Source organism: Herbaspirillum frisingense GSF30, assembly GCF_000300975.2.
GTDB classification, from domain to species: domain Bacteria; phylum Pseudomonadota; class Gammaproteobacteria; order Burkholderiales; family Burkholderiaceae_D; genus Herbaspirillum; species Herbaspirillum frisingense.
The window spans coordinates 1-115,343 of the sequence record NZ_AEEC02000017.1; the positions used below are offsets into that span (position 1 = coordinate 1).

General features: G+C 64.0%; 95 protein-coding genes and 3 tRNA genes. 39 read left to right on the forward strand and 59 right to left on the reverse strand.

Annotated elements, in window-relative coordinates; genetic code table 11:
• The coding region (locus HFRIS_RS13025; RefSeq protein WP_006463835.1) for a calcium-binding protein at positions 1–1,371 on the forward strand (1,371 nt) is incomplete at its 5' end.
• Between the two features lie 123 nt (positions 1,372–1,494).
• Here the strand turns inward: HFRIS_RS13025 and treY are convergent.
• From treY to HFRIS_RS13060, 7 genes are all read right to left on the reverse strand, one after another.
• The gene (treY, locus tag HFRIS_RS13030) at positions 1,495–4,485 is read right to left on the reverse strand and encodes a malto-oligosyltrehalose synthase (protein ID WP_006463836.1); all 2,991 of its coding nucleotides are present in this window, start codon (positions 4,483–4,485) and stop codon (positions 1,495–1,497) included.
• On the reverse strand, positions 4,485–6,761 hold the full coding sequence (gene malQ, locus HFRIS_RS13035; protein WP_039875640.1) for a 4-alpha-glucanotransferase: 2,277 nt from the start codon (positions 6,759–6,761) through the stop codon (positions 4,485–4,487). The genes treY and malQ overlap by 1 nt, the downstream gene beginning before the upstream one ends.
• Positions 6,758–8,662, reverse strand: coding sequence for a malto-oligosyltrehalose trehalohydrolase (gene treZ, locus HFRIS_RS13040; protein ID WP_006463838.1), 1,905 nt, complete (start codon positions 8,660–8,662; stop codon positions 6,758–6,760). The genes malQ and treZ overlap by 4 nt, the downstream gene beginning before the upstream one ends.
• Positions 8,659–10,920, reverse strand: coding sequence for a glycogen debranching protein GlgX (gene glgX, locus HFRIS_RS13045; protein ID WP_006463839.1), 2,262 nt, complete (start codon positions 10,918–10,920; stop codon positions 8,659–8,661). Before glgX ends, treZ begins: the two co-directional genes overlap by 4 nt.
• A 1-nt stretch (position 10,921) precedes the next feature.
• Positions 10,922–13,345, reverse strand: coding sequence for a 1,4-alpha-glucan branching protein GlgB (gene glgB / locus HFRIS_RS13050; RefSeq protein ID WP_006463840.1), 2,424 nt, complete (start codon positions 13,343–13,345; stop codon positions 10,922–10,924).
• Between the two features lie 183 nt (positions 13,346–13,528).
• Complete coding sequence (gene glgA / locus HFRIS_RS13055) at positions 13,529–15,148, reverse strand: glycogen synthase GlgA (protein WP_006463841.1); 1,620 nt, start codon at positions 15,146–15,148, stop codon at positions 13,529–13,531.
• A 612-nt stretch (positions 15,149–15,760) separates the two neighbouring features.
• Complete coding sequence (locus tag HFRIS_RS13060) at positions 15,761–15,988, reverse strand: dodecin (protein WP_006463842.1); 228 nt, start codon at positions 15,986–15,988, stop codon at positions 15,761–15,763.
• 444 nt (positions 15,989–16,432) lie between these two features.
• On the opposite strand from HFRIS_RS13060, the gene HFRIS_RS13065 reads away from it, so the two are divergent.
• Positions 16,433–16,615 (forward strand): hypothetical protein, encoded by a 183-nt coding sequence (locus tag HFRIS_RS13065; protein ID WP_039875641.1) that lies wholly within the window; start codon positions 16,433–16,435, stop codon positions 16,613–16,615.
• Between the two features lie 153 nt (positions 16,616–16,768).
• On the opposite strand, the gene norR is transcribed toward HFRIS_RS13065, so the two are convergent.
• Entirely contained in the window at positions 16,769–18,370 is a 1,602-nt protein-coding gene (gene norR / locus HFRIS_RS13070; RefSeq protein ID WP_006463844.1) for a nitric oxide reductase transcriptional regulator NorR, read from the reverse strand.
• Positions 18,371–18,537: 167 nt separating this feature from the next.
• On the opposite strand from norR, the gene hmpA reads away from it, so the two are divergent.
• The 3 genes from hmpA to HFRIS_RS13085 all read left to right on the forward strand — a co-directional run bounded on the left by hmpA (position 18,538) and on the right by HFRIS_RS13085 (position 20,766).
• A complete protein-coding gene (gene hmpA / locus HFRIS_RS13075) occupies positions 18,538–19,731 on the forward strand; it encodes an NO-inducible flavohemoprotein (RefSeq protein ID WP_006463845.1) in 1,194 nt (397 codons plus the stop codon).
• Between the two features lie 69 nt (positions 19,732–19,800).
• On the forward strand, positions 19,801–20,208 hold the full coding sequence (locus HFRIS_RS13080) for a hemerythrin domain-containing protein (RefSeq protein WP_006463846.1): 408 nt from the start codon (positions 19,801–19,803) through the stop codon (positions 20,206–20,208).
• A gap of 201 nt (positions 20,209–20,409) precedes the next feature.
• Positions 20,410–20,766 carry a hypothetical protein gene (locus HFRIS_RS13085; RefSeq protein ID WP_006463847.1) on the forward strand — a complete coding sequence of 119 codons (357 nt, stop codon included), beginning with the start codon at positions 20,410–20,412 and terminating at the stop codon, positions 20,764–20,766.
• Between the two features lie 12 nt (positions 20,767–20,778).
• Here the strand turns inward: HFRIS_RS13085 and HFRIS_RS13090 are convergent, their stop codons facing one another.
• A complete protein-coding gene (locus HFRIS_RS13090) occupies positions 20,779–21,777 on the reverse strand; it encodes a 2-hydroxyacid dehydrogenase (RefSeq protein WP_006463848.1) in 999 nt (332 codons plus the stop codon).
• Positions 21,778–22,154: 377 nt separating this feature from the next.
• On the opposite strand from HFRIS_RS13090, the gene tcuC reads away from it, so the two are divergent.
• A complete protein-coding gene (gene tcuC / locus HFRIS_RS13095) occupies positions 22,155–23,441 on the forward strand; it encodes an MFS transporter (protein ID WP_006463849.1) in 1,287 nt (428 codons plus the stop codon).
• Between the two features lie 73 nt (positions 23,442–23,514).
• Here the strand turns inward: tcuC and HFRIS_RS13100 are convergent, their stop codons facing one another.
• Complete coding sequence (locus tag HFRIS_RS13100; RefSeq protein ID WP_006463851.1) at positions 23,515–23,916, reverse strand: type II toxin-antitoxin system MqsA family antitoxin; 402 nt, start codon at positions 23,914–23,916, stop codon at positions 23,515–23,517.
• A gap of 1 nt (position 23,917) precedes the next feature.
• Positions 23,918–24,220 carry a type II toxin-antitoxin system MqsR family toxin gene (locus HFRIS_RS13105; RefSeq protein ID WP_006463852.1) on the reverse strand — a complete coding sequence of 101 codons (303 nt, stop codon included), beginning with the start codon at positions 24,218–24,220 and terminating at the stop codon, positions 23,918–23,920.
• A 337-nt stretch (positions 24,221–24,557) separates the two neighbouring features.
• Between HFRIS_RS13105 and HFRIS_RS13110 the strand changes: the two genes are divergently transcribed.
• Positions 24,558–26,786: an NADP-dependent isocitrate dehydrogenase gene (locus HFRIS_RS13110; RefSeq protein WP_006463853.1), complete on the forward strand. Its 2,229-nt coding sequence runs from the start codon at positions 24,558–24,560 to the stop codon at positions 26,784–26,786.
• Positions 26,787–27,332: 546 nt separating this feature from the next.
• Here HFRIS_RS13110 and eutC read toward each other — a convergent pair.
• The 4 genes from eutC to eat form a co-directional block, all read right to left on the reverse strand.
• Positions 27,333–28,202 (reverse strand): ethanolamine ammonia-lyase subunit EutC, encoded by an 870-nt coding sequence (gene eutC, locus HFRIS_RS13115; RefSeq protein WP_006463854.1) that lies wholly within the window; start codon positions 28,200–28,202, stop codon positions 27,333–27,335.
• Positions 28,199–29,605, reverse strand: coding sequence for an ethanolamine ammonia-lyase subunit EutB (locus tag HFRIS_RS13120; protein ID WP_006463855.1), 1,407 nt, complete (start codon positions 29,603–29,605; stop codon positions 28,199–28,201). Before HFRIS_RS13120 ends, eutC begins: the two co-directional genes overlap by 4 nt.
• A 76-nt stretch (positions 29,606–29,681) precedes the next feature.
• On the reverse strand, positions 29,682–31,004 hold the full coding sequence (locus tag HFRIS_RS13125; protein ID WP_006463856.1) for an HAD family hydrolase: 1,323 nt from the start codon (positions 31,002–31,004) through the stop codon (positions 29,682–29,684).
• Between the two features lie 50 nt (positions 31,005–31,054).
• A complete protein-coding gene (eat, locus tag HFRIS_RS13130; RefSeq protein WP_006463857.1) occupies positions 31,055–32,437 on the reverse strand; it encodes an ethanolamine permease in 1,383 nt (460 codons plus the stop codon).
• 218 nt (positions 32,438–32,655) lie between these two features.
• Here eat and HFRIS_RS13135 point away from each other — a divergent pair, with 218 nt between their 5' ends.
• The 3 genes from HFRIS_RS13135 to HFRIS_RS13145 all read left to right on the forward strand — a co-directional run bounded on the left by HFRIS_RS13135 (position 32,656) and on the right by HFRIS_RS13145 (position 36,786).
• The gene (locus tag HFRIS_RS13135; protein ID WP_039875644.1) at positions 32,656–33,651 is read left to right on the forward strand and encodes a helix-turn-helix domain-containing protein; all 996 of its coding nucleotides are present in this window, start codon (positions 32,656–32,658) and stop codon (positions 33,649–33,651) included.
• Between the two features lie 67 nt (positions 33,652–33,718).
• On the forward strand, positions 33,719–34,852 hold the full coding sequence (locus HFRIS_RS13140; protein WP_051110915.1) for a hypothetical protein: 1,134 nt from the start codon (positions 33,719–33,721) through the stop codon (positions 34,850–34,852).
• Positions 34,853–34,896: 44 nt separating this feature from the next.
• Positions 34,897–36,786 (forward strand): hypothetical protein, encoded by a 1,890-nt coding sequence (locus tag HFRIS_RS13145; protein ID WP_006463860.1) that lies wholly within the window; start codon positions 34,897–34,899, stop codon positions 36,784–36,786.
• An 81-nt stretch (positions 36,787–36,867) separates the two neighbouring features.
• Here the strand turns inward: HFRIS_RS13145 and HFRIS_RS13150 are convergent, their stop codons facing one another.
• The 3 genes from HFRIS_RS13150 to HFRIS_RS13160 all read right to left on the reverse strand — a co-directional run bounded on the left by HFRIS_RS13150 (position 36,868) and on the right by HFRIS_RS13160 (position 39,632).
• Positions 36,868–37,884, reverse strand: coding sequence for an ABC transporter substrate-binding protein (locus HFRIS_RS13150; protein ID WP_006463861.1), 1,017 nt, complete (start codon positions 37,882–37,884; stop codon positions 36,868–36,870).
• A 64-nt stretch (positions 37,885–37,948) separates the two neighbouring features.
• The gene (locus HFRIS_RS13155) at positions 37,949–38,818 is read right to left on the reverse strand and encodes an ABC transporter permease (protein ID WP_006463862.1); all 870 of its coding nucleotides are present in this window, start codon (positions 38,816–38,818) and stop codon (positions 37,949–37,951) included.
• A gap of 22 nt (positions 38,819–38,840) precedes the next feature.
• On the reverse strand, positions 38,841–39,632 hold the full coding sequence (locus HFRIS_RS13160; protein ID WP_006463863.1) for an ABC transporter ATP-binding protein: 792 nt from the start codon (positions 39,630–39,632) through the stop codon (positions 38,841–38,843).
• 451 nt (positions 39,633–40,083) lie between these two features.
• Between HFRIS_RS13160 and HFRIS_RS13165 the strand changes: the two genes are divergently transcribed.
• A complete protein-coding gene (locus HFRIS_RS13165; protein ID WP_006463864.1) occupies positions 40,084–40,767 on the forward strand; it encodes a response regulator transcription factor in 684 nt (227 codons plus the stop codon).
• Positions 40,767–42,164, forward strand: a complete 1,398-nt coding sequence (locus HFRIS_RS13170; protein WP_006463865.1) for a sensor histidine kinase — start codon at positions 40,767–40,769, stop codon at positions 42,162–42,164. The genes HFRIS_RS13165 and HFRIS_RS13170 overlap by 1 nt, the downstream gene beginning before the upstream one ends.
• A gap of 7 nt (positions 42,165–42,171) precedes the next feature.
• Here HFRIS_RS13170 and HFRIS_RS13175 read toward each other — a convergent pair whose 3' ends face one another.
• Both HFRIS_RS13175 and HFRIS_RS13180 read right to left on the reverse strand, forming a co-directional pair.
• Positions 42,172–42,609 (reverse strand): hypothetical protein, encoded by a 438-nt coding sequence (locus HFRIS_RS13175; RefSeq protein WP_006463866.1) that lies wholly within the window; start codon positions 42,607–42,609, stop codon positions 42,172–42,174.
• Positions 42,610–42,653: 44 nt separating this feature from the next.
• The gene (locus tag HFRIS_RS13180; RefSeq protein WP_006463867.1) at positions 42,654–43,826 is read right to left on the reverse strand and encodes a 50S ribosomal protein L11 methyltransferase; all 1,173 of its coding nucleotides are present in this window, start codon (positions 43,824–43,826) and stop codon (positions 42,654–42,656) included.
• A 219-nt stretch (positions 43,827–44,045) separates the two neighbouring features.
• On the opposite strand from HFRIS_RS13180, the gene HFRIS_RS13185 reads away from it, so the two are divergent.
• Positions 44,046–44,333: a hypothetical protein gene (locus HFRIS_RS13185; protein ID WP_006463868.1), complete on the forward strand. Its 288-nt coding sequence runs from the start codon at positions 44,046–44,048 to the stop codon at positions 44,331–44,333.
• A 127-nt stretch (positions 44,334–44,460) separates the two neighbouring features.
• On the opposite strand, the gene HFRIS_RS13190 is transcribed toward HFRIS_RS13185, so the two are convergent.
• The 3 genes from HFRIS_RS13190 to HFRIS_RS13200 all read right to left on the reverse strand — a co-directional run bounded on the left by HFRIS_RS13190 (position 44,461) and on the right by HFRIS_RS13200 (position 46,781).
• On the reverse strand, positions 44,461–45,339 hold the full coding sequence (locus HFRIS_RS13190) for a pirin family protein (protein ID WP_006463869.1): 879 nt from the start codon (positions 45,337–45,339) through the stop codon (positions 44,461–44,463).
• Between the two features lie 94 nt (positions 45,340–45,433).
• Positions 45,434–46,294, reverse strand: coding sequence for a pirin family protein (locus HFRIS_RS13195; RefSeq protein ID WP_006463870.1), 861 nt, complete (start codon positions 46,292–46,294; stop codon positions 45,434–45,436).
• A gap of 91 nt (positions 46,295–46,385) precedes the next feature.
• Positions 46,386–46,781 (reverse strand): DoxX family protein, encoded by a 396-nt coding sequence (locus HFRIS_RS13200; RefSeq protein ID WP_006463871.1) that lies wholly within the window; start codon positions 46,779–46,781, stop codon positions 46,386–46,388.
• A gap of 283 nt (positions 46,782–47,064) precedes the next feature.
• Between HFRIS_RS13200 and HFRIS_RS13205 the strand changes: the two genes are divergently transcribed.
• Positions 47,065–47,997: a LysR family transcriptional regulator gene (locus tag HFRIS_RS13205; RefSeq protein ID WP_006463872.1), complete on the forward strand. Its 933-nt coding sequence runs from the start codon at positions 47,065–47,067 to the stop codon at positions 47,995–47,997.
• On the opposite strand, the gene HFRIS_RS13210 is transcribed toward HFRIS_RS13205, so the two are convergent.
• On the reverse strand, positions 47,994–48,995 hold the full coding sequence (locus HFRIS_RS13210) for a GlxA family transcriptional regulator (RefSeq protein WP_006463873.1): 1,002 nt from the start codon (positions 48,993–48,995) through the stop codon (positions 47,994–47,996). The genes HFRIS_RS13205 and HFRIS_RS13210 overlap by 4 nt on opposite strands.
• 51 nt (positions 48,996–49,046) lie before the next feature.
• The gene (locus HFRIS_RS13215; protein ID WP_006463874.1) at positions 49,047–50,285 is read right to left on the reverse strand and encodes an MFS transporter; all 1,239 of its coding nucleotides are present in this window, start codon (positions 50,283–50,285) and stop codon (positions 49,047–49,049) included.
• Between the two features lie 113 nt (positions 50,286–50,398).
• On the opposite strand from HFRIS_RS13215, the gene HFRIS_RS13220 reads away from it, so the two are divergent.
• The 5 genes from HFRIS_RS13220 (at position 50,399) to HFRIS_RS13240 (ending at position 54,651) form a co-directional block, all read left to right on the forward strand.
• Complete coding sequence (locus HFRIS_RS13220) at positions 50,399–50,929, forward strand: isochorismatase family protein (RefSeq protein ID WP_006463875.1); 531 nt, start codon at positions 50,399–50,401, stop codon at positions 50,927–50,929.
• A 264-nt stretch (positions 50,930–51,193) separates the two neighbouring features.
• Positions 51,194–51,961 carry a fumarate/nitrate reduction transcriptional regulator Fnr gene (gene fnr / locus HFRIS_RS13225; RefSeq protein ID WP_039875648.1) on the forward strand — a complete coding sequence of 256 codons (768 nt, stop codon included), beginning with the start codon at positions 51,194–51,196 and terminating at the stop codon, positions 51,959–51,961.
• Positions 51,962–52,009: 48 nt separating this feature from the next.
• Positions 52,010–52,780: a phosphatase PAP2 family protein gene (locus tag HFRIS_RS13230; RefSeq protein ID WP_039875650.1), complete on the forward strand. Its 771-nt coding sequence runs from the start codon at positions 52,010–52,012 to the stop codon at positions 52,778–52,780.
• A gap of 24 nt (positions 52,781–52,804) precedes the next feature.
• On the forward strand, positions 52,805–53,818 hold the full coding sequence (locus tag HFRIS_RS13235) for a diacylglycerol/lipid kinase family protein (RefSeq protein ID WP_006463878.1): 1,014 nt from the start codon (positions 52,805–52,807) through the stop codon (positions 53,816–53,818).
• The gene (locus tag HFRIS_RS13240; protein WP_039875652.1) at positions 53,818–54,651 is read left to right on the forward strand and encodes a metallophosphoesterase family protein; all 834 of its coding nucleotides are present in this window, start codon (positions 53,818–53,820) and stop codon (positions 54,649–54,651) included. Before HFRIS_RS13235 ends, HFRIS_RS13240 begins: the two co-directional genes overlap by 1 nt.
• 154 nt (positions 54,652–54,805) lie before the next feature.
• On the opposite strand, the gene HFRIS_RS13245 is transcribed toward HFRIS_RS13240, so the two are convergent.
• Positions 54,806–55,030, reverse strand: coding sequence for a hypothetical protein (locus HFRIS_RS13245; RefSeq protein WP_006463880.1), 225 nt, complete (start codon positions 55,028–55,030; stop codon positions 54,806–54,808).
• Between the two features lie 239 nt (positions 55,031–55,269).
• Here HFRIS_RS13245 and zigA point away from each other — a divergent pair, with 239 nt between their 5' ends.
• From zigA to HFRIS_RS13260, 3 genes are all read left to right on the forward strand, one after another.
• A complete protein-coding gene (zigA, locus tag HFRIS_RS13250; RefSeq protein WP_006463881.1) occupies positions 55,270–56,484 on the forward strand; it encodes a zinc metallochaperone GTPase ZigA in 1,215 nt (404 codons plus the stop codon).
• 13 nt (positions 56,485–56,497) lie between these two features.
• Positions 56,498–57,418, forward strand: a complete 921-nt coding sequence (gene folE2, locus HFRIS_RS13255; RefSeq protein ID WP_006463882.1) for a GTP cyclohydrolase FolE2 — start codon at positions 56,498–56,500, stop codon at positions 57,416–57,418.
• Between the two features lie 92 nt (positions 57,419–57,510).
• Positions 57,511–58,476, forward strand: coding sequence for a M14 family metallopeptidase (locus tag HFRIS_RS13260; protein ID WP_006463883.1), 966 nt, complete (start codon positions 57,511–57,513; stop codon positions 58,474–58,476).
• A 4-nt stretch (positions 58,477–58,480) separates the two neighbouring features.
• Here the strand turns inward: HFRIS_RS13260 and HFRIS_RS13265 are convergent, their stop codons facing one another.
• The 6 genes from HFRIS_RS13265 to HFRIS_RS13290 form a co-directional block, all read right to left on the reverse strand.
• Positions 58,481–58,969, reverse strand: coding sequence for a GNAT family N-acetyltransferase (locus HFRIS_RS13265; RefSeq protein WP_006463884.1), 489 nt, complete (start codon positions 58,967–58,969; stop codon positions 58,481–58,483).
• Between the two features lie 53 nt (positions 58,970–59,022).
• Entirely contained in the window at positions 59,023–59,436 is a 414-nt protein-coding gene (locus tag HFRIS_RS13270) for a GNAT family N-acetyltransferase (RefSeq protein ID WP_006463885.1), read from the reverse strand.
• 85 nt (positions 59,437–59,521) lie between these two features.
• Positions 59,522–60,115: a histidine phosphatase family protein gene (locus tag HFRIS_RS13275; protein ID WP_006463886.1), complete on the reverse strand. Its 594-nt coding sequence runs from the start codon at positions 60,113–60,115 to the stop codon at positions 59,522–59,524.
• 116 nt (positions 60,116–60,231) lie between these two features.
• Entirely contained in the window at positions 60,232–61,014 is a 783-nt protein-coding gene (locus tag HFRIS_RS13280) for an enoyl-CoA hydratase (RefSeq protein WP_006463887.1), read from the reverse strand.
• 18 nt (positions 61,015–61,032) lie between these two features.
• Positions 61,033–62,193 (reverse strand): acyl-CoA dehydrogenase family protein, encoded by a 1,161-nt coding sequence (locus HFRIS_RS13285; protein WP_006463888.1) that lies wholly within the window; start codon positions 62,191–62,193, stop codon positions 61,033–61,035.
• A 129-nt stretch (positions 62,194–62,322) separates the two neighbouring features.
• Complete coding sequence (locus HFRIS_RS13290; protein ID WP_039875685.1) at positions 62,323–65,865, reverse strand: indolepyruvate ferredoxin oxidoreductase family protein; 3,543 nt, start codon at positions 65,863–65,865, stop codon at positions 62,323–62,325.
• Positions 65,866–66,479: 614 nt separating this feature from the next.
• On the opposite strand from HFRIS_RS13290, the gene HFRIS_RS13295 reads away from it, so the two are divergent.
• Positions 66,480–67,400, forward strand: coding sequence for a GGDEF domain-containing protein (locus HFRIS_RS13295; RefSeq protein ID WP_006463890.1), 921 nt, complete (start codon positions 66,480–66,482; stop codon positions 67,398–67,400).
• A gap of 69 nt (positions 67,401–67,469) precedes the next feature.
• Positions 67,470–68,360, forward strand: a complete 891-nt coding sequence (locus HFRIS_RS13300) for a PhzF family phenazine biosynthesis protein (protein WP_006463891.1) — start codon at positions 67,470–67,472, stop codon at positions 68,358–68,360.
• Positions 68,361–68,404: 44 nt separating this feature from the next.
• Here the strand turns inward: HFRIS_RS13300 and HFRIS_RS13305 are convergent, their stop codons facing one another.
• Positions 68,405–69,328, reverse strand: a complete 924-nt coding sequence (locus HFRIS_RS13305) for a LysR family transcriptional regulator (protein ID WP_006463892.1) — start codon at positions 69,326–69,328, stop codon at positions 68,405–68,407.
• A gap of 132 nt (positions 69,329–69,460) precedes the next feature.
• Here HFRIS_RS13305 and HFRIS_RS13310 point away from each other — a divergent pair, with 132 nt between their 5' ends.
• The 6 genes from HFRIS_RS13310 to HFRIS_RS25560 all read left to right on the forward strand — a co-directional run bounded on the left by HFRIS_RS13310 (position 69,461) and on the right by HFRIS_RS25560 (position 76,698).
• Complete coding sequence (locus HFRIS_RS13310) at positions 69,461–70,243, forward strand: SDR family NAD(P)-dependent oxidoreductase (RefSeq protein ID WP_006463893.1); 783 nt, start codon at positions 69,461–69,463, stop codon at positions 70,241–70,243.
• 396 nt (positions 70,244–70,639) lie between these two features.
• Positions 70,640–71,419 carry a substrate-binding periplasmic protein gene (locus tag HFRIS_RS13315; RefSeq protein WP_006463894.1) on the forward strand — a complete coding sequence of 260 codons (780 nt, stop codon included), beginning with the start codon at positions 70,640–70,642 and terminating at the stop codon, positions 71,417–71,419.
• Entirely contained in the window at positions 71,416–74,517 is a 3,102-nt protein-coding gene (locus HFRIS_RS13320; protein WP_006463895.1) for a bifunctional diguanylate cyclase/phosphodiesterase, read from the forward strand. Before HFRIS_RS13315 ends, HFRIS_RS13320 begins: the two co-directional genes overlap by 4 nt.
• Before the next feature lie 9 nt (positions 74,518–74,526).
• Complete coding sequence (locus HFRIS_RS13325) at positions 74,527–75,234, forward strand: glutathione S-transferase N-terminal domain-containing protein (protein ID WP_006463896.1); 708 nt, start codon at positions 74,527–74,529, stop codon at positions 75,232–75,234.
• 132 nt (positions 75,235–75,366) lie between these two features.
• A complete protein-coding gene (locus tag HFRIS_RS13330; RefSeq protein WP_209443013.1) occupies positions 75,367–76,479 on the forward strand; it encodes a CE1 family esterase in 1,113 nt (370 codons plus the stop codon).
• 63 nt (positions 76,480–76,542) lie between these two features.
• Positions 76,543–76,698 carry a hypothetical protein gene (locus HFRIS_RS25560; RefSeq protein WP_166757930.1) on the forward strand — a complete coding sequence of 52 codons (156 nt, stop codon included), beginning with the start codon at positions 76,543–76,545 and terminating at the stop codon, positions 76,696–76,698.
• Positions 76,699–76,794: 96 nt separating this feature from the next.
• Here HFRIS_RS25560 and HFRIS_RS24815 read toward each other — a convergent pair whose 3' ends face one another.
• The 9 genes from HFRIS_RS24815 to HFRIS_RS13370 all read right to left on the reverse strand — a co-directional run bounded on the left by HFRIS_RS24815 (position 76,795) and on the right by HFRIS_RS13370 (position 87,820).
• Positions 76,795–77,226, reverse strand: a complete 432-nt coding sequence (locus HFRIS_RS24815) for a YXWGXW repeat-containing protein (protein WP_420865068.1) — start codon at positions 77,224–77,226, stop codon at positions 76,795–76,797.
• Between the two features lie 146 nt (positions 77,227–77,372).
• The gene (alaC, locus tag HFRIS_RS13335; RefSeq protein ID WP_006463899.1) at positions 77,373–78,650 is read right to left on the reverse strand and encodes an alanine transaminase; all 1,278 of its coding nucleotides are present in this window, start codon (positions 78,648–78,650) and stop codon (positions 77,373–77,375) included.
• Positions 78,651–78,957: 307 nt separating this feature from the next.
• The gene (locus HFRIS_RS13340; protein WP_006463900.1) at positions 78,958–80,229 is read right to left on the reverse strand and encodes a phenylacetate--CoA ligase family protein; all 1,272 of its coding nucleotides are present in this window, start codon (positions 80,227–80,229) and stop codon (positions 78,958–78,960) included.
• Between the two features lie 12 nt (positions 80,230–80,241).
• Positions 80,242–81,105 carry an ABC transporter ATP-binding protein gene (locus HFRIS_RS13345; RefSeq protein ID WP_006463901.1) on the reverse strand — a complete coding sequence of 288 codons (864 nt, stop codon included), beginning with the start codon at positions 81,103–81,105 and terminating at the stop codon, positions 80,242–80,244.
• Between the two features lie 67 nt (positions 81,106–81,172).
• The gene (locus tag HFRIS_RS13350) at positions 81,173–82,504 is read right to left on the reverse strand and encodes an ABC transporter substrate-binding protein (RefSeq protein ID WP_006463902.1); all 1,332 of its coding nucleotides are present in this window, start codon (positions 82,502–82,504) and stop codon (positions 81,173–81,175) included.
• A gap of 99 nt (positions 82,505–82,603) precedes the next feature.
• Positions 82,604–83,680 (reverse strand): branched-chain amino acid ABC transporter permease, encoded by a 1,077-nt coding sequence (locus HFRIS_RS13355; RefSeq protein WP_006463903.1) that lies wholly within the window; start codon positions 83,678–83,680, stop codon positions 82,604–82,606.
• 233 nt (positions 83,681–83,913) lie between these two features.
• On the reverse strand, positions 83,914–84,828 hold the full coding sequence (locus tag HFRIS_RS13360) for a branched-chain amino acid ABC transporter permease (RefSeq protein ID WP_006463904.1): 915 nt from the start codon (positions 84,826–84,828) through the stop codon (positions 83,914–83,916).
• 75 nt (positions 84,829–84,903) lie between these two features.
• On the reverse strand, positions 84,904–85,785 hold the full coding sequence (locus tag HFRIS_RS13365) for an ABC transporter ATP-binding protein (protein WP_039875658.1): 882 nt from the start codon (positions 85,783–85,785) through the stop codon (positions 84,904–84,906).
• A 73-nt stretch (positions 85,786–85,858) separates the two neighbouring features.
• A complete protein-coding gene (locus HFRIS_RS13370; protein ID WP_006463906.1) occupies positions 85,859–87,820 on the reverse strand; it encodes an AMP-dependent synthetase/ligase in 1,962 nt (653 codons plus the stop codon).
• A gap of 267 nt (positions 87,821–88,087) precedes the next feature.
• Between HFRIS_RS13370 and HFRIS_RS13375 the strand changes: the two genes are divergently transcribed.
• Complete coding sequence (locus HFRIS_RS13375) at positions 88,088–88,765, forward strand: Crp/Fnr family transcriptional regulator (RefSeq protein ID WP_039875661.1); 678 nt, start codon at positions 88,088–88,090, stop codon at positions 88,763–88,765.
• 120 nt (positions 88,766–88,885) lie between these two features.
• On the opposite strand, the gene HFRIS_RS13380 is transcribed toward HFRIS_RS13375, so the two are convergent.
• From HFRIS_RS13380 to HFRIS_RS25440, 5 genes are all read right to left on the reverse strand, one after another.
• Positions 88,886–89,359, reverse strand: coding sequence for a response regulator (locus HFRIS_RS13380; protein WP_006463908.1), 474 nt, complete (start codon positions 89,357–89,359; stop codon positions 88,886–88,888).
• Positions 89,360–89,589: 230 nt separating this feature from the next.
• Complete coding sequence (locus HFRIS_RS13385) at positions 89,590–90,240, reverse strand: response regulator (RefSeq protein ID WP_039875663.1); 651 nt, start codon at positions 90,238–90,240, stop codon at positions 89,590–89,592.
• Positions 90,240–91,703 (reverse strand): hybrid sensor histidine kinase/response regulator, encoded by a 1,464-nt coding sequence (locus HFRIS_RS13390; protein ID WP_006463910.1) that lies wholly within the window; start codon positions 91,701–91,703, stop codon positions 90,240–90,242. Before HFRIS_RS13390 ends, HFRIS_RS13385 begins: the two co-directional genes overlap by 1 nt.
• Before the next feature lie 97 nt (positions 91,704–91,800).
• Positions 91,801–93,585 carry a sensor histidine kinase gene (locus HFRIS_RS13395; protein WP_006463911.1) on the reverse strand — a complete coding sequence of 595 codons (1,785 nt, stop codon included), beginning with the start codon at positions 93,583–93,585 and terminating at the stop codon, positions 91,801–91,803.
• Positions 93,572–93,994 (reverse strand): hypothetical protein, encoded by a 423-nt coding sequence (locus HFRIS_RS25440; RefSeq protein ID WP_161625976.1) that lies wholly within the window; start codon positions 93,992–93,994, stop codon positions 93,572–93,574. The genes HFRIS_RS13395 and HFRIS_RS25440 overlap by 14 nt, the downstream gene beginning before the upstream one ends.
• A 16-nt stretch (positions 93,995–94,010) precedes the next feature.
• Between HFRIS_RS25440 and HFRIS_RS13400 the strand changes: the two genes are divergently transcribed.
• The 5 genes from HFRIS_RS13400 to HFRIS_RS13420 all read left to right on the forward strand — a co-directional run bounded on the left by HFRIS_RS13400 (position 94,011) and on the right by HFRIS_RS13420 (position 99,064).
• Positions 94,011–94,502, forward strand: coding sequence for a Csu type fimbrial protein (locus HFRIS_RS13400; RefSeq protein WP_006463912.1), 492 nt, complete (start codon positions 94,011–94,013; stop codon positions 94,500–94,502).
• Positions 94,503–94,814: 312 nt separating this feature from the next.
• Positions 94,815–95,531 (forward strand): fimbrial biogenesis chaperone, encoded by a 717-nt coding sequence (locus HFRIS_RS13405; RefSeq protein WP_244436291.1) that lies wholly within the window; start codon positions 94,815–94,817, stop codon positions 95,529–95,531.
• Positions 95,528–97,828, forward strand: coding sequence for a fimbria/pilus outer membrane usher protein (locus HFRIS_RS13410; protein WP_006463914.1), 2,301 nt, complete (start codon positions 95,528–95,530; stop codon positions 97,826–97,828). Before HFRIS_RS13405 ends, HFRIS_RS13410 begins: the two co-directional genes overlap by 4 nt.
• 26 nt (positions 97,829–97,854) lie before the next feature.
• The gene (locus HFRIS_RS13415) at positions 97,855–98,337 is read left to right on the forward strand and encodes a Csu type fimbrial protein (protein ID WP_006463915.1); all 483 of its coding nucleotides are present in this window, start codon (positions 97,855–97,857) and stop codon (positions 98,335–98,337) included.
• A gap of 226 nt (positions 98,338–98,563) precedes the next feature.
• Entirely contained in the window at positions 98,564–99,064 is a 501-nt protein-coding gene (locus HFRIS_RS13420) for a Csu type fimbrial protein (protein WP_006463916.1), read from the forward strand.
• A gap of 223 nt (positions 99,065–99,287) precedes the next feature.
• Here HFRIS_RS13420 and HFRIS_RS13425 read toward each other — a convergent pair whose 3' ends face one another.
• The 11 genes from HFRIS_RS13425 to HFRIS_RS13475 all read right to left on the reverse strand — a co-directional run bounded on the left by HFRIS_RS13425 (position 99,288) and on the right by HFRIS_RS13475 (position 112,762).
• The gene (locus HFRIS_RS13425; protein ID WP_006463917.1) at positions 99,288–101,903 is read right to left on the reverse strand and encodes a 2-oxoglutarate dehydrogenase E1 component; all 2,616 of its coding nucleotides are present in this window, start codon (positions 101,901–101,903) and stop codon (positions 99,288–99,290) included.
• A gap of 250 nt (positions 101,904–102,153) precedes the next feature.
• Positions 102,154–103,788, reverse strand: a complete 1,635-nt coding sequence (locus HFRIS_RS13430; protein WP_006463918.1) for a methyl-accepting chemotaxis protein — start codon at positions 103,786–103,788, stop codon at positions 102,154–102,156.
• Positions 103,789–104,572: 784 nt separating this feature from the next.
• Positions 104,573–104,649 (reverse strand) — tRNA-Asp (locus tag HFRIS_RS13435).
• Positions 104,650–104,674: 25 nt separating this feature from the next.
• A tRNA-Val gene (locus HFRIS_RS13440) sits at positions 104,675–104,750 on the reverse strand.
• A gap of 49 nt (positions 104,751–104,799) precedes the next feature.
• Positions 104,800–105,072 carry an HU family DNA-binding protein gene (locus HFRIS_RS13445; protein ID WP_006463919.1) on the reverse strand — a complete coding sequence of 91 codons (273 nt, stop codon included), beginning with the start codon at positions 105,070–105,072 and terminating at the stop codon, positions 104,800–104,802.
• 322 nt (positions 105,073–105,394) lie between these two features.
• Positions 105,395–107,803: an endopeptidase La gene (lon, locus tag HFRIS_RS13450; RefSeq protein ID WP_039875666.1), complete on the reverse strand. Its 2,409-nt coding sequence runs from the start codon at positions 107,801–107,803 to the stop codon at positions 105,395–105,397.
• Positions 107,804–108,102: 299 nt separating this feature from the next.
• On the reverse strand, positions 108,103–109,368 hold the full coding sequence (gene clpX / locus HFRIS_RS13455) for an ATP-dependent Clp protease ATP-binding subunit ClpX (protein WP_006463921.1): 1,266 nt from the start codon (positions 109,366–109,368) through the stop codon (positions 108,103–108,105).
• A 260-nt stretch (positions 109,369–109,628) separates the two neighbouring features.
• The gene (gene clpP, locus HFRIS_RS13460; RefSeq protein WP_006463922.1) at positions 109,629–110,255 is read right to left on the reverse strand and encodes an ATP-dependent Clp endopeptidase proteolytic subunit ClpP; all 627 of its coding nucleotides are present in this window, start codon (positions 110,253–110,255) and stop codon (positions 109,629–109,631) included.
• A 51-nt stretch (positions 110,256–110,306) separates the two neighbouring features.
• Entirely contained in the window at positions 110,307–111,656 is a 1,350-nt protein-coding gene (tig, locus tag HFRIS_RS13465) for a trigger factor (protein WP_006463923.1), read from the reverse strand.
• Positions 111,657–111,930: 274 nt separating this feature from the next.
• Entirely contained in the window at positions 111,931–112,434 is a 504-nt protein-coding gene (locus HFRIS_RS13470) for a CreA family protein (RefSeq protein WP_039875669.1), read from the reverse strand.
• A 133-nt stretch (positions 112,435–112,567) separates the two neighbouring features.
• Positions 112,568–112,762 carry a DUF1653 domain-containing protein gene (locus tag HFRIS_RS13475; RefSeq protein ID WP_006463925.1) on the reverse strand — a complete coding sequence of 65 codons (195 nt, stop codon included), beginning with the start codon at positions 112,760–112,762 and terminating at the stop codon, positions 112,568–112,570.
• A 204-nt stretch (positions 112,763–112,966) separates the two neighbouring features.
• Between HFRIS_RS13475 and HFRIS_RS13480 the strand changes: the two genes are divergently transcribed.
• Positions 112,967–113,053 (forward strand) — tRNA-Leu (locus HFRIS_RS13480).
• 111 nt (positions 113,054–113,164) lie between these two features.
• On the opposite strand, the gene HFRIS_RS13485 is transcribed toward HFRIS_RS13480, so the two are convergent.
• Positions 113,165–113,914 carry an SDR family oxidoreductase gene (locus tag HFRIS_RS13485; protein ID WP_039875672.1) on the reverse strand — a complete coding sequence of 250 codons (750 nt, stop codon included), beginning with the start codon at positions 113,912–113,914 and terminating at the stop codon, positions 113,165–113,167.
• A gap of 208 nt (positions 113,915–114,122) precedes the next feature.
• Here HFRIS_RS13485 and HFRIS_RS13490 point away from each other — a divergent pair, with 208 nt between their 5' ends.
• Positions 114,123–114,407 carry a hypothetical protein gene (locus tag HFRIS_RS13490; RefSeq protein WP_006463927.1) on the forward strand — a complete coding sequence of 95 codons (285 nt, stop codon included), beginning with the start codon at positions 114,123–114,125 and terminating at the stop codon, positions 114,405–114,407.
• 26 nt (positions 114,408–114,433) lie between these two features.
• Positions 114,434–115,243 carry a squalene synthase HpnC gene (hpnC, locus tag HFRIS_RS13495; protein ID WP_006463928.1) on the forward strand — a complete coding sequence of 270 codons (810 nt, stop codon included), beginning with the start codon at positions 114,434–114,436 and terminating at the stop codon, positions 115,241–115,243.
• The last annotated feature ends 100 nt before the right edge of the window (positions 115,244–115,343 follow it).

The following is a 115,343-nucleotide window of genomic DNA, read 5'->3' on the forward strand; positions in this document are numbered from 1 at the left end:
GAAACCATCAACGACTATGACAACAATGTTGGCAACATCGATACGCTGCGACTGGGTAAAGGCATCAAGGCGGCAGACACTGTCTTGGCGAGATCCGGAAATCATCTGACCCTGACCTGGGGTACTGATGCCATCACTGTCGAAAATTATTTTCTGGAGGCCCACTATCAGATCGAAACAATTCTCTTCGATGATGGCACGACCTGGGCCTATTCCGATCTGGCGTCCCACCTGACCCAGACAGGGACCTCCGAAAACGAAAACTGGACAGGATTCTTTGACCAGAGCAATCGCATGGTTGGCTTGGCAGGAAATGATGCTCTTCACGGCGGTCAACTTGCAGACACTATCGACGGCGGCGACGGCAATGACGGTCTTTCGGGCAACGGTGGCGACGACACGCTCATCGGCGGCAATGGCAATGACTGGCTCAGCGGCGACAACGGGAACGACACGCTGATCGGTGGCAATGGCGATGACTGGATCCATGGTGGTCACGGCAACGACACCTATCTCTTCAATCGGGGCGACGGCGTCGATATCATCAACGACTGTGACTACACTGCTGGCAATATTGACACCATCCGACTCGGCAAAGGCATCAAGGCGGCAGACACTGTACTGACACGATCCGGTGACCATCTGACGTTGACCTGGGGGACTGATGCCATCACCATCGAGTATTATTTTTCGTCCGCTAATTACCACATCGAAAAGATCGCCTTCGATGGTGGCACGACCTGGTCCTATTCCAGCCTGGCGTCCCGCCTGACCCAGACCGGCACTGCCGAAAACGAAAACTGGACAGGATTCGCGGACCAGAGCAATCGCATGTTTGGCTTGGCAGGAAATGATTTTCTCTACGGCGGCCAAATTGCAGACACCATCGACGGCGGCGATGGCAACGACAACCTTTACGGCTACGCCGGCAACGACACCCTCTTCGGCGGCAATGGCAGTGACGCGCTCATTGGTGGCGACGGCGCGGATACGCTGTCCGGCGGCAAAGGCAATGATTACCTCAGTGCTGGCGCAGGAAACGACATCTACGTCTTCAATCTGGGCGATGGCGTCGATACCATCAGCAACGATGATTACAATCTCGCCAACATCGACACGCTCAAATTCGGCGCCGGCATTACCAGTAAGCGCTTGAGCTTCAGTCATGTCGCCAACAATCTGGAGATTTCAGTGAGCGGCACTGGAGACAAGACGATCATCGAAAACTGGTATCTCGGCAGCGCCTACCAGATCGAGCGAATCAGTACTGCCGACAATGTCACCATCCTCAATACTGACCTGGAACGACTGATTCAGCCGGTGAGCGGCATTCGCACCCTGTCATTCAGCACCGCCGTACTAGCGGCATAAGAACCACCGGCAGCAAAAAACTGGCAGAAAGATCGGTCGCTGCCTGCCATGGCGCTCAGCATGACTACAGGCCCGGGCATCGTCGACCCCGGGCTGCTTTGAGGGAAGGCGCCCCGCCTTCCCTCACTCCAGATGCAACTCCAGCATCTCCACCGGCAAACTCCCCAGAATCTCCGCCACGGCGATGCTGCCACCCCGTTCGCCATCGGGCATGGCGCATTCCTCCAGCTGACCCTGGCCGCTGGTGAGGACGCTACGCCAGAGTCGCATGCCTTGCCCGGCTACATGCGACAGCGACTGCGGGAGCGCGATGCTGGTGTCGCCCCACGCCTGGGCGGAAATCAACGGCAAGGCCTCTTCACGACGACCTTCGAAGGACAGCAGGTGGCCCGCCAGTCGGGTACAGATGACGACCACCGCCTGTAGGCCCTGCGCTTCATCGCCCTGCTCCACCGGCAGCAATCTGGCAAAGGCGATGACGTGGCGCGCCAGCTTGCCATGGGCCGTGAGGGGGATGTATCCACCGTCGGCGAAGAGTGGCGCATGGCGGCGCCGGTACTGCAGCACCGCATGGATCAGTTGCTGCTTGGCGCCGCCGCTCTGCCATTCGCGCAGAGAGACCGGGCGACTGGTGGCTTCATCCAGGCGACGCGCGCGCAGGGCGAAATCCACGGGTCGGCGATTGTCGGGGTCGACCATGCTCAGGTCCCAGAGCTCGCTACCCTGGTAGAGGTCCGGCACGCCTGGGCTGGCCAGCTTGAGCATGGTTTGCGACAGGCTGTTGATCGCGCCCAGCGGGCCCAGGCGACGTACGAAGTCTTCCAGTTCGGTGAGGAAGGAATGATGGCGCGGGTCCAGTCCGGGGTCGCACAGCAAGGCGCGGGTGAAGCGTTCGCAGGCGTCTTCATAATCCGGCTGGGGTGCCACCCAGTCGCTGCGCCGCTTGGCTTCGCGCAGGGCCTTGCGCTGCCATTCGATGACGCGTTCGGCCAGTTGGCCCAGGGCGCTCAAGTCGTCGTCCCCGGCACGCATGCCATCGGGCCAGGCACCGACCAGCGTCTGGTAGAGCATGCTTTCGTCGACGGCGTCGATGCCACCCTGCGGGCCCGCGGTGGCCGCGACGATGGGGGCATTGAGCTGATGCCAGTGGCGCAGTACGGTGGCCCATTCCTCGGCGATCTCGGAGAGTGCGGCCAGGCGCATGCGGGCATCTTCGCCACGCTTGTGGTCGTGCGTACCGGTGGCCAGGAGGCTGTATGGCGTCTGTTCGGCGCGGCGCGCAGCCAGCTGGTGGAAGTGCGCCACGGAGAGCGAGAGGTGGGCCGGTTCGGCGCCCACTTCGTTGCGCGACAGCAGGCGCCCATAGCGATAGAAGGCGGTGTCTTCCATGGACTTGGCCGTCAGCGGCGGCGTCAGTTGCTGGAAGCGGGCGATGGCGCGCAGTTGCAATGCGCGGCGGCGGGCATCGCTGCTATTGAGCAGGAGGTCCCCGCCCAGCCAGCCTTCCACCACATGCAGCGTCGGGTGGTCGGCGGCGTGCAGGGTGGTCGCTGCCGTGCGGGCGGTGCGGGCCAGCAGCTCACGGTCCGCGGCGGGCATGCCTTCGGCGTTGGCATAGGTGCGATAGACCGGGAAATGCACCAGCAATTCGGCCACGCAGCGACGGATGGACATCAGTGTCAGGTCGCGGGTCTGCGTCGCGGTGCGGGCGAGCTGGTGCAGGCAGTGCGCAAGGGCATTGAATTCGGCGGCGAAATTGCGCACCAGAAAACTGCGGCGCGCCTGCTGCACGATGGTCGGGAAATGGCTGAGCTCGCCCGCCGCATGGCCCTGCATGTGATCCACCGTCGGCGTGACTTCGCCGACGATGTCGCGCCACAGTTCGTCCAGCACCGGTTCGCCTTCGCCGTCGTGCAGGACGGCAGCGCACTGGTCCATGAATTCATAGCCGGTGCTGCCATCGAGTGCCCAGCCGGGCGGCAGCATCTCGTCGCCGGCCAGGATTTTTTCGGCGATCAGATAGGGTTCGTGGCCGGGTCGCAGGCTGCGCAGACGCGCCCGCAGGCGCTGGCAGTAGGCGGCCGGGTCGGTCAGGCCGTCGATGTGGTCCAGGCGCAGGCCGTCGATGAGGCCCTCCCCATAGAGGCGGAAGATCTCGGCGTGCATGGCCTCGAACACATCCTCGCGTTCGACCCGCATGCCGACCAGTTCGCTGACTTCGAAGAAGCGGCGCCAGTTGATCTCGTCAGCCGCATTGCGCCAGTAGGCCAGGCGGTAATGCTGGCGTTCCAGCAGTTCGTGCATGGTGCTGCGGCCATGTGGCTGCACGGCGGAGAAGGCTGCCAGGGCGGCGTCGATATCGGCCAGCGCATCGGGGTCGGCCGCCAGGCTGCGCATCAGATTGCAGGCCTCCGCTGCCTGGCGGTACTGCTCGGGGTGACCGGCTTCGACCGCCTGGAAGGCGCTGATGAGCTCCGCCAGACGTGGGCTGCCGGCGGTCTCCAGCACCACCGCGTGGTCTTGCATGGCCAGGGGGAAGACGTTGTCGTGGTGCGCCACGTAGAACTCGCCCCGTTCGGTATCCAGGCGTAGCACCAGTTCGCCGGCTTCCAGGGCCTCGGCATAGGGCTGGCCGAGGAAAGGCAGCAGGACCTTGCCGGCCAGGGCCGGGTCGGCACTGTCCCACTCGATGTCAAACCAGTCGGCGTGGCGACTGTGACGGCCCCAGCGCAGCACATCCTGCCACCAGGCATTGTATTGGCCCACGGCCATGTGATTGGGGACGATGTCGACGATCACCCCCATGCCCTTGACATGCAGGCGCTGGCACAGCTGGCGCAGGCCCTTCTCGCCGCCCAGTTCGGGGTTGATGCGGGTGGCGTCCACCACGTCGTATCCATGGGTGGAACCGGGACGGGCGACCAGGATGGGTGACAGGTAGTAATGGCTGACACCCAGGCGATGGTAGTAATCCACCACCTCGGCAGCGTGTTCGAAACGGAAATCGCGATGCAGTTGCAGACGTGCAGTGGCGCGCGGGATGTCATTGCGGTCAATGCGCTCACGGCGGTCACTGCGGTCACCATGCGGATGGGGGGCGGTCGGGGCGGGCATCAGGTCTCCTTGGGGCCGCAGCCGCGCGCGCGGCGCAGGCGTTCCAGCCTGGCCCGGGCGGCATAGGCGGCAAACAGCTGTGGCGTATCGGCCGGCAGGCGGCGGCGCCAGTTGGGGTGGGGGTCGGTCAGGCCGGGCAGATTGGGTTGCTGGCTCAGGCCGAGGATGTCTTCCACCGGCACCACGGCCAGCGGTGAGGGCGTGGCGGCCACCATGTCCAGTGCGGCGTCGACTGCGATGGCGCAATCTTCCAGGGTGGCGGGATGGTGTTCTTCCGACACCTCCTCGACGAGGGCCTGTGCCACCTCTGGCAAAGGTCCGCTGGCCCGCCTCTGCTCGACCAGGCTGTGCCACAGGTGGCGGCGGTCCTGGCTGCGCTGTTCCTGCGCGGCGGCCACGCCTTCATCCAGATGGCCGAGGCGGTCGCGCCAGGCGATGTCGGCACCGGACCACCATCCGGCCACGGTGGGCAGGTCGTGCGTGGTTGTCACGGCAATGGCCAGATCCGACCAGTCGGCCGGCGGCAGGAAACCGGTTTTGTCACGCTGGAACCAGAGCACGCGGATGCCGGCCACGCCCGCCGTGTCCAGTGCCTGGTCGAAGCCCGGCGGCACGGTGCCGAGGTCTTCGCCGATGACCACCGCGCGATGGCGCCAGGATTCCAGCGCGATCAGGCGCAGCAGGTCCTGCTGCGGATAGCTGACGTAGGCACCGGCATCGGCGTCCCGTCCTTGTGGCACCAGCCAGAGGCGGTTCAAGCCAAGCACGTGGTCGATGCGCACGCCGCCACCCTGGGCGAAGCAGGCGCGCAGCATCGCCAGGTAGCCCTGGTAGCCGGTGCGGCGCAGGACCAGTGGCGAGAACGCGCCCAGCCCCCAGTTCTGGCCTTGCGGCGCCAGGCGGTCCGGCGGCGCGCCCACGGTCAGGTCGGCGGCGATCTCGGCCTGATGGCTCCAGGCCTGGCTGCCGCCATTGTCGGCACCGACGGCGAGGTCGGCGATCAGGCCGATGGGCATGCCGGCATCGCGGGCGGCCTGCTGGGCCTGGCCCAGTTGATGCGCCGCCTGCCATTGCAGGAACAGGTGGAAGTCGATCTCGCCGGCATGCTGCTCGGCGAAGGCGCGCATCTCGGGGGTCTCCGGATGCAGGCCGGCCTGGCCCCATTGGCGCCAGTCGCAACTGCCGGCTACGCCTTGCGCGGCCAGGTGCTGGCTATAGGCATCATACAGTGCATGCGCATGCAGGGCCGCGCCTCCGGCACTCTGGAAGGCCTTGAAGGCAGCCTGATGGTGTGCGTGCTGTCCCTGCCCCGCCTGTTCGGTACGGAACAAGGCGTACAGGCGGCGCAGCAACGTCAGGCGATGCGCACCAGCGCGCTGCCAGTCGATCAGGCTGGCCTGCTGCAGGCGCTCATGGGCGGCGATCATTTCCGATCCCCCCTCGGCCAGCACCTGGGCCTGGGCCTCTTCGCCGAGAATGCCGGCAGGGTCGATCAGGAAGGGGTTGAGGAACAGCCGGCTGGAAGGCGAATAGGGGCTGCTGCGACCGGGATCGGCGGCAAACATGGCGTGCAGTGGCGACATCGCCAGCGCTGCCGCGCCGTACTCGGCTGCCATCGGTGCCAGCGCCTTGAGCGCGCCGAAATGCCCGATGCCGCCGTCGCCGTAGATGGTGCGGGCCGGGTTCAGGCTGTCGCTGCGCAGTCCATAGACCTGGGCCGCCAGTGCCCAGCCGCGCTCGCTGCCACGGTCGGCCAGGGCGTCGGCAATGGTGTAGCAGCGCGCGGGGGCGATGGCCAGCGTGAGGATATGGCCGGCCACCAGCAGACGGTGATAGCCGGGCACCTCGATGGGCGGCAAGGTCGGCGGGCGGTTCAGGTCGGAGGAAATCAGCAGCATCAGGCGTGCGCCGTTTTCCAGCTCCACGCGGCATGACAGGCCGTGCAGGCGCGAATGCATGGGCAGCGCCACCGGCTGGTGCAGCACCCCGGTCAGCAACGGTGGCAGGTAGCCGACCGCCTGCTCACGATCCAGCTCGGCCAGGCTGTCGCGACAGTCGCCGGGGGTGGCACAGGGCAAGCCCAGTGCTGCCAGGATGGCGCGCAGCGCGTCTTCCTGCACCACCTGCGGCTGGTCATAGGCATCGGTCCATTGCACGGCGATGCCGGCCTTGCGTGCCAGGCGATGGAGATCGCTTTCCTGGGTGGCCGGGGCCGGGCGGGGCAAGGGGGCTGACATTCGGGATGGCGCGGCTTCGCGCATGAGAGTGCTGCTCATGTCGGTCTCCCGATAGGCTGGGTCGACATCGTGTCCTCGGCCGGTTCACGCAGGGCCAGGATGGCGTGCGGCGGGAATGTGCCCTCGGCCAGGGTTTCCAGCACGGCACCACTGTCGAAGAGCACATCGGCGCCAGCCGGATGGGCCAGTTGTTCCAGCGACTCCTGCAGCGGCTGCTCATCCAGGTTGACCGTGATGTTGAGCACGCTGCCGTTGGACAGGCGCCAGCGCGCCTGCACCGCCTTGGGACCGATGGTACGGGCCTCCAGCGCGCGCGCGCCGCGCAGGTAAGGCGCGATATGCAGCTTGCGGATGTGCAGCAGCTCGGCCACGCGGCGCAGGCAGGCCGCCGAACCCGGTGCCGGGCCCGGCTCGGGGATGGATGAGACGAAGGTGGCGAAACTGTTGGGATCAGGAATCTGCTCCAGCAACTGCGGATCGGCGAATTGCGGAAAGCGGGAAAACTCGCGTCGCCGCCCTTCCCGCACGGCCGTGGCCAGGGCCTCGTCCTGATGGCTGGTGAAGTACAGGAAAGGCTGCACGGCGCAGAATTCCTCGCCCATGAACAGCATCGGCACTTGCGGCGCCAGCAGGATCAGGGCCTGCGCGGCATGCAGGGCCAGCGGATGGGCCAGTACGGTGAGCCTTTCACCGAAGGCGCGGTTGCCGATCTGGTCGTGGTTCTGCAGGAAGTTGACGAAGGCCGTAGGCGGGAGCTCGGCGCTGGGTTCGCCGCGGGGCTCACCGGAGTACGGAGAGACCTCGCCCTGGTAGACGAAGCCCTGCTGCAGGCAACGCGCCAGTTTCTCGGCAGGCTGTTCGGCGTAGGCGCTGTAGTAGCCGCCGTCTTCACCGGTCAACAACACATGCAGGACATGGTGTGCGTCGTCATTCCATTGGGCGTCGTAGACATGGCTGGTGCGTGTGCGCACCTCCCCCTGGTCGGGATCGGCGACCTGTTCGCCCTGGCCACCATAGCCCAGCAGATGGGCGGCATTGCCGTCGTGTTCCAGCACCAGGTGGACATGACGTTCGGTACCGATCTCCTGGCGGATGCGATGGCCCAGGCTGACCAGCCAGTCCGGCTCGCAGATGGCATGCACGGCATCCAGGCGCAGGCCGTCGAAGCGGTATTCCTGCAGCCAGTAGAGGGCATTGAGGGTGAAGAAATCGGCCACTTCCGGGCGGCGGAAATCGATGGTCGCCCCCCACAGGGTATTGCTGTCGTGCCGGAAGAACTCCGGGGCATAGCTGTTGAGATAGTTGCCGGCCGGGCCGAAGTGGTTGTACACCACATCGAGGAACACCATCATCCCCAGGCCGTGCGCGGTATCGATGAGCGCCTTGAGTTGTTCGGGCGTGCCATAGCTGGCGTCCGGGGCGAAGGGCAGCACGCCGTCATACCCCCAGTTGTGGGCGCCGGGGAATTCGGCCACCGGCATCAGTTCGATGGCGGTGATGCCCAGCTCGGCCAGTTCCGCCAGGCGCTGCTGGATGCCGGCAAAGCCACCCATGGCGCCGGGATGGAGCTCATAGAGTACCGTTTCTTCCCAGGGCCGGCCTTGCCAGTGCGGGTATTGCCATTGGTAGGCGTGGGCATCCACCACCACGCTGGGATCGAAGACGTCCCCGGCCTGGCCGCGTGAGGCCGGATCGGGGACGGTGACTTCGCCCTCCACCTTTGAGTGCAGGACATAGCGATAGAGGGTGCCGGGTTCGCAGGCGGTGTCCAGCAGGTACCAGCCCGGCGCCGCGGAATCAGGTGACATCGGCAGGCGGCCGCCTCCGGTGATCTCCACCGCGGCGGCATCGGCGCCGGGTGCCCAGATACGAAAACGCACCTGGCCAGGCGCCGTGACCTGGGCGCCAAAAGGCAGCGGCAGCGAAAAGCGGGCCGTCATGCGCGCTCTCCCCATTCGTTGCGGGCAATCCATTCATTGGCCGCCAGCGGATAGATGGCCGAGGACAGGTGCAGCGGCCGGTTGGCGAACACCTGCAGGCTGTGGGCCTGTACCTGCACCGTGGCGCTGCCCTGCACCCTGGCCGCTGCGCCCTCGCCTTCCGGCATGCCGGTGGGCTGGGCGCTGTCCAGCAGCAGGCAGTATTCGCCTTCGGTGCGGGGGAAGTGGAACTCGATGGGCTCATGGCCGGCATTGACGAAGATCGTCAGCACATCCGGGATGGCTTCGGGAATGTCGCCGGGCGCATCGGTATTGGCGGCGTCCTGGATACGCGAACTCAGCTGCTTGTGAGGTTCCTGGCGCTTGCCGGCCAGTTGCAGGGTGATGGCGCGGGCCACCGGGTTGTTCCAGTCTTCGCTGGAGACCGGGCGCGCCGCCTCGTCGAACCACGCCACGTCGGGCAGGCCATCAGCCACCTTCTGCGCGCCATGCAGGAAATAGCTGGCGCGCAGGACCTCGAAGTCGCGGCGGATGGCGGTGACGCGGCCCACGAAGGCGGTCAGCGCGGCGCCTTCGGGCGAGCGGGCCTGCTCCCAGTTGATCCAGGAGATCTCATTGTCCTGGCAGTAGGCATTGTTGTTGCCGCCCTGGCTGCGGTTGAATTCGTCGCCGGCCAGCAGCATCGGCGTGCCTTGCGCCAGCAGGGTCGAGGCCAGCATGGAGCGTTGCACATTGGCGCGGGTGGCCTGGATGGCGGCATCGTCGGTCTCGCCTTCGGCCCCCCAGTTGTAGCTGGCGTTGTCGTTGTGGCCGTCGTTGTTGTTCTCGCCATTGGCCTCGTTGTGCTTGCCGTTGTAGCTGACCAGGTCACGCAGGGTGAAGCCGTCATGCGAGGCGATGAAGTTGATGCTGGCCCAGGGCTTGCGGCGATGGTGTTCGAACAGCTCGGCCGAACCCAGCATGCGCTGGGCGAAGCCGCCGCGCATGGCCTCGTCGCCCTTCCAGAACTTGCGCATGTCGTCGCGGAACTTGTCGTTCCATTCGCCGAAACGGGCCGGATGGTTACCCAGCTGGTAGCCGCCGGGGCCGATGTCCCAGGGTTCGGAAATGAGCTTCAGGCGCGACAGCACCGGGTCCTGCAGCAGCGCATCGAAGAAGCCCGAACCGGGGTCGAAGCCATGCGGCTCGCGTCCCAGGGTGGAGCCGAGGTCGAAGCGGAAGCCATCGATATGGAAGGACTGCGCCCAGTAGCGCAGCGAATCCAGCACCATCTGCAACACGCGAGGGTGTGACAGGTTCAGCGTGTTGCCACAGCCGGTGTCATTGATGTGATAGCGCTCCTGACCGGGCATCAGGCGGAAGTAGCTGGCATTGTCCAGGCCGCGGAAGGACAGCGTGGGGCCCAGTTCGCTGCCGCAACTGGTGTGGTTGTAGACGACGTCGAGGATGACCTCGATGCCGGCGCTGTGCAGGCGCCGCACGGCCATGCGCAGTTCGTTGGGGTCGCCCATGGACATGTAGGACGGCTCGGGCGCGAAATACGAGAGCGTGCTGTAGCCCCAGTAGTTGCTCAGGCCACGCTCGACTAGGAAGCTGTCCTGCAGGAAGGCATGCACCGGCATCAGTTCCAGTGTGGTCACGCCCAGGCGCAGCAGGTGGTCGATGAAGGCCGGATCGGACAGCGCGGCGAAGGTGCCGCGTTCGTGCGGCAGCAGGTCTTCGCGCATCTTGGAGATGCCCTTGACGTGAGCCTCGTAGATGACCGTCTTGTTCCACGGCACCTGCGGCAGGCGGTCATGTTCCCAGACGAAGGCGTCTTCGGTGACCATGGCCTTGGGCATGGCGGCGGCGCTGTCGCGCCGGTCGAAGGACAGGTCGGCGCGGGCCGAATGCAGGCGATAGCCATAGAGCGCATCGGTCCAGCGCACCTGGCCCACCAGGCGCTTGGCATAGGGGTCCAGCAGCAGTTTGTTGGGATTGAAGCGATGGCCCTTGTTGGGTTCGTAGGGGCCATGGGCGCGGAAACCATAAACCAGGCCGGGGGCGGCGCCGGGCAGGTAGCCGTGCCACACCTCGTCGGTGCATTCGGGCAGCTGGATGCGCTTGAGTTCACGCTTGCCGGAGGGGTCGAACAGGCAGAGATCCATGCGGGTGGCGTTGGCCGAGAACACCGCAAAATTGACCCCCAGGCCATCGGAGCTGGCGCCCAGGGGGTAAGGCAGGCCTGGCATCAGGCGATCAGGAAAGGCGACACTCATTTCAGGACTCTCTACGCAGGATCAGGGTGGACAGCGGCGGCAGGTTCAGTTCGATGGAGTTGGGGTGGCCATGCCAGCCCATGTCCTGCACCTCGACCCGGCCCATGTTGCCGCTGTTGCTGCCGCCATAGACGGCGGCATCGGTATTGAGCACTTCGCGCCACACACCGGGCTGGCCCGGTGCGATGGGTGGCACGCCAATGCGGTAGTGGGTGCGTGGCACCGGGGTCAGGTTGACAACGATGAGCACCGGCGGCCCCTCGTCGGCGTAGCGGAAGTAGGCCAGCACGCTGTTGACGCTGTCGTCGCCGACCGCCCAGGAGAAGCCGTCGGCGCGGCAATCGCGCTGGTGCAGTGCCGGTTCGCTGCAATAGAGATGGTTCAGGTCGCTGACCAGCTGGCGCAGCTGGCGATGGCCGGCCGGGTGGCCGCCATGTTCGTCCAGCAGATGCCAGTACGGCGACTTGTCGTGGTCGAACTCGTCGGGCTGGCCGAATTCACTGCCCATGAAGAGCAGCTTCTTGCCCGGGTGCGTCCACATGAAGCCATAGTAGGCGCGCACGTTGGCGAAGCGGCGCCATTCGTCGCCCGGCATCTTGTTGAGCAAGGCGCGCTTGCCATGCACCACTTCGTCATGCGAGATCGGCAGGATGAAGTTTTCCGAGAAGCCGTAGAGCAGGCCGAAGGTCATGTCGTGGTGGTGATAGCGGCGGAACAGCGGGTCATGCTGCATGTAGCGCAGGGTGTCGTTCATCCAGCCCATGTTCCACTTGTAGTGGAAACCCAGGCCGTGATGATCGGCCTCGTCCTTGACTTCGGCGGTCACGCCGGGCCAGGAGGTGGATTCCTCGGCAATCATCAGCGCGCCCGGGCAGCGCTGGGTCACGACGGTGTTGAGCTCGCGCAGGAAGGCCACGGCTTCCAGGTTTTCGCGGCCGCCATGGATGTTGGGCACCCACTCGCCGGACTTGCGGCTGTAGTCGCGGTAGAGCATGGAGGCCACCGCGTCCACGCGCAGGCCGTCGACGTGGAAGTGTTCCAGCCACTCCAGGGCGCTGGCGATCAGGAAGCCACGCACCTCATTGCGGCCGAGGTTGAAGATCAGGGTATTCCAGTCCTGGTGGAAGCCTTCGCGGGGGTCGGCGTGTTCGTACAGCGCGGTGCCGTCGAACTGCGCCAGGCCATGCTGGTCGCTGGGAAAATGCGCCGGCACCCAGTCCAGCAGCACGCCGATGCCGGCCTGGTGGCAACGGTCGACGAAGGCGGCGAAGCGCTCCGGTTTGCCGAAGCGGGCACTGGGCGCGAACATGCTGATCGGCTGGTAGCCCCAAGAGCCACCGAAGGGATGTTCCATCACCGGCATCAGTTCGATATGGGTGAAGCCCATGCCGACCACGTAGGGGATCAGCTCATCGGCCAGTTCATCCCAGGTGAGGTTGCGATGCGCCTGTTCCGGCACGCGGCGCCAGGAGGCGGGATGCACCTCGTAGATGGACATGGGCGCCGAGCGCGACTGGCGCTGGGCGCGTTCGGCCATCCACTGCTGGTCCTGCCAGACATAGGGACGGGCATCGGCCACCACCGAGGCGGTAGCCGGCGGGGGCTCGGTCGCGCGCGCCACCGGATCGGCCTTGAGCGGCAGCAGTACGCCATCACGGCCGAGGATTTCGTATTTGTAGACATCGCCAGGACCGATGCGGGGGATGAACAGCTCCCACACGCCCGGCTCATGGCGCAGGCGCATCACGTGACGGCGCCCGTCCCACTGGTTGAAGTCACCCACCACCGAGACGCGCTCGGCATTGGGTGCCCAGACGGCAAAGCGGGTGCCGGGCACGCCATCGATTTCCATCGGGCGCGCGCCCAGGCAATCGGCCAGTTGACGATGGCGACCTTCCTGCAACAGGTGCAGGTCCAGCTCGCCCAGCAACAGGCCGAAGGCGTAAGGGTCTTCGGTGCTCTGCACGCTGCGGTTGCCGTCGGGGATATGCCAGTCCACGTCCAACACATAGGGGACCTGGTAGCGACGCTGCTCCAGGCCGGTGACGACACCGCTGAAGAAGCCGCTGGGCGAACCGTTGAGCGGATATTGCTGCAGTTCTCCCAACAGGGCGCCGCTATGCCGGCAGCGCACGCGGACCGCTTCGGCACCGGGGTGGAAGCAACGAATGGCGCTGACGCCGCTGGCCTCGCGCGCATAGCGGGGGCCGAGCAGGCAGAAAGGCTGGTTCAGGCGCCCTGCCAGCAGGGCCTCCAGCAGGCCCTGCTCTTCAAAGGACAGGGACAGCGCGGTTTTTTCGAGGGGAGGAAGGGACTGCTCCGGGCTTGCGCCGGGGGCATGATGGGGGGGCGCCGAGCTGGCGTCGGAAGACGAATCCGCGGAGTCCAGGGATTCCCTATACGCCATGACAGACATGCCGGACATGCACACTCCTGTTGTTGTTATCTGGGTTGATCGAAATATCGATAGTCAGCATCCGGCGCACCGCGTGGCGGCACGCCGGCAAACACCTTCCCTGCCGCGTCCCTGATGGATGCAGGGACGCGGTCGGGCTTGAAAGAAAATTGTCAAAAGACGGCTGCAGCTGCGGCGGCTGCAGCGACGCGATCAGGCCGCCGCCACGGCCGAAGGTCCGGCAACCACACCCGCCAGGGCCGCCGCAATGGCCGCCGCCGGACTGACCATGCCGGCCAACCGCTCATGGGCAACTGCGCTCTGGGCGACCTGCGCGGCCGGCCGCTCCACCGGCAAGGGACGCGGGGCAAACAGTGGGCGCACGGCCATGTCCGCCACGTGAGCATAGGCGTCGATGTAGGCACGGGTGGGCCCGGCCCAGTCGCAGTCGATGCTCATGGCATTGCGCTGGATGGACTGCCAGCGCTCGTTGTCGTTGTAGAGCGCAAAGGCGCGGGCGACGGCGTGCTGCATGTCTTCCACGCGCTCGCCTTCGAACAGCACGCCGGTGGCGCGTTGCGGATCGAGATCGGCGTCGCATACGGTATCGACCAGACCACCCACGCGGGAGCCGATGGGAATGGCGCCATAGCGCATGGCATACAGCGGGGTCAGGCCAAAGGGCTCGAAGCGGGTCGGGTGCAACAGCATGTCGCTGCCGGCATGCAGCGCATGGGCGCGGCGCTCGTCATAGCCGATATGCACGGCGATGCGGCCAGGATACTGGCGGGTGAGTGCCAGGAAGGCGTCTTCGTAGTCATGGTCGCCGCAGCCCAGCACCACCACCTGCAGCCGCGGATGGCGATCCAGGATGCCCGGCAATGCCTCGATGACGACGTCGGCCATCTTCTGGTGCGAGATGCGGCTGCCCAGGCCCATCACCGGGGCGAAGGGATCGACCGGCAGGCCGAACAGCTTTTGCAGGTCGCGCTTGCAGGCAGACTTGCCCTTCATGTTGCCGACGCTGAAATTGCGGGCGATCAGCGGATCGTTGGCGGGGTTCCACAGCTCGGCGTCAATCGCATTGGGGATGGCGCGCAGGTCCAGCTTGCGGAAGGACAGGATGCCGTCCATGCCGCAGCCGAAGCGCGGGGTCATGATCTCTTCGGCATAGTTGCGGCTGACGGTGGAGACGCAATCGGAGAAGCGGATGCCGGCCTTGAGGAAGGACAGCTTGCCCCAGTACTCCACGCCATCGCCGGTCAGCAGATGCTGGGGAATACCGATCTGCTCGGCCGAGCCCAGCGCGAAATTGCCCTGGAAGGCCAGGTTGTGGATGGTCAGCATGGTACCGATGTGATCCAGCCCGCGCAGCTTCAGGAGGCAGGGAATCAGCCCGGCGTGCCAATCATTGGCGTGCACCACGTGCGGTGCCGGCAGGCTGGTCTCGCCGGCGCAGATGGCCACGGCCGCATGCGAGAGGTCGGCGAAGCACAGCGCGTTGTCGCTGAACTCCACGCCATCGGCATCGAGATAGGGGTTGGCGCCGCGCTGGCGGAAACGCGCGGTATCGAGCAGCAGTACCGGCACGTCGGTGCCGGGGATGGAGCCGCGCAGGAGCCGGCCGGCACCGCCGGGCAGCCCATGCTTGAGACCGATCTGTACCGTCTCGCCGAGATTGCGCACCGCCTCCGGATAGGCGGGCATGAGGATGCTGGCGTCGATGCCGACTTTGCGCAGCGCTACCGCCAAGGCGGTGATGACGTCGGCCAGGCCACCGGTCTTGACGAGCGGTACGGCCTCCGAGCTGACTAACAGAACTCGAGCTTGCAAGATGGACCCCTAATGTGTGAAAGCACCTGAGATGGAAAGCACCCTTGGCTCGTCGCATCGCATTTCATCTGCACCTCGGCCGGGCTTGATCCGGTGGCCGGGCGAAGACATGTCCTTGTTGTTATGTTGGCCTGGACAAACTTTTGAGCGCCGATGATTACGTTATACGGATCAGGGTCAGCCCTCACTATCGGACAGCGGCCTGAGATCGCGTAGGATGAATCCTACTGTTGCAGCGCGGCGAAAAAACCGGAGCTGCACGCTGGGCAGAAATCCGCGTTGGTGACGAGGCCTGCTACCGCACTGCACGAAAACGCAAACGCCGGCCGGGCCACGAAGGTCGGGCCGCAGTACGACGAATTGACGACGAATTGACGATGAAGAGGGTGCAGTGCCGGCGGTTCAAGTGGCGGTGCTGGCGTGGATGCCGTGGCTGCCGAGGCGAGTATGCCGCTGCACGCGGTGATGAACCCCTACTTTAGCCAAAGGAGCCTGAAAGCCGCCAATTGAACCTCGCTATATGGGGTCTAGCCCGATTGCGGCCCTGTATCCCTCATCCGTGGGAAGGGCCGCCCAAGCTCTGCCGTGCAGTCCACGGCATGGCTGGCGGGATCAGGCCTCGACCCGGAAGCCGATCTTCAGACCGACCTGGAAATGGCCGATGCTGCCATTTTCGACATGGCCACGGCATTGGGTGACCTCGAACCAGTCGACGTTCTTGACGGTCTTGACGACGTCGGCCAAGGCATTGCGGATGGCCTCGTCGCTGCTGTTGGGCGAACTGCCCACGACTTCGATGATCTTGTAAGTGTTGGAATTGTCGTGCTTGCGCTCGTTCATTGGAACTCCTTGCATGAGGTATGAGAGGATGGACGGTTCAGCAAGGCTAGCCGCTCATGCCGGCAGCCGACATCGGCCAATGCCACCAATTGGCGTAGGAATCGATGCGCAGGGATACCGGGACTCGGGTACCAATCGGCAAGCCCGCGCATCGGGGGCCCGAAACTCACCTTGCATTGCTGCGCAGCAAATTCCAAGAGAATGGCAGGTGGTGATCCTTGCCCCACCCCAACATTTCGCGACTTCCTACAAAAATTTAGGTCGCCGAACACCTGTTGCAGCGCAGCTAAAACGGCTAATATGCTTTCATCTGGCTTGCCAAAACGTTCACATATCGGCCGCAATGTTTCCTCGCCGGCCCCCTGCGAACAGGATTTGGCAGCCCTGCCCGTCGGCCCTGCCGGCCGCGGGTCTGCACAAGATTTTCATCCCTTGGAGAACATCATGTCGCAACTCAACCCTGGCATTCCAGGCAGCCCGCAGCAAGGGGCTCCCGTCAAAGCGATCAGCGCACCGCCGGAAGACCTGCAACACGTCAACGACGATGCCGCCGCCGCCCGCCACCTGACCGCCCTCCGCATTCGCGGGCAACTGGCGGAACTGGACAGCGAACGGCCACAAGCCTGAACTTCCCGGCGTCGTCGGCAAGACGCTGCGGCCAGTGCTCACGGGTGTCTACCCGGCGAGCACTGGCCGATTTTTTTTAGAGCGTGTCGACTGCTGTGCCTGCGCTCTCAGGCACAGGCGCCCTGCTCTCATGCCCTGTTCTTCCTGAAGCCATCAACGCAATCCCAGTCTGCGGGCCAGTCGGCTCAGGTTGGCCCGGTCCAGCCCCAGCTCGCGTGCGGCAGCCGCCAGGTTGCCCTGGTGTCGCTCCAGGCTGGCACCGACCAGCTCGCGCTCGTAGCGCTCCACTGCATCGCGCAGTGACAAAGAGAGCGGCCCCGGCGTGGCGCCGGTCGGCTTGACTCCCGCGACAGCACTCCCCATTGCCGCGCTTGCATCGGACGCGAGCGCCAGCGGCGTGCGCAGGTCCAGCGCCTCGGCGTCCAGCGTGAGGATGGATGGACGCTGCGGCTGTGCTGCCAGGGCACGCAAGGCGCTGCGGCCGACCAGATGTTCCAGCTCCCGGATGTTGCCCGGCCAAGGGTATTCCTGCAGGGCGCGCTGGGCGTCGGCGGACAGCCGCAGGCTGGTCAGGCCCAGTCTTGCGCGGTTCTGCTCCAGGAAATACCCGGCCAGCAGCAGCACGTCGCGACCCCGCTCACGTAGGGGCGGCACCCGGATGGGAAAGACCGACAGGCGGTGATAGAAGTCGGCGCGGAAGTGACCGCGCTTGACCTCTTCGGCCAGGTCGCGATTGGTGGCGGCGATCAGGCGTACATCGACCCGATGTTCACGGTCCGATCCCACCCGCTGCAATTGCCCGCTCTGCAGTACCCGCAGCAGTTTGGCCTGCACCGCCAGCGGCAACTCGCCGACTTCATCCAGGAACAGCGTGCCGCCATCGGCCATCTCGAACTTGCCACGACGGTCAGCCACCGCACCCGAGAAGGCGCCCCGGACGTGACCGAACAGTTCACTCTCGACCAGGGTGTCGGGCAAGGCGGCGCAGTTCAGGCTGATCATGGGCTTGTGGGCGCGGGGCGAGGCGGCATGCAGGGCGTGCGCCACCAGCTCCTTGCCGGTGCCGGTTTCGCCGCTGATCAATACCGTCATATCGCTGGGTGCGGCCATGCGTATTTCTTCCATCAGCTGGCGCTGGGCCGGGCTCTGGCCGATCAGTTCACGCTTGCCCTGGCTTTCCTCCAGCCCGAGACGATAGGCTTCGGCACGCTGGCGCGCCTGTTCTCCGGCTTGCGAAAGGTCACTGATGCGCTCGGCCACGTTGACGGTGGCGGCCGCCAGCGCGGCAAAGGCATGCAGCGAGGCCATGTCGACCCCGTCGAAGCGGCCCGGCCCCAGCGCATCCAGCGTGACCAGGCCCCAGGGACGGCCGTTGACGGTCAGCGCGCAACCCATGCAATCGTGCACTTCCAGCTGGCCGGAATGGGCGTCGTTGAGCCCGTCGACCAGACCATCATAGGGGTCGGGCAAGCTGGAATCAGCCGGGAAGCGCGTGGGCGCCACATTGGCCAGCAGCACGCCGAAGCGCGGATGATCTGCCACCCGGAAGCGCCGCCCGAGGGTGTCGCCAGAAAGACCGTCAATGGCCAGCGGCACCAGCACCTCGCCCTCCAGCCGCAGCAGCGCGGCCGCGTCGCAGGGAAAGAGCGTGCGCAAGGTCTGCAGCAGGCGCCGGTAGCGCTCCCGATCATCGATCTCCCGGGAGAGGTCGGCCACCAGCGGCAACAGTGCATCCAGCAAGGCCTTTGAAGTCATATTGACTACCAATAAAGTGAATTAAAGTCATTATGACACAGGTAAAAATCACATGGATATTTCCTAAGTCATTGATTTTATTAGGGTGGGATGATGGCACGGCTTTTGTAATACATCGGGGCAGACCGGTACTCCGGCACCTCCACTCCACCACTGAAAGGCCCAGCATGCTGACCGAAGCCCAACTCGCCATCGTCAAGTCGACCGTCCCCCTGCTCGAATCGGGCGGCGAGGCCCTGACCACGCACTTCTACCAGATGCTCATGCGTGACTATCCGCAAGTGCGTCCCTTGTTCAATCGTACCCACCAGGCCAGCGGCGACCAGCCGCGGGCGCTGGCCAACGGCGTGCTGATGTATGCCCGCCACATCGACCGCCTGGAAGAACTGGGCCCCCTGGCGGCACAGATCATCAACAAGCACGTCGCCGTGCAGGTCATGCCCGAGCACTACCCGATGGTGGGCGATTGCCTGCTGCGCGCCATCCGCGAAGTGCTGGGTGCGGACATCGCCACCGATGCCGTCATCGACGCCTGGGGCGCGGCCTATGGGCAGTTGGCCGATATCCTCATCGGCGCCGAGCGCCAGCAGTACGACAGCAAGGCCGAAGCGCCCGGTGGCTGGCGCGGTGGCCGCCATTTCGTGGTCAGCCGCAAGGTGGCCGAGAGCGAGGAAATCACGTCCTTCTACTTCGTGCCGCAGGATGGCGGCAGCCTGCTGGACTTCGAACCGGGCCAGTACATCGGCCTGCGCATGATGGTCGACGGGGAGGAGCAGCGTCGCCAATATTCGCTGTCGGCGCCGCTGCGTCAGAACGGTCAGCCGGCGCAGTACCGCATCAGCGTCAAGCGCGAAGCCAATGGCAAGGTCTCGCGCCATCTGCATGACCAGATCCATGTGGGGTCGGTGGTGGAACTGTTCCCGCCCTCCGGCGAGTTCACCTTGACCGCCAGCGCCAGGCCGCTGGTGCTCATCAGCGGCGGCGTCGGCATCACGCCGATGATGAGCATGCTGGTCGCGGCCCTGCCCAGCGGCCGCCCGGTGCACTTCATCCATGCCGCCCGTCATGCGGGTGTGCACGCCTTCCGTGGCGCGCTGGAAGAACTGGCCGCCCGCCATCCCCAGCTGCAAGTGCGCTTCTGCTACGAGAACCAGCGTGCCGGCGATGTGGCGCCGCATGCGCACGGATTCATCGATGCCGCGCTGTTGCAGCAGTGGCTGCCGGCCGATCGTGATGTGGACGCCTACTTCGTCGGCCCCAAGCCCTTCATGAAGGCCATCAGGCAGGCGCTGGAGGAACTGGGCGTACCGGCGGCGCAGGCGCGTTACGAATTCTTCGGACCCGCAGCCGCCCTGCAGTAATGCCCCTGCCCCCGCAGCCGGCCGACCTGGCCGGGTGCGGGTTCTTCCATCACCCATGAGCGAAACGATATGAACCTGGACAAATACCGCCGTGAACACGCCGACATCATCGGCCACGTACAACAACTCAAGGCCCTGTGCTCGCAGGGCATCGCCGAAGAGGCCGCCTCCATCGCCCGCGAAGTGATCGCGATGAGCTCGGTCATCAAGCTGCACCTGTCGGTGGAAGACCGCTACCTCTACCCTGCCATGCAGCAGGCGTCGCCCGCACTGGCCGCCAAGGCCAGGCATTATCAGGAGGAGATGCAGGACATCTCGGCGCAATACGCCCAGTTTTCGCGCCAATGGAATGACGCCCAGCGCATCGCGGAACAACCCGAACTGTTCCGTGCCGATGCCAATCGGGTGTTGAAGCTGCTGTTCGACCGCATTGGCCGTGAGAACCGGGATTTCTATCCCATGGTGGAAGCGGCGTAGCTTGTAGTGGGCGGCGCTGGCAGCCGGCGTCGCCCATTGCTCATCCTCGCTGCCATGCAGCAAAAAATCACCACTCTCGCGCCCAAATCCTAGCGCCATCGCCCTGATCACGTCTGATTATCAGGGCAGGATTGATTTCCGACAATTTTTCGCGACGCAGCAAATGCTAAGCTGGAGGCCCCTCCTCCTCCGGAAGAATTTATGTCCGAGAAACTCAGCGCCGAGCGCCACACTCCCGATGAGCTGACCCAGGAACTGGAAGCCCTGGACCTGGAGATCGTGCGCTTCGCCGTGATCTGCCAGGTGCGCCTGTTCGATCCGGGCGTGCTCAACCAGGTGATGGACAACAACGAGCAGATCTGCGGACAGTCCCACCCCACCGCCTTCCAGAGCCTGCGTGGCCTGCTCTACCTGCACTTTGACATGCACCGGCAGCTGGCCCAGACCTATGGCACGGCCGACGCCGAAGAGATCATCCATCGCGTGCGCGAGCACCTGCGTCCGCGCATCGGCGAGCAACTGGGTTCGCTGTTCAATACCCGCGGCGCTGCGGGTTGAAAGCAGCGCCGGTCAGGCCACCAGGCGTTCCCCGAGGCTGGCGCCGGCGGCGAAATCACTGAGGTTGTCGATGGTGGTCTGCATGATCTGACCGATGGCTTCCTCCGTGAAGAAGGCCTGGTGACCGGTCACGATCACGTTGGGAAAGGACACCAGGCGCTGGATCACGTCGTCAGTGATGATGGTGGAGGACAGGTCCTGGAAGAACAGGCTGGCCTCCTGCTCATAGACATCGATGGCCAGGCCGCGCAGTTGGCCGCTCTTGAGGGCGGCGATGGCGGCCTCGGTATCCACCAGCGCGCCGCGGCTGGTATTGACCAGGATGCAGCCGGGCTTGGTGACCGCCAGGGTCTGCGCATTGACCAGATAGCGCGTGGCCTCGGTGAGCGGACAATGCAGCGAGATCACGTCACTGGCCGCGAACAAGGCCTCGCGCTCCACGTAACGGCCGCCCAGTGCTTCGAAATCCGGATTGCGATGCACGTCGCTGCCCAGCACGGTGCAGCCGAAACCGGCCATGATGCGGGCAAACAGCGCACCGATCTTGCCGGTGCCGATCACGCCCACGGTCTTGCCGTGCAGGTCGAAACCCATCAAGCCATCCAGTTCGAAATTGCCTTCGCGCGTGCGCATGCTGGCGCGGGCGATCTTGCGATTGACCGCCAGCAGCAGACCCACCGCGAACTCGGCCACTGAATAAGGTGAATAATCCGCCACCCGCGCCACCGTGATGCCCAGCCTGCGCGCGGCCTGGGTATCGATATGGTTGAAGCCGGTGGAGCGGGTGGTGACAAAGCGTATGCCCTGGGCCGCCAGACGCTCCAGCACGGGTGCACCGAGATCGTCGTTGACGAAGGCCGCCACCGCCTCGCAGCCGCTGCACAGTTGGGCGGTATCGCTGTCGAGCCGATCCTGCAGGAACACCAGCTCGTGGCCCGCGCCAGACTGGGCATTGGCACGCAGGAGCAGGGTCTGGTCGTAGCGGCGGGCGCTGTAGACGGCGGTTTTCATGGAGACCTTTCGAGACGGGTGGAGATCGGAAACGGCGGGTGGGCTGTATGGCTGCGGGGCCGCAGATCCGCACAAACGTGATGCGGCATTGCACCATATTTACGGCCAGCTTGCCTTGACGCAGTGCAGGACAACGCCGGAAAGCCCCTTTTTTGGCCGGATTGGCTTCCCAAGCTTTCATCCAGCTATCGAAAAAACCGATATTTGCTTCCATCCCGGGTCAGCGTGGTCCATGGTCGGGAATTCGGGCATAGAATCGGCGGCGCAATAGCTGTCCCCACAAAAAAGATCCTGACACAACCTGCCGCATGGCGGGACGAGACAGGCGCAAGACCGGAAGCAACACGGTCCGCCCAACAGATAACGAGGCACATATCATGACGACATCCACTTCTTCGCCGTCGAAGTTTTCCACGGTGCTGCGGGTTACCAGCGGCAACTTCATGGAAATGTTCGATTTCTTCCTGTTCGGTTTCTACGCGACGCACATCTCCAAGGCCTTCTTCCCGGGCGACAACGAGTTCGCGTCCCTGATGCTGACCTTCATGACCTTTGGCGCCGGCTTCCTGATGCGTCCGCTGGGTGCCATCATCCTGGGCGCCTACGTGGACCGCGTCGGTCGCCGCCAGGGCCTGATCGTGACCCTAGCCCTGATGGCGCTGGGCACCATGCTGATCGCCTTTGTCCCCTCCTACGCCACCATCGGCGCGCTGGCGCCCGTGCTGGTGCTGATCGGCCGCCTGCTGCAAGGCTTCTCGGCCGGCGTGGAGCTGGGCGGTGTGTCGGTCTACCTGGCCGAAATGGCCACGCCCGGCCGCAAGGGCTTTTACGTGAGCTGGCAGTCCGGCAGCCAGCAGGTGGCCATCATCGTGGCGGCCGCCATCGGCTACGCACTCTCGACCACCCTCACCCCGGCCCAGGTCGGTGACTGGGGCTGGCGTATTCCCTTCTTCATCGGCTGCCTGATCGTGCCGGTGCTGTTCGTGATCCGCCGCTCGCTGCAGGAAACCGAAGAATTCATGCGCCGCAAGCATCGTCCGAGCACCGGCCAGATCTTCCGCTCCATGATCGAGAACTGGAAGCTGGTCATCGCCGGCATGATGCTGGTGTCGATGACGACCGTGTCGTTCTACCTGATCACGGTCTACACCCCGACCTTCGGCAAGAACGTCCTGAAACTGTCCACCGAAGCCAGCCTGATCGTCACTTTGTGCGTGGGCGTGTCCAACTTCATCTGGCTGCCCATCATGGGCGCGCTGTCGGACCGCATCGGCCGTCGCCCCATCCTGGTGGCCTTCACGGTACTGACCATCCTGACCGCCTACCCGGCCGTGAACTGGCTGGTGCATGACGCCACCTTCGGCAAGATGCTGATCGTGGAACTGTGGCTGTCCTTCCTCTACGCCAGCTACAACGGCGCGATGGTGGTGGCACTGACCGAAGTGATGCCGGCCGATGTGCGTACCGCAGGTTTCTCGCTGGCCTACAGCCTGGCCACGGCAGTGTTCGGCGGCTTCACCCCGGCCATCGCCACCGGCCTGATCCAGGCCACCGGCGACAAGGCGGCGCCTGGCATCTGGATGAGCGCAGCCGCGGTGTGTGGTCTGATCGCCACCCTGATCCTCTACCGCAACAAGACGGCACAGCAGGTGGCTGCAGCCTGACTAGCGTTTTTGCAATAGCTATTGGAATGATGGGCCGCTGAAGGTAAGCGGCCCTTTTTTATGCGCGCAACGCTCAGGCCGTGCGAATCTCTTCCAGCAAGTCCGGATGGCGGTCCAGCAGCCGGAACAGCTTGACGAGTGACAGCGGCGGCTTGGTCTTGCCGTTTTCGTAGCGGGAAAAGGCATTGACACCGCCCCCGAAGAGTTCAGCAGCCTGGCGCTGGTCGAGGTCGAGCTTGCGGCGGACGCGGGCGATGTAGTCCGGATCAACGTAGGCCGCATTGATGTGGCGCTGGAACTGCCCGATCAGGGCGCTGTAGCGATCCCCCTGCTCGCGATTGAGCAGTATCTCGCCACAGGCCGGACAGAAATTCCCCGTCACCGCTTCAATGACCGTGCTTTCACCCTTGTAGACATAGGTCAGGTTGCGGGTATCGCGCACCAGTTCAGCGCCACCACAGGAGGGACATTTCATTTCATAGCTCCTTGAAGGAAACGACAAGCACCTCATCGACCACCGTCAACTTGACGTAGGCCCATACGCCCGCAGCGAGCCGGGCGTGATAGACGTCCTGCCAGATACGATGGTCCATGTGCGTTGTCATACTTTTATGGAAGTCGTCAGGCGTCAGCCGCAGGACTACGTTGCAGATGCCATCAAGGTTCTCGATCCCGATGGCACGGGCGCCCTGGAAGGCAGCGGCCGTGGCCTGGACCTGCCCGGCCTGGACCAGGGCATGGACCACGGCAAGCTTGCAGTGTGCAGTGCGCTTTTCCATGCGGATTCTAACCCAATAGGTGATTAAACCAAAAAGGTTAATCGATCATCACTGCCCGACAAACCGCGGCCCCTTGAATCGAAGCAAATACAAAAATTTCTTCAAGTCTTATATAAGAGTTGAAGCATTTCCGCCCGCTTAGGAGTAAACTACCGCTGTTTTTTGCCGCGGCCCTCTGGCAGCAGTACGCCGGGAACGCCGCCCCGGGAGACGAATTTCCGCGCAGCAAGCCGACAAGGAGATGGCACCAGTCCAGGCCGACAGAGCAAGGACGGTCCATCCGGCGCTGCGAGGATCGCACCAAAGCACATCAACACACCAACGCAAGGACATCATCGTGACTACTGGCAACCCGACCATCATCTATACGCTGACCGACGAGGCACCCTATCTGGCGACCCATTCGCTCTTGCCCATCGTCAAGAAGTTCACCGCTCCGGCTGGCATCGACGTCGTCGAAAGCGATATTTCGGTGGCTGCTCGTATCTTGGCTGAATTCCCGGAGTACCTCACCGATGAGCAGAAAGTCCCCGACAACCTGGCCGCACTGGGCGCACTGACCCAGAGCCCGGACGCCAACATCATCAAGCTGCCCAACATCAGCGCCTCCATCCTGCAGCTGCAAGCGGCCATCCGCGAACTGCAGGCACGCGGCTACAAGCTGCCCGACTATCCGGAAAACCCGTCCACCGACGAAGAGAAGGCCCTGCAAAAGCGCTACGCCAAGGTCACCGGCAGCGCCGTGAACCCGGTCCTGCGCGAAGGCAACTCCGATCGCCGCGCACCCAACGCCGTCAAGAACTACGCCCGCAAGCACCCGCACTCGATGGCCAAGTGGTCCATGGCCTCGCGCACCCACGTGGCGCACATGCACGGCGGCGACTTCTACGCCGGTGAAAAGAGCCTGACCCTGGACAAGGCCGTCGACGTCAAGATGGACCTGGTCACCAAGTCCGGTGAAACCATCGTCCTGAAGTCCAAGGTCTCGCTGCAGGCCGGTGAAATCATCGACAGCATGTTCATGAGCAAGAAGGCCCTGTGCGCCTACTACGAAGAACAGATGCAGGATGCCTTCGATACCGACCTGCTGCTGTCGGTGCACGTCAAGGCCACCATGATGAAGGTTTCGCACCCCATCGTCTTCGGCCACGCCGTGCGTACCTACTACAAGGACACTTTCGCCAAGCACGCCGCCCTGTTCGCCGAGATCGGCGTGAACCCGAACAACGGCATGTCGGGTGTCTATGAAAAGATCAACACCCTGCCCGAAGCCAAAAAGGCTGAAGTGCTGGCCGACCTGAAGGCCGACGAAGCCAAGCGTCCGCGCCTGGCCATGGTGGACTCCGCCAAGGGCATCACCAACCTGCACGCCCCCAACGACGTGATCGTCGATGCCTCCATGCCGGCCATGATCCGCGCGGGTGGCAAGATGTGGAACGCCGCCGGCAAGACCGAAGACACCAAGGCCCTGCTGCCGGAATCGACCTTCGCCCGCATCTATCAGGAAATCATCAACTTCTGCAAGACCAACGGCGCCTTCGACCCGACCACCATGGGTACCGTGCCCAACGTCGGCCTGATGGCCCAGAAGGCCGAGGAATACGGTTCGCACGACAAGACCTTCGAAATCGCGCAAGCCGGCGTGGCCCGCATCGTCACCCTGGACGGCCAGGTCCTGCTGGAGCAGAACGTGGAAGAAGGCGACATCTGGCGCATGTGCCAGGTCAAGGACGCAGCGGTGCGCGACTGGGTCAAGCTGGCCGTGACCCGCGCCCGCCTGTCCGGCATGCCGGCCGTGTTCTGGCTGGACCCGTACCGCCCGCACGAAGCCGAACTGATCAAGAAGGTCAACACCTACCTGAAGGATCACGACCTGACCGGTGCCAACATCCAGATCATGTCGCAAGTGCGCGCCATGCGTTACACCCTGGAACGCGTCATCCGTGGCCAGGACACCATCTCGGTGACCGGCAACATTCTGCGCGACTACCTGACCGACCTGTTCCCGATCATGGAACTGGGTACCTCGGCCAAGATGCTGTCGATCGTTCCGCTGATGGCCGGCGGCGGCATGTTCGAAACCGGCGCTGGCGGCTCGGCGCCCAAGCACGTCCAACAGCTGGTCGGTGAAAACCACCTGCGCTGGGATTCGCTGGGTGAATTCCTGGCCCTGGCCGTGTCCATCGAGGACGTGGGCATCAAGACCGGCAACAACCGCGCCAAGGTGCTGGCCAAGACCCTGGACGCCGCCACCGGCAAGCTGCTGGACAACAACAAGTCGCCCTCGCCCAAGACCGGTGAACTGGACAACCGCGGCAGCCACTTCTACCTGGCCATGTACTGGGCCCAGGAACTGGCCGCGCAGAAGGACGACGCCGATCTGGCCAAGCAGTTCGCACCGCTGGCCAAGGCACTGACCGACAACGAGCAGAAGATCGTGGAAGAGCTCAATGCGGTGCAGGGCAAGGAAGTGGACATCGGCGGCTACTACCTGCCGGACCGCGAAAAGACCTTCGCCGTGATGCGTCCGAGCGCCACGCTGAACAAGGCGCTGGAATCGCTGTAAGGCGCCTTCATCTGCGGGAGGGTAGCTGGAGCACCCTCCCGCAGTGAAAACGGAAAGGCCGCGAATGCAAGTTCGCGGCCTTTTTGCTTTTTGCGGGATGAGCCTGCATGGCAGGGCCATGCGGGGAAGCTGCTGGCGAACCCACTACCGTTCGGACTGAGTAGCCGCACATCAGTGCGGCGTATCGAAGGCGCGCATGCCGGTGAGTCTTCGATACGCGTCAGAGCCGCTACTCAGTCCGAACGGCCATCTTGAATAGCGGCAAACCAACCGACTACCGTTCGGACTGAGTAGCCGCACATCAGTGCGGCGTATCGAAGGCGCGCATGCCGGTGAGTCTTCGATACGCGGCAGAGCCGCTACTCAGTCCGAACGGCCATCTTGAATAGCGGCAAACCAACCGACTACCGTTCGGACTGAGTAGCCGCACGTCAGTGCGGCGTATCGAAGGCGCGCATGCCGGTGAGTCTTCGATACGCGGCAAAGCCGCTACTCAGTCCGAACGGTTCTCAGGGCATCCTCCCATGATCATGTGCCGGCCCGATTTCAGGCGCCATCGAGCAGGAAATTGCGCCGCACATCCAGCTCCGCACCCTCACCGGCCGTCTCATCCTTCAAGGCCACGCCCGACAGGCTGCGCTGGTGCGCCTGGGCCATCAGGTAGTGCAGCTTGTAGGCGGCTTCCGGATAGGGCAAGCCTTCCGGGCGTACGTTGGAAATGCAGTTGCGGCTGGCATCGGTCAATCCGCGTGCCGGCATCCAGGTCAGGTACAGACCCATGCTGTCGGGTGAGCTCAGGCCCGGGCGCTCGCCGATCAGAATCACCACCAGCTTCACGCCCAGCAATTCCCCGATCTCGTCAGCCACCGCCACCCGGCCCTGTTGCACGATCACCGGCGGCGCCATGGTCCAGCCTTCCGGTGCGATGCGTTGCATCACCTCGCCCAGAAAAGGCGCGGCATTGCGCACGATGGCGCGGGCCGAGAGCCCATCGGCGATGACGAAGCCGACGTCATAGCTACGTGGCGCCTGGCCGCCGAAACGCGCCAGCAACTGCTGGCGCGATGCCTCCGAGAGCTTGCGTCCGAAGTCAGGGCGCTGCAGATAGACCAGGCGATCCGCCGCCGCGCTCTGTACCTGCAGTACCTCTTCGGCAGCGCAGATGCCCTGCGCCTGCAACTGTGCCGTCAAGGCAGCCACATCCAGCGGCAGATGCACGGCATCCCGCGCCTGCGCATGCGCCAGCTGGAAGGCCAGTTGCGGCGCGGTCGGCAGGCTGACGCCGCTGCGCCCCAGGGCGATGCGTGCAGCGGTGAAACGGCGTAGCGCTTCCCACGGATTGGCCGTGACCAATTCCGCACCGGGGCTGAGGTTTTCTGCACCTGAAGGAGAAATGGGCTGGTCGTCCATGGTCATTGCAGCCGCAGCAAGGTATCGCGAAAGCCCGGCGCCATGTCGGCATGCAGGCGGAAGGCGGCTTCGTCGCTGCCCTGGTTGAAGATCTGCATCCGGTGCAGCCAGGCCTCGAACTCGGGCGCAGGGCGCGAACCCAGCACCCGGCGCGCATACAGCGCATCGTGGAAGGACGTGGTCTGGTAGTTCAGCATGATGTCGTCCGAGCCGGGGATGCCCATCACGAAGGTACAACCGGCCACGCCCAGCAGGGTCAGTAGCACGTCCATGTCGTTCTGGTCGGCCTCGGCGTGGTTGGTGTAGCAGACATCGCAGCCCATGGGCAGGCCCAGCAGCTTGGCGCAGAAGTGGTCTTCCAGACCGGCGCGGATGATCTGCTTGCCGTCGTAGAGATATTCGGGACCGATGAAGCCGACCACAGTGTTCACCAGCAGCGGCCTGAACGCCCGCGCCACCGCGTAGGCCCGGGCCTCGCAGGTCTGCTGGTCGATCCCGTGATGGGCATTGGCCGAGAGCGCACTGCCCTGCCCGGTCTCGAAATACATGACGTTGTCGCCCACGGTACCGCGCTTGAGCGACAGGGCAGCCTCACGCGCCTCGCCCAGCAGGGAGAGGTCGATGCCGAAGCTGCGATTGGCGGCCTCGGTGCCGGCAATCGACTGGAATACCAGGTCCACCGGCGCACCGCGCTCAATGGCGGCAATCGTGTTGGTGACGTGGGTCAATACGCAGGATTGGGTGGGAATGTCATAGCGCGCAATGACGTCGGCCATCATGCCGACCAGCTTGACCACCTGCGGCACGTTATCGGTGGCGGGGTTGATGCCGATGACGGCATCGCCATTGCCGTACATCAGGCCATCGAGCATGCTGGCGGCGATGCCGCTGGCGTCGTCGGTCGGGTGATTGGGCTGCAGGCGGGTCGAGAGCCGGCCCGGCAGGCCGATGGTATTGCGAAAGGCCGTCACCACGCGGCACTTCTTGGCCACCAGGATCAGGTCCTGGTTGCGCATGATCTTGCTGACGGCCGCGGCCATCTCCGGGGTGATGCCGGGCGCCACCGCTGCCAGCACGGTGCTGTCTGTGTCGTCGGCCAGCAGCCAGTTGCGCAGGTCGCCCACGGTGAGATGGGCGATGGGCGCGAAGGCGGCGCGGTCGTGGCTGTCGAGGATGAGACGGGTGATCTCGTCCTCTTCATAGGGGATGAGCGGCTCTTCCAGGAAGAGCTTCAGCGGCAGATCGGCCAGCGCCATCTGTGCAATCGCCCGCTCTTCGGCGCTGCCCGCCGCCACCCCGGCCAGCAGGTCGCCCGAGCGCGCCGGGCTGGCCTTGGCCATCAAGTCCTTGAGATCGCGAAACACGTAGCTGGCGCTACCTGCGCTGTGCCGGAAACGGTGTTCGGCCATGGTGCTGCTCCTCCTTGTTCGCCGGAGCCGGTGCTGCCGTGGGTGGCGGCACCGGCCCGGTCTGGCACCCTGCCGCTCAGCTGGTGAGCAGTTGCGGTGCGGTCTTGCCGTATTTGATGCTGGTTTCAGCCGGCACCCAGTTGCCGGTCGATTCCTGCCGGCCCTGCAGCAGGAAGCGTGGCTTGTCGGTGCTGATCTGGTCGGCCGCCAGTTTGGACAGCTCGCCGATCTTGCCGTTCTTCATGCGGTTGACGATGAGCCCGAAACGGGTCTCCGGGAAGTCACGCAGCATATCGTAATCGCCATCGCTATCGCCTGCCACGAACAGCGGCCCGTAGCCCTTCTGCGCCACCAGCACCTGCTTGATGGCGACCGTCTTGCCCGGCCCCCAGGTCAGCGGCCAGTCCTTGAGGTAGGCATTGCGGAAGGCCTGGCCATTGCGCTCCAGACGCAGGCCGATGACGTTGTCACGCGTGACGTGGTAACCGTACTTGGGATGGGTCGCGAACACCGCCACCACATCTTCCAGCGAGGCGGTACAGACATAGACGTCGATGCCGTTGCGACGCAGGCTGTCCATCAGGGTGGCGATTTCGGTGCACAGGCGGATGCCGTGGAAGTGCGACACGCTCACCACGCCCGCCTTGCCCGGACGGTCGGCCGGGCTGGTGTACTTGACCTTGGTCAGCGCGGCGCCCAGTGCCGCATCGTTGGAGGCCTCGGCCAGGGCACTCACCTCGGCCACGCTCATGTTGGCGAAGAAATAGATCACCCACGGATAGCCGACGTTCACGCCATGGGTGTCGTTGACCGCTTCGTAGAGGTAATACAGCTTGGCGCGGAAGTCCTGGAACTCGGTGGTAGCCGTCACTTCCTCCAGCGACTTGCTGCCCGCCATGCCCTTGTAGTTGGCGTGCAGGAAGGCATAGTCGGCGTCTAGGTCGGCGCAGATGGAGTCGAGGTCGACGATCTGGCCGGCACCATTCTTGAAGTCCTTGCTGAACGGACCCGGTGGCACGTTCTGGCGCGTGATGGCGGCAAACTCGGCCGGGCTCAGCTTGAAGGACAGCGTATTGATCTGGTACATCAGCAGCGCTTCCTCGCAGTCATTCATGATGCTGGTGTTGTCCCAGTCAAAGACCGCGTAGGGGCGCTTGTTGGACTGGTAGCCCGGCGCCAGCTTGCCGTGTTCGGCGATCATCTGCGCCACCATGTCGTGATTGCGCATGGCCCACTTGGCGCGGTCCAGCGCCACCTCGGCGCGGCTGGCTGCATGGGCCGGGCTGGCCAGGGTCGCCAGCGTGCCGCCTGCGGCAGCGGCCAGCAGGCCGCCCAGGAAACCACGGCGCTGCAGCGCGGGCGGGTGGGAGTCGGTGGTCGGTGTGTGCTTGTTGTTCATGATGGCCTTGAGGAAATAAAAGTTTTATATCGTTTGGAAAATCATGCCGCTCAGGATTTCGCCATCGCTGCCGCACCCTCCGCCCGGCGTCGCGCCGTTGCCAGGAACCAGGCATAGCCCAGGGCCAGCAGGCCGACGAAGATGCCGAAGATCAGCGGGTTGTAATAGATCATGGTGGCCATGCACACCAGCGCGCCGAACAGCGCGAAGGCCGGGAAGTACGGGTACAGGGGTGCCCGGAACGGGCGCTCCAGGCCGGCCTCGTCGCGGCGCAGGCGGAACAGCGAGAGCATCGACAGGATGTACATCAGGATCGCGCCGAACACCGACATGGTGACGATGTTGGCGGTGAGGGTCTGGCCGCCGATCTTGATGAGTTCATCGCTGTAGATGGCGGCAATGCCCACCACGCCGCCGGCCAGGATGGCCCGGTGCGGGGTCTTGAAACGGGGATGGACACGGGCGAAATAGGCCGGCAGGTAACCCTCCCGGGCCAGGGCGAAGATCTGCCGCGAATAACCCAGGATGATGCCGTGGAAGGACGCCACCAGACCGAACAGGCCCAGCCACACCAGCATGTGCAGCCAGTTGCTGTTCTCGCCGACGATCAGCTTCATGGCCTGCGGCAACGGGTCGTTGATGTTGGCCAGCTTGGTCCAGTCACCCACGCCACCGGCGAAGAGCATCACGCCGATGGCCAGCACCACCAGCGTCAGGATGCCGGTGATATAGGCGATGGGGATGGAGCGACGCGGGTCCTTGGCTTCCTCGGCGGCCATGGCCACGCCTTCGATGGCCAGGAAGAACCAGATCGCGAACGGGATCGCCGCAAACATGCCCGGCACCGCCGCCAGGCTGAAACCATCGCTGCCCGACCAGCCGCCCTTGGTGAAGTTGGCCATCGAGAAGCCCGGCGCCACCACGCCCATGAAGACCAGCAGTTCGAAGATCGCCAGCAGCGTCACGCACAGCTCGAAGGTGGCGGCGATCTGCACCCCCACGATATTGAGCGTCATGAAGACCAGATAGGCGCCCAGCGCGGCCAGCTTGGGGTCGAGCGCCGGAAACTGCACGTTCAGATAGGCCCCGATGGCCAGCGCAATGGCCGGCGGCGCGAAGACGAACTCGATCAGCGTGGCCGCCCCGGCCAGGTAACCGCCCACCGGCCCGAAGGCGCGCTTGCTGTAGGCGAACGGGCCGCCGGCATGGGGGATGGAGGTGGTCAGTTCGGTAAAGCTGAAGATGAAGGTGGCGTACATGGCCGCGATGAACAGCGCCGTCACCGTAAAGCCCAGCGTGCCGGCGCTGGCCCAGCCGTAGCTCCAGCCGAAATACTCACCGGAGATCACCAGCCCGACCGCAATGGCCCAGAGCTGCAGGGTGGACAGGACGGGCTTGAGCGTATGCCCCTGCCCTGAAGAGCTTGCATTCATCGGATTCTCCTGTTGGCGCGAGAGGTGGGCCGCACTGCGGCGGCCGTCAGGGTGGCAAAAGAGCCATCTTTGCGGGCATGCGGCTTGCTTGATTTTGATCAAGACGCTGCCCTAGCGACGCAATATAGCAACGGCGAAATCGGCGGCGTTATCGAAATTCGGCAAAACTGCGTCGCCTGCGGGCGGCTATCGATGCCACTCATCTATGGAGTCGTCCCATGTCCTCTCTTGCACTGTCCCAGCCTGACACAGTGGCAACGCACAGCCGGCGGGCATTGCGCACCGCCGTTGCGCGTGACGTGGACGAACATGCCCATAACCTCACCGACTGGGAGCAGCGCTACGACCAGTTGGCCTGCGGCAGCTTCGAGGGTGTGCTGCAGGAATGGCAGAGCGAAGGTCTGCAGATCTTCCGCGAGGCCGGCAGCCGTGCCGTGCGCCAGTCCTGCCAGGTCTGGCCGGATGCCTACTGGTTCGGCATCGAGGTGCGCACCATGGGCATGCGCATCAATGGCCGCCTGGTGCCACAGGACGTGGTGATGACCCGACCCGGCGCCTGCGAATTCGAACTGGTCACGCCGGATCAACATGACATCTTCGGTGTCGTGGTCCAGCGCGACGCCCTGCAGGCCAGCGCCGCCCGGCTCGGCTGCCAGCCCGACTGGCGCCGGCTGGGTCAGGCCGAAATGCTGAAGGTGGACGCCGGCGGCCTGGACGATTGCCGCCACCAGATCGGCGCCCTGCTCGCGCTGGCCGGCCAGGCCAGCGGCCAGGCAGCCCATGCCGCCCTGCAACTGCGCCAGGAAGCGGTGCTGGTCTCGCTGCTGGCACTGCTGGATGAAGGCGACATCGAAGCCGAGGCCGGCGCCAGCCTGTTGCGCCGCCGTCGCATCGTCAACGATGCCCGCGATCTGGCCCTGGCCCATCAGGAAAGCCCGGTCACCGTGCCCATGCTGTGCGAGGCCCTGCATGTGAGCCGGCGTACGCTGCAATACTGTTTCGAGGATGTGCTGGGCGTGAGCCCGATGAGCTACCTGCGCCTGCTGCGCCTGAACGGCGTGCGCCGCGCGCTGGCCCAGGGCGATGGCCGACAGCCCATCGGCGACATTGCGGCGGCCTGGGGTTTCAGCAATTTCAGCCAGTTCTCGTGCGACTACAAGAAACTGTTCGGCCAGTCGCCCTCGGCCATGCTGCAGGCCCGTACGTCGCACTGAGCGGGCCGGGCATTTGCCGGCTATAGTGGCAGGCCGACGCACGCACAGGCTCGCCACCTTTGAGACCATGGCCCGACCACCCTCTTCCCTGATGTCCCTCGCCTTCGCCCTGGCGTTGCTGCTGACCTTACTCCAGGCTCACTGTGCCAGTGCCTCCGCTGCCAGCGGGGTCAGCAGTGCCGGCGGTACCAGCGGTACCAGCGTTGAGGCGGCGCGCCAGCCGCTGCAACTGGAAGGCCCCTCTCGCAAGCCCTACACCTTCGCCGTGTATGCCAATGCTGATCTGGGCCAGTTGCCAAGCCACGTGCGGCAGGCCGTGCTGATCCTGCACGGCGTCAAGCGCAACGCCGACGATTACTTCGCCATCGGTCAACACCTGCTGACGATGGCTGGTCTGGCAGCGTCCGACAACTTGCTGCTGGCCCCCAACTTCATGGCCCGCAAGGATCGTGGCGTGCTGCCGGGCATGCCGGTATGGGGCGGCGGCGCCTGGATGCAGGGCGAACCGTCGGCGCGGGGCGTGAACGGGATCACCAGTTTCCAGGTGCTGGACGACCTGCTGCGTTGGCTGGGTGACCCGCGGCGCTTTCCGGACCTGCGCGAGATCGTGCTGATCGGCCATTCGGCCGGGGCGCAGCTGCTGCAGCGCTACGCGGTGTTGAATGCGGTCACGGAAGAGCTGCAACAGACGGGCATCCATGTGCGCTATGTCATCTCCAGCCCCTCCTCCTACCTCTACCTGAGCCCGGAACGCCCGCTCGGCGACGGCTTTGCCATCCCGACTATGCAGATGCAGGCCTGTCCGCGCTACGACGACTACCGCTACGGGCTGCAGCATGCGCCCGCCTACCTGCCGCCACCGCAGCTGGACGGACGCCAGCTGTTTGCCCGCTATGCCGCCCGGGACGTGCGCTACATGGTGGGTGCTCGCGACACCGATCCGCAACACCGCTACCTCGACCATGCCTGCGGCGCGGCGATGCAAGGCCAGACCCGGGTGGCGCGACAACTGGCCTACGTGGGCAGCGAACGCGACCTGTCGCAGCGCTGGCAGATTCCGGTCGATCATCCGCAACGGCAGATCCCCGGCGCCGCCCATGGTGCGGCGCGGCTGTTCGGGGCGCCGGAGGCGGTGCAGTGGATCTTCCCCACGCCGTCTGGCGCGGCACGACGTGAAAGCGCTGGCAGTCGTCTGCCATAGACGGCACAATGCCGGCTGCCTCCATTTGATCAAGAGATCCCGCCATGACGGCCAGCCCCGACGAGATTTTCTCCCTGGAAAAATTCGAGTACCTGTGCTACTCGCGCCAGCATGAGCCAGCCGCCCGCGAACTGGTGCGCCTGCTGCTGCTGATCGATCGCCAGTATGGGCAACTGGCCGACAAGTTTTCGCTGCAGGTATCGGCCGCCGTCACCGCCGCCGAGCTGGAGCAGCACATGCTGACCCGCGTCACCAGCGCCATCTCGGCACTGTTCTCGGACCCCGCCTTTCACATCAGCCCGGACGGCTTCGGCCAGCTGATCAATTTCCAGCGCTGGCTGGCGGCGCTGTTCGGCGCCAGCCACTTCATCAATGCCGACCACATCCTGGCCTCGCTCAAGCTGGGCGGTCCGCAGGCCGAGGTGTTCGAAATCAAGCCGCTGGACCTGGTGAAATTCTGCATCCTCTATTCGCCCGAATCGGAACTGCCACTGGACGTGGAAATGCTGTGGGCGCAGAACAAGCCGCTGGCGGCCGCCCTGTTCCTGGCCTTGATGTCACCACGCTTTCTCGGCACGCCGGCAGCGCACTCCAAGCGCGAGGCCTTGCTGGGCTGGCTGCCGGACCGGCTGCAGCAGCTGGACTCGCTGGACGGTCTGCCGGTGGCGGTGCTGCACGACGTCTACATGCACTGCAGCTATGCCGACCTGCCGCAGCGCCATCGCATCAAGGGCGCCATCAACCAGTTGATCGTCAAGAAGTTGCGCGCCGAGGGTCTGGCCGACCTGGACCACGACGGCGCTGGCCGGGTCGACGGCAAGCCGGTCATGCTGGTGCTGCTGGAATGGTTTTCCGGTGGTCACTCCATCTATCGCACCCACTCCAAGACGCTGGAGGCGGCACGCCGCCACTTCCACGTCGTGGCCATGGGCTACGAGGCCAATACCGACGATCTGGGGCGGGCAGTCTTCGATGAATTCGTCATCCTGGAGCAACCCTCGGACCTGATGGGCTGCATGCGCCAGATCGCCGCCCAGGCCCGCACCCGACAGCCACAGGTGTTCTACATGCCCAGCGTGGGCATGTTCCCGATCACCATGTTCGCCGCCAACCTGCGCGTGGCACCGCTGCAGGTGGCGGCGCTGGGCCACCCGGCCACCACGCATTCGCCGCGCATCGACTACATCAGCGTGGAAGACGACTTCGTCGGCGACCCGGCCTGCTTCAGCGAAAAGCTGCTGCGCTTGCCGGCTGACGGCCAGCCCTATAGGCCCTCGGCCATTCCCTTCGCGGTACCGCGCCTGGAGCGACGCGACCTGCCCCACGTCAACATCGCCATCGCCGCCACCACGATGAAGCTCAATCCGCGCTTCCTGATGGCCTGCCAGAAGATCGTGGAACTGGCGGCCCGGCCGCCCGGTGGCGGCGCCGGCAAGCAGGTGCATCTGCACTTCCTGGTCGGTCAGGCGCAGGGGCTGCTGTATCCGCAACTGCAGCGTCTGGTGCTGCGCTACGTGCCGGGTGCCCAGGTCTACCCGCACCAGCCTTACCAGCAATACCTGTCCATCTTCAACCAGTGCGACATGTTCCTGTCGCCCCTGCCCTTCGGCAATACCAACGGCATCATCGACGCCTTCACGGTCGGCCTGCCGGGGGTCTGCAAGAGCGGGTCGGAAGTCTTCGAGCACATCGACGAGGGCCTGTTCCGCCGGGTCGGCCTGCCCGACTGGACCATTGCCGCCACCCTGGACGACTACATCCTGGCGGCAGTGCGCATGGCGACCGATTACCCGGCGCGCCAGGCGCTGTATGCGCATCTGGCCGATCCCCAGGCCTTGCAGCGCCTGTTCGAAGGGCGGCCGGAATCGCTGGGAGATGCACTGGCGGAGCTGGTGGCACAGCGTTGCGACCGGATCAACGCGCAAGAAAAATGACACAGCCGGGGGCAGCGTCTGCCGCCCCCGGCTGTGTCATGTCATGGCAAGACAGCGCCACGCAACTTCCCTGCACTCCCCTCAACTCCCCTTGCGGTCCTTGAAGGCGGGCACGAACATCTCGTTCCATACTGCCGGCTTGGTCTTGATGGTGCCGGCTTTGCTCATGAAGAGCACGTATTGCATGATGTCCACCGGCGTGGTCGAGAACTCGGTACCGGGGTCGGCCAGCATCTGTTCCACTTCTTCCTGCGGCAGCTTGAGCTTGGAGACGCGCAAGAAGGTTTCAGCCGCGCCCTTGCGGTTCTTGACGATATAGGCGTTCGCTTCTTCCTGCGCCGCCATGAAGGCTTGCGTCAGCTTGGGGTTCTTGTCGGTGAAAGACTTCAGGGCGAAGACCACGTCGATGGTGATGTGGCCCAGCACGTCGGTGGAGTTCAGCACGCGGGTGATGCCGGGTGCCTTGGCTTCCTGGTAGGAGAACGGCGGCGAGGTGAAGTGGGCGGTGATCTCGGTCTTGCCGGAAACCAGCGAGGCCATCGCCTCCGGGTGTGACAGGCTCACCGTCAGCGGGTCCAGCTTGGCGTAGTTCTCGGCACCGAAGGTCTTGGCCGCGGCCATCTGCAACAGCACGGCCGACAGCGAGGTCTTGATACCGGGGATGGCGATCTTGTCCTTGGGCGTGAAGTCCTTGAGCGACTTGACGTTGGGGTTGTTGGTGTTCAGCCAGAGCGGCGAGGTCGACAGCGCGCCCAGGCCCACCACTTCCGAACGCGGGATGCCATGCGCCTTGGACCACAGGGTCACGAAGCCCGGGGCGCCGGTGCCGGCAATGTCCAGGTTACCAGCCAGCATGGCGTCGTTGATGACATTGCCGCCGTCCAGCAGCACCCACTTGGTCTTCACATCGCCCAGGCCCATGGCCTTGGCATGCTTTTCCAGCAGGCCCTGGTCTCGGATCACCATCAGCGGCAGGTACAGCAGGCCGTAGCCGTGGGAAATGCGCACTTCCGGCGCTTCGGCGCGGGCGGCACCGGCGGCGGTGGACAGCGCCAGGGTGGCGGCGATCATCATGCCGCTAAAGGTACGACGTTTCATGTGTTGTCTCCTGTGGGTTCTCAGTTTATCGGTCTTGTCGTGGTCAGTCGTGTTGCGCTCGGTCTCAGTGCTGCATGCCCCAGCGGCGGATGGTGCGCTTCTCGATCTGGGCGAAGATCAGGTTCTCGACCACCAGGCCGATGATGATCACGAAGAACAGGCCCGAGAAGACGTTGGCGGTTTCCAGCTGGTTGCGGTTTTCGAAGATGTACCAGCCCAGGCCGCCGGCGCCGGAAGAAACCCCGAACACCAGCTCGGCTGCGATCAGCGTGCGCCAGGCAAAGGCCCAGCCCACCTTCAGGCCCGTGAGGATGCTGGGGAAGGCGGCCGGGATCAGGATGGACTTCACCAGCGAGAAGCGGCGCAGGCCATAGTTCTGGCCCACCATGCGCAGGGTGTTGGACACCGCGCGGAAGCCGCCGTGGGTATTGAGGGCCACCGCCCACAACACCGAGTGCACCAGCACGAAGATGATGCTGCCGGTGCCCAGGCCGAACCAGATCAGCGCCAGCGGCAAGAGCGCGATGGCCGGCAGCGGGTTGAACATGGAGGTCAGGGTTTCCAGCAGGTCGTTGCCGATGCGCGAACTGATGGCCACGGTGGTCAACAGACCGGCCAGCAGGATGCCCAGGCCGTAGCCCACCAGCAGGGTCTGCATGGATACCGCGGCACGCTCCAGCAGCACGCCGCTGCCGATGCCGGCGAGGAAGGCCTGCACCGTCTCGCTGAAGCTGGGGAACAGCAGCGCATTGTCCAGCCAGCGGCCATAGACTTCCCAGATCACCGCCAGTACCAGCAGGATCACGGTCTTGCGCAGCCAGCCCATGCGATACAGCGATTCGAAGGCCGACAGCGGGCGCTGCACCTCGGCGGTGGCATTGGGGTTGGGTTCCACCACGATCTCGGGGCGGACGTAGGGCAGATTGGTTTGCATGATGGTTGTCTCCTGGCGCGGCTCAGTGATGCGCGAACAGCATGTCGTTGATGCGGGTTTCCAGCTCGGCCTGGGCGGCGGTTCCCAGCTGGCTGGGGTCGATGCTGTTGAGTTCGGCGCGGACCTGGCCCGGGTGCGGGGTCAGCAGGAGGATGCGGGTACCGACGCGGATGGCTTCCTCGATGGAGTGGGTCACGAAGAGCACCGTGAACTGGGTGTCGTCCCACAGGCGCAGCAGCTCGTCCTGCATCTTGCGGCGGGTCAGCGCGTCCAGCGCGGCGAAGGGTTCGTCCATCAGCAACACATCCGGCTCCATGGCCATGCCACGGGCGATCGAGACGCGCTGCTTCATGCCCCCGGAGAGCATGTGCGGATAGCTGTCGATGAACTTGGCCAGGCCCACCTTGCTGATGTAGTACTCGGCGCGCTCGGCGGCGGCGCGGCCCTGCAGGCGGCCGCTGGCGTGCAGCGCGAATTCGACGTTCTGGCGCACCGTCTTCCAGGGCAGCAGCTGGTCGAATTCCTGGAACACCATCATGCGGTCCGGCCCCGGCTCATGCACCTCGCGCCCCTTGAGGCGGATCGCGCCGGAGGTCGGTTGCAGGTAGCCGCCGATAGCCTTCAACAGGGTGGACTTGCCGCAACCGGAGGGACCCAGCAGGATGTAGCGATCGCCCGGATGGACGTTGAAGCTCACGCTCTGGGTGGCCGTCACCAGCGAATCGGTGGTCTTGTATTGCAGGGTGACGCGGTCGATCTCCAGCAGCGGACGCGATGGATCGATGGCAGATGCGCCATGGGCATTGTCGCTCATGCAAGTCTCCAAATGATTTATAGGATTTATGTTGGAACGGATGCTAGGCCGCGAAGCTGTAACGAATCTGACTAGAACTCATTTCATAAATAGTCGTGAGATGCGTTCTGCCCATAAAGGGCGCTGGCAAGGCGTGCGACGCGTCGTGTGGCGGTGCCACACGCAAGGAGCGCAACGCGGCCAGCGCCCTTTATGGGCAGAACCCGGAGGGAGCGGCCCGTTTGGGCGAATTGCTGCGTTACGAATTTGGATCAAGACGCCCAGTCTTGACCCAAATTCGCGCCTTGCACTTCATCCCAAACGGGACTCGCTCGCACTCGCGCCTATTTATGAAATGAGTTCTAAAAGCTGACGGCTGTTTTTCCCTATGCGTTCGGGCATACAATGGCGCCCTGCAACACGCCCAAGCAGCGCCCACAGCTGCGGCAACGCCATCACACTGGAGATCCCCATGCGCATCCTGCTGGTCGAAGACACCGCCGACGTGGCCGAGGCCATCGTCTCCCACCTCACCCGCATCGGCCATACCGTGGAATGGGAGAGCCAGGGACTGGCCGCCAGCCGCCGCCTGGGCGAGGCCTTCGACCTCCTGATCCTGGACGTGATGCTGCCGCAACTGGACGGCTTCGCCCTGCTGGAGCAATTGCGCACGCGCGGGCAGCACACCCCGGTGCTGATGCTGACCGCCTGCGGCGAGATCGAGGAACGGGTGCGCGCCCTGGACCTGGGCGCGGATGACTACCTGGTCAAGCCCTTCGATTTCCGCGAACTGGAGGCCCGCATCCGCGTCCTGCTGCGCCGTAGCGGCGGCGAATCCACCAACCTGCTGCACTGCGCCAACCTGTGCATCGACCGCAAGAGCCGCAGCGCCACGCTGGACGGCCAGCCCATCGACCTGACGCGGCGCGAGGTGACCCTGCTGGAAATCATCGCCGCCCGTCCGGGTCGCATCTTCAACAAGGATGAATTGATGGATCGGCTCTTCACCGTCGATGACACTCCCAACGCCAACACGGTGGAGCAATACGTGGCGCGTCTGCGCAAGAAGCTGGCCGGCGCCGCCTTCGAGATCCGTACCCTGCGCGGCCTGGGCTACCAGCTGGTGCTGCAGGCCCCGGCCGAGGCCCTGCGCTGATGCAGGGCCGCACTCAGGATGTGGTGGCCGGGCGCTCGCTCTATACCCGGCTGGCGGTGCGCGTGGGCGCGGTGCTGCTGGCCAGCGCCGCGGTGCTGTTGATCGCGATCTGGATTTCCACCCAGCTGGCCGCCAAGGAAGCCTATGACCGCATCCTCGCCGGCAGCGCCCTGCAGATCGCCGAAAACACCTGGTACGACCATGGCGAGGTCAGTGTCGATGTGCCGCTGGCGGCGCTGTCGATGCTGGGTACCGGTGATCACGCCATCTATGCCGTCTTCGATCCGCGTGGCCGGGTGATTGCCGGCGATGCCGAATTCCGCCCCGAGATTCCCTGGAATGAACTGGAACAGGGTCCGCTGCTGCGCGATGGTCAATACCTGGGCACGCCGGTGCGCATGGCCATCATCGGCCGCCGCATGCCGGTCGACAGCCCGCATCCCTGGGCCGTCATCGTGCTGGCGCAGACCAACAATGCCCGCATGTCCTTCGCCCACAGCCTGGGCAGCAAGGCGCTGCTGGTGATCGTGGTGATGAGCGTACTGACGCTGATAGCCGCCATGTTCACGCTGTATCAGGCACTGGCGCCGTTGAAGCGCATCGAGGCGGCCATCCGCGAACGCGACCTGAATGACCTCTCGCCCCTGGCCCTGACAGTGCCGGCCGAAACCCATGCGCTGGTTTCGGCCATCAATGCCTTCATGCAGCGGCTGGCGGTACACCGCGCCACCATGCGCCGCGTGATCGGCGACGCCGCGCACCAGTTGCGCACGCCCGTGACGGCACTGGTGGCGCAGATGGAACTGCTGGCCAGCGAGAGCAACGAAGAAAAACGCCAGCGCCACCTGAGCCTGCTGCGTGAACGCACGCGCAGCCTGGGCGCGCTGGTGAACCAGCTGATCAACCATGCCATGGTGCAGCATCGCAACGACAGCCGCCTGCAGGAACCCATCGACCTGGCCGCACTGGTGCGCTCACAGATGACCGAGGTGCTCTCCAACCGGGCGCGCACACCACACGACCTGGCGCTGGATGTTCCGCCCCTGCCCTGCCTGATCCTGGGTGACGCCATCGCGTTGGGCGAGGCCGTCAAGAACATCCTAGACAATGCCCTGCAATACGGCGCGCCGGGCCTGCTGCATGTGCGGATGGATAGCGATGGTCAACACCATCAGTTGCGCTTCATCGACGACGGGCCGGGCATTCCGGCCGGCGATTGGGAGCGCCTGCGCAAGCCCTTTGCGCCGCGTGCGGGGGATCGCATGGGTGCCAGCCTGGGCCTGTCCATCGTCGAGGAAGTGATGCGCGCGCACGGCGGCGAGATGCAGTTCGCCTATCTGCCGGACGGCCATTTTGCGGTCCTGCTGCAGTTCCCGGCCTGGCAGGCGCCGGCCTAGGGCCTGGCTATTTCCATTCGATGATGGCGTTGCGGCGGTCCAGCCAGTGCACCTTCACGCCCGCCGGCGCCACCTTGCGCCCGGCGCAGGCACTGGCGGCCAGCGCGAACGGCGCATCGTAGTAACGGCCGCTGGCCGAGGAACGCAGCGGTGTCTGGGCGGCATGACTGGCGATCCAGTCGGCCGCATTGGTGCGCAGGAAGATCATGCAGGCGCCACCGCTGGTAGGCGCCACCTGGCAGGTGCAGCTGTTGCCGGAGGTGGTGATGGGCTCGGCCAGCGCGCCATTGCCGTTCAAGGTATCCGGCACGGGAACCGGCACCGGGATCGGCACCGCCTGCTGGTGTGGGCCATAGTGACCACCCAGGTCGCGCGTGGTGACCTGCGCCAGGGCAGGCAGGGCCGCTGCGCACAAGAGGCAGACCAGGATGCGTGGAATTGTCATGATCAGGGCTCTCCCAGGGTGGCCATTCAATGGATCAGGATGGACTAGGCCCGGGCGCGCAGGCGCCACAGGGTGGTGGTTTCCTTGCTGCGGGCGGCGAACAGCGGATCGTCACGGTCGACGGCCTTGCCGTGGCGCGGCTTGATGTCGTGCCGTGCGATCACCTCCAGGCCCGCCTGCGCTATGGCTTCCGCCAGCATGCCCGGTGCGCGCAGGCCGAGATGCTCGGCGAAATCGGAGAGGATCAGCCAGCCCTCGCCATGGGCACTCAGGTGCGCCGCCAGTCCATTGAGGAAGCCCAGCAGCATGCGGCTGTCGGGGTCATAGACGGCATGTTCGATGGCCGAGCTGGGTCGTGCCGGCAGCCACGGTGGATTGCACACCACCAGTGGCGCCCGTCCGGCCGGGAACAGGTCGGTCTGCTGTAGCTCCACCTGCTGGCGCAGGCCCAGGCCACGCAGGTTCTCATCGGCACAGGCCAGGGCGCGCGGATCCATGTCGGTCGCGACGATCTTGCGCACGCCCCGCTTTGCCAGCACCGCCGAGAGCACGCCGCTACCCACGCCAATGTCGAAGGCTAGTTCGGTGGATGGCAGTGGCGCCTGCGCCACCAGGTCCACATACTCGCCCCGCACCGGCGAAAACACGCCGTAGTAGGGATGGATGCGCCCACCCAGTGCGGCAATCTCGACACCCTTCTTGCGCCATTCATGAGCGCCGATCAAACCCTGCAGTTCGCGCAGCGAGACGGCGAAGGACTCGCTGGCCAGCGCCGCATCGTAGGCCTCGCTGCAGGCCGCCTGCACCTCCGGTGCACGCCGCAGCGGCACCACGAAGCCGGGCTCCACGGGAATGAGCAGCATGCCGAGGATACGCGCGCGTTGCGCCTGCATCTGCCGATGCTGGTGGAAGGCCTGGGCCGGGCTCTCGCCGCTGGCTGGCTTGCTGCGGCTCTTGGCCAGTGCGCGCTCGCGTGCCTTGTCCACGCGCCGGCCCAGCGCCTGCAGCAGTTGCCGTGCATTCTGGAAGTCGCCCCGCCAAAGCAGGCCGGTCCCTTCGCAGGCCAGCTTGTAGGCGGTATCGGCAGCGATCTGGTCGTCCGCCTCCTGGACCCGCCGGGGCGGCGGATTACCGGCCTCGGAGTGCCAGCGCAGCTGATGTTGGAGAGCGCCGGACTGCCAGGTGAGCTGCGGCGGGAAATCGTCTTGTGAAGTCATGAATCAGGATAGGCAATGGCGGCGCCGGACGCGCCGCGCGCAAAAACAGCCGCCAGTGTAGCAAAGCATGACGCCGTGGCCTCGCCGGAACCGGAACTTCCCTCCGCCACCGACAACCAAACAGGACAACTTGACGTCGGGCAAACCCCGGCGGCTTTTTTCGCCGGCCCCGCTGCAATGCGCCTATGATGGAGCCGGTCAATCACCGAAGGAGAATCCATGAGCGAGCAAATGCAAACCCCGGGTTTCGATCACCAGCGCCTGCTGGACATGGTCGGCCAGTTCGAGGCGGAGCTGCAGAAACTGCCCGCCGGCAGCACCGAAGCCGACCAGCTGCGCGAAGACATCGCCCGCCTGCGGCAACATCTGAGCGCCCCGCAACCCCATGCCGGCCAGGTCGGCGACACCTGGCAATCCCTGCGTCGCGCCGCCGACAGCCTGGAAAACCAGGTCCTCAAGGACAGCCCCTACATCACCGAGATGGGCCGCATCATCGGACTGCTCTGAGGCCTGCTCCACCGGCGGCCGCCAGTAAAAAAAACCGCCAGTCGTGATGCATGCAATGCACACGACTGGCGGTTTTCTTTTCAGCGCCGTGGATCGGGGATCCGGAATCCGGGATCCGGGATCCGGCTCAATGGGCTGGCAGCGGAATCCACTCGGTTTCACCCGGGATATCCGGGAACACCTGCTTGTCGCGGCCATTCCAGGCCAGCTTGGCGGCTTCGATCTTGTCCCGCGAGGTGGCGACGAAATTCCACCAGACGAAGCGCGGGCCATCCAGCGGCGCGCCACCCAGGATCATGAAGACCGCCTCGCCGACCGCCTTGAGGGCGACCGTGGCGCCCGGTTGCAGAATGGCCAGGGTGCCGGCCGGCATGCTTTCGCCATCCAGCGTCACATCACCACGGACCACATAGACGGCGCGCTCCTGCACCTCGGCGCCGATCTCCAGCTCGGCACCCTCGGTGGTGCTGCCGGCCACGTATAGGGTCGGGCTGGCGGTCTTCACCGGCGAGCTCACGCCGAAGGCCGAACCGGCCAGCACATGCAGGCTGGCACCCCCCACCTGGGTCTGCGGCATATCTTCCGATGCGTAGTGATGGAAGCTCGGTGCGTCCTCTTCCTGGTCGGCCGGCAGGGCCACCCACATCTGCAGACCGTGCACCGGCACCTTCTGCTCGCGGATGTCGTCGGGAATACGCTCGGAGTGCACGATGCCGCGACCCGAGGCCATCCAGTTGACCGCGCCCGGGGTGATGCGCTGGACCACGCCCAGGCTGTCGCGGTGCATCATCGCACCGGAGAACAGGTAGGTGACGGTGGCCAGCCCGATATGCGGGTGGGGACGGACATCGCCTTCGGTGGTGCCGGCGTCGAATTCCACCGGACCCATGTGATCGAAGAAGACGAAGGGGCCGACGGTACGGGCAGCGGCAGCGGGCAGCAGACGGCGCACGGGGAAGCCGATGTCGCGGGTCAGGCCCTGGATCTTGTGAAGGATGTTGCTCATGGTGCTCTCCTGTTGTGGTGCGGGCGTCCCGGACGCCCGTTTTTTCATTCAGATGACTGGCGATGAAGTGCAGTCTGTTTCAGCGCAGATGTGCTCAAAAACGGCCGGCGCGGAAATCATCGATGGCGGCTTCGACCTGCTCGCGGGTATTCATCACGAACGGCCCCCATTGGGCGATCGGCTCGTTCAGAGGCTTGCCGGCGATCAGCAGGAAGCGGCTCCCCTGCTCGGCCCGCACCGTCACCCCGGCGGCGCCCACCGGATTGGTCAGCACGGCCATGCGACCGGCGTCGGCCGCACGGGTCTCGGCGCCCTCGCCACCCACGGCCAGCTTGCCCTGGTAGACGTAGAGGAAAGCATTGTGGGTGGCCGGGATCGGCAGTTCCAGGCTCACGCCGGCTTCCAGGTCCAGATCCAGGTACAGCGGCTCGGTGGTCTCGCGGCGGATGGCGCCATCGGTACCGAAGGCAGTACCGGCCAGCACGCGCACCTTCACCCCCGGTTGCGGGAAGGTCTCGGGAATACCGGCCGAGGGGATGTCCTGATAGCCAGGATCGGTCATCTTGTCCTTGCCCGCCAGGTTGACCCACAGCTGGAAACCGCTCATGAGGCCGTTTTCCTGCTCCGGCAACTCGGAATGCACCAGGCCGCGACCGGCAGTCATCCATTGCATGCCACCCGGTTCCAGCAGCCCTTCGTTACCGGCATTGTCGCGGTGGCGCATGCGGCCAGCCAGCATATAGGTCACGGTCTCGAAGCCGCGATGCGGATGGTCGGGGAAACCGGCCAGGTAGTCGCTGGGTTCGTCGGAGTGGAAGGCATCCAGCATCAGGAACGGGTCCAGGCGGCGTTGCAGGTCATGGGTCAGCACGCGGGTGAGGCTGACGCCGGCGCCATCCTGGGTGGGGATGCCGTTGACCAGGCGTTCGATCTGGCGGGTGTAGGGGGTAGTCATGGTCGATCTCCTTGAATCTGAATCAGCCCGCACCTCTTGGGCGTGGGCCGGGACTGCATTGACAGGACGGTTACTGGTAAGGATCAGCGGATCAGTGCGCTTCTTCCGGCTGGGCCTGGGTATCGATGGAGGACACCAGCAGCAAGGCACCGATCAGGGCCACGTTCTTCAGGAAGTGAATCATCTGACCCTGGGCAGCGGCGCCTTCCATGGTCCAGAAATGGTGGGCCGACAGGGTGGCGCCGACGGTGAAGAGTGCAATCACCAGCGACACCGGACGCACGCCGCGACCACTCATGAGCAGCAGACCGCCGCCGACTTCGACCAGGATGGTGACCAGCACGGCCAGGGTCGGGACCGGCAGGCCCAGGCTGGTGAAGTAGCCGACGGTACCGGCGAAACCGACGATCTTGAAGATCCCGGAGATGACGAACAGCGACGCCAGCAGGACGCGGCCGATACGGAAGGTGGTGTAGTTGGTAATCATGGTAAGCCTCTCTGATATTGGGTATGGGTGAACTACGGTTGTTTGAGTTGTGATGCCGTGTTGCCTTGCTACATTTTTTTACATGACTTCAATGCGTGCGTCTTGCTACTGCCGACTAGGCCCGGCTTTGTGCTGTTCGCTCTCGGCGTTTCGCTGCAGCCAGTGACGACAGAATAGGCAAGTTCGCTTCTCGAAAAAACTGATTATCTTTTTATAATCATCATCAATTTTTTAGATATAGTTGGCGTTTTGCTCTCTTTTGCTCTGCTTTCTAGGGAATGCCATGAACATCGAACGCCTCTCGCTGGACCAGTTACGGGTATTTGTCCAGGTTGCCGACAGTGGCAGTTTCCTGGCAGCCGCGCGCAAGCTGGCGCGGGCGCAATCGGCGGTGAGCTATGCCATCGCCACCCTGGAAGATCAGCTGGGAGTGCTGCTGTTCGACCGCAGCGGCTATCGGCCGCAGCTGACCCGCCCGGGAATGGCGCTGCTGGCCGACGCGCGCCAGGTGCTGGACCACGTGGATTCGTTGCAGGTGCGGGCCAATTCCTATGCCCGTGGGCAGGAGCTGGAGATGTCGCTGGCGGTGGACGTGTTCTTCCCCACCGACTGCCTGGTGGACCTGCTGCGACGCTTTCGCGACGCCTTCCCGGCCGTGACGGTGAGGCTGGAGGTGGAAGCGCTGGGGGCGGTGGCCGAGCGGGTCATCGATGGCCGCTCCATGCTGGGCATCCTGGGCACGCTGCCGACCACGCCACCCAACCTGCTGCGCATTACCTTGCCCAGCGTGCAGCTGGTGGCGGTGGTGGCGCCTAGCCATCCGCTAGCCCAGGTCAAGGGACGGGTGACGGAAAAGATGCTGCAACAGCAAACCCAGCTGGTGCTTAGCGACCGCAGCGAGCTCACCGCGCGGCAGGATTTTTCGGTGCACTCGCGCCTGACCTGGCGCATGAGCGACCTGGGGACCAAGCACGCCTTGCTGCGTGCCGGCATGGGCTGGGGCAACATGCCCCTGCATGTGGTCAAGGATGACCTGGCAGCGGGACGGCTGATCAGCATCAGCACCGTCCACCACTCGCCCCAGGGCGAGGAGCTGCCGATCCAGTGCGTCTACAAGCCCGACCACCCGGCCGGACCGGCGCTGTCATGGTGGCTGGATTCCCTGGCCGCACTGAAGTCGCTGGAGCCGCTGCCGGCCGACGCCCCCGCGCCCTAGGCGCCGAGGTGGGCGACGGTAGCGAAACGCTCGCGGTACTGCCCCGGACTGACCCCGAGCTGGCGCAGGAATACCCGCCGCAGGTTCTGCTCTTCCCCGTAGCCGGCCTGGCTGGCAATGCGCTTGAGCGGCAGGCGGGTCTCCTCCAGCGCACGGCGCGCCGCTTCCAGCCGCATCAGTTCGACCGTACGGGCCGGCGTGCGTCCGGTTTCAGCCACATATAGCCGGGCAAAGGTGCGCGGGCTCATATTGGCCTGGCGCGCCAGGTTTTCCACCCGCAGGTCGGCTTCCAGATGCGCGGCGATCCAGGCATGCAGCTCGGCAAAGCGCCCTGCCCCGGTGGCTTGCGAGGCCAGCGGGGCGCTGAACTGCGACTGCCCGCCCGGACGCTTGACGAACACCACCAGCTGACGTGCCGTGGCGATGGCGCAGGCATGGCCCAGGTCCTGCTCCACCAGTGCCAGTGCCAGGTCGATGCCGGCGGTGACGCCAGCGGACGTCCAGATACGGCCCTGGCGGATGTAGATCGGGTCGCCATCGACCTCCAGCGCCGGATAGCGGCGCTGCAGCTGTTCGGCCGAATCCCAGTGCGTGGTCACCCGCAGGCCATCCAGCACGCCGGCCTCGGCCAGGTGGAAGGCGCCGGTGCAGACCGAGCAGACGCGCTGTGCAAGCGGCGCCATCCGGCGTATCCATGCCACCAGTGCCAGGTCCAGACGGAAGGGCTCGCCCAGGCTGCCGCCGGGCGAGATCAGCGTATGCAGCTCTTGCCCGTCCAGCAGTCCATCCAGCGCCGCCAGCGACTGCGTCATCACCGGCAGTCCGGCACTGGTGACGATGGCGCCGCCCTGCGCCGAAGCCACATGCAGCCGATACACCTCCCGCCCCTGCAGACGATTGGTGGTCGCCAGCACCTGCAGCGGGCCGGACAGGTCGAGCAGGTTCATGCCTTCATAGGCCAGGATGACAACCTGGCGCGGTGCGTGCTTGGATTCCATGCAAACCCTGTAGTCGCTTAGTAAAGATCAGAAGTGAAGGTCCGTGCGATCTTAGCGCAGCCCGGCCGCCAGCGTCGCCCGCCCGGCACGCTGGGCCAGCATCCAGCGCCCGGTGACCAGCGCCGAGACCAGCAGCACCGGCAGGATGGCGGCATTGAGGGTTTCCCACCCAAAGCGCGCCAGCAACGGCCCGGCACCGAGAGTGGCCAGGGCGGTGGCGGCGTAGCGCATCAGCTCGGCCAGGCCCTGGGTCTTGGCCCGTTCGGACGGGGTGTAGGACTGGGCCAGCAAGGTGGTGCCGCCCACGAACATGAAGTTCCAGCCCACGCCCAGCAGCAGCAAGGCCACATAGAAGGCTGGCAAGGTGGTCGAGAGCATGGCGATGAGCGCACAACCCAGGTTCATGGCCAGCCCGGCCAGCAGCACGCTGCCCAGCCCGAAGCGCTGGATCAGGCGCCCGGCGAAGAAGGACGGCGCATACATGCCCACCAGATGCCACTGGATGATGGCGGCACCATCGTCGATGCCATGGTGACAGGCCACCGCCGCCAGCGGTGCGGCAGTCATGATGAACATCATCACCATCGACCCGGCCACGTTGTTGGCCACCGAGGCCATGAACACCGGGGTGCGGGCAATGGCCGACAAGGGCCGTGCCGGCGCCAGTTCCACGCCCGTGGCCGCTGCGGCAGCAAGGTGATCGGCCTGGTCGCGATAGAACAGGATCAGCACCAGCACCGACAGCAGGCCCATGGCTGCGACCACCAGATAGGCGCCGGCAAAGAGCGCGGTGGGGAACCAGTCCTTGCTCCAGGCCGCCAGCGCCGGACCGACCAGCGCTGCGATCACGCCACCGGCCAGCACGGTGGAGATGGCGCGGCTCTTGGTCGCTTCACTGACGGCATCGGCCGCCGCCAGGCGGTAATACTGGGCAAAGGCCTGGAACACCCCGACCAGGGCGGTACCGGCGCAGAAGGTCCAGAACTGGCCGTGGAATACCGACCACACCGAGATCAGCCCGCCCACGCAGCAACTGGCCGCCCCCAGCACGAAGGACCAGCGCCGCCCCAGGCGCTGGATGAGGAAAGCCGCAAACCAGGTCACCACCGCCCCGGCCACCGTGATGAGGGCAAATGGCAGCGTCGCCAGGGCCTTGTCCGGCGCCAGTTGCCAACCGGTCAGCGCGGTCAGGGTCAGGTCGATCGAGATGGCGCAGGTGAAGAGCCCCTGACACAGGGCCAGGACGGCGGCATTGCGGCTGCCGGCAGAGGCGGCGGAGGGGAAGCGCATGGGATTTGCTCCGGAGGGTGATTGATGGAAAAATTGTCGGATCGAGGGTGCTTTGGCGTCAATGACACAAAACCTTCAATTCCTGCCAACCCATCCTTGAAAGACCCCGCGACATGCTGATCCAGGCCCACGAATCCGCCCTGCTGGTCGTCGACCCGCAGGAAAAGCTGCTACCGGCCATCCATGACGGCCAGGCCGTGCTGGCCGAGATGGTCCGCATGGCCAGCATCGCCGGCCTGTTGGGGGTGCCGGTGATCGGCACCGAGCAGATGCCCGACAAGCTCGGTCCCAACCACCCCGACATCCGCCGCCTGTGTGACAAGACCCTCTCCAAGCGCCACTTCGACGCCTGCGCCGAGGGCCTGCCGGCGGCCATTCCCCCATCGGTGCGGCAGATCGTCGTGGCCGGCTGCGAGGCCCATATCTGCGTGCTGCAGACCGCGCTCTCGCTGCTGCAACGGGGCTATCGCGTGCTGCCGCTGCTGGGCGCCTGCGGCTCGCGCCGTGCCCTGGACCGCGATGCCGCCTTCGAGCGCCTGCGCCAGGCCGGTGCGGTCCCGGTGACCCTGGAAATGGTGGCCTATGAATGGCTGCGGGAGAGCGCGCACCCGCAGTTCCGCACGGTCCTGAAGCTGATCAAGTGAGACTGGCGACGTATTCCCGTGGTCCAGGTCAAGCCTGCCAGCGCTCGGGAAGCACGGCCCGACTTAACTGGAATGCACGTTGGGCATTGAAGTGATGAAAGTTTCTGTTATCAGGCGAGCGGATGCATTCAGCAGACGAGAACTGTGGTAAAAGTAACGGAAAAAATAGCTGCGTGGCCGCATCACGATGTTGCGTATCACCTATCATCACGCCAAACCCTGGCCAGCCGACGCCGCCACAACATAGAGGATCTCCACACGCTTATGTCCAGCCTACCTGCCCCCACGTCCGCTCACGCACCGCCACCGCTCACGCTGCATACCCTGCGCGCCAGTTGCTCGGCCTGCAGCATGCACCAGCTATGCCTGCCGATGGGCCTGGACCAGGGCGACATGCAGCGGCTGGAACAGGTCATCAATCGCCGCCGCAAGGTCAAACGCGACGAGTCCCTGTACCGCCTCAACGACAAGTTCGACATGCTCTACGCCATCCGGCTGGGGCATTTCAAGACCTTCCAGAGCAATACCAATGGCGGCCAGCAGATCACCGGCTTCCAGATGGCCGGCGAACTGCTGGGCATGGATGCCATCGGCGCCGGTCACCACCTGTGCGAGGCGGTGGCGCTGGAAGACAGCGAAGTCTGTGAAATCCCCTTCTCGCGGCTGGAAGACCTGTTCCGCGACATGCCGACCCTGCTGCGCCAGTTCCATCGCATGATGAGTCTGGAGATTTCCCGCGAGCAGCGCGTCATGCTGACCCTGGGCAGCATGACCGCCCAGCAGAAGATGGCGGCCTTCCTGTTGAACCTGTCCTCGCGCTACGCCAGCCGTGGCTATTCGACCACCCGTTTCCAGCTGCGCATGACCCGCGAGGAAATCGGCAACTACCTGGGCCTGGCGGTGGAAAGCGTGAGCCGCCTGCTGACCAACTTCAAGAAGACCGGCGTCATCGAGGTCAACCACCGCGACGTCGAACTGAGCGACCTGCCGACCCTGCGTGCCATCGCCCTGGGCAACGACCCCTGCGCCTGAGCTGCCGGTAACTGCCGGTAGCTGCCTGCGAGAGGTTAGAATGGCCGGATGACAACACCCCGGCTCCCCCCCTCTTCCCCGTCGCCCCTGAAAAGCTTTCTGCGCGCCCGTCTGGCGCGCGACCACCATCTCGGCCTGCCGCTGACCACTGGCCTCATGGCGGTGCTCTCCACCGCACTGCTGTTTGCCCTGATCGCCTATGAAGTCGCCACCAAGGGCGCGCTCACGCGCCTGGATCAGCAACTGGCGGACTGGTTCAACCAGCGTGCCTTCTCGCCCCTGACCGAGCTGGTGCTGGGCTACACCCACCTGCACGGCACCATCGGTGTACTGGTGATGGGCGCGCTGCTGCTGCGGCACATGGTGCGGGCGCGGCAATGGGCCTGGGTGGCGGACCTGGCGCTGGTGTTGCCGGGCGGCATGCTGTTCAACTACACGCTCAAGCATGTCTTCGCGCGCATGCGGCCCAGCTTCGAGGATCCCATCCTGGTGCTGCACAGCTACAGCTTCCCCAGCGGACACACCATCGGCGCCACCCTGCTCTACGCCGTGCTGGCAGCCTACCTGCTGAACCAGTCGGCCCTGCTCGCGACCCTCGGCGCGCGCTTGCGCTTGGGCCACGCCGGCGTACAGCGGTTCGTGGTGGCCGCGGCACTGCTGCTGGTCGGGCTGACCGCGTTCAGCCGGGTCTATCTGGGTGCTCACTTCCTGAGCGATGTACTGGGGGCGATGCTGCTGGGCACGGCCTGGTTCGCGCTATGGACCACGGCGGTTTTCACGATACAGCGGCACTATTGGACAATGTCGCGTTCCAACTGACTTTCCAACATCCCCTCGTTGCGAATGCCAGAACAACAATCCCTCCAGAACTTACCCGACAGCAAGACCGGAACCGGGCACCCTGACGTCGTTGCCGCCATCAATGCCAAGGCCGGTGGCGGTCACGCCGAAGCGCTGGCCGCCCATATCACCGATGAATTCGCCCGCCACGGCCTGCGCGCCGCGGTGCACTTGGCGCACAGCGGCGAAGACATGCTGCAGGCTGCGCGCCAGGCGGTGCGCGACCAGGTCCCGGTGGTAGCCGTCGGCGGCGGCGACGGCAGCGTCAATGCCGTGGCATCCACCCTGCTGGCCGACGGCCAGTGCCGCAGTGCGCTGGGCGTGCTGCCGCTGGGGACCCTGAACCACTTCGCCAAGGACCTCGGCATCCCCTTGGTCTTGGAAGAGGCCATCGCCAACATCGCCACCGGGCGCCGCCTGCGGGTCGACAGTGGCGAGGTCAATGGTCAGCCCTTCATCAACAATTCCAGCCTGGGCCTGTATCCGGACATCGTGCGCGAGCGCGAGAAACAGCAGGCCCGCCTGGGGCGCGGCAAGTGGCTGGCGTTCACGTGGGCAGCCATGGGCGCGCTGCGGCGTTACCCCTTCCTGCGTGTACGCCTGTCCATCGATGGCCAGGAACACTGGCGGCGCACGCCCTTCGTCTTCATCGGCAACAACGAATACCTGATGAGCGGCCTGGACATCGGCAAGCGTTCCACCCTCACCGACGGCCGCCTGAGCCTGTACGTCTGCCATCGCACCGGCCGCTGGGGCCTGCTGCGGCTGGCCTTGCACGCGCTGTTCGGGCGCCTGCAGGCAGCGCAGGACTTCGACGTGCTGACCGCCACCGAGATCCACATCGAGACTCACAAGAAGCGCATGCGCGTGGCCACCGATGGCGAGGTCAACCTGATGCAGACGCCGCTGCACTATCGCATCCGCCCCGCCTCGCTGGAGGTGATCGTGCCACAGGAAGCAAATGACGACGCCGGCAAGGAAGCCGGCATGCTAGACAAACTGTGGGGGGACCGCTGATGCGTACCCTCATCCATCTGTCAGACCTGCATTTCGGTCGCATCGATACGGCCATCATCGAACCGCTGATCGCCCAGATCCACGAACTGCGCCCGGATCTGGTGGTGGTCTCGGGCGACCTCACCCAGCGCGCCCGCAGCAGCCAGTTCAAAGAGGCGCGCCAGTTCCTGGACGCCTTGCCCAAGCCGCAACTGGTGGTGCCGGGCAACCACGACGTGCCGCTCTTCAATGTCGCCGCGCGCCTGCTGCAGCCGCTGCGCAAGTACAAGCGCCACATCACCCAGGACCTGCAGCCCTCGTACGTGGACGACGAGATTGCGGTAGTCGGTATCAACACCGCCCGCTCGCTGACCATCCAGGACGGGCGCGTGAACGACCGCCAGATCGAGCTGGCGCGGCGCGAGCTGGCGGCGGTGGGCGACCATCTGGTCAAGATCATCGTCACCCACCATCCCTTCGACCTGCCGCCGGGGCCGCAGCATCATGGCCTGGTCGGCCAGGCAGTACCGGCCATGCGCGCCTTCGCCCTGTGCGGCGCCGACCTGCTGCTGGCCGGCCACGTGCACACCAGCTCGGCCGTCAGCAGCGCCGGGCGCTACCACATCCCCGGCTATTCGGCGCTGGTGGTACAGGCCGGCACGGCCACGTCCACCCGGGGCCGGGGCGAGAGCAATTCCTTCAATGTGCTGCAGGTGCAGCCGCACGAGATCGTGGTGCACCGCCTGGCCTGGCATCCCGAGGCACGCTCCTTCGCGCTGGAGGCCACGCAGACCTTCGTACAGCGCGGCAGCGAATGGTTCGAGCAGAAGGCCGACGGCGCACTGGGGGATTAGTCGCATCCAATCCAGAGGCTCCAGGGCGCACAGAGTGCATAGAGTTCACAGACGAAAAAAGAGCCGCAGGGAAACCATGCGGCTCTTTTTTCATGTGCTCGTGACCGGCGCTGCCTGAGGAACCTGACAACCTCGCGATTGCGCCTGCACGGACTCACATCGGGTTTTGGTCGATCCAGTCGCCGGAGAAATCGAGGATGTAGGCAATGGCCTCGTCTTCGGAGTCGAATTCATTGGTGGGCGCCTTGCGCTGGTAGCGCAGCTTGCCGCTGCCATCCTTGCCCTCGTGAATCACGAAGCAAGCCATGAATTTACCGCTATCGAGCTTCTTGACCTCTGGAATGACGGCATTTCCCCTGTACGGGAAGATCTGGGACATGTGATGAAACCTCCTTGTTGCGAGGCGCCATGCTAGCACAAGCGGCCCGTCTCCACAGGGCGCGGGCCGGCGACCCGCCGATCTCGCCAGGGCATGAGAATGTGGGAATGGCCGATACAGAAATGGACGGGCTGCACCTATATTTGCAACATTGTTGCATTTGTGAGATATTCGCAACTCAGTTGCATTTACATGTTCCCGTCCTGACCCGCATCTCCACCTCCTCCTTCCCGTTTCCCATGACCACCACACAACGCCAGCCGCGCGACACCCGGCTTCCCGTGACGGTGCTTTCCGGCTTCCTCGGTGCCGGCAAGACCACCCTGCTCAACCACATCCTGAACAACCGCGAGGGGCGCCGCGTGGCGGTGATCGTCAACGACATGTCCGAGGTGAACATCGATGCGGCGCTGGTGCGCGACGGCGGTGCCGATCTCTCACGCACCGAGGAAAAACTGGTCGAGATGAGCAATGGCTGCATCTGCTGCACCCTGCGCGAAGACCTGCTGATGGAAGTGCGCAAGCTGGCCCGGGAGCGCCGCTTCGACCAGCTGGTGATCGAATCGACCGGCATTTCCGAACCACTGCCGGTGGCCGAGACCTTTACCTTCACCGATGAAGACGGCGCCTGCCTGTCCGACGTGGCACGCCTGGACACCATGGTCACGGTGGTGGATGCCTTCAATTTCCTCAAGGATTACAGCTCCCAGGACAGCCTGCAGGAACGCGGCGAATCGATGGGCGAGGAAGACAGCCGCACCGTGGTCGACCTGCTGATCGAGCAGATCGAATTCTGCGACGTGATCGTGCTCAACAAGCTGGACCTGGTCTCGACGCCCGACCTGGAACGCCTGCACGCCATCCTGCAGCGCCTCAACCCGCGTGCCCGCATCGTCAGCGCCGAGTTCGGCAAGGTGGCGCTGGATCGCGTGCTCAACACGGGACTGTTCGATTTCGAGCAGGCCAGCCAGGCGCCCGGCTGGTTGCAGGAATTGCGCGGCGAGCACGTGCCGGAGACCGAACAGTACGGCATCACCAGCTTCGCCTGGCGCGCGCGCCGACCGATGCATCCGCAGCGCTTCTTCGCCCTGGTCAATAGCGAGTGGCCGGGCGTGGTGCGCTCCAAGGGTTTCTTCTGGCTGGCCACGCGACCAGCCCATGCGGGCTCGTGGTCGCAGGCCGGGGCGGTATGCCGCCACGGACTGGCCGGCAAATGGTGGGCCGCAGTGCCCCGCGAAAAATGGCCGCAGGAACAGGAATCCATTGATTTCATCATGGAACAATGGGATGAGAACGTCGGCGACGCCCGCCAGGAACTGGTGCTGATCGGCATCGATCTCGACCAGGATGCCCTGCGCGCCAAACTGGAAGCCTGCCTGCTGTCGGACGCCGAGATGGCCCAGGGACCGCTGGGTTGGGCACGCATGCCGGATCCTTTCCCGGTCTGGGAATGAGGAAGCCGATACCATGAGCCTCACCAGCACCCTGCCCGACGTCGCCCGCGAACAGCGCGCCACCATCGCCCTGCCGCTGGAATGGGTGGGCATGAGCGGCATCGCCCTGCCCCTGCATCTGCAGGACGGGGCCGCCCCCATCCCCGCCAGCGCCGAAGTGGCGGTCGATCTGCCCGACCCGCAGGCCAAGGGCATCCACATGTCGCGCCTGTATCTGCTGCTGGAGCAATTCACCGCCCGCGCGGCACTCACGCCACCGGTGATCCACGCCCTGCTGCGCCAGATGCGCGAGAGCCACGCCGATTGCCACTCACGCGGGGCCGCCTTGCGCCTGGATTTTTCCCTGCTGCAGCAACGCCCGGCGCTGGTCACACCCGGTCTGACCGGCTGGAAGAGCTACCCCGTCAGCCTGGCCGCCGAACTGCATGACGCGCAGGTGCAATTGAGCCTGCGGGTGCGGGTGGCCTATTCCTCCACCTGCCCCTGTTCAGCCGCGCTGTCGCGCAAGGCCTTGCAGGATGCCTTCGCCAGTCACTTCGCCGCCAGCGCCGCCATCCCGCGCGAAGCCGCACTGGACTGGCTGGCGCTGCATGCCAGCCTGGCCACGCCGCACAGCCAGCGCAGCGAGGCCGAACTGAGCATCAACGTCGCCCCCGACAGCGCCGAGTTGCCGCTATCGGCCCTGATCGATACCGCCGAAGCGGCACTGGGCACAGCCGTGCAGACGGCCGTGCGACGTGCCGATGAGCAAGCCTTTGCATTGGCCAACGGCGCCAACCTGATGTATGTGGAAGATGCGGCGCGGCGCCTGCGGCAGGCACTGGAAGCGGCCTTCGGCAACTGCGCGGTACGGGTCAGTCACTACGAAAGCCTGCATGCGCACGATGCGGTGGCCGCCACCGCCAGCCCCGGCTGGCGCGAGCAGATCCGATGATGATGGCCAGTGGCGGCCGCCCCCGGGCCGCCGCCTGGCACGATGAGCGAAAGCGGGGTATCGTTGCCGCTCCTGCGTAAAAGATTTCCATGATGTCCGACCACTTCCCTTCCTTTCTGCAACGTCACCAGTACGCCGCCCTCGAATCCGGTCCTCGCGTGCTGGTGCTGGGTGCCGTGCACGGCAACGAAACCTGCGGCACGCAGGCCATCGCCCGCCTGCGCGAGCAACTCGACAGCGGCCAGCTGCGTCTGCAACGCGGCCTGCTGACGCTGGTGCCGGTCACCAATCCGCTGGCCTACCAGAAGCACCAGCGCCAGGGCGAACGCAACCTCAACCGCAACCTGCGCCCGCATCCGGCCCCGGCCAACTTCGAGGACCGGCTCTGCAATGTGCTGTGTCCCTGGATCGATGAGCACGAGGTGCTGCTGGACCTGCACTCCTTCCACACCGGCGGCGTTCCCTTCGCCATGCTGGGTCCGCTGGACAATCAGGATGCAGTCGAGCCCTTCGCCCATGCGGCGGCCGAGCAGCGCATGGTGGCGCACCTGGGCTGCAAGCGGGTGGTGGAAGGATGGATGACGGCCTACGTGCGTGGCGTGGAACGCCGCCGCCAGCAAGGCCATGCGGTGTCACCGGATCTGCTGGACCGACAATACGGCGTGGGCACCACCGAATATGCGCGCAGTCACGGCCTGTACGGCGTCACGCTGGAATGCGGCCAGCATGATGATCCCCAGGCCCCCGAGGTGGCCTATCAGGCCATCCTGCAGACCCTGAGCTTGCACGGCATGATCGATCGCCCCCTGCAGCCGCCGGCGGACGACATCCAGATCATCCGCCTGGTCGATGTGATCGACATGGCCCATCCGGATGATCGCTTTGTCCGCGAATGGGCCAGCTTCGACCGGCTGCGTGCCGGTGAAGTGATCGGCCATCGCCACGACGGCCGCCCGGTCACCGCACCGGAAGACGGCTACATCGTCTTCCCCAACCCGCGCGCCCTGCCGGGCAACGAGTGGTTCTATCTCGGGGTGGACAGCCCGCGCAGCCTGTAAGGCTTCAGGCCGCGCAATCCAGCGCGTAGAAGCGGGTATCGACCACCATCACCGGGAAGGCCGGCGGCAGGTCGGCCTGCTCGATCTGGCGGAAGCCGTTCTTTTCATAGAAGCGATGCGCCGCCAGGAATTTGGCGGTGGTACCCAGGAAGATCTGGCGCACCCCCTGCTGCCTGGCCCAGTCCACCGCGCCCTGCAACAAGCGGGCGGCCGTGCCGTGCTCCTTGCCGCGATGGCTGGCCGCCACGAACATCTTGCGCAGCGCCACCTGATCATGGCCGATGTCCAGCAGGGAGATAGTACCGACCACCTTGCCTGCCTCCAGCGCCACCCAGAAATTGCCCTTGCCCTTCTGGTAGAAGCCGGGGATGTCCTTCAGGTCGGGCTGGCCTTCCAGGGTGATGGGGATGCCGAACTCCTCTTGCTGGATCGGCAGGATGACGTCCACCACGCCACTGGCGTGGTCGGGCGAGAAAGCTTGAATCTGGATCATGGGGTGCAGACGAAAGAATGGATGAGGGGGATAGGCTTGCGGTGTAGAGCGGATTACGTGAGTTCGTGACCCGGCGTGAGCTCCCAGCAGCGCGGGCTGTGGGCGAATCCGATATGGCCATAGTAGTCGGCGGCATCGGGCGCGGCCAGCAGGCGCAGGCGGCAACGCGGCCCCAGCAGGCTGCGGGCATGACGGATCAATTCCTTGCCGATGCCCTGGCGCTGGTACTGCTCGTCCACGGCCAGCTCCGACAGGTAGCAGGCATAGGCGAAATCGGTCACGCCCCGCGCCACGCCGACGATCAGATCGCCATCCCACGCGGTGGCGATCAGGTTGGCATGCTCGACCATGGCCTGCATGCAGTCACGGTCGTCGAGCGGGCGGCGGGGTCCCAGCGAAGTACGGGAGAGGATATCGATGAACTGATCCACCGTGAGGCGGACGTCGGTACGGTAGACGATGGGCATGCGCGGGCTCGCTGACAGTCGAAGCCGCCCACGTTAACACAAAATGCCGGAAGGCACGCGGCACCCTGGCCTGCCCGGCGCTGCTTCAGTCCGGGCGCTGATAGACCTGCTGCGCCACCGGCTTGCCGGTGGCATCCACCCTGACCAGCACCATCTCGCCGGAGGCCACGCTGGCACCGGTCCAGCGGGCGATGTTCACGTCATGCGTGACCAGGATCAGCGCCCGCCCCTGCTTGGCCGGCAGAGCGCTGCGCAGGTAGGCCTGCAGACGTTCATTGGCGCTGTCGGCGCGGCCAGCCTGATCATTGAAGAACGAGGCCAGGCCGTCTTCTACCAGCGGTGTCCCGAAGCCCAGCAGGCTGGCCGTCTCCCGGGTACGGCACCAGGGACTGGCCGCCACCACCGCGCTGCGCACGCCCTGCTCGCGCAGCCAGGCTCCGATCCTGCGTGCCTGCGCCCGTCCTTCTTCGTTGAGGTTGCGTTGCGTACTGCAATCCTCCAGCGAGAATCCCGCCGGGTCGCCGATGCCGGGGGCACGGGCGTGCCGCATGATGAGCACCTGGTCGGCAGCGGCCAGGCGCTGGCCGAGGTCGTCAGCCCTTGTGGGCGTAGCAAAGGCAGCCAGGAAAAGAAAGCAGGCGAAGGAAGCGAGGAGGCCTCGGAACAGCAATCCGGTCATGGTCGAAGGTCTGGCGCACAAGTCTGTGGGCCTTCAGTCTAGTCCGGAATGCCGACGCCGCGCCCGCGCGGGGAGCGCGTTTGCGGCGTCAAAAGCAGGTCATGGTGCAGAAAACCTCAGGCGTTCTTCCATTGCGGGCTACGCTTTTCGAGGAAGGCCTGGACGCCCTCGCGCTGGTCCTGGGTATCGAACAGATCGACGAAGAGCTCGCGCTCGGTCTGCAGGATGCTGCCCAGCGGATTGTGGCGCGCCCCCTGGATCAGTTGCTTGCTGGCCGCGACCGAGGACGGGCTCTGCTTTTCCGCCTGCAAGGCCAGCGCCAGTGCGCGCTCGCGGGCCTGGCCCTTGGGTACCACTTCTTCCACCAGGCCAATACGCAGTGCGGTCCCCGCATTGACGCGCTCGCCGCACAGGATCATGCGCTTGGCCCAGCCCTCACCGACCAGCCAGGGCAGGTTCTGCGTGCCACCGGCGCAGGGCAAGAGGCCCACTGCGGCTTCCGGCAAGGCCATCTGCGCCTGTTCCTCGGCAATGCGGATATCGCAGGCCAGTGCGCATTCCAGGCCGCCGCCCATGGCGTAGCCGTTGATGGCGGCAATCGATACGCCACGGAAGGCGGACAGGGTCTCGAAGGCTTCGCCGAAGCGACGCGCCATCTCGCGCGCCATGGCCTTGTCACCATCGGCGAAGAGTTTCAGGTCGGCGCCGGCGGAAAAGAATTTCTCGCCCTCGCCGGTGACCACCAGGGTGTAGACGTTGCGGTCGGCATTGAGGTCCCGGACCAGTTGTGTCAGGTCGGCCAGGGCCTCGCGGGTCCAGGTGTTGGCGGGCGGATTGGACAGCGTCAGTACCGCGGTGTGGCCGGTGATGTCCAGTTTCAGGTTGGTGTAGGTGCGCATGCTCGTCCTTGTGTCGGGTCAGCGGATATCGTCCAGGTTGTCGCGTTCCAGCAGCTTGCGCGAAATGATGACCCGCATGATTTCATTGGTACCTTCCAGGATCTGGTGTACCCGGACGTCGCGGAAATAGCGCTCCAGCGGGTATTCGCGGATATAGCCATAGCCGCCATGCAATTGCAGCGCCTCGTTGCAGATGCGGAAACCGAGGTCGGTCGCCAGTCGCTTGGCCATGGCGCAATAGGTGGTGGCCTCGGGCGAACCGGCGTCCAGCTTGGTGGCCGCCAGGCGCACCATCTGGCGCGCCGCCACCAGTTCGGTCTGCATGTCGGCCAGCTTGAATTGCAGGGCCTGGAAATCGGCGATGGGGCGACCGAACTGCTTGCGTTCCTTCATGTAGGCATGGGCCGCATCCAGTGCTCCCTGGGCCGCGCCCACCGAGCAGGTGGCGATGTTGATGCGGCCACCGTCCAGCCCCTTCATGGCGAACACGAAACCCTCGCCCTCCTCGCCCAGCAGGTGGTCCACCGGAACCTTGACGTTGTCGAAGCTGATGGTGCGGGTGGGCTGGCTATTCCAGCCCATCTTGCTTTCCTTCTTGCCGTAGCTGATGCCGGGGGTATCACCCGGCACCACGATGGCCGACACCCCGCGTGCGCCGGGGCCGCCGGTGCGTGCCATCACCACCAGCAGGTCAGTGCTGCCAGCCCCCGAGATGAAGGCCTTGGAACCATTGATGAGGTAGAAGTCGTCGACCCGGCGCGCGGTGGTCTTGAGCGAGGCCGCATCCGACCCGGAACCGGGCTCGGTCAGGCAATAGGAGCCAATCTTCTGACCGGCTGCCAGTTGCTCGCACCATTGCTCCTTCAGCGAAGCCTGGCCCCAGGTGGCCACCATCCAGCTGACCATGTTGTGGATGGTGAGATAGGCGGCGGTGGAGGTACAGGCCCGCGCCAGTTCCTCGAAGACCACGGTGGCATCCAGCCGGGTCAGGCCCAGGCCGCCATCGGCCTCGGGTGTGTAGAGTCCGCAGAAACCCAGTTCGCCGGCCTTGGCGATCACGTCCAGCGGGAAATGGGCTTCCTCGTCCCACTTGGCCGCAAAGGGCGCCATCTCGCCGGCCGCAAAGTCGCGTGCGCTTTGCTGGAAGGCCAACTGGTCCTGATTGAGTTCAAAATCCATGCCTGTCTCCTGTTCGTTGTTTTTCCTGGCCGTGCGGGCGCAGGGCATGCCGCCAGTGGCAGTTAGCTTAATGGAAATCGTGCCGGGCAGTTGTCACCGGCGCGACAGTGCCGCCCCCGGCTGCGACGCTCAGGCCGCCGCCTCCAGCGCGGCCTTGCCACCGTTGGCAAAGGCGGCCAGCAGGCTGGCCTGCCGCACCCGCATGGCTTCCACCGCCTTGAGCTTGACATGACCGAAGCCACGCACCTGCTCCGGCAGCTGCGCCAGCTCGATGGCCAGTGCCAGATTATCGGCCGTCAGCTTCGGCAACAGGCCCATCACCAGCGCACGATACTCGGCGATCAGGGCGCGCTCCATCCGGCGTTCCTCGGTGCGGCCGAACACATCCAGCATGCCTCCGCGCAGGCCCTTCATGCGCGCCAGCAACTTGAAGGCCTGCATCATCCAGCCGCCGTAGCGGGCCTTCTGCAGATGCCCCTGCCCGTCCTTGCGGGCCAGGATGGGCGGCGCCAGGTTGAAACTGAGCGTGAAGTCGCCCTCGAACTGCTGCGCCAGTTCCTTCTGGAACTGGCCGTCGGTATAGAGCCGCGCCACCTCGTACTCGTCCTTGTAGGCCATCAGCCGGGACAGATTGCGGGCCACTGCCATGCTCAGTCTTTCGCTGCCCAGCGGCGCCTCGGCCGCACGCACGGCTTCCACCACCTCGGCATACTGGCCGGCGTAGCGGGCGTCCTGGTAGTCGGTGAGCAGGGCCACGCGACGCTTGATCAACTGGTCCAGCGACTGCGGCATCTGCAGCACCACCGGCTGCGCCGGCACGGCAATGCGCTCCACCTTCAGCAAGTCGACTGCGGCCCGGCGGCCCCAGCGGAAGGCAGTCTGGTTGGCCTGCACGGCCACGCCATTGAGTTCGATGGCGCGCAGCAGCGAGGCTTCGCTCAGCGGCAGTTCGCCGCGTTGCCAGGCATAGCCCAGCATGAACAGGTTGGTGGCGATGGAGTCGCCCATGAGCGCCGTGGCCAGGCGGGTGGCATCGATGAAATCGGCCTGCTGGCCGACCGACTCGACGATCAGCGCCTTGACCTCCTCGAAGGGGAACTGCCAGTCCGGGTTGCGGGCGAACTGCCCCGGCGGTTGCTGGTGCAGGTTGACCACGGCACGCGTACGGCCCGGGCGCATCTTGGAGATGGCGTCGAAGGCACCGGCCGTCAGCATGTCGCACCCCAGCACCAGATCGGCTTCGCCAGTGGCGATACGCTGGGCGCGGATGGCATCGCGCCGCGCGGCAATACGCACGTGCGAGGTGACCGAGCCGTTCTTTTGCGACATGCCCGTCATGTCCAGCACCGAGGCGCCCTTGCCTTCCAGGTGCGCGGCCATGCCCATCAGGGCGCCGATGGTGATCACGCCGGTACCGCCAATGCCATTGATGAGGATGTTGAACGGCGTCTCGCAGGAAGGCAGGACCGGCTGCGGCAACTCGCCGAAATCGTCGGCCGCGTCCTTCTTCGTTACGCCGGTGCGTGACTTCCTGAGCTTGCCACCGGTGACCGTGACAAAGCTGGGGCAGAAGCCCTTCACGCAGGAGTAATCCTTGTTGCAGGACGACTGGTCGATGGCGCGCTTGCGCCCCAGGTCGGTTTCCAGCGGCAGCAGCGAGGTGCAATTGGATTGCACGCCACAATCACCGCAGCCTTCGCAGACGGCGGAATTGATGAAGAGCCGTTCATTGGGATCGGGGTATTCGCCCTTCTTGCGGCGCCGACGTTTCTCTGCCGCGCAGGTCTGGTCATAGATGATCACGCTCACGCCGGCGATCTCGCGCAGTTCGCGCTGCACGGCATCCATCTCCTTGCGGTCGTGTACGGTCACGGCGGCCGGCAAATTGGAACGGTCGGCATAGCGGCCGATGTCTTCCGACACCAGCGCGATGCGCTGCACGCCCTCGGCCGCCATCTGCTGCGCGATCATCGGCACCGATACCGTACCGTCGACCGGCTGCCCACCGGTCATGGCCACGGCATCGTTATAGAGGATCTTGTAGGTCATGTTGACCCGGGCCGCCACTGCAGCGCGGATGGCCAGGTAACCGGAATGGAAGTAGGTGCCATCACCCAGGTTGGCGAACACGTGCGGCACCTTCGAGAACGGTGCCTGCCCGATCCACGGCGCGCCCTCGCCACCCATGTGCGTGGTCAGCTTGTTGAATTCAGGATAGATGGCCGTGGCCATCACGTGGCAACCGATGCCGGCCAGCGCGAAGCTGCCTTCCGGCACCCGGGTGGAGGTATTGTGCGGACAGCCCGAGCAGTAGTAGGCCGGGCGCGGTGGCGTGTTGACCGCCTTGGACAGCACCGCATCCTTGGCATCAAGGAAGGCCAGGCGCGCCTTGATCAGGTCGCTGGTATGGAAGCGCGCAATGCGCGCCGCGATCACGCGGGCGATCTGCGCCACCGAGAAATCGGCCTTGGAGGTCAGCAGCCATTCACCGCGCGGCGCGACCCACTCGCCCTTCTCGTCGAACTTGCCGATCACCCGTGGACGGACATCGTCGCGCCAGTTGTAGAGCTGTTCCTTCAACTGGTACTCGACCATCTGGCGCTTTTCTTCCACCACCAGGATTTCATCCAGCCCTTGCGCGAACTCGCGCACACCATCCGGCTCCAGCGGCCAGGGCATGGAGACCTTGAACAGGCGCAGGCCGATCTCGGCGGCGAAGGTTTCGTCGATGCCCAGTTCGGACAGCGCTTCCAGCACGTCCAGATAGGACTTGCCGGAGGCGATGATGCCCAGCCGCGCACGGGGGCTGTCGATCATCACGCGGTTGAGTCGGTTGGCGCGGGCGTAGGCCAGGGCGGCGTAGATCTTGTAGTCCTGCATCAGCGCTTCCTGCTTGCGCGCCTGCACGCCCAGCGTGTCGGTCGACAGACGGGCATTGAGGCCGCCCTCGGGCATGACGAAATCGCCCGGCAGCCTGATCTGCACGCGGAAGGGATCGGCATCCACCGAGGCGCTCGATTCGACCGTATCGGCCAGGGCCTTGAAGCCCACCACGCAACCGGAATAGCGCGACATGGCCCAGCCATGCAGGCCCAGGTCCAGGTATTCCTGCACATTGCAGGGATAGAGCATCGGGATCATCGATGCCGAAAAGATGTGGTCGGACTGGTGCGGCAGCGTCGAGGAATAGGCGCCGTGGTCGTCGCCGGCCACCAGCAGCACGCCGCCATGGGCGGAGGTACCGGCGTGGTTCATGTGCTTCAACACATCGCCGCAGCGGTCCACGCCGGGGCCCTTGCCGTACCACATGGCGTAGACGCCGTCATAGTCGGAAGGGCCGATCAGCTTGACCTGTTGCGTGCCCCAGACGGCGGTGGCGGCCATGTCCTCGTTCACGCCCGGCTGGAACTTGACGCGGTGTGCGGCCAGGTGCGGCTGAGCATGCCACAGGGCTTCGTCCAGCCCGCCCAGGGGCGAGCCGCGATAACCGGAAATGAAACCGGCGGTATTGAGCCCGGCGGCGCGGTCGCGGATCTGCTGCAGCAGCGGCAGGCGCACCAGGGCCTGGATGCCGGACAGGTAGATCGCACCGGAGGTGGCGGTGTATTTGTCGTCCAGGCTGACCGGGGCCAGCGGGACATCCTCGGTGGGGGTGGCAACAACGGTGTGCACGCCGTCTGTCGCGGGGTTGCCGGTTTTCCCTTGCGGGACCGGCGAGTGAGCGCTCACTTGGGTCGCAGCCTGTGCGCAGTCGCCGGTGCCTTCTACGGTCGGCACGGTCGCTGCGGCAGGCTCAGCTGCCGAACGGATCTGCATTGCTTGTCTCCAAAATTTTGATTCAGATAGCGTCTGCCATTACTGCACCGGGTACGGTGCATCACTGCCAGACACTTCGACCGTGGTAGCGGTCAACACAACAATCTCCGTCTCGAAAACTGCTGTGACTGAAGTCTATCCGCAGGCCCGCAGGAAGCGGAAATACCGAATGAGGATAGGGGTATAAGGAAAAACGATACCCCTGGGATGGGGGCGCAGGGTGCCTGCCTTCGTACCTGCGCAAACCGGCCAGACACAGACCGGGGTGCAGGCATTTTTTTTGCTGCCGAATGGAAAGATGCGGCAAGACGCGTTATCCTTGCGCGCGAAAGCGCCCACCGGCGCGCACTGGAACGCTTCCTGCTTGCCGCACGGCAAGTGCACAGCGATCAGCGCCCGCGAAAATTTCCCGACCACAAGATTGCATTGGACAGCCACGACTCGCCATGACCCAGCCCACACAAGAACAAATGGAACCCGATAGCACGGTCTACAAGACCTTGCTGGAATCGACCAAGGCGATTCCGTGGAAGATCGACTGGAGCAGCATGCAGTTCACCTACATCGGCCCGCAGATCGAACAGCTGCTGGGCTGGGCGCCGGAGAGCTGGAAGAGCGCCGACGACTGGGCCATGCGCATCCATGCCGAAGACCGCGAGGCGGTGGTCAACTTCTGCATCTCGCAATCCAAGGCCGGCGCCGATCACGAAGCCGATTACCGTGCCCTGACCCGCGATGGCGAACACATCTGGATCCGCGACGTGGTGCACGTGGTGCGCAATGAAGACGGCAGCCCCAATGCGCTGATCGGCTTCATGTTCGACATCACCGAGCGCAAGAAGACCGAGGCCCGCCTGATCGAACTGCAGAAGGAACTGGAGGCGCTGTCCTATCGCGACGGCCTGACCAATGTGGCCAACCGCCGCATGTTCGATTCGGCGCTGGAAGTGGAATGGGCCAATGCGGTGAGCTCACGCGCGCCGCTGTCGCTGATCATGCTCGACATCGATTACTTCAAGCAGTACAACGACCGCTACGGCCACATCCGCGGCGACGAATGCCTGAAGCAGGTGGCGCGTATCCTCAGCGAGACCGCCACCCGCAGTCGCGATTTCTTCGCCCGCTATGGCGGCGAGGAATTCGTGCTGATCCTGCCCGAATGCGACGAAAAGGCCGCCCTGCAGGTGGCCCAGCGCTGCCGCAACCTGATCATCGATGCGGCCATCCCGCATGCCAGCTCGCAGGTCGCCGAGACCGTCACCATTTCCCAAGGCGTAGCCACCATCGTGCCCTCGCCCATGGACCAGCGCATCGAGTTCCTGGAACTGGCCGACCGTCGCCTGTACCGCGCCAAACAGTTGGGCCGTAACTGTATCGCCGTCGACGAGTGAACTGTACCTGTCTCGTGGCAGGGGCCGTCGCTACAATCGGCGGCCTGACCAACCTGCCGCGAGACCTCCATGCCCGCCACCTACGCCTACCGACTGCTTAACGTCTTCGCCGAATCGACCTTCGGCGGCAATCCCCTGTGCGTGTTCGAAGATGCGCGTGGTCTGGATGACGCCACCATGCTGGCGCTGGCACTGCAGTTCAACCTTTCTGAAACCACTTTCATCCTGCCCTCGACGGTGGCCGATGCCCGCGTGCGCATCTTCACCACCGGCTATGAAATGCCCTTCGCCGGCCATCCCACACTGGGAACGGCCCAGGTGGTGCGCGCGCTGCTCGGCAAGGGCGACGCCCTGACACTGGAATTCAAGGCCGGCGTGGTGCCGGTGCGCGCGCAAGGCGATGTCTGGACCTTTACCGCGCCCTGCCCCGGCGGGCCGAAGACGGCACCCTCCCCCCTGTCGCGCGCCGAGGTGGCCGCCCTGCTGGCACTGGACGAAAGCGACCTGGCCGGCGATCCGATCTGGGTCGATACCGGGGCCGACCAGTTCCTGATCCCGCTGGTCTCGCCCGAGGCGGTGCGCCGCGCCCAGCCCGACAGCGCGCAACTGCAACGCTGGCCGGTCAGCAGCCTGGGACGCAAGACCGCCTACGTCTTTGCCTTCGACGCGACACAGCCTGGCCAGGTGCTGGCGCGCTATTTCTTTACCAAGCAAGGGGGCGGCGTGGCCGAAGATCCGGGCACCGGTTCGGCCTGCGCCAACCTGGGTGGCTGGCTCAGCGCCACCGGCCATGCACTGCCAGCGCACTTCGCCATCGACCAGGGCGCGGAAGTGGATCGTCCTTCGCGGCTGTACCTGGACGTTGCCGCCGATGGCGCGATCCAGGTCGGTGGCCGGGTCATCGAGATCGGGCGGGGCACGGTCACCATCGATCCGGTCGGCCAGACCATGCTGGCCTGATCGCACGGGCAAGCCCGCAGCGCTCAGCAGCTCGGCTCAGCGGGTCAGCGGGTCTGGCCACCCTCCTGCGTGAGCGGGAAGATCAGCGCATGCAGCCAGTCCATGAACTCCGCCAATCGCGCCGGCACATGGCGGCGGCTGGCATACATCAGATTCACCGGCATCGGCGCAGGCCGGTATTGCGGCAATACCTCGACCAGCTTGCCGCCATCGAACATCTTGCGCTTGGCCGCGCCCACCAGCGGCAACTGGATCAGGCCCAGCCCGGCCTGACAGGCCGCGTAGTAGGTCTCGGTGCTGTTGACGGTGACGCAGCCGGCCATGGGCAGGGTATGCGTCTGACGGCCGTCGAACCATTCCCAACCGGGTGAACGCCCGCCCAGCACCTGGCGGTAATGCACCAGCTGGTGCTGCGCCAGGTCTTCCAGCGTGCGCGGCACGCCGTGGCGCTTGAGATAGGCGGCGCTGGCGCAATTGATCTGCACCAGATGACCGATGCAGCGCGCCACCAGCGAGGAATCGTCCAGGGTACCAGTGCGCAGCACGCAATCGAAACCCTCGGCCACCAGGTCGACCCGGCGGTCGCTGGCCGACAGCTCGATCTCCAGTTGCGGATGCTGTGCCAGGAAGGACGGCAGCGCCGGCAGCACCACCTCGCGTGCCATGGCGCTGGACATGTCCACCCGCAGCTTGCCGGTCAGCGGCTGGCCGCCGGCACGGAACATCCCCCGCAGCGATTCGAATTCATCCAGCAACTCCTTGCTGCGCCGGTAGAAGGATTCGCCGTCGGGCGTGAGCTGCACGCGCCGCGTGGTGCGCTGGAGCAACCGCGTGCCCAGCATCTGCTCCAGTTGCTGGATGGCCAGCGACACGCTGGCATTGGGCAGGCCCAGCTGGCGCGCCGCACCGCTGAAGCTGGCCAGCTCGGCCACGCGCTGGAAGATCTTGAGGGTGTCCATCTGGTTCATGTCGCGCCCGGATTATTATCAAATATTGAAAAGTCTAATAGTAAATCAGAAATTTATTAGCAAAAACCTTCTCAATATACTGGGCTCCGTGATTCAGCAAATCACCCGACTTTCCCAACCAAGGAGCCCGACATGAGCAACATCAACACTTCCACTACCCCGGCGCGCATCGCCGTCATCACCGGCGGCAGCCGTGGTCTGGGCAAGAATGCCGCCCTGCACCTGGCCCGCGACGGCGTGGGCATCATCCTCACCTACGTCGGCAACCGTGACGCCGCGCAGGCCACGGTGACCGAGATCGAAGCGCTCGGCGGCAAGGCCGTGGCGCTGCAACTGGACCTGGCCGACAGCACCAGCTTCCCGGCCTTTGCCGCATCGGTGAAGAGCGCACTCCAGCAGCACTGGCAGGTCCAGCACTTCAGCTACCTGGTCAACAACGGCGGCATGGGCATGCATGCCAGCATCGAAGAGACCACCGAGGCGGTCTTCGACGAACTCTTCAAGGTCCACCTCAAGGGCGTGTTCTTCCTGACCCAGGCGCTGTTGCCGCTGCTGGCCCAGGGTGGCCGCATCATCAACATCTCCAGTGGCCTGGCACGCTTCTCCCTGCCCGGCTATGCCGCCTATGCCGCCATGAAGGGCGGCGTGGAAGTGATGACGCGCTACATGGCCAAGGAATTCGGTGCGCGTGGCATCGCCGTCAACACCGTCGCGCCGGGTGCCATCGAAACCGACTTCGGCGGCGGCCGGGTGCGTGACAACGCCGAGCTCAACGCCTTCGTAGCCGGCCAGACCGCGCTGGGACGCGTCGGCCTGCCGGACGACATCGGCGCGGCCATTGCCTCGCTGCTGCGCCCGGACAATGGCTGGATCAATGCCCAACGGGTGGAAGTTTCCGGCGGCATGTACATCTGATGCTGGTAGCGACGCCGGCCCGGCGTCGCGCCGTTTTCCCCGGGCCAGCCCCCCCTTCCCAAGAGCCAATTGCAAAGGCTCGCGCATTGTGTTGCGCATTGGAATGTGCTCGGGTAACATCCCCCGACATCTGGTGAGCCGCCAGACCTGCAGCGCCACGGCGTTTTGTCTGCAGGCACAGGTGCTCACACCACGGCCCGTTCCGGCGTGGAAACACAAGAACAGATGGATAGCGTCGCCACAGCGACGATTCAGGGAAGGACGACCTGCAGGCCAAGGCGATAATCCGCCAGATCATGGCTGAGGCGTCCGTGTGGTGGAGTACAAACAGGGGGCGGTATTTTCAGTCACATCTTTGGCAAACGCGCAGTGGCCTGGGCAGGCGCGGCAGCGTTCATGACGGCACTGCTCACCCCCGGTACCGCCAGCCTGGCCGCCAGCCCCACCGGACCGGATTGTTCGCGTCCCTACACCCTGGCCCTGCATGATCACGGCCTGCTCTACTCGGCCGCCACCGATACCGGCATCGACAAGGATTTCGCCGACGAACTGATCCGTCGCAGTGGCTGCAAGGTCAATGTCAGCCTGATGTCGCGCGCGCGCATCTGGCAGCTGATCGAGTCGGGGGCGCTGGACTTCAGCCTCTCCGGCATCACCAACCGCGAACGCGACCAGTACGCCAGCTTCGCCTGGTACTTCAGCAACAAGTATTACCTGCTGGTGCGCAAGGATGCCGGCATCACGCAACTGGCCGACGTGGCCCGCAGCGAAAACTTCCAGCTGGGCGTGATCCGCGGCTTTCGCTACAGCGCCAATGCCAACCGCATGGTCGACCGGCTCACTGCGGCCAATCGCGTCTCGCTTGCCGGTGGCCTGGAGCCACTCTACGAGGCGCTACTGCAGAACCGCATCCAGGGCATGATCATGGAGCCCTTCGACTACCCGGTGGTGGAAGAAAAACGCATCCGCGATGCCACCGCCATCATCAGCTTCGAAGATCCTTCGATCCCGCATGGACTGATCATGTCGAAGAAGGCGCTGACACCGGCCGAACAGGATAAATGGCGTGCCCTGGTCGATGGCATGCTGGCCGATGGCACGGTGCTGCGCATCTTCACGAAATACTTCAACCCGGAACTGGCCGCCGCCATGGTCCAGTTCCAGAGCAAGCCGTGAACTGGCTGCGCCTGCTCCCGCTCCCGCTGTTGATCCTGGTGACGGGACTGGGTGTGACCTGGACCGCCTGGGACCACGAGCGCGAAGCCGCCAGCAAGGAACTGCATACCCAGTTCTCCTCCGTGCTGCGCGAGACGGTCAGCCGCATCGAGCAGCGCATGGCCGCCTACCAACAGATGCTGCACGGCGTGCAGGGCCTGGTGGGTGCTACCGGCAACATCGACCGCAACCAGTTCCGCGATTACGTGGAGGCCCTGAACCTGGACGCCAACTTCTCCGGCATCCAGGTCATCTCGATCGAGGAGTGGGTCCCCGCCGCCGGGCTGGATGCGCATCTGGCGCGCATGGCGCGCCAGGGCGTGACCGATTACAAGATACGCCCGCCCGGCACCCGTGACGGCTATGCCCCCACGGTACTGCGCGAGCCCTACGTGGGCCGCAATCGCTTCCCCTTCGGCAACGACCAGTGGTCTGATCCGGTGCGGCGCACGGCCATGGAAAAGGCCCGCGACTCCGGCATGGCGACCATCTCCGGCAAGCTGGAGCTGGCCCAGGAAGGACCGGCAATACCGGCCTTCATGATGTACCTGCCGCTGTATGAGCGCGGCAAGCCGCAAGGCACCATCGAACAACGTCGCGCCAGTCTGATCGGCTGGGTGCATGCGGTCTTCCGCATGAGCGACGTGATCGCCAGCCTCTATGGCGAAAACACCCGCACCATCGTCTTTTCGCTGTACGACGGCGTGACCCAGGAGCCCGCAGCGCTGATGTACCGCTCCGCGGTCACCGACCAACAGCTGCCGGCCCGCCTGAAGGCCGACGAATACCTGGTCGTGGCCAATCACAACTGGACGCTGTCGATGCACACCACCGACGCCTTCAACGCCCAGTTTGGCCGCAACGCCGAACCCCTGATCGCCGCCACCGGTATCGGCATGAGCATCACCCTGGCGCTGCTGGCCTGGCTGATGATGTCCAGCCGGGTGCGCGCGGTGCGACTGGCGCAGAAGATGACGGTGGAGCTACGCGCCAGCGAAGAACAGTTCCGTGCCATTGCCGACTGCACCGTCAACTGGGAAGTCTGGTGGGGCCTGGACGGCCGCCCGCGCTGGATCAACCATGCCGTGCGCGACTACACCGGCTACAGCGTCGAGGAATGCCTGGCCATGCCGGACTTCATCGGCTGCATCGTGCACCCCGATGACGAACGCCGCATCCGCGCCGAACTGGCACGCTGCATGGACGGCCAGAAGCGCGAGGATGTCGAGTTCCGTTGCGTGCGCAAGGATGGCACGGTGTTCTGGCTGGCCCTGTCATCGGCACCGATCACCGATTCGCAGGGCAACTTCACGGGCTTTCGTACCAGCAGCCGCGACATCACCGATCGCAAGCAGATCGAAGCCGAACTGCGCATCTCGGCAGTGGCCTTCGATTCACGCGAAGGCATGCTCATCACCGATGCCAACAGCAAGATCCTGCGCGTGAACAAGGCCTTCACCGAAATCACCGGCTATACCGCCGAGGAAATCGTCGGCAAGCACCCCAATCTGCTGCGCTCGGACCGCCACGGCCCGGCCTTCTTTCAGGAAATGCGCGAGAGCATCCGGCGCTTCGGCAAATGGCAGGGCGAAATCTGGGACCGCCGCAAGAACGGCGAGGTCTATCCCGAATGGCTGACCATCTCGGCGGTCAAGAACCGGGACAACCAGGTCACCCATTACGTCAGCACCCATCACGACATCAGCGACCGCAAGCTGGCCGAGGAGCGCATCCGCGAACTGGCCTTCTTCGACGCCCTGACCCGCCTGCCCAACCGCACCCTGCTGCTGGATCGCCTGAAGCAGGCCATCGCCCTGTCGCTGCGCACCCGCACCTGCGGCGCGCTGCTGTTCATCGACCTCGACCACTTCAAGACCTTGAACGACACCGTCGGCCATGAAAAGGGCGACACCCTGCTCAAGCAGGTAGCCCAGCGGCTGGTGGCCAACGTGCGCGAAAACGATACCGTGGCCCGGGTCGGCGGCGATGAGTTCGTGGTGGTGCTGGAAGGGCTCAACGAGCTGCAGCAGGAAGCCGCCACCCAGACCCGTGCCATCGGCGAGAAGATCCTGGCCGCGCTGGGCTCGACCTTCCAGCTGGACGACGTCGAATACCGCGCCACCGCCAGCATCGGCGCTACCGTCTTCCTGGGGCGCGCGGCCTCGGTGGACGAACTGATGAAGCAGGCCGACCTGGCCATGTACAAGGCCAAGGAGACCGGCCGCAATGCGTTGCGCTTCTTCGATCCGGCGATGCAGACCGCCGTGCTGGAGCGCGCCACCCTGGAAGCCGGCCTGCGCAAGGCCATCGAGGGCGACCAGTTGCTGCTGCACTACCAGCCGCAGGTGGTCGAAGGTGGACGCGTGACCGGCGCCGAAGTGCTGGTGCGCTGGCAGCATCCACAGCGTGGCATGGTGCCGCCGGGCGACTTCATCCCGCTGGCCGAGGAGACGGGACTGATCCTCTCCCTGGGCAACTGGGTGCTGGAGACCGCCTGCAAGCAACTGGCGATCTGGGCCAAGCGTCCGGCCATGGCCGAGCTCTCCATCGCCGTCAACGTCAGTGCGCCGCAATTGCGCGAACCCGATTTCGTGCAGACCGTGCTCGACGCCATCGAACGCACCGGCGCCAACCCGCGTCGCCTGAAACTGGAACTCACCGAAAGCCTGCTGGTGGACAACGTCGAGGACATCATCCAGAAGATGTTCGCCCTCAAGGCTTATGGCGTGGAGTTTTCGCTGGACGATTTCGGCACCGGCTACTCCTCGCTGTCCTACCTCAAGCGGCTGCCGCTGAATCAGCTTAAAATCGACCAGTCTTTCGTACGCGATGTCCTGATCGATCCCAACGACGCCTCGATTGCCAAGACCATCGTCAACCTGGCCCAGAGCCTGGGCCTGGGCGTCATCGCCGAAGGCGTTGAAACCGACGCCCAGCGCTCCTTCCTGGCCGATGCCGGCTGTCATGCCTATCAGGGGTATTTCTTCTGCCGGCCGGTGACGGTGGAGGCCTTCGAGAAATTCGCCCAGGACCGCGAGTTCCATATTTCCGCTGCCTAGGAGCCCCACATGAGCCATACCTTGTCTGCCTTCCCCATCGACCAGAAATGGCCGGCGCAACATCCCGAACGCATCCAGCTGTACTCGCTGCCCACGCCCAATGGCGTGAAGGTGTCGATCATGCTGGAAGAAACCGGCCTGCCCTACGAAGCCCACCTGGTGAGCTTCGAGACCAATGACCAGATGTCGCCGGCCTTCCTGTCGCTGAACCCGAACAACAAGATTCCGGCCATCATCGATCCCGACGGCCCGGGCGGCAAGCCGCTGCCGCTGTTCGAATCCGGCGCCATCCTGCTGTACCTGGCCGAAAAGAGCGGCAAGTTCCTGCCGCAGGATGCCGCCGCGCGCTACCAGGTGATCCAGTGGGTGATGTTCCAGATGGGTGGGGTCGGTCCGATGTTCGGCCAATTGGGCTTCTTCCATCGCTTCGCCGGCAAGGAATATGAAGACAAGCGGCCGCGCGACCGCTACGTCAACGAATCCAAGCGCCTGCTGGGCGTCATGGACAAGCAGCTGGCGCAGCATCAGTGGCTGGCCGGCGACGAATACTCCATCGCCGACATCGCCACCTTCCCCTGGATTCGCAACCTGATCGGTTTCTACGAAGCGGCCGAGCTGGTCGGCTTCAAGGATTTCCCGAACGTGGCGCGCGCGCTGGAAGCCTTCGTGGCGCGTCCGGCCGTGGTGCGCGGCCTGAATATCCCGGCCCGCGGCTGAGCCGGCGGGCAGGTTGGCTGCCGGCGCAGGGTGTAAATCGCTTTGCGTCGCTACGTCATGGGCATTACCATCACGGAAATGCCCACTATCGTTGACCAATCCTGTTGGTCAACCCTGCCTGCCCATGCTTCCATGACGCTTTGCTTCCCGAAACACCACCGTCCCTCACGCGCACTGCGCCGTGCCGTACTGGCGGCCGTGTGCGGCCTGTCCCTGCTGACGGCCCTGCCCGGCCAGGCGGTTGATCTCTCCCTCAAGACCCTGCGCGTGGGCAATCTGGCCCGCGCCTATTTTTCCGAACGCAACGTCGTCGGCGAAGCGCAACCGCTGATCATCGCCCTGCATGCCAGCGGCTCCAGCGGCTCGCTGATGGCGCGCGCCACCGGCCTGACCGAGATTGCCGAGGCCGCCGGTTACATGATCGTCTACCCAAACGGTACCGGTCTGGCCATCGACGCCCGCACCTGGAATTCGGGCGGCTGCTGCGGCTATGCGCAGATGCACAAGGTCGATGACGTGGCCTTCCTGCGCGCCCTGGTCGGCAAGCTGGTCGCCGATGGTCTGGTCGACCGCCAGCGCGTCTATCTGGTGGGCGTGTCCAATGGCGGCATGATGGCCTATCGCATGGCCGCCGAAGCGCCCGAACTGTTCAAGGCGGTGGCCGTGGTCAGCGCGGTACTGGACGTGCCGTCCGAGACCGTCAAGGCCCCCATGCCGCTGCTGCACATCCACGGCAGCGACGACCCCTTCATTCCCTTCCTGGGTGGCATGGGCAAGCAGGAAGTCTCGCAGGTGCCGCGCCTGTCGGTGGCACGCAGCATCGAAGCCTTCATCAAGGCCGACGGCGCCAATCCGCGCCCGACCGTCAACGACATCCCCGATACCGCCGGCGACGGCACCACCATCCGCCAATACACCTATGCCAGCAAGACCGATCCGCAGGCGGTGGTGCTGTATGAGGTCAAGGGCGGCGGCCATGCCTGGCCGGGCGGCGTGGTGCCCATCATCAATGGCGGCAAGTCCTCGCAGAACCTGGATACCTCGCGCACCGTGATCAGCTTCTTCAATGCCCATGGCGGAGGCCCCAAGAACGACAACGAGGACGAGCAGCTGCCGCCGGGCGCGACACCGCTCAAGCCGGCCGCCAATGCTGCGCCCACTGCACCCATCGCACCCGCCACCCCCAACGCCGTTCGCAAGGCAGCGCCGACGACACCCCCGGCAGCCAGCCCGGCAGCGCGCTGACGTCACCACGACGAGCAAATCGCACTATCATAGCGGCAGCGTTCAACCCTCATCGCCATGACAATGAAAAGACTCCTGACCAGCATCCTGATCGCCATCGTCCTGTACTTCCTGCTGCCCTTCGTCGGCAAGCTCATTCCCCACTATCGGCTGGCCGTGATCTGCATCACGGCAGGCATCGTGTCCTTCGCCATCTCGGCCTTGATGGACAAGACCTGAGGCCGTTGCCTGTTCCATAAAAAATCGGCCGCGACGCCTTCACGTCGCGGCCGATTTTTCTTGGCTTGACCGGTCTCAGCCGTTCCTGCGGCTGGATCAGCACTCACCCTTGCGCGCATGCCCCGGCGGACAGCCCGGTCCGTGGCCAGGTCCTCCACCGGGACCACGATCATCATGCCGGTCATGACGGTCATGATCACGCGGCCCCCGACCCGGTGGCGGGCCGCCGCGCCAGCCGCCACGCTGCAGCTCCCAGCCACGCGGCCCTTGATGCCAGACCGGAGCGGCATAGACATACCCGGGCCGTTCACGCATCCAATGGCCCTGACGCCACACATGGTGATGCCCGTCCCAGTCCCAGAAACCCGGTGCCCACACATAGCCATGACGCGGCGGCGGCAACGGTTCGGCCCGCGGTGGCGGCGGCGCGCCGATGTTGATGTTGACCGACACCTGGGCCTGCGCCACGGGCAGGACCGCAGCGGAGGCCGCAAGCGCGAACAGGGTGGCGAATATTGTTTTTTTAATCATATTAATCATCAAAAAACTGAAGGTTCAGCTAAGACCTCAGCCAGGCGGCGCAGTTCCGGCGCCGCCCTGGCTATAGCCTCGACTGTGGCCTCGACTGTGGCCTCGACTTTAGCCTCGACTTTAGCCTCGACTTCAGACCTGTATCACGCCCCCTTGGCGTTCTTGAACATGGTCTTGATGCCGCGAATGGCCTGGCGGATGCGGGACTCGTTCTCGATCAGGGCGAAGCGCACGTACTCGTCACCATATTCGCCGAAGCCGATACCGGGCGAGACGCAGACCTTGGCCTGCTCCAGCAGGATGCGCGAGAACTCCAGCGAGCCGAACTGGCGATACGGTTCCGGAATGCGCGCCCAGATGTACATCGAGGCCTTGGGTACATCGACCATCCAGCCGGCTTCGTGCAGGCCCTTGACCAGTACGTTGCGGCGCTTTTCATAGTTGGCGCGGATTTCCTCCACGCAAGCCTGGTCGCCCTCCAGCGCGGCAATGGCCGCCACCTGTACCGGCGTGAAGCTGCCGTAGTCGTGATAGCTCTTGATGCGCGCCAGGGCCGCCACCAGGCGGGCATTGCCGACCATGAAGCCGATCCGCCAGCCGGCCATGTTGTAGCTCTTGGAGAGGGTGAAGAACTCCACCGCGACCTCGCGCGCACCTGGCACCTGCATGATGGACGGCGCTTTCCAGCCATCGAAGGTGATGTCGGCATAGGCCAGGTCATGCACCACCAGGATCTGGTGTTCCCGTGCCAGCTTGACCACCCGTTCGAAGAATTCCAGCTCCACGCACTGCGCGGTCGGGTTGGAGGGGAAGCCCAGGATCATCATCTTCGGCTTGGGGTAGCTCTCGCGCACCGCGCGTTCCAGCTCGTCGAAGAAGTCCACGCCGGGGCTCATGCGCACGGAGCGGATATTGGCGCCGGCAATGACCGCACCGTAGATGTGGATGGGATAGCTGGGATTGGGTACCAGCACGGTATCGCCCTTGTCCAGCGTGGCCAGCATCAGGTGCGCCAGGCCTTCCTTGGAACCGATGGTGACGATGGCCTCGCTGTCGGGATCGAAGTCCACCTCGTAGCGGCTGCGATACCAATGCGCGATGGCGCGGCGCAGGCGCGGGATGCCCTTGGAGGACGAATAGCCATGCGTGTCGGGGCGCTGCGCCACCTCCACCAGCTTCTCGACGATGTGCGGTGGCGTCGGACCATCGGGGTTGCCCATGGACATGTCGATGATGTCCTCGCCACGCCGGCGCGCCGCCATCTTCAGTTCGGCGGTGATGTTGAAGACGTAGGGCGGCAGGCGCTCGATGCGCGGGAAGCTGACCGGGAAGGCGTCGGCGGGTGCAGCAGAAACGGAGGAAGAGGAAGAAGAAGCGTCAGGCGAGCGCGAGGGATCGCGCGAATCGGCGGATTGCGTCATGGAAGACTTTCACGTAAGCGCCCGGAACCGTCCGAGCGACGTTGGAACACATGTTCCGCGAATGATTCTATGCGCGAACCTTCATATGCACAAGCCGGGATGTGACTGACCGCAAGACATTTTGTGCATTCCTCCCTCACCATCGGTTCGGACTGAGCGGACTGAGTAGCGGCGCAGCCGCGTATCGAAGGGGGCGTGACGGCAGCACCTCATGAGAGCCTTCGATACGGCCCTGACGGGCCTACTCAGGACGAACGGTCAGCCGCGGCGCGGGCTGGTCCGATGACGAAGCCCGCCAGCAATGCATTCATTCGTACTTGCGCGCATCCTCGATCACCTTGCCATCGTTGGGCAGGCTGCCCGGCGCCACCAGCAGGACCTCGCCGCGCAGCTTGGTCACATCACGCAGGCTACCGGCCAGCGCCGTGACATCGACCGCAGGATCAGCCGGATCACCCACTTCGCAATGCAGGGTCATGACGTCATTGGCCATCTCGCCGGACACCACCAGCCGTGCCCGCAGCACGTCGCCATGGCGGCGCAGCACATCGGCCACCTGCGAGGGATGGACGAACATGCCGCGGACCTTGGTGGTCTGGTCGGCGCGACCCATCCAGCCCTTGATGCGGGTATTGGTGCGCCCGCAGGGAGAGATGCCCTGTACCACCGCCGACAGGTCACCGGTACCGAAGCGGATCATCGGATAGTCGGGATTGAAGGAGGTCACCACCACCTCGCCCACCTCGCCCTCGGCCACCGGATCACCGGTGCCGGGCCGCACGATTTCCAGGATCAGCGATTCGTCCAGCACCATGCCGGGATGTACGGCGCCGTCGCTCATGGTCTCGTAGGCGATATTGCCGATATCGGCCGAGGCATACAGCTGCAGCACCTGCGGTACGCCGTGTTCATGGAACCAGTGGCGCAGCGACGGCGGCAACGCTTCGGCGCTGACCAGGGCACGCTGCACGCTGGAGATGTCGGCGCCCATTTCCTGCGCCTTCTCGATGATGATCTTGAGAAAGGACGGCGTGCCGACATAGGCATCCGGCTTCAGGGCCGTCATCGCATTGACCTGCAGCTCGGTCTGGCCGATGCCGGCCGGAATGACCGCGCAACCCAGGCGGGCCGCCGCACCTTCCACCATGAAGGCCGCCGGCGTGAAATGGTAGGCAAAGCAGTTCTGCAGGATGTGGCCGGCCTGCAGGCCGAGCGCCTTCATCGGGCTGGCAAAGCGCCACCAGTCGGCCGCGTGGCCTTCGGGATCGTAGATCGGCCCGGGCGAGACGAACAGCCGCCGCAATTGGCGTGCCGGCGTGGTGTTGAGCCCGCCGAAGGGGCTTTCGCGGGTCTGCAGTTCTTTCAGGTCCGACTTGCGCGTGACCGGCAATTGCGCCAGGTCCGCGCGCGAACGGATGGCCGCAGCGTCGATGCCCGCCAGGATGCGCGCCCAGCCCGGTGCGGCCTGCGCGCGCGCCAGCAGGGATGGCAAGGCCTGCATCAGCTGCGCTTCGCGCTGGGCCGGATCGCGTCGTTCCAGCGCATCCAGCTGCTGCATGAATTCGATGGGATCGGACATGAGGCCCTCCCCTTACGCCAGCCAGCGCTTGCGGCGGCGGTAGAACTTCATGTCACGGAAGTTCTTGCGCCCGGCGCCGGACACGCCCAGGTAGAACTCCTTGACATCCTCGTTATCGGCCAGCTCGCGGGCTGCGCCTTCCATCACCACCCGGCCGTTTTCCAGGATGTAGCCGAAGTCGGCATAGCGCAGGGCCACCATGGTGTTCTGTTCGGCCAGCAGGAAGGAGACCTTTTCCTTGCTGTTCAGGTCCTTGACGATCTCGAAGATCTCTTCCACGATCTGCGGCGCCAGCCCCATGGAGGGCTCGTCCAGCAGGATCATCGAAGGCTTGGCCATCATGGCGCGGCCGATCGCCGTCATCTGCTGTTCGCCACCGGAGGTATAGCCGGACTGCGACTTGCGCCGCACCTTCAGGCGGGGGAAATAATCGTAGATCTTTTCCAGTTCATGCTTCACCTCGGCATGGCTGATGCCACGGGTATAGGCCCCGGTGAGCAGGTTCTCTTCCACGGTGAGGTGACCGAAGCAATGGCGCCCTTCCATCACCTGGATCACGCCGCGCTTGACCAGGTCATTGGGCGTCATGCGGTCCACCCGCTCGCCCCGGAACTCGATGCTGCCCTTGGTGACGTCGCCCCGCTCGGCATGCAGCAGGTTGGAGATGGCCTTGAGGGTGGTGCTCTTGCCGGCACCGTTGGCACCCAGCAGGGCCACGATCTTGCCTTCGGGCACATCCAGCGAGACGCCCTTCAGGACCAGGATCACATGGTCATAGATCACTTCGATATTGTTGATGGCCAATGCCTTGGCCACCGCCGGGGCGGCTGCGCTGTGGACGGTGCTGGCACTGGTCGGAATCGGTGTGGCATTCATGGTCTGTCGCATTTCCAAAAAAGCACCGGCGGCGGTGGGAGACGAGCAAGGCCGCCGGCGCAAGCGCCTACTTCATGCAGGCAGGAGTGATGCCTTTTTCTTTTGCGTATTTCGCAGCGGAAGCCTTGAACAGCGGGTGGATCAGGTTCTTGTTACCCTCGATCCAGTCCGACACCAGCACCCACTTGCTGCCGTCCCATTGCTGGATCTTCACCTTGCCCGATCCTTCGTGGTTTTCGCAGGAGGTCTTGATCTCCGGCAGCAGACCGGTGGCACCCAGGGCCTTCAGGCGGGCATCGGTGATGTTGAGGTTCTCAAAGCCCCAGCGCACCTGCTCGCCGCTCATGACCTTGCCTTTGCCGAACTTGTCCTGGGCGGTGCGCACCGCTTCCACGGTGGCAATCGCGGCCGACACGCCACGGTTGTAGAGGATGGAGCCGATCTTGTTCTTGTCCTGCATGTTGCCCTTGCCCGCGCCATAGACCACCTTGTCGATATCGGCGATCACCGGGACATCCTTGCCGGCCACGTTCCAGGTCGCCGACAGATAGCCCTTGGCGGCTTCGCCCGCCGGAATGGTGTCTTCTTCCGATCCGGCCCACCAGGAACCGACGATCTTGTCACGTGGATAACCGACCTTCTGCGCCGCCTTCAGCGCGGTCTGGTTCATCACGCCCCAGCCCCAGAAGATGACGTAGTCCGGGTTTTCCTGGCGGATGCGCAGCCACTGCGCGCCCTGTTCGTTGCCGGGGTGGGCCACCGGGATTTCCACCAGCTTGAATTTGCCGATGGAGGACTCGGCCTGCAGCGCCACGATGGGCTCCTTGCCATAGGCCGAATCGTGGTACAGGAAGACGATCTTCTTGCCGGCCAGCGAGCCATTGTTCTTGCCGGCCAGGTACTTGACGATGGCCGAGACCTGCATCTGGTAGGTCGTCACCAGCGGGAAGGCATACGGAAACACCGAGCCGTCCACCGCATCGGTGCGGCCATAGCCGATCATCACCAGCGGCACCTTGTCTTCGGCGGTCTTGTCGATGAGGGCGTAGGAGATGCCGGTGGCCATGGGATTGATGGCCGTGCCGTGGGTGACCGTGTTCTTGTTCTTCATGCGCTCGTAGCACTCCACGCCTTTGGCGTTGTTGTACTCGGTCTCGCACTCTTCCCAGGACAGCTTGACGCCGTTGACGCCGCCTTCCTTGAGGTTGACGTAGTTCAGGTAATCGACATAGCCGCCGTAGTAGGACTGGCCATTGGTCCCGTAGGGGCCGACGCGGTAGCTGGGGATGGCAATGAACTGGTCATTGGTCTGGGCCAGCGCCGGGGCCGCCGCCGACAGCAGGCTGGCGGCACAGGCGGTCGCCACTACCAGCTGCCTGAGATGCTTCATGGTCTTCATGGTCTCGTCTCCTTTATGTTGTCGTTGCCGACTTTTATCGGGCGCCGGTGATCCGGCCCCCGCCTACCTTGATGCAGTGTTGCGTCACTCGACGAACCCTCAGTGCGGGAACGGCCACAGACGCAGTTTTTCCTTGGCGATCTGCCACAGCCGCGCCAGCCCGTGCGGCTCGGCGATGAGGAAGAAGATGATCAGTGCGCCGAACACCATCATCTGGATGTGCGATACGGTGGCATTGGTGAACGGCAGGTGCAGCAGCGCGGCCAGCGGCGGCAGCGCGTTGTCCAGGAAGATCGGCAGCAGCAGGATGAAGGCCGAACCGAGGAAGGAGCCGAGGATGCTGCCCACGCCGCCGATGATGATCATGAACAGGATGCGGAAGGACAGGTCCAGCGAGAAGCCGTCCGGTTCCACCGAACCCAGGTAGCAGAAGGCATACAGTGCCCCGGCCACGCCGCAGTAGAAGGAACTGACGGCGAAGGCGGTCAGCTTGGTGCGCATCAGGGGAATGCCGATCACCTCGGCGGCCACATCCATGTCGCGCACCGCCATCCAGGCGCGCCCGGTGGAGGAACGCACCAGGTTCTTGGCCACCAGCGCCAGCACGCTCACCACGGCCAGCACGAACAGGTACTTGCGCACGGGGGTGTCGATGGCGATGCCGAAGAAATCGATCTTGGGGGTGCTGATCACGCCCGAGGAACTGTTGTTGGAGAACCAGGGGAACTTGGTCAGCGCCCACACCACGAAGAACTGCGCCGCCAGCGTGGCCACGGCCAGGTAGAAGCCCTTGATGCGCAGCGAAGGCAACCCGAAGAGCACGCCCACTAGCGCCGCGCACCCGCCCGAGAGCAGCAGCGTGGCGACGATGGGGATGCCCTCCACCCGCAACTGGAAGTTGTAGGCCGCGTAGGCCCCCACCGCCATGAAGGCGGCCGACCCCAGCGACAGCTGGCCGGCATAGCCGGTCAGCACATTCAATCCCAGTGCGGCCAGCGCGAAGACCAGGAACGGCACCAGGATGGCCGAGAACCAGTATTCGCTGCCCAGCAGCGGCACGGCCACGAAGGCGAACACCATGAACAGCGTGAAGATGATGCGATCCTGGCGGATCGGGAAGATCTGGCTGTCGGCGATGTAGCTTGTCTTGAATTGTCCTGCTTCACGGTACAGCATCATGTTCTCCTTGTTCCTGCTCTTGCTCAATCCACCTGGCACCGTTCGTCCTGAGTAGCGGCGCAGCCGCGTATCGAAGGCGCGCCGTCAGCAAGCGCAGGAGCGCCCCTTCGACAGGCTCAGGACAGGCTTCGATACGGCCCTGATGGGCCTACTCAGTCCGAACGGTGGCCTGAGGTGCAAGCCGTCTCATTCAATCGATCCATATTGAAACAGTTGGAATCAGCACTTTGTCATACACGGTCAATATGCCGCTCGCCAAACAGGCCTTCCGGCCGCACCAGCAAAAACAGCAGCGCGAACACATACGGGAACCAGCCTTCGATGCCGCCGAAGTTGCCGCCGAAGGCATCCTGCATCACCGGCGGAATATAGATTTCGGCCAGCTTCTCGGAGGCGCCGATGATGAGCCCGCCCACGATCGCCCCGGGGATCGAGGTGAAGCCACCCAGGATCAGCACCGGCAAGGCCTTCAGCGCCGTCATGGTCAGCGCGAACTGCACGCCGTTGCGCGAGCCCCAGAGCAGGCCGGCGATCAGCGCCACGAAACCGGCCACGCCCCACACCACCGCCCAGATATGCTGCAGCGGGATACCCAGCGACAGCGCGGCCTGGTGGTCATCAGCCACGGCCCGCAGCGCCCGGCCCACCTTGGTCTTCTGGAAGAACAGCGCCAGCGCCGCCACCAGCGCCACCACCATGCCCGAGGCAAAGAGATCGAACTTGGAGAGGCCGATGCCGACACTGTCCATCACCGACTGGATCGGTTCGTCGACGATGCCCAGGTCGATGGGGCGCACTTCACTGCCGAACAGCAAGGGCCCCAGGCCTTCGAGGAAGAAGGTCAGGCCGATGGTGGCCATGAAGAGCGTGATCGGCGGCTGGTTGACCAGCTTGCGCAGCACGAAACGTTCGGTGGCCAGGCCCACCAGGATCATCACCACGAAGGCGCCGATGATGGCGGCCCACATCGGCATGCCCTTCTCCATCAGGCCCACCACCGCCAGCGCGGCGAAATAGACCATCGCCCCCTGCGCGAAATTGAACACCCCGGAGGCCTTGTAGATCAGCACGAAGCCCAGGGCCACCAGTGAATACATCAACCCGGAGAGCAGTCCGCTCAGGGTGACTTCGAGGAAGAATTGCATATCGTCTCCTTGCTACCGCCTTCGATATTGTTTTTATTATTTATATTATTTATTGACTGCACGCCGATCCCGGACTCAGTGCGAGGTCCCCAGGTAGGCCTTGATCACTTCGGGATTGCTCATCACCTCGTCAGGCGTGCCGTCGCCGATCTTCTTGCCGTAGTCCAGCACCACCACCCGGTCGGAGATATCCATGACCACGCCCATGTCGTGTTCGATGAGCACGATGGTGGTGCCGAACTGGTCATTCACATCCAGCACGAAACGGCACATGTCCTGCTTTTCTTCCACGTTCATGCCGGCCATGGGTTCGTCCAGCAGCAGCATGTGCGGTTCGGCCGCCAGCGCCCGCGCCAGCTCCACGCGCTTTTGCAGGCCATAGGGCAGGCGTCCCACCGGGGTCTTGCGGATGTGCTGGATTTCCAGGAAATCGATCACCTCCTCCACCTTGTGGCGATGTTCGATTTCCTCGTTGCGGGCCGCGCCCCACCACAGGGCGTTGGAGAACAGGCCCGAGCGCATCTTGGTGTTGCGCCCGGTCATGATGTTGTCCAGCACCGTCATGCCCTTGAAGAGCGCGATGTTCTGGAAGGTGCGGGCAATGCCCTGGCGCGCGATGGCGCTGGGATGCATGCCCAGGCGCGGCTGGCCGCGATAGAGGATCTGGCCTTTCTGTGGATGGTAGACGCCGTTGATGACGTTGATCATCGAGCTCTTGCCGGCGCCGTTGGGGCCGATGATGGCGCGGATTTCATGTTCGCGCACATCGAAGGAAATGTCGGTCAGCGCCTTCACGCCACCGAAGGACAGCGAGATGTTCTGCAGGTCCAGGATGACCTCGCCGATGCGGCGCCCGTTGGCGGCCACGGCCGCTGCTTCTTCATCGGGGCTGGTCACGGGCGGCAGGCCCGAGGGCAGGATTTCGGAAGACAGGTGTCGTTTCATGGTCGTATTCATTCAGCGGTGGTCTGGTCGGGCTACGCTGCTGGCCGGGCCGTTTGCGGGCGCCCGGGACGGGACTGCGTGCTGCTCAGGCGGCGCTTTGCAGCGTCTTGAAGGTCTTGGCCTCGGCGATCTTCAGGTCGGCTGCGATCATGCCCTGGCGGCCATCCTCGAACTTGACCTGGGTCTCGATGTACTGCGACGCGCGACCGTCATAGAGCGCCTCGATCAGCACCGCGTACTTCTCGGCGATGAAGCCGCGCCGGACCTTGCGGGTGCGGGTCAGTTCTTCGTCGTCGGGGTCGAGTTCCTTGTGCAGGATCAGGAAGCGATGGACCTGCGAATCGGCCAGCAGCGGGTCGGCCACCAGGTCGGCATTGACCTTTTCCACGCATTCGCGCACCAGTTCGTACACTGCCGGATTGGCGGCCAGGTCGGTGTAGCCGCTGTAAGGCAGGTTGCGCCGTTCGGCCCAGTTGCCCACGGCATCCATGTCGATGTTGATGAAGGCCATGCACTGCTCGCGGCCGTTGCCGAAGGTCACCGCTTCCTTGATGAAGGGGAAGAACTTCAGCTTGTTCTCGATGTACTTGGGCGCGAACATGCTGCCGCAGGCCATCTTGCCGACATCCTTGGCGCGGTCGATGATCTTGAGGTGGCCGTCGCTGTCGAAGAAGCCGGCGTCACCGGTGTGGAAGTAGCCGTTGGCGTCGATGGCCTCGGCAGTGGCGTCGGGGCGCTTGAAGTATTCCTTCATCAGGCCGGGCGAACGCACCAGCACTTCGCCGTTGTCGTCGATGCGCACTTCCACGCCCTTCATGGGCCGGCCCACGCTATCGAGCTTGACGTCGCCCGAGGGCTGCATGCACACCGTCACGCAGGTCTCGGTCATGCCATAGAGCTGCTTCAGGTTGATGCCCATGGAGCGGTAGAAGTCGAACAGGTCGGGGCCGATGGCCTCGCCGCCGGTATAGGCTACGCGCAGGCGCGACATGCCCAGCACGTTCTTCAATGGCCCGTAGACCAGCAGGTCGCCCAGCGTATATTGCAGCCGGTCCATCAGCGACACGCCCGGCTTGCCATCCAGGATGCGCATGCCGACCCGGCGCGCCACGCGCATGAAGCCATGGAACATCTTGCGCTTGAGCCAGCCCGCATCCTCGATGCGGATCATGACCTGGGTCAGGATGTTTTCATACACGCGCGGCGGCGCGAAGTAATAGGTCGGGCCGATCTCGCGCAGGTCGGTCATGACGGTATTGGGCGACTCCGGGCAGTTCAGGCAGAAACCGGCGACGTGCTGCTGGGCGAAGGAGTACAGGAAATCACCCACCCAGGCCAGCGGCAGGTAGCACAGGATGTCGTCGTCCTGGTCCAGATGATCGAACTCCACCAGCGTGGTGGCGGTGGTGATCATGGCCCGGTGCGAATGGCACACGCCCTTGGGCTTGCCGGTGGTGCCGGAGGTATAGAGGATGATGGCGACGTCGTCGGGCGAGCCGGCCGCGACTTCCTTCTCGAAGAAGTCGGGATGGGCGTGCTCGTAGGCGCGCCCCAGTTCCTGCACGCGGGCAAAGGACAGCAGCTCGGGCTGGTGGTAGTTGCGCATGCCACGCTCGTCGTCATAGATGACGTGGGCGATGCGAGGCAGGTTTTCCTTGATCTCGAAGACCTTGTCGACCTGCTCCTGATCTTCGGCCATGACGAAGTCGACGTTGGCGTCGGCCAGCACATAGGCCATGTCGGCGGCCGGTGCGTCCTGGTACAGCGGCACCGGCATGCCACCCAGCGCCTGCGCGGCGCTCATGGCCCAGTACAGGCGCGGGCAGTTGTTGCCGATGATGGCCAGGCTCATGCCACGCTTGAAGCCCAGGGCCGCCAGGCCGCAGGCAAAGCTGCGCACCTCGTCGGCCACCTGGCGCCAGGTCGTGGTCTGCCAGATGCCCAGGTCCTTCTCGCGGAAGGCAGCCCGCTCGGGGCGTTGGCGGGCATGCGCCTGCAGCAGCCGCGGAAAGGTCGCGGCCTGGTTGTCTTGTCTCGTCTCCACCATCTTCCCACCTTCTTGTGCAGGTTCGAAAGATTCGCCCGTTCACTTTTCCGTGTATCGAGGCGAATCCGGTGTCGGATCAGTCTGTGCTGCCAGGCTTACGCTGCTCTTACTGCGGCAGTCATTGTGTCGGGCATGCCAGCTGTCCTGTCTCTATGATTGGCCTGGGTTTGGTTCAGGCCTTTTTTGCGATGATAGTAGAGTGAGAGGTTGCCAGTGGATGTCATCTCACCGACAATTGACAAACTTTCGATATTGCGACGCATCATCATGGAGACATCAATTCGACGCATGCTGTCCAAGAGCATCTGGGCGCAGGCGCTGACCGAAGAGCAACTGGCCCGGGTGGAATCCGAAGTGGTCAGCCGCAAGATTGCCGCTGGCGGCTACGTCTGCCGCAAGGGTGACCCGGTGGCGCACTGGATCGGCGTGCATGAAGGCTTGCTGAAGATGAGCAGCGTCTCGCCCGAGGGCAAGACTGTCTCCTTCGCCGGCATGGCCAATGGCGGCTGGCTGGGCGAAGGCTCGCTGCTCAAGGACGAGCCGCGCAAGTACGACGTGGTGGCACTGCGCGAGAGCGAATTGCTGTACATGCCCAAGGCCACCTACATCTGGTTGCTGGACAACAGCATCCCCTTCAACCGTTTCCTGGTGACGCAGTTGAACGAGCGCCTGGCGCTGTTCATTTCGCTGGTGGAATACGACCGCATGCTGGAGCCGGATGCCCGCGTGGCACGCTGCCTGGCGGCCCTCTTCAATCCCTACCTGAACCCGGGCATCGGCCGCAACCTGCAGATTTCGCAGGAAGAAGTCGGCAATCTCTCCGGCACCTCGCGCCAGCGCGCCAACCAGGCCCTGCAGGTACTGGAAAAGGCCGGCCTGCTGAAGGTGGATTACGGCAGCATCACCATCAACGACCTGGATGGCCTGCGGCAATTTCCGGGATGAAACCCCGGGGCCTGGCCCCTCCACCCGTCCACGGTCTCGGCCTGCAGCACGGCATGAAAAAAGCGCGGTCACAGCCGCGCTTTTTCGTTGGGACAAGGGCCTGCCGGCCGGTCGCTCCGCTCAGGGCGCTGCCGCCGGAGATGCCGGGGCATCTTCACCGTTGCGTGCCGGGCGGTTGCGATTGCGCCAGTAGATGCCGGTATCGACCACGGTGCCCATGAATTCCTTGGGATCGGTGGACTTGACGACGTAACCATTGGCGCCCAGTTCATAGCTCTGGTTGATGTCGCGCTGGTCGTCCGAGGAAGAGAACATCACCACCGGGATGTGCGAGGTGGCGGCATTGGACTTGATGATCTTCAGGAAATCGTGACCGCTCATCAGCGGCAGGTTCAGATCGAGCAGGATCAGGTAGGGGTGCAGGTCCTTGCGGTGTGCATATTCCCCCTGGAAGAAGAACTCCTCGGCCAGTTCCGCATCGGCAAACCAGGTCAGCTTGTCGGCCAGCTTGCGGCTGCCCAGCGCCAGGCGAGTCAACTCGGCCACTTCCGGGCTGTCGTCGACGAGGATGATGTCATATTGCTCGATATCCATGGATGGATCGCTTTCTTCAGTAAATTTCAAGCTGGAACTATTCTTGCCGGACCGACCACATCTGGCCACCACCGAAAGACGTCAGGGACGTCGGGAACTGCCCTCCCCTAGTTTCCAGCATCGGCGATTCGCTGGAACACCAGTACCGACGCCGATCCCGGTACTGTCAGGGGATTATTGCACAGGCGATTTCAAAAAAAATCAGATTTTTCCTTAACCAGGTGAAGCTGTCACTTGTCCGGGGTGGCAATCCCGGTCCGGATGGCGTACCGCACCAGGCCCGGCACATCGCGGATATCCAGCCGGTCCATCAACTGCGCCCGGTGGGTCTCGATGGTCTTGGCGCTGACATTGAGCTGATAGGCGATCTCCTTGGTATTGTTGCCCTCGGCGATCAGTTGCAGGATTTCGCGCTGGCGCGGAGTCAGCACCTCCACCGGCGTGCCGTTCTGGGCGACCCGCTTCATGTAGTTGTCCAGGGCCTCGCGCGAGATGTGGGAATCCAGGTACTGGCGGCCGTGCTTGACCTCGTAGAGCGCCTTTTCCAGCTCGGTGGCGGCGGAGTCCTTGAACAGGTAGCCGTTGGCACCGGCATTCAAGGCCTGCATCACGTATTCCTCGCTGCCGTACATGGACAGCATCAAAAAGCGGATGGTGGGGTATTCGCCGCGCAGGCGACGTAGCGCTTCCAGGCCATTCATCCCCTTCATGGCGATGTCCAGCAGCACCAGGTCGGGTTTCAGCTGCGGGATCATCTCGATGACCTCGGCGCCATCGGACGCCTCGCCCACCACTTCCACGCCGGGCATGGCGGTCAGCAATGCCTTGATGCCACTGCGCACCAGCGCGTGGTCGTCGGCCAGCATGATTCGTGTAAGCATTACAACCTCCTGACGATAGGGGCGACCGGCAGGTGCATGACGATTTCCGTCCCTGCGCCGGGCGCTGAAGTGATATTCATGGAACCGCCTACCAGCACGGCCCGCTCTTCCATGTTGAGCAGGCCGAAACTGGTGCCGGAAATGGCGTTGCTGCGGGCACGCTCGATGTCGAAGCCGCGACCATCATCGCGGATGCTGAGATAGACCTGGTCCTGCTGGCGGTCGATCTTGACCCAGATGTTCTGGCACCTGGCGTGACGCAGGATGTTGGTGACCGCTTCCTGCACGATGCGAAAGGCGGTGTTTTCGATGTCATGGTGCAACTCGCCGTCGTGGCCGCTGCTTTCGAACCAGCCGTTGACGTTGGCCAGCTTGGACTTCTGCTCCACGTAGGAACGCAGGGCGGCGATCAGGCCCAGGTTGTCCAGCTGCGGCGGACGCAGGTCCAGCGACAGGCTGCGCACCTGGGCCAGCACGGCGGTGACGATATCGATGCCGTTCTGCAGCGACGGGCCTTCCAGGGTGCCGGTCTTCTTGATGGTTTCCAGGTTGATCTTGAGTGCCGTCAGGGACTGACCGACGTCGTCATGCAGGCCGCGCGCCAGGTGCTGGCGCTCGCGCTCCTGCACTTCGATCACCCGCGACGATAGCAACTGCTGACGCTGGATCGCCAGCTCCAGCTCGCGCCGCGACTGCTCGCGCTCGGTGACGTCGATGGCCAGCCCGGCGACCATGTCGCCCTTGCCCTCGCCGCTGATGGGAAAACGCACCACATCGAGGATGCGGGCATTGTGGTTGTGGTCGAAGATGGTTTCCTGGGTATGCAGTTCGACCTTCTCGTCAAGCACCTTGCGGTCGTACTCCTGCGAGGCCTGGGCCGCGCCGGTACTCATCAGCTCGGCGTCGGTCATGCCGTCCATGTCATGCGGGGTCATGCCGAAGAAGGCCGACTGCGCCGGGTTGACGTAGCTGTAGCGCAGCTGCGAATCCTTGATCCAGGTCGGCATCGGCGCGGCATTCATGAAGGCGTTGAAGCGCGCCTGCATCTCGCGCAGGGCCTGGGCGCTGGCGCGCTGCTTGCGCCGCGCCTGGGCGTCCCGCAGTTCGCGGTCGACCGCGTGCGGCAGGCGGGCGATGGCGCTCTTGAGGAAGTAATCCTGGGCGCCGGCCTTCATCACCTCCACTGCGGTCTGCTCGCCGATGACGCCGGAGACGATGATGAACGGCGTCTGGTCGTTGTCGGCCTTGACCAGTTTCAGGGCTTCCACGCCGCTGAACATGGGCATGGAGTAATCCGAGATGACGATGTCCCAGCGTTGCTCGTGCAGTGCCGCCAACAGGGCCTGTTCATCGTCGACCCGCTGCCAGGTGGGTTCGAAGCCGCCGCGCTTGAGTTCGCGCACCATCAGCACGGCGTCTTCTTCCATGTCTTCGACGAACAGCACACGTAGGGGAATGCTCATGGGGCAGGTCTCTCTCGGTCAGACTCTTTGTTCAGAATGCGGCTGGTACATTGCTTCATACGATATTGCTCTCATGCCGGGCCTCGGTCATGCCACTTCAGCGCACATCACCCAGGCTGGGCATGACACCCTTGCGTGGCAGCGAGAAATAGAAGCTCGCGCCCACCTTGGGAGTGCTCTCGGCCCAGACCCGGCCGGTATGGCGGATCACGATGCGTTGCACCAGCGCCAGCCCGATGCCGGTACCTGGATATTCTTCCTGGCGATGCAGGCGCTGAAAGGTGCCGAACAGCTTGTGCACATAGCGCATGTCGAAGCCCACACCGTTGTCATGCACGCCGTAGATGTATTCTTCGGGACCGACTTCCATGGTCACCCGCACCAGCGGCTGGTCGTTCTTGCTGCTGAACTTGACGGCATTGGAGAGCAGGTTTTCCCAGACCTGGGTGATCAGGCCGCGATTGGCCACGGCGCCTTCCAGCGGCGGGACCTCGAACTGCACGGCCGGATTTTCCTGGCGCAGGCCGGCGATGACCTGGCCCACCACCTCTTCCATCGAAAAACGCTGCAAGGTCAGTTCACCCGTGGTGGACTTGGCCAGCTTGAGCAGGTCGTTGATCAGTTCATCCATCTTGCGCACGTTGCGGCGGATCACCTGCAGCTGTTCGCGGCCCTTTTCGTCGATCACGCTGGCGTAGTCTTCCTCCAGGATCATGGCGTAACCGGAAATGGCACGCAGCGGAGCACGCAGGTCATGCGAGACGGAATAGGAAAAACTCTCCAGTTCCTTGTTGACGCTATGCAGGTGCTGGGCCTGCCGTTCCAGATCGGCGTTGAGGGCCTCGATTTCGTCCTCGGCGCGCTTGCGCTCGGAAATGTCATAGATGACCGTGCGGCTGATCAGCTTGCTGTTGTCGCGGCTGGGGATGGCGGTGGCATTGACCAGGGCCGTGAATTCGCTGCCATCGGCGCGGCGGAAGTCGAGATCGATGCCGTTGATCTCGCGCTTGAGCAGGAATTGCGGATGCAGCTCACGCTGGTAACGCTCGGCGCTCACGGGGCTGAGCAGATCGAGCTGGGTCATGCGCCCGACCACCTGCTCTCGTGTGTAGCCCAGCCACTTGAGTTCGGTATCGTTGATCTTGATGATGGTCTTGTCGGTCTCATCGACCGAGTGATAGCCGCAGGGCGCGTTGTTGTAGAGGTCTTCGATCTCGTCGGAATAGGCCTGGGCGCGCTGCTGCGCCTCCACCCGACGGCTCATCTCGCGGCGCAGCTTGCTGTAGACCATGACCAGCAAGGCCATGCTGAGCAGACTGCCGCTGACCACCATGATGATGGTCAGGTCGGCGCTGGCGGCGGTGTCATGGGCACGCCGGGCAAGCAGTGCATTCTCGTTGCCCTTCATCTCTTCAAAGCCGTTGCGGATGCGATCGCTCAGGTCCTTGCCTTCCAGTACCCGTTGGCGCCCTTCGTCTGGACTGAGCTCCATCAGGCGACGGGAGAGGCTGATCCGCTGTGATACCAGATCTTCCGTGCGGGTCAGCAGTTGCAGCTGCTGCGCATTGTCGCTCATGAGCCGGCGCAGATCCTGCAGAAGCACCTCGATTTGCTTGGCACCCGCCTCGAAACCGGCCTGGTATTCCTGGTTGCCGGACAAGGCATAGCCGCGTGAATTGCTGACCGCGTCGCGCACGGTCGAATTGGCGACTTCCAGCTTGTTGATGACGGCGTGACTATGCTGCAACCAGACTGCGCGCTGCTCGAAATCGCGCACGCTGTAATAGGAAAATGCTGCCACGCCCAGCGAGAGCAGCAAGGCCAGCAGGAAGAAGAGGCCGGTACTGGCGCGTGCCAGCCCGCTTTGTCTAGTTATCGGCATGTGTCACATGATCACATCGGTCACATCGGTCACATCGGTTACTTTTCATCGGTCTGGCGGTCACGTCCTGAAGTTGCGGAGCGGTTACCTGATCGCCCGCCTGCATGACCGGCGCGCAAAGCGATGCTCGGGCATGGTCTTTTCGCAGGATCGCCATTCCGGGCGCGCGGCGGTGCTGCGCCCGGTCCCCCATTGCACGGTCAGCAGCGCTGCCGTGGGTACGTCTCCTTGCTGTCTGCAGCGATGCCGGAATGTGACGATCTGGCATCAATTGTTTTCTTTCTGTCAGCAAATCGAAGCAAATTCTTAAAATTTGCTGAAAACGGTGTTGCTTGCCTGCACCTTTGACTCCGTTTTCAGAGTAAATATTCGAATTAATTCTATAATAGATTCCAGCTTTTACTGACATTTGCCGGCACCGCATCATGATGAAAAATTCACCCGCCCTCTTTCTTGCAGTCGCTTTCCTGGCTGGCCTGAGCGTGAATGCCGTAGCCGTCTCCACCACCGGCAAGCTCGACATCAGTGCCATCGTCCCGGCGCAATGCGTGGTGCAGAGCGCCGCCCTGCCCTTTGGCGTCTATGCCTCCAGTGCGCTGCAGCAGAACGCCCAGATCGGGGTGGCCTGTTCCGCAGGAACCAGCTACACCATCAGCCTGGATGCCGGCACTGGTGCTGGCGGCAACGTCGCCACTCGCAAGCTGACCAGTGCCGACGGTGCCAATTCGCTCAACTACGGCCTGTATCAGGATGCGGCCCGCACCCGTGCCTGGGGCAACAGCAGCGGCAGCGACACGGTCGCCGGGGTCGGTAACGGTAGCGCCCAGAACGTGCCGGTCTATGGCTACATCCCGGCCGGCCAGACAGCGCGCGCCGGTAGCTACAGCGACGTGGTCGCCATTACCTTGTCCTACTGACTACCGGGTTGGCCGGCGCAGGCCAAGCGCCACCAGGCACACACCGCTTGCGACCACCTCCCTGCCCGCCCCCTTCCATGCATGGCGCGACTTTTCACATGAAGTCGCGCCATTTTTACGTCCGCGTGGGGCGTACATCTTCCATCCCAATACGCAAGTTGATGAAAGGAAATATTTAACTTTTAGTTAAATTCTGTGGCTGCCCTGCAACTTTTTGTTTTACCTGTCGCGGTTTCGTTTTACTCTAGTAAAAATTTGACAAATACCTGACAACCAGAATGGGGATTTCGTAGCGTGACGAGATCAGAAACCATGTTGTGGCGGCTCGCACGTGTCTGTGCAATGGGCTGCCTGATGACGGCAGGGGGATGGCAACAGGCGCAGGCCTCCAATTTCGAGATTGCCCCCGTGGTGCTGGAGCTATCCTCCTCACGCACGGCAGGGGTGATCAAGATCGTCAATAACGACAATCACAATGTGTCGCTGCAGATCCGTGCCTACGACTGGAACCAGGTCGACAGCAAGGATGATCTGCAACCTACCCAGAACCTGATCATCAGCCCGCCGGTGTTCAACCTGGCGCCGGGTGCGTCCCAGGTGATCCGCGTGGTGTCGCGCCAGGCAGCGGGAGCCGCGGAGATCGCGTTTCGCCTGCTGATCGACGAAATCCCCTCCGCGGCCGAGGGCGCCACCATCAATTTCAAGTTCCGGATTTCCATGCCGGTGTTCATCGCCCCTACCGGCACACCGAAGCCGCAGCTTGACTACCAGTTACGCTCAGGCAAGCCGACGCGTCTGGTGGTACAGAACCTGGGCAACCGACGTGCGCGCTTGCTGGACCTGGCGTTGACCCTGCCCAATGGCAAGAAGATCACCGCACCGGCAGGCGGCAACCCCTATACGCTGGCCGGCATCACCCGCCAATACCTGATCGACACCGAGACCCCGCTTGCCGTAGGCAGCAAAGTCAAACTGACTGCCAACAGTGATGCCGGGCCGATTGATACCGAACTCACCGTGGCGCCTTGAAACGGCTGCTGCCGCTCTGGCTGTTGCCGTTGATCCTGGCGCTGCTGGGCGCCACCGCGACCGTGGCGCGGGCGGCCGGTGACGAAGTGCTGCTGCTGGAAGTGTCCATCAACGGCCGCGGCACCGATCTGGTGGCGCAATTCACGCGTCGCCAGCAGGCCCTGTATGCGACCGCGGCCGAACTGCGCAGTCTCAAGCTGCGCGTGGATGGTGCCGACGACGAACTGATTCCCCTGCGCGCCATCGCTACCGGGATCGACCTCGACGAGGGCGCTGCCCGGATCAACCTCATGATTGCGGCCCGTTTCATGAATACGACCGACATCGACGCCACCAGCATTGCCAGCCGGGTTCCCTTGTCGGAGGGCGGGCGCGGGCTGGTCCTGAACTACGATCTGCTGGCCACTTCCAGCCAGAACCAGCATGCCCTGGGCGGGCTGTTCGATGCGCGCTGGTTCAGCGGCAGCGGCGTGCTCAGCTCGACCGGGCTGGGCTATACCGGCAACAGCGGCGGCGTATCGGCCCGCCTGGAAACCACCTATACCTATTCCCAACCGGCCAGCCTGACACGTTACCGCCTGGGTGACGTCATCAATGGCAGCCTGGCCTGGACCCGCTCGGTGCGACTGGGCGGCTTCCAGTACGCGTCGGACTTCAACCTGCGTCCGGACCTGGTGCGCTTCCCCACGCCTTCGCTGGGCGGCGAAACGGTGGTGCCGTCCACCGTGGACCTGTTCGTCAATGGCGTGCGCCAGATTTCGCAACCGGTGCCGCCCGGCCCCTTCGAGATCCGTCAGCCCCCTATTGCCAGTGGCGCCGGCCAGATCGCGGTGGCGGTCACCGACGAACTGGGACGGCAGACCCTGCGCACCATCAACTTCTACGCCACCGATCGCCTGCTGAAACCGGGCCTGTCGTCCTATTCGGTGGAGGGTGGCTGGGTGCGCCGCCGCTATGGCCTCCGCAGCAATGACTACGGGCAGTTCGCCCTGTCCGGCACGGCCCGCCAGGGGATGAGCGACATCCTTACGCTGGAGGGCCATGCCGAGGCCATGCGCAGCCTGAAACTGGCCGGTGGTGGCGCCGTCTTCAATCTCGGCAACCGCGCCGTGCTGGCCACCTCACTGGCCGCCAGCAGTGCCGACAGTGGCTCGGGCCAGCAGGTGTCGCTGGCCATCGAACGCAACGCCGATCCGGTGAGCGTGTCATTGACCCGCACCCAGTCCACCCGCAACTATCAGGACATCGGCGCCATCCAGGGGGCGCCGGTCTCGCGCGCGGCCACCATCGCCACGTTGGGCCTGAACCTGGGCAGCGGCGGCTCGCTGAGCATGGCCTATGCGCGCAGCAAGAGCCCGCTGCTCTTTACCGATACCGGCACCAGCGGCCTGGCCGACAGCGAGACGGTGACGGTGACCTGGTTCAAGTCGGTGGGGAGCACATCCAACATGTACCTGACCGGCTACCGCGACTTTCGCAACAGCGGTTATGGCGCCACCATCGGCCTGATCATTCCCTTCGGCGGGCGCGATGTGGCCGGTGCCAGCGTAAGCAACAACAATGGCCAGCGCACCGCCACCCTGCAGGCCAGTCGCTCGACGGTGGCCATCGGCGACCTGGGCTGGCAGTTGCAGGACACCGAAGGCAGCTATCAGCAGCGCATTGCCCAGCTCAACTACAAGAGCCGCTATGGCAGCCTCACCGCGGCCGCCTCGCAGGCAGCCAATACCACCAGCCAGCGACTGGGGGCGCGCGGCGCGGTATCCTTCATCGATGGCGGCAGCTTCGCCTCGGACTGGATCGAGGACAGCTTTGCCGTGGTCAATGCCAGCGGCGTCAAGAACGTCGGCATCTACAACGAGAACCGCTACGCCGGCCGCACCGACGACAACGGCCAGTTACTGCTGACCGACCTGCGCGCCTACGACGTCAACAAGATTTCGGTGGACGTGCTGGACCTGCCGCTGACACTGCAACTGGACCAGCCGGACCAGTACATCCGGCCGCGCGATCGCTCCGGCGTAGTGGTGCATTTCAATGCACGACGGGCCTCGGATGTGACCATCATCCTCAAGGATGCAGCGGGCCAGTTCATTCCGCTAGGCGCCAGCATCCGCGTGCGCGAGACCGGTCTGCAGGCGCCCGTGGGCTATGACGGCGTGAGCTACCTGCAGGAACTGGCACCGGTCAATACGCTGGACGTACTGCTGCCCTCGGGGGCGCAATGCCACGCCACGCTGACGCCGCAACCGCGCAGCGAAGGCGGCATGAGCAACGAAGTCGTGATCTGCCATTGAAACGCGACCGGCATCATGGAGAACACATGAAGACGATCCCTCCAATCCGCCCGGCCCTGGCCTGGGCCCTTGTCCTGCTGGCATGCGCCCCGGTGCAGGCGCAACAGATCTGCTCGTCGGCCACAAATCCGGTGGCGTTCGGGCTGTATGACCCGCAGTCCAGTGCGCATCTGGACAATACCGGCAGCATCACCGTGACCTGCCAGGCCACGGTGTCGTTGCTGATCGGCTATACCGTCAAGCTCAGCACCGGCAGCAGCGGCGCCTATGCGCAGCGCAAGATGCTCAGTGGCGCCAACAGCCTCAACTACCAGGTCTATACCAACTCGGCACGGACCTCGACATGGGGTGACGGCTCCTCCAGCACCAGCTTCATCACCGATGGCTATCTGCTGCAGGTTCTCACACCCGTGGTCAAGACCTACACGGTCTACGGCCGCTTGCCGGGCAGCCAGAATGCCAAGGCCGGCAGCTATCTGGATACGTTGACGGTATTGATCACCTATTGAGCGCTTGGCGCCGGCCGCATCGCTAGGCATGGCTGGGCGTCGCCGGGCGTCGCTGGACATAGCCGACGTGGCGGCTCAGGTTTTCCCTGACGCAGATTGGCGGGTGGCTAGGGAATCGCCGGATGTCGCCGGCGCCGCCCGGAAATTAAAGTGTCTCCATACCAGCGCTGCACAGGGAAGTTCTTGCAAGGGGCAAGGACGGGGCGGCCAACACCGGAGAAACCAAATGTTTTTTGCCAAGAAGAATCGTTTCGTTGCAGCTTCCATCGCCGCCGTCGTCCTGGCCTCCAGCGCTCCGGCTTCCTTCGCCGCCACCGCCAGCGGCACGCTGACCATCAGCGCCTCGGTGGTTGCCGCCTGCACCGTGGTCGGCTCGGCCATCGCCTTCGGCGCCTACACCCAGAGCGTGGTCAACCAGTCCGGCACCATCACCGTGCTCTGCACCAATGGCACCGCCTACAACGTCGGCCTGGATGCCGGCACCGGAAGCGGCTCCACCGTCAGCAGCCGCAAGATGAGCGCGGCCGGCGGTGGCACCCTGAACTATGCCCTCTACCGCGATGCAGCCCGCACCAACAACTGGGGCTCGACCATCGGCACCGATACCGCCACCGGCACCGGCTCGGGCCTGACCCAGACGCTGACCGTCTACGGCCAGATTCCCGCCGCCCAGACCCCGCTGGCCGGCGCCTACTCGGATACCGTCACGGTCACGCTGACCTACTGAGACAAATACGCTGCACGCGCCCGGCAGCCGCATGCCGAAGCGCCTTTGAAGCCGGACTTGAGCAGCTGCAGCACGAAAGTTACTTGACTAAAGCTTAACTTGCGGACTACAACGTCAACACGACCAGATAACCGGGGAAAACCGGAGGGGGTAAACGGTGCACTTCGCGCAGAAGTGCACCGTTTTTTTTCGCCCTCCGTCACCTTCCTTCGTCCTCCTTCCCTCAGCCTTGAGCAAAGACGGCCTGCACCAGGCTTGCCTGCTGGGCGTAATGGCTGGCCTTGGAGGCGGTCGGCCCGGAGGCGGTATCCGGGCGATAGACCGCACGCAGGCGCACCGTCTCCGGCAAGGCGGCTTCGATGGCATCGCGCACGCACAGCCAGGCACCCTGGTTACGCTCTTCTTCCTGTACCCACACCACTTCCTGCAACTGCGGATAGCTGCGCAGGACGTCACCCAGTTGCGCCGTCGGGAAGGGATAGAGCTGCTCCACCGGCAGCAGCGCGGTGTCCTGGTCCTGCGCGCTGGCGCGGGCATCGGCCAGGTCGTAGCGCACCTTGCCGCTGCACAACACGACACGCCGTACCGCGGACGCTTGCGGCCCCTCAGGGTCGCCCAGCAGCGGCTGGAAGCCCTGCTCCAGCAAGTCCGATAGCGGGGAACTGGCACGCGGCTCCCCATGCAGCACCGACTTGGGCGTAAAGACCACCAGCGGCCGGTCCGCATGCAGGGCCTGATCGCGCAGAAGGTGGAACCACTGCGCCGAACTGGAGGGATAGGCCACCCGGATATTCTGACCCGCGCACAGCAGCAGCATGCGACTGAGATAGCCGGTGGAATGTTCCGGCCCCACGCCTTCGTAGCCATGCGGCAGCAGCATCGTCAACGCCGACGCATAGCCCCACTTGCCACGACCGGAGGTGATGTACTGGTCGATCATGATCTGGGCGCCGTTGACGAAGTCACCGAACTGGGCTTCCCAGATCGTCAGCGCATCCGGGCGCGCCTGCACGCTGAAGCCGTACTCGAAACCGACCACCGCTTCTTCGCTCAGGGGCGAATTGATCACTTCCAGGCTGGCGCGGGGTGCTGCGACTTCGCGCAGGGGCAGGAAGGACCGCTGCTGTGCCTGCGCCTCATCCACCGCATGCCACACGGCATGACGTTGCATGAAGGTGCCGCGCTGCACGTCCATGCCGGAAATGCGCACGCCGTGACCGGCACTGAGCAGGGAGGCATAGGCCATGTTCTCGGCAAAATTCCAGCTGCACGGGTGCTCGGGCGCGGCCACGCTGTGCTGCCATTGCGCGATCAGCTTGACGATGGCCGGATGTGGTTCGAATCCAGCCGGCAGGCGTGTCATCCGCTCCACCCATTGACGCATCTGGTTCAGACTGGGCGCGGCTGCCGCTTCGGAGGTCTTGTCCTGCGTACGCTCCGAGGTCGAGGTCGAGGTCGAGGTCGCCGCCGACGCTGCGGTATGACCTGGACGGCTGGCCCTGAAGGCGGTCAGCGCCTGCTGGCTGCTGGTGGCCAGCAGGGCGGCTCCCGCATCCGAACCAGGCCATCCGGATTGTGCGTACAGCCGGGTCACCGAGGGATGCTTGTCGATGAAGCCATGCAGCAGCGGCTGGGTCACGGTAGCCGTGTCCTGCTCGGCGTGTCCCCAGCGGCGATAGCCGACCAGGTCGATGACCACATCGGCGTGGAACTGCATGCGGTAGTCAAAGGCGATGCGCGCCGCGCGCAACACCGCCTCCGGCTGGTCGGCATTGACGTGCAGCACCGGCGCGCCGACGATGCGGGCGATGTCGGTGCAGTAGCCGTGGTTTTCCGGATCCAGCGGGTTGGGTGTGGTAAAGCCGATCTGGTTGTTGACGATCACGTGAACCGTGCCGCCCACGTCGTAACCCGGATGCTGGGCCAGCTTGAGCGACTCCATCACCACGCCCTGGCCGCAGAAGGCGGCGTCGCCATGGATCACCACCGAGGCGGGCGGCGCTGCCTGGGGATGACTGGCGCGGTAACCGCGGGCCATGCCCAGCAGGACCGGATAGGCGCTCTCCAGGTGCGAGGGGTTGTGCGCCAGGAACAGGCCGACCTGGCCCAGTGCGGTATGGCGCACGGCCTCGGCGCCCAGGTGGTAGGGCAGATCCACCGCGCTGGCGGCGGCCGGGGTGGTTTTGCTGGCATCGAAGTAGGCCACGATCTCGGCAGCCGGCATCTGCATCAGGTTCACCAGCAGGTTGAGGCGACCACGATGCGGCATGGCGAAGAACAGCTTGTCCAGCTGGTAGAAGCTGCAACGCTCCACCAGGGTATCCATCAACAGGAGCAGGCTTTCGCAACCTTCCAGGGAAAAACGCTTGGCCTGCGGATAGTCTTGCTGCAGATAGTTTTCCCACTGCTCGGCGGCTGCCAGGCGGGCCAGGATGGCCGCGCGTTCCTGCGCCTGCGGCTCGGCGCCGGGGTCACGGGCAGCAAGACGCGCGAGCAGCCACTGACGGCGCGGCTCGTCGCGCACGCCGCTGCAGTCCAGTGCGAGCGGGCCGCAGAACAGCCGGCTCAGGTGATGGGTCAGCTCCTTGACATTGGTCAGGCCCAGGCCGTCGAGGAAGCGATGCTGTGCCAGCGCGATGTCCTCGTCCTCCAGCCCGTGCGTCTGCGGCAGGAGAGCCGCAATGTCGGGCACCGAGATCGTGCCCAGGGGATCGATATCGGCGATGCGATACCCCTCGTTGCGGTAGGCATCGATGAAGGACTGGATGCGGGCATGCGCCAGGGCCTGGCGCGCTGTGGAGGAAGTCTGCCCGAGTGAACTCGGAGAATGAAGTGGCATGGCGAACCTTTCTGGGCAAGTGCACGGACATGTCGCATCACGCTCGACAACGAGCTCGAGATCATTTCGAAATCGAAATTGCGGACATGCCCTTGACGGAAAAGACGATGATCGCGTCCTCACCCGCAATGCCTGCGGATGGGACGCCTTGTTCTTGTCACGACCGGCCGTGAATGGCCGGCCATGGTCTCCTCACGGCCCCTCTTACCACACTGCGTTCACACAAAAAACGGGTAACCCTATCCGTCTACTAGCCCTGGATCAGGGACAGCTCGGGCTGGATGATCTTTTCGCGCACGCCACCGCGTGCCGCGCCGGCATAGCCGGAATGGGCGATCAGTTCGCTCAGGCGGAAACGTCCCATCAGGGCCGACAACTGCTCGGCCTGGGCCTGCAAGGCCTTGGAGGCGGCAGCGTTCTGCTCCACCAGGGCGGAGTTTTCCTGGGTCATCTGGTCCATCTGGCTGATGGCCTGGTTGATCTGCTCGATGCCTTCGCTCTGCTCCTTGCTGGAGGCGCTGATGTCGGTGATCAGATCGGTCGCGTGCTTGATGCTGGCGATGACTTCATCGATGGTGGCCACGGTCTGTTCGACGATGGTGCTGCCCGCCTTGACGTGACTGACCGAACCTTCGATCAGGGATTTGATTTCCTTGGCGGCCACGGCGCTACGCTGGGCCAGGCCGCGCACTTCGCTGGCCACCACGGCAAAACCGCGACCGTGTTCGCCGGCACGGGCTGCTTCGACTGCCGCGTTCAGGGCCAGCAGGTTGGTCTGGAAGGCGATGCCGTCAATCACGGCGATGATGTCCGCGATCTTGCCGGAAGAAGTGCTGATGGCGCTCATGATGTTGACCACCTGCTCGACCGAGGCGCCGCCGCGCACGGCCACGTCCGAGGCCGAGACGGCGAGCTGGCTGGCTTGCAAGGCGTTGTCGGCATTCTGGCGCACTGCCGAGGTCAGCTGCTCCATGGCCGAGGCGGTTTCCTCCAGGGAGCTGGCCTGCTGTTCGGTGCGGTCCGACAGGCTCAGGTTGCCCTGTGCCAGTTCGCGTGCGGCCATGTCGATCGCCGAGGTGCCGTTGCGCACGTTGGAGACGGTGTCATGCAGGTTATCGCTCATGTGCTGCAGCGCTTGCAGCAGGCGGCTGATCTCGTCCTTGCCCTTGGCCTGCAGGCGATAGGACAAGTCACCCTGCGCCACGGTCTCGGCCAGCATGACCGCGTGACGCACCGGGGCGGTGATGGAACGCGTGATCAGCACCCCGACCACCGAGGCCAGTACCACGGCCACGGCCGACAGCACCAGCATCTGGATCACGGCCATCTGGCCGTCTTCGGCTGCCTGGCTGGCATCGACCACCATTTCCTTGGCTAGCGAATTGACCATCTTGTCGACCATGACGAAGTAGTCCAGCTGGAGCTTGGACATGTCGCCCTGGTACAGCGTGGTGGCGGCGGCGCGGTCTTCATTCTTCATCAGTTCGAAGAACTTGCGCACGGCCACGCCATAGGCTGCGCGAGCAGTGGTCTGCTCGGCGTAGAGGGCCTTGGTCTTGTCGGAATCGAGCATGCCTTCAAGCTGCTTGTAGGCCTCGGTGTTGGCCTTGCGCAGGCCGGCGTATTCGTCCATGTACTTGGCCGACGCTTCCGGTGTGGCGGCCAGCAGGATGTTGCTCAATACTGCGTTGGCCTTGTAGCCATTGTTCTTGATCTGGTTGCTCAAGGCGATGAGCTGGTACTTCTCGTTGACGATGCTGTTGATTTCAGCGTTGTTGGAAGACTGGTTCCGGATCCCGACCGTGGCGGTCACCACGATCAGCAACAAGACCACTGCAAATGCTGCGCCCAAGCGGACGCCAATGTTGAAATTGGCGAGCTTCATCGCTACCCCCTCTTAATCCCATTAGATGCCAAACGTGCAGGCCATCGCAGGAAGACGATACGATTGGTCGTCACCCTGCTCCTGCTGTCACTGCACTACGCGCGAATCCGCTACTGCATCTCGATGGGTTCTTCTTACATCTTTGGGGAGCGGCTCAAGCCCTCTTCCTCGGCCTGTGTGACAGGCCGGGTTCCCTCAAAAACATTATTGCGCCCCGGCGTATGCCGGTCTCCTGTTTTGAGAAACTGCAAATTCCGGCTTAGTGTAAGCATTTCCAGTGGGAAATAGTACGGAAAACTCAAATTTTTTCTAGCGTGTCGCGTAATCTTCCCAGTCGGCAACTGTGTCTTTTCCAAATAGGGGTAGGCGTGTTAGAGATATGCTTCTTGGCTCCGCAATTTTTTTCTGCGCAAAACAAAAACGCCCCGTTCTTGCGAACGAGGCGTTTTATCTGGCGCAGCGGCAGGGGCTCTCCTACACACGCGCAGGCCGCGGAATCGCTTGCAAGCGATTCCCTTCTCGCCCCGCCGGGAGCCGCGCAGGCGGCTCCCTCCACTCCGCTGGTTTTTGCTGCGCAAAAACAAAAACGCCCCGTTCTTGCGAACGAGGCGTTTTATCTGGCGGAGCGGACGGGGCTCTCCTACACATGCGCAGGCCGCGGAATCGCTTGCAAGCGATTCCCTTCTCGCCCCGCCGGGAGCCGCGCAGGCGGCTCCCTCCACTCCGCTGGTTTTTGCTGCGCAAAAACAAAAACGCCCCGTTCTTGCGAACGAGGCGTTTTATCTGGCGGAGCGGACGGGGCTCGAACCCGCGACCCCCGGCGTGACAGGCCGGTATTCTAACCAACTGAACTACCGCTCCTAAACTGGTGCCGACTGCAAGATGCTGGTGGGCGCTGAGAGGCTCGAACTCCCGACCTAAGCCTTGTAAGGGCTCCGCTCTACCAACTGAGCTAAGCGCCCGGCAACCTTAACAGTCTCGTTGCTTGGTTACCGCTGCAACGAAAGAACATTATTTTATAGCATCTTTTAATGCTTTGCCAGCTTTAAATTTAGGAACCTTGGACGCCTTGATCTTGAGGGCCGCTCCGGTCTGGGGATTGCGTCCAGTCCGGGCCGCGCGCTTGCCAACGGCGAAGGTGCCGAAACCCACCAGGGTCACGGTACCGTTCTTTTTCAGCGTGGTCTTGACTGCCCCAATGAATGCGTCCACTGCACGTCCAGCCGCTGCCTTGGAAATATCCGCTGCACCGGCAATGTGTTCTATCAGTTCGCCTTTATTCACTTACGCCCCTCGAACAAGTATTTGATCTGTTTGAATTCAAACGACAACGCCCGGGCTCCGACATATCGCGACCGAGCCCTGCTGCCCGTCGATTGCCTTACGGAAAAATTCCGCAGCGGCTATTAAACAAGCCGCATCCCCAGGTGTCAAGCGGGTTTCCGGCATTGTCGCGATTTTCAGTGAGGATCTTCCCTTCATCCCAGTAGGCGGGAAAGTGAATCATGCCGCGAACCGGCGTAAAAAAAGCGCCCCGCAAGAGGCGCTTTTGACAAACCGCTGTGCAGCAGGCTACCTGCACAGCCAGTCCGACATGTCAGACATTTCAGTGCTTGACGACCGGATCGGTCTTGTCTTCCTTGGCGGCGACCGCCGTGTCGACGATGGCTTCGTCTTCACTCAGCGGCACCGGCTGACGTTCCAGGGCAACTTCCAGCACCTTGTCGATCCAACGCACCGGGATGATTTCCAGCTTGTTCTTCACGTTGTCGGGAATCTCGGCCAGATCCTTCACGTTCTGCTCCGGAATCAGCACGGTCTTGATGCCACCACGGTGCGCAGCCAGCAGCTTTTCCTTCAGGCCGCCGATCGGCAACACTTCGCCGCGCAAGGTGATTTCACCGGTCATCGCCACGTCCGCACGTACAGGAATACCGCTGAAGATCGAGACCAGCGCGGTCGTCATCGCGATACCGGCAGACGGACCGTCCTTGGGCGTCGCACCTTCCGGCACGTGGATGTGGATGTCGCTCTTCTCGAACACTTCGCTCTTGATGCCCAGCTTGCGGGCACGGCTGCGCACCACGGTGCGGGCGGCTTCGATCGATTCCTTCATGACATCGCCCAGGGTACCGGTGCGGATGATCTGGCCCTTGCCGGGCATGTTCACCGCCTCGATGGTCAGCAGGTCGCCACCCACTTCGGTCCAGGCCAGGCCGACCACCTGGCCGATCTGGTTTTCCTTCTCGGCGATGCCGAAGTCGAAGCGACGCACACCCAGGAACTTGTCCAGATTACGCGAGGTGACGGTGACCTTCTTCTCCTGCTTCTTCAGCAGCAGCATCTTCACGACCTTGCGGCAGATCTTCGAGACTTCGCGTTCCAGCGAGCGCACACCCGCCTCACGGGTGTAGTAGCGGATGATGTCGCGGATGGCCGATTCGGCCACGCTGATCTCGCCTTCCTTCAGGCCGTTGTTCTTGATCTGCTTGGGCAGCAGGTAACGCTGCGCAATGCTGGTCTTTTCATCTTCGGTGTAACCGGACAGGCGAATCACTTCCATCCGGTCCAGCAGTGCTGGCGGGATGTTGAACGAGTTCGAGGTCGCCACGAACATCACATCCGACAGGTCGAAGTCGACTTCGATGTAATGGTCGGAGAAGGTGTGGTTCTGTTCCGGATCCAGCACTTCCAGCAAGGCGGACGACGGATCGCCACGGAAATCCATGCCCAGCTTGTCGATCTCGTCGAGCAGGAACAACGGATTGCGCACGCCGACCTTGGACAGGCTCTGCAGGATCTTGCCCGGCATGGAACCGATGTAGGTACGACGGTGACCACGGATCTCGGCTTCGTCACGCACACCACCCAGTGCCATGCGCACGAACTTGCGATTCGTTGCGCGGGCAATCGACTGGCCCAGCGAGGTCTTGCCAACGCCCGGGGGACCGACGAAGCACAGGATCGGCGCCTTCAGCTTGTCCACGCGCTGCTGGACGGCGAGATATTCCAGGATGCGTTCCTTGACCTTCTCCAGGCCATAGTGGTCGCCTTCCAGCACCTTCTCGGCATTGGTCAGATCGTTATTGACCTTGGACTTCTTCTTCCACGGCAGCGCGACCAGGGTGTCGATGTAGTTGCGCACCACGGTGGCCTCAGCCGACATGGGCGACATCAGCTTGAGCTTCTTCAGCTCGGACTGTGCCTTTTCCAGGGCTTCCTTGGGCATCTTGGCAGCCAGGATCTTCTTTTCCAGCTCTTCCAGATCGGCACCGTCTTCGCCTTCGCCCAGTTCCTTCTGGATGGCCTTGACCTGTTCGTTCAGGTAGTACTCGCGCTGCGACTTTTCCATCTGGCGCTTGACGCGGCCACGGATGCGCTTTTCCACCTGCAGGATGTCCAGTTCGCCTTCCAGCTGGCCGAGCAGGTGCTCGTAGCGCTTGGCGACGTTGAAGATCTCCAGGATGACCTGCTTCTGCTCCAGCTTCAGCGGGAGGTGCGCGGCAATGGTGTCGGCCAGGCGACCGGCATCATCGATGCCCGACAGCGAGGTCAGGATTTCCGGCGGGATCTTCTTGTTCAGCTTCACGTACTGGTCGAACTGCTGCACGATGGTACGGCGCATGGCTTCGACTTCCGCCTCGTCACCCTGCTCGGATTCCACCGGGGTCAGGTCGGCGACGAAATGGGTTTCCAGTTCGCTGATGTGATGGATGCGTGCACGCTGAGCACCTTCGACCAACACCTTGACGGTGCCATCGGGCAGCTTCAGCATCTGCAGGATATTGGCCACACAACCGATTTCATAGATGTCTTCGGCCGAAGGTTCATCCTTGGCGGCAGCCTTCTGGGCCGCCAGCATGATGCTCTTGCCTTGCTCCATGGCCGCTTCCAGCGCCTTGATCGACTTCGGGCGGCCGACGAAGAGCGGGATCACCATATGCGGGAAGACAACCACATCCCGTAAGGGCAACAGCGGCAATTGCGATTGTTCTGTGAGTATAGGAGTCGTCATGGCGGGCCTTATCAATAAGTACTGTGAATGATGTTGGCACGAGTGACCAAAACACAAGTCCGGCAGACTAAATATTCGCCGGTTGCGCGTTGTCATGATCGCAACAAAATAAAAAAGCCACACACGAAGCTAGCTCCGGGTGGCTTTTCGATGGAAGCCAGTGTATGTGCGCCGGTTTATTTTACCGTGTTTGCGGTGACCGGACTTCGGGGTGGCTTCTTGCTACGGTGTGGCCAGCCCCAAAGACCTCCGGGGCCGCACCACACTTTACTGCTCAGGCCTGTTGCAGCCCCGGGCGATCAGCCGCCCGAAACCTTTGGCTGGTCGTGGTAGATCAACAGTGGCTTGGCGCCATTGGTGATGGTGTTTTCATCCACGACAACCTTCGCCACGTTCTGCTCGCTGGGCAATTCATACATGACGTCCAGCAGGGCGTGTTCCAGGATCGAACGCAGGCCACGGGCGCCGGTCTTGCGTGCCAAGGCTTTCTTGGCGATGGCATGCATAGCGGCCGGACGGATTTCCAGTTCCGCGCCTTCCATCTGCAGCAGCTTGGCGTATTGCTTGATCAGCGCGTTCTTGGGCTCGACCAGGATCTGGATCAGCGCTTCCTCGTCCAGCTCGTTGAGCGTGGCAATCACAGGCAGACGACCGACCAGTTCCGGAATCAGGCCGAACTTGACCAGGTCTTCCGGCTCCGCGTTAAGGAGCACTTCGGAATTGCTCTTCTGGGTCTGGCTCTTCACGCTGGCCGAGAAGCCGATGCCGCTCTTCTCGGAGCGATCCGAGATGATCTTGGCAAGACCGTCGAAGGCGCCACCGCAGATGAACATGATGTTGGTCGTGTCGATCTGCACGAAGTCCTGGTTCGGATGCTTGCGGCCGCCTTGCGGCGGCACCGAAGCCATGGTGCCTTCGATCAGTTTCAGCAGCGCCTGCTGCACGCCTTCGCCGGACACGTCGCGGGTGATCGATGGGTTATCCGACTTGCGGGAAATCTTGTCGATCTCGTCGATGTAGACGATGCCCTTCTGGGCTTTCTCGACTTCGTAATTGCAGTTCTGAAGCAGCTTCTGGATGATGTTCTCGACGTCCTCGCCGACGTAGCCAGCTTCAGTCAGCGTGGTCGCATCAGCGATCACGAAGGGGACATTGAGCATGCGTGCCAGGGTCTGCGCCAGCAAGGTCTTGCCGGAGCCGGTGGGGCCGACCAGCAGGATGTTGCTCTTGGCCAGCTCGACATCATCCTTCTTGCCGAGGTGCTTCAGGCGCTTGTAGTGGTTGTACACCGCCACCGACAGGATGCGCTTGGCAGTAGCCTGTCCGATCACATACTGGTCCAGCAGGTCGGTGATTTCCTGTGGCGTGGGCAGATCCGACTTGGCGCCGGCTACGCTTTCCACGCTGGCAGCTTCATCGCGGATGATGTCGTTGCACAGGTCGATGCATTCGTCGCAGATGAAGACCGAAGGACCCGCGATGAGCTTCTTGACTTCATGCTGGCTCTTGCCGCAGAAGGAGCAGTAAAGCAGTTTTTCGCCGCTGGAGGATTTTTTCTCAGACATAGAGCTACTAGGATAGAAGTTACGACCCGATCATACCCGCGAAATCCGGATTCGTCACGGCTTGGTCATTTAAGCTGCCCCTTATTGCTTCACAGGACTGCCGTATGACCGTTATATGTCAGCGAGAGTGCCATTTATCAAGCAAACAGAAGCAGAAAACCCGCTCTGTGCCAAATTCGTCAAAATTTGATAAAAAAAATGCCCGAACATGTTCCGTTCGGGCATTTTTGCGGCCTTGCACTGAAGCAAGAAGATGCAGATCAAGCGCGCTCGGTCAGCACCTTATCGATCAGGCCATATTCCACGGCGGCGTCAGCCGACATGAAGTTGTCGCGATCAGTGTCCTTGCTGATCTGTTCGACGCTACGGCCGGTCTTGTCAGCGAGGATGCTGTTGAGGCGCTCGCGCAGGTACAGGATTTCACGTGCCTGGATCTCAATATCCGATGCCTGGCCCTGGGCGCCGCCCAGAGGCTGGTGGATCATGATGCGAGAGTTCGGCAGCGAGAAACGCTTGCCCTTGGCGCCAGCGGCCAGCAGGAAAGCGCCCATGGAGGCAGCCAGCCCCGTGCACAAGGTCGACACCTGCGGCTTGATGAACTGCATGGTGTCGAAGATCGCCATGCCGGCCGAAACCGAACCGCCAGGCGAGTTGATGTACAAGGAAATGTCCTTGTCCGGGTTTTCGCTTTCCAGGAACAGCAGCTGGGCCACGATCAGGTTGGCCATCGCATCATTGACCGGTCCGACCAGGAAAATGATGCGTTCCTTCAGCAGGCGCGAATAGATGTCGTAGGCACGCTCGCCACGACCACTCTGTTCGATCACCATCGGCACCATGCCGAGCATTTGCGTATCCAATGCAGATTGCTTCATCAGACCTGTCATGTATGCATCCTTAAGCGTAAGAGTTTTCTGATACTACTAGAGAAAACCGGATTACGCTTGCGCCTGATTACCCATCAGTTCGTCGAACGAAACCGGCTTTTCCGAGACCTTGGCTTTGCCGAGAACGTAGTTGACGACGTTTTCTTCCAAAACAAGGGCTTCGACTTCAGCCAGGCGACGACGGTCGGAGAAGTAGTACTTCAGCACTTGTTGCGGATCTTCGTAGCTCTGGGCGAAGTCTTCGATCTGGGCCTTGACCTGTTCTTCGGTGGCTTCCAGCTTGTTCTGCTTGACCACTTCAGCCAGGATCAGACCCAGGCGCACGCGACGCTCGGCCTGGGCAGTGAACAGCTCCTTGGGCAGTTGCATGACCTTCGGATCCATGCCGCGCTGGGCCATGTCCTGACGTGCCATTTCGGACAGGCGCTCGACGTCCTGGTCGATCAGGGCAGTCGGCACGTCCAGTTCGGAAGCCTTGATCAGGGCGTTCATCACGCTGTCCTTGGTCTTGGCCTTGGTGCGGGCAGTGACTTCGCGCTCCAGGTTCTTCTTGATGTCTTCGCGCATCTTGGTCAGATCGCCGTCTTCGATGCCCAGGGATTGGGCGAAGACTGCGTCGACTTCAGGCATGTGCGCCCACTCGATCTGCTTGACGGTGATGGTGAACTCGGCGGTCTTGCCGGCCACGTCCTTGCCGTGATAGTCCTCGGGGAAAGCCAGCGGGAAGGTCTTGGATTCGCCGACCTTCAGGCCGATGGTCGCGGCTTCGAATTCCGGCAGCATGCGGCCTTCGCCCAAGACGAACGGGAAGGCATCAGCCTTGCCGCCCTGGAATTCCACGCCGTCGATCTTGCCGACGAAGTCCACGGTCACGCGGTCGCCGTTCTGCGCCGACTGGTCGGCACCGCCGTCGCCGTGCGCGCCTTGCTCGCCCTTGACGTGGTAGTGCACGCGCTGCTTGCGCAGGATGTCGATGGTCTTGTCGATTTCGGCGTCGGAGACCGCAGCGGTGGTCTTCTCGACTTCAGCGCCGGTCAGGTCGCCCAGGACCACTTCCGGATAGACTTCGAAAGTGGCGTCGAAGGCCAGCTTGCCTTCGCCGGCTTCTTCGCTGGTCTTGGGTTCGATGCGCGGGAAACCTGCCACGCGCAGGTTGTTCTCGACGGCGGCGTCGTTGAATGCGCGGCCAACCTTGTCGTTCAGGACTTCGGTTTCGACCTGGTAGCCGAACTGGGCGGCAACCATCTTCATCGGCACTTTACCCGGACGGAAACCCGGCGCCTTGGCGGTACGGGCGCGCACCTTCAGGCGCTTTTCCACTTCAGCCTGAACATCGGCCAGCGGGAAAGACAGGGTCATACGACGTTCGAGTTTGCTCAGGGTTTCGACTGCAGTTGCCATTTAAATCGTCCAAATGTTAAGAATTCCGTAAGCCGGAGCATTCCTGCTGTGTCCCAATCGAATGACTGCAGACGACAAGCGCCCTGCCCGGCCGCGCTAAAGCTCGCTATTTTATACGCAAAAAGCGCCGATAGTCCAAAAATGGGCTTGCCACCCTGCAAACAGGAGAAAAACCGGGCCACAGCCCGTCCGACCAGCCTGCAGGCGGGCTACGATGCAGCCGACCGTACCGGCCCGCGCTGCCGCTGCGCCCATGTATAAAGAATTTAGCGAATTATTTCTGTTTCAGTGGAATCGGGGTGGACGGCGACACCGGCACGGCCGTCACGGCGTTCATCGGACTGCCATCGATGAGCTTGTCGGAATAGGTCAGATAGACCAGCGTATTGCGCTTGGCATCCACCACCCGCACCACGTGCAGCCGCTTGAAGAGGATGGACATGCGCTCGCTGAAGACGTCCTCCTGTACCGGCAGCTTGTCCTGAAACTGCACGTTGGGCGCCACCTGGCGGCAGGCGATGGAGGCTTCGGACTTGTCTTCCGCCAGTCCCACCGTTCCCTTGACGCCACCGGTGCGGGCCCGGGAAACGTAGCAGGTCACGCCGACCACCTTGGGATCGTCATAGGCCTCGATAACCACGCGGTCATTCTTGCCCAGCCAGCGGAAAGCCGTGCTGACATCAGCCAGCTCTTCCGCCGAAGCCGGCGGAGCAACAGCAACAGCGAGAAGAGCCGCGGAAAAGGCCACCCCAGCCCGCAGGCATACTTGAAGATTCATATGAAATGATGAAAAACTGAATAAGTTAAGGGAAGGTTCTGCAAATAGACCGTCAACGCCGAGCATTGTTCAGCTCCGCCGCTCCGCGACACAGCTTTGCATCGCCTTTGCCATCCAGACGCCGTGCCTTGCCTCATTCCTCGATCTTCTGAAAGCGCGGCACCTGCTTGCCCTCCACCTCCACCATCTCGAAGAACACCTCGCGCGGGCGCAGCCACAAGCGCCCATCCGCCGCACGATAAATGATCATGGGCGTCAGATCAGCTTCCAGAATGGCCTCATCGACATATTCGTAAATGCCGCCCTTGTAATGACGATAGCGTGTCATGCAACTCCCGGTCCGTGATAAGCCAGCCGGCATGGTACTACCGATGGATTCACAGCAGAAAATGTCCGCGCAGAAAAACGCAGACAGCTGCAACGGCTTGCAGTACAATGGCGCGCTTTGACAAAATGCTACCTGCATCGGTAGCGGCAAATCTGCGGCAAACCTGCTTCCAGACTGCTATAGCGCCGATGCCCGACACCTTCAGCGAGGATGGCGAAATTGGTAGACGCACCAGGTTTAGGTCCTGACGCCAGCAATGGTGTGGGGGTTCGAGTCCCCCTCCTCGCACCAGAATCACGCAGCGCCACCATCGGCCCGACACGACAGGATCACCATCCCGTCGGGCAGGCCGATCGTGTCCCCAACACCCCCGCAAGCAGATAGCGCAGCCCCGCTGCCGCATCACTTCACCGCACTGTTTCCCCCATCCGCAAACAGCGCCGCGCCCGTCACGAAACTGGACATCGGACTGACCAGGAACAGTGCCGCTGCAGCGATCTCTTCCGGTTGCGCAATCCGCTTCATCGCATGCAGGCCGGCAGCCCACTGCTTCTGCTCCGGGCTGCCGCCCATGTCGGTATCGACGCCACCAGGCAGCAAGGCATTGGCCCGTATCCCCTGCACCGCATAGTCGGCCGCAATGCCCTTGACCAGCCCCATCAGCCCGGCCTTTGCCGCGCCATAGGCCGCCATGCCGGCAATGCCTGCGCTGGTCCCCACAAAGCTGGAGGTGAACACGATGGCGCCACCACCACGCGCCAGCATGGCCGGGATCTGGCTGCGCGCACCGAGGTAGGCAGCGGTGAGATTGGCATGCAGGGTATGTTGCCATTCGTCCGGGGTGATCTCCGCAAGCGGCTTGAGCGCTCCCAGTGCCCCTGCATTGTTGACGGCGATGTCCAGCCCGCCGAACTCCTTCATGGCCAGCTCCACGCACTGCTGGTGGGTCGCGGGCTGCCCGACGTCTCCTGCCAGCAAGCCAGCCTTGCCGCCGCTACTGCTGATGGTGGCCGCAAGCTGCTCCAGGCCTTCCCGGTTCCTCGCATTCAGGATCACCGACGCGCCCTGCGCGGCCAATAGCAAGGCAGTCGCCCTGCCGATCCCGGCTGACGCTCCAGTGACGAGCGCGACCTTTCCTTCCAGTAGAGCCATGGTGTTTCTCCTTCTGTTGTCATCGGAGACCGCACTCTATGGGGCTTGCCGCTCGGCGCCACTCGATTTCTTGCTATCGAAATCGACCGGCCGACCGACCGACCGGCGAAGCCACATCACCCCCGTAGCTGCTACAATCCGCGCCTTTGCGGGGCGCACGTCCGTTTGAGACCGCCCACCGTCCAGCCCCAACCTCCGAGGATCTCCCATGCCTACCCAGGAAGAATTCGACGCACTCAAGCAAAGCCACAATGCGCTGCTGAACAAGTTCATCGAGAACAACACCGCCGACCAGATCCTGTTCTCCACCCTCTTCACGGCCGCAGCAGTGCTGTCCAAGGATGGCAAGCAGTTCACCGAAGGCGCCATGGGCATCGCCCGCTCGCTGGCCGCGCAACTCAATGCCGGTGGCACCATGCCCAAGGCCCTGCTGGAGACCGTGGAAACCCGCATCGCCACCATCGAGGCGCTGCTCAAGGACAAGTTCGACTGAGCCGCCACTCTGAGCTCGCCCCCCTCATGGCCGTCGACCATTACGAGAACTTCCCCGTGGCCTCGCTGCTGCTGCCGGCGCACCTGCGCCCGGCGGTGGGGGCGATCTATGCATTCGCCCGCAGCGCCGACGATATCGCCGATGAAGGCGATGCCGAACCGGCGCAGCGGCTGGCGGCCCTGCAGGCCTACGAAGCACAACTGGACCTGATCGCCGCCGGCAGCCGCTGCACCACGCCGATCTTCCAGCGCCTGCAGCAGACCATCGCCGACCATGCGCTGCCGCTGCAGCCGTTCCGTGACCTGCTCTCGGCCTTCCGCCAGGATGTGGTGACCACCCGCTACGCCCGCTACGAGGACTTGCTGGATTACTGCCGCCGCTCCGCCAATCCGGTCGGCACGCTGATGCTTCATCTCTACGGCGCAGCAACTGAAGAGAACCTGCGCGATTCGGATGCCATCTGCAGTGCCCTGCAATTGATCAATTTCTGGCAAGACGTCGCCATCGATTGGGAAAAGCAGCGCATCTACCTCCCCCTGGAAGACCTGGCGCGCTTCGGCGTGAGCCCGCAGGACATCGCCGACGGCTGTAGCGCACCACGCTGGCAGCAACTCATGCAGTTCGAGATCATGCGCGCACGCGACCTGATGCTGTCCGGCGCACCGCTGGCGCGCCGACTGCCGGGGCGCATCGGGCTGGAACTGCGCATGGTGGTGCAAGGCGGCCTGCGCATCCTGGAGCGCATCGAACGCGTGCAGGGGGATGTCTTCAGACAGCGCCCCAGGCTGGGCAAACGCGACTGGCTGATCGTCGGCTGGCGCGGGCTGACCAGATAGCTGCGGCCGGACATGAAAAAGCCCCACAGGACCGTAATGCCGCTCAGTTAAGCTTGTTACCAGCTCGAAAGCTCGCTCAGACTTTGTTTGCACCACCGCT

Coding starts and splice junctions, on each gene's coding strand:
- treY (WP_006463836.1), bottom strand. CDS start 4,485: ATGCCCGCCCCGACCGCCCCCCATCCGCATGGTGACCGCAGTGACCGC.
- malQ (WP_039875640.1), bottom strand. CDS start 6,761: ATGAGCAGCACTCTCATGCGCGAAGCCGCGCCATCCCGAATGTCAGCC.
- treZ (WP_006463838.1), bottom strand. CDS start 8,662: ATGACGGCCCGCTTTTCGCTGCCGCTGCCTTTTGGCGCCCAGGTCACG.
- glgX (WP_006463839.1), bottom strand. CDS start 10,920: ATGAGTGTCGCCTTTCCTGATCGCCTGATGCCAGGCCTGCCTTACCCC.
- glgB (WP_006463840.1), bottom strand. CDS start 13,345: ATGTCCGGCATGTCTGTCATGGCGTATAGGGAATCCCTGGACTCCGCG.
- HFRIS_RS13060 (WP_006463842.1), bottom strand. CDS start 15,988: ATGAACGAGCGCAAGCACGACAATTCCAACACTTACAAGATCATCGAA.
- HFRIS_RS13065 (WP_039875641.1), top strand. CDS start 16,433: ATGTCGCAACTCAACCCTGGCATTCCAGGCAGCCCGCAGCAAGGGGCT.
- norR (WP_006463844.1), bottom strand. CDS start 18,370: ATGACTTCAAAGGCCTTGCTGGATGCACTGTTGCCGCTGGTGGCCGAC.
- hmpA (WP_006463845.1), top strand. CDS start 18,538: ATGCTGACCGAAGCCCAACTCGCCATCGTCAAGTCGACCGTCCCCCTG.
- HFRIS_RS13080 (WP_006463846.1), top strand. CDS start 19,801: ATGAACCTGGACAAATACCGCCGTGAACACGCCGACATCATCGGCCAC.
- HFRIS_RS13085 (WP_006463847.1), top strand. CDS start 20,410: ATGTCCGAGAAACTCAGCGCCGAGCGCCACACTCCCGATGAGCTGACC.
- HFRIS_RS13090 (WP_006463848.1), bottom strand. CDS start 21,777: ATGAAAACCGCCGTCTACAGCGCCCGCCGCTACGACCAGACCCTGCTC.
- tcuC (WP_006463849.1), top strand. CDS start 22,155: ATGACGACATCCACTTCTTCGCCGTCGAAGTTTTCCACGGTGCTGCGG.
- HFRIS_RS13100 (WP_006463851.1), bottom strand. CDS start 23,916: ATGAAATGTCCCTCCTGTGGTGGCGCTGAACTGGTGCGCGATACCCGC.
- HFRIS_RS13105 (WP_006463852.1), bottom strand. CDS start 24,220: ATGGAAAAGCGCACTGCACACTGCAAGCTTGCCGTGGTCCATGCCCTG.
- eutC (WP_006463854.1), bottom strand. CDS start 28,202: ATGACCATGGACGACCAGCCCATTTCTCCTTCAGGTGCAGAAAACCTC.
- HFRIS_RS13120 (WP_006463855.1), bottom strand. CDS start 29,605: ATGGCCGAACACCGTTTCCGGCACAGCGCAGGTAGCGCCAGCTACGTG.
- HFRIS_RS13125 (WP_006463856.1), bottom strand. CDS start 31,004: ATGAACAACAAGCACACACCGACCACCGACTCCCACCCGCCCGCGCTG.
- eat (WP_006463857.1), bottom strand. CDS start 32,437: ATGAATGCAAGCTCTTCAGGGCAGGGGCATACGCTCAAGCCCGTCCTG.
- HFRIS_RS13135 (WP_039875644.1), top strand. CDS start 32,656: ATGTCCTCTCTTGCACTGTCCCAGCCTGACACAGTGGCAACGCACAGC.
- HFRIS_RS13140 (WP_051110915.1), top strand. CDS start 33,719: ATGGCCCGACCACCCTCTTCCCTGATGTCCCTCGCCTTCGCCCTGGCG.
- HFRIS_RS13145 (WP_006463860.1), top strand. CDS start 34,897: ATGACGGCCAGCCCCGACGAGATTTTCTCCCTGGAAAAATTCGAGTAC.
- HFRIS_RS13150 (WP_006463861.1), bottom strand. CDS start 37,884: ATGAAACGTCGTACCTTTAGCGGCATGATGATCGCCGCCACCCTGGCG.
- HFRIS_RS13155 (WP_006463862.1), bottom strand. CDS start 38,818: ATGCAAACCAATCTGCCCTACGTCCGCCCCGAGATCGTGGTGGAACCC.
- HFRIS_RS13160 (WP_006463863.1), bottom strand. CDS start 39,632: ATGAGCGACAATGCCCATGGCGCATCTGCCATCGATCCATCGCGTCCG.
- HFRIS_RS13165 (WP_006463864.1), top strand. CDS start 40,084: ATGCGCATCCTGCTGGTCGAAGACACCGCCGACGTGGCCGAGGCCATC.
- HFRIS_RS13170 (WP_006463865.1), top strand. CDS start 40,767: ATGCAGGGCCGCACTCAGGATGTGGTGGCCGGGCGCTCGCTCTATACC.
- HFRIS_RS13175 (WP_006463866.1), bottom strand. CDS start 42,609: ATGACAATTCCACGCATCCTGGTCTGCCTCTTGTGCGCAGCGGCCCTG.
- HFRIS_RS13180 (WP_006463867.1), bottom strand. CDS start 43,826: ATGACTTCACAAGACGATTTCCCGCCGCAGCTCACCTGGCAGTCCGGC.
- HFRIS_RS13185 (WP_006463868.1), top strand. CDS start 44,046: ATGAGCGAGCAAATGCAAACCCCGGGTTTCGATCACCAGCGCCTGCTG.
- HFRIS_RS13190 (WP_006463869.1), bottom strand. CDS start 45,339: ATGAGCAACATCCTTCACAAGATCCAGGGCCTGACCCGCGACATCGGC.
- HFRIS_RS13195 (WP_006463870.1), bottom strand. CDS start 46,294: ATGACTACCCCCTACACCCGCCAGATCGAACGCCTGGTCAACGGCATC.
- HFRIS_RS13200 (WP_006463871.1), bottom strand. CDS start 46,781: ATGATTACCAACTACACCACCTTCCGTATCGGCCGCGTCCTGCTGGCG.
- HFRIS_RS13205 (WP_006463872.1), top strand. CDS start 47,065: ATGAACATCGAACGCCTCTCGCTGGACCAGTTACGGGTATTTGTCCAG.
- HFRIS_RS13210 (WP_006463873.1), bottom strand. CDS start 48,995: ATGGAATCCAAGCACGCACCGCGCCAGGTTGTCATCCTGGCCTATGAA.
- HFRIS_RS13215 (WP_006463874.1), bottom strand. CDS start 50,285: ATGCGCTTCCCCTCCGCCGCCTCTGCCGGCAGCCGCAATGCCGCCGTC.
- HFRIS_RS13220 (WP_006463875.1), top strand. CDS start 50,399: ATGCTGATCCAGGCCCACGAATCCGCCCTGCTGGTCGTCGACCCGCAG.
- fnr (WP_039875648.1), top strand. CDS start 51,194: ATGTCCAGCCTACCTGCCCCCACGTCCGCTCACGCACCGCCACCGCTC.
- HFRIS_RS13230 (WP_039875650.1), top strand. CDS start 52,010: ATGACAACACCCCGGCTCCCCCCCTCTTCCCCGTCGCCCCTGAAAAGC.
- HFRIS_RS13235 (WP_006463878.1), top strand. CDS start 52,805: ATGCCAGAACAACAATCCCTCCAGAACTTACCCGACAGCAAGACCGGA.
- HFRIS_RS13240 (WP_039875652.1), top strand. CDS start 53,818: ATGCGTACCCTCATCCATCTGTCAGACCTGCATTTCGGTCGCATCGAT.
- HFRIS_RS13245 (WP_006463880.1), bottom strand. CDS start 55,030: ATGTCCCAGATCTTCCCGTACAGGGGAAATGCCGTCATTCCAGAGGTC.
- zigA (WP_006463881.1), top strand. CDS start 55,270: ATGACCACCACACAACGCCAGCCGCGCGACACCCGGCTTCCCGTGACG.
- folE2 (WP_006463882.1), top strand. CDS start 56,498: ATGAGCCTCACCAGCACCCTGCCCGACGTCGCCCGCGAACAGCGCGCC.
- HFRIS_RS13260 (WP_006463883.1), top strand. CDS start 57,511: ATGTCCGACCACTTCCCTTCCTTTCTGCAACGTCACCAGTACGCCGCC.
- HFRIS_RS13265 (WP_006463884.1), bottom strand. CDS start 58,969: ATGATCCAGATTCAAGCTTTCTCGCCCGACCACGCCAGTGGCGTGGTG.
- HFRIS_RS13270 (WP_006463885.1), bottom strand. CDS start 59,436: ATGCCCATCGTCTACCGTACCGACGTCCGCCTCACGGTGGATCAGTTC.
- HFRIS_RS13275 (WP_006463886.1), bottom strand. CDS start 60,115: ATGACCGGATTGCTGTTCCGAGGCCTCCTCGCTTCCTTCGCCTGCTTT.
- HFRIS_RS13280 (WP_006463887.1), bottom strand. CDS start 61,014: ATGCGCACCTACACCAACCTGAAACTGGACATCACCGGCCACACCGCG.
- HFRIS_RS13285 (WP_006463888.1), bottom strand. CDS start 62,193: ATGGATTTTGAACTCAATCAGGACCAGTTGGCCTTCCAGCAAAGCGCA.
- HFRIS_RS13295 (WP_006463890.1), top strand. CDS start 66,480: ATGGAACCCGATAGCACGGTCTACAAGACCTTGCTGGAATCGACCAAG.
- HFRIS_RS13300 (WP_006463891.1), top strand. CDS start 67,470: ATGCCCGCCACCTACGCCTACCGACTGCTTAACGTCTTCGCCGAATCG.
- HFRIS_RS13305 (WP_006463892.1), bottom strand. CDS start 69,328: ATGAACCAGATGGACACCCTCAAGATCTTCCAGCGCGTGGCCGAGCTG.
- HFRIS_RS13310 (WP_006463893.1), top strand. CDS start 69,461: ATGAGCAACATCAACACTTCCACTACCCCGGCGCGCATCGCCGTCATC.
- HFRIS_RS13315 (WP_006463894.1), top strand. CDS start 70,640: ATGACGGCACTGCTCACCCCCGGTACCGCCAGCCTGGCCGCCAGCCCC.
- HFRIS_RS13325 (WP_006463896.1), top strand. CDS start 74,527: ATGAGCCATACCTTGTCTGCCTTCCCCATCGACCAGAAATGGCCGGCG.
- HFRIS_RS13330 (WP_209443013.1), top strand. CDS start 75,367: ATGACGCTTTGCTTCCCGAAACACCACCGTCCCTCACGCGCACTGCGC.
- HFRIS_RS25560 (WP_166757930.1), top strand. CDS start 76,543: ATGAAAAGACTCCTGACCAGCATCCTGATCGCCATCGTCCTGTACTTC.
- alaC (WP_006463899.1), bottom strand. CDS start 78,650: ATGACGCAATCCGCCGATTCGCGCGATCCCTCGCGCTCGCCTGACGCT.
- HFRIS_RS13340 (WP_006463900.1), bottom strand. CDS start 80,229: ATGTCCGATCCCATCGAATTCATGCAGCAGCTGGATGCGCTGGAACGA.
- HFRIS_RS13345 (WP_006463901.1), bottom strand. CDS start 81,105: ATGAATGCCACACCGATTCCGACCAGTGCCAGCACCGTCCACAGCGCA.
- HFRIS_RS13350 (WP_006463902.1), bottom strand. CDS start 82,504: ATGAAGACCATGAAGCATCTCAGGCAGCTGGTAGTGGCGACCGCCTGT.
- HFRIS_RS13355 (WP_006463903.1), bottom strand. CDS start 83,680: ATGCTGTACCGTGAAGCAGGACAATTCAAGACAAGCTACATCGCCGAC.
- HFRIS_RS13360 (WP_006463904.1), bottom strand. CDS start 84,828: ATGCAATTCTTCCTCGAAGTCACCCTGAGCGGACTGCTCTCCGGGTTG.
- HFRIS_RS13365 (WP_039875658.1), bottom strand. CDS start 85,785: ATGAATACGACCATGAAACGACACCTGTCTTCCGAAATCCTGCCCTCG.
- HFRIS_RS13370 (WP_006463906.1), bottom strand. CDS start 87,820: ATGGTGGAGACGAGACAAGACAACCAGGCCGCGACCTTTCCGCGGCTG.
- HFRIS_RS13375 (WP_039875661.1), top strand. CDS start 88,088: ATGGAGACATCAATTCGACGCATGCTGTCCAAGAGCATCTGGGCGCAG.
- HFRIS_RS13380 (WP_006463908.1), bottom strand. CDS start 89,359: ATGGATATCGAGCAATATGACATCATCCTCGTCGACGACAGCCCGGAA.
- HFRIS_RS13385 (WP_039875663.1), bottom strand. CDS start 90,240: ATGCTTACACGAATCATGCTGGCCGACGACCACGCGCTGGTGCGCAGT.
- HFRIS_RS13390 (WP_006463910.1), bottom strand. CDS start 91,703: ATGAGCATTCCCCTACGTGTGCTGTTCGTCGAAGACATGGAAGAAGAC.
- HFRIS_RS13395 (WP_006463911.1), bottom strand. CDS start 93,585: ATGCCGATAACTAGACAAAGCGGGCTGGCACGCGCCAGTACCGGCCTC.
- HFRIS_RS25440 (WP_161625976.1), bottom strand. CDS start 93,994: ATGTCAGTAAAAGCTGGAATCTATTATAGAATTAATTCGAATATTTAC.
- HFRIS_RS13400 (WP_006463912.1), top strand. CDS start 94,011: ATGATGAAAAATTCACCCGCCCTCTTTCTTGCAGTCGCTTTCCTGGCT.
- HFRIS_RS13405 (WP_244436291.1), top strand. CDS start 94,815: ATGTTGTGGCGGCTCGCACGTGTCTGTGCAATGGGCTGCCTGATGACG.
- HFRIS_RS13415 (WP_006463915.1), top strand. CDS start 97,855: ATGAAGACGATCCCTCCAATCCGCCCGGCCCTGGCCTGGGCCCTTGTC.
- HFRIS_RS13420 (WP_006463916.1), top strand. CDS start 98,564: ATGTTTTTTGCCAAGAAGAATCGTTTCGTTGCAGCTTCCATCGCCGCC.
- HFRIS_RS13425 (WP_006463917.1), bottom strand. CDS start 101,903: ATGCCACTTCATTCTCCGAGTTCACTCGGGCAGACTTCCTCCACAGCG.
- HFRIS_RS13430 (WP_006463918.1), bottom strand. CDS start 103,788: ATGAAGCTCGCCAATTTCAACATTGGCGTCCGCTTGGGCGCAGCATTT.
- lon (WP_039875666.1), bottom strand. CDS start 107,803: ATGACGACTCCTATACTCACAGAACAATCGCAATTGCCGCTGTTGCCC.
- clpX (WP_006463921.1), bottom strand. CDS start 109,368: ATGTCTGAGAAAAAATCCTCCAGCGGCGAAAAACTGCTTTACTGCTCC.
- clpP (WP_006463922.1), bottom strand. CDS start 110,255: ATGACAGGTCTGATGAAGCAATCTGCATTGGATACGCAAATGCTCGGC.
- tig (WP_006463923.1), bottom strand. CDS start 111,656: ATGGCAACTGCAGTCGAAACCCTGAGCAAACTCGAACGTCGTATGACC.
- HFRIS_RS13470 (WP_039875669.1), bottom strand. CDS start 112,434: ATGAATCTTCAAGTATGCCTGCGGGCTGGGGTGGCCTTTTCCGCGGCT.
- HFRIS_RS13475 (WP_006463925.1), bottom strand. CDS start 112,762: ATGACACGCTATCGTCATTACAAGGGCGGCATTTACGAATATGTCGAT.
- HFRIS_RS13485 (WP_039875672.1), bottom strand. CDS start 113,914: ATGGCTCTACTGGAAGGAAAGGTCGCGCTCGTCACTGGAGCGTCAGCC.
- HFRIS_RS13490 (WP_006463927.1), top strand. CDS start 114,123: ATGCCTACCCAGGAAGAATTCGACGCACTCAAGCAAAGCCACAATGCG.
- hpnC (WP_006463928.1), top strand. CDS start 114,434: ATGGCCGTCGACCATTACGAGAACTTCCCCGTGGCCTCGCTGCTGCTG.